110 protein-coding genes and 3 pseudogenes (2 of these 113 only partly in view) are annotated in these 111,655 nt (G+C 57.8%); 41 read left to right on the top strand and 72 right to left on the bottom strand.

Translation table 11 applies throughout. From position 1 onward, the window contains the following. Positions 1 to 132: the beginning of a sulfite exporter TauE/SafE family protein gene (locus J4E00_RS23905; protein ID WP_208177892.1), read on the bottom strand. It extends 660 nt beyond the left edge of the window; 132 of the gene's 792 nt are visible here — the first part of the coding sequence; its start codon is at positions 130 to 132; its stop codon lies off the left edge, out of view. 18 nt (positions 133 to 150) lie between these two features. Further along, positions 151 to 1,053, bottom strand: a complete 903-nt coding sequence (locus J4E00_RS23910; RefSeq protein WP_208177893.1) for an alpha/beta fold hydrolase — start codon at positions 1,051 to 1,053, stop codon at positions 151 to 153. Positions 1,054 to 1,526: 473 nt separating this feature from the next. On the opposite strand from J4E00_RS23910, the gene J4E00_RS23915 reads away from it, so the two are divergent. Both J4E00_RS23915 and J4E00_RS23920 read left to right on the top strand, forming a co-directional pair. After that, entirely contained in the window at positions 1,527 to 2,909 is a 1,383-nt protein-coding gene (locus J4E00_RS23915; RefSeq protein ID WP_208177894.1) for a hypothetical protein, read from the top strand. A 463-nt stretch (positions 2,910 to 3,372) separates the two neighbouring features. Next, positions 3,373 to 3,843, top strand: a complete 471-nt coding sequence (locus J4E00_RS23920; protein WP_208177895.1) for a DUF1348 family protein — start codon at positions 3,373 to 3,375, stop codon at positions 3,841 to 3,843. A 203-nt stretch (positions 3,844 to 4,046) separates the two neighbouring features. On the opposite strand, the pseudogene J4E00_RS23925 reads toward J4E00_RS23920, so the two are convergent. The 17 genes and pseudogenes from J4E00_RS23925 to J4E00_RS24005 form a co-directional block, all read right to left on the bottom strand. Next, positions 4,047 to 4,358: pseudogene (locus J4E00_RS23925) on the bottom strand (GNAT family N-acetyltransferase); the annotation flags it as partial. Between the two features lie 12 nt (positions 4,359 to 4,370). Beyond that, entirely contained in the window at positions 4,371 to 4,529 is a 159-nt protein-coding gene (locus J4E00_RS23930; protein ID WP_208177896.1) for a hypothetical protein, read from the bottom strand. Positions 4,530 to 4,596: 67 nt separating this feature from the next. Continuing rightward, positions 4,597 to 5,046, bottom strand: a complete 450-nt coding sequence (locus tag J4E00_RS23935; protein WP_208177897.1) for a VOC family protein — start codon at positions 5,044 to 5,046, stop codon at positions 4,597 to 4,599. Between the two features lie 129 nt (positions 5,047 to 5,175). Then, the gene (locus J4E00_RS23940; RefSeq protein WP_208177898.1) at positions 5,176 to 5,592 is read right to left on the bottom strand and encodes a VOC family protein; all 417 of its coding nucleotides are present in this window, start codon (positions 5,590 to 5,592) and stop codon (positions 5,176 to 5,178) included. Positions 5,593 to 5,638: 46 nt separating this feature from the next. Next, complete coding sequence (locus tag J4E00_RS23945) at positions 5,639 to 6,211, bottom strand: Crp/Fnr family transcriptional regulator (RefSeq protein WP_208177899.1); 573 nt, start codon at positions 6,209 to 6,211, stop codon at positions 5,639 to 5,641. A gap of 64 nt (positions 6,212 to 6,275) precedes the next feature. Further along, entirely contained in the window at positions 6,276 to 6,647 is a 372-nt protein-coding gene (locus tag J4E00_RS23950) for a nuclear transport factor 2 family protein (protein WP_208177900.1), read from the bottom strand. 35 nt (positions 6,648 to 6,682) lie between these two features. Continuing rightward, positions 6,683 to 7,540 carry an SDR family oxidoreductase gene (locus J4E00_RS23955; RefSeq protein ID WP_208177901.1) on the bottom strand — a complete coding sequence of 286 codons (858 nt, stop codon included), beginning with the start codon at positions 7,538 to 7,540 and terminating at the stop codon, positions 6,683 to 6,685. A 181-nt stretch (positions 7,541 to 7,721) separates the two neighbouring features. Continuing rightward, on the bottom strand, positions 7,722 to 8,681 hold the full coding sequence (locus J4E00_RS23960) for an MBL fold metallo-hydrolase (protein WP_208177902.1): 960 nt from the start codon (positions 8,679 to 8,681) through the stop codon (positions 7,722 to 7,724). 51 nt (positions 8,682 to 8,732) lie between these two features. Then, positions 8,733 to 9,632, bottom strand: coding sequence for an NmrA family NAD(P)-binding protein (locus J4E00_RS23965; protein WP_208177903.1), 900 nt, complete (start codon positions 9,630 to 9,632; stop codon positions 8,733 to 8,735). 343 nt (positions 9,633 to 9,975) lie between these two features. Continuing rightward, positions 9,976 to 10,917 carry a pyridoxamine 5'-phosphate oxidase family protein gene (locus J4E00_RS23970; RefSeq protein ID WP_208177904.1) on the bottom strand — a complete coding sequence of 314 codons (942 nt, stop codon included), beginning with the start codon at positions 10,915 to 10,917 and terminating at the stop codon, positions 9,976 to 9,978. A 99-nt stretch (positions 10,918 to 11,016) separates the two neighbouring features. Continuing rightward, the gene (locus J4E00_RS23975; RefSeq protein WP_208177905.1) at positions 11,017 to 11,421 is read right to left on the bottom strand and encodes a DUF302 domain-containing protein; all 405 of its coding nucleotides are present in this window, start codon (positions 11,419 to 11,421) and stop codon (positions 11,017 to 11,019) included. 78 nt (positions 11,422 to 11,499) lie between these two features. After that, positions 11,500 to 12,030, bottom strand: coding sequence for an ion channel (locus tag J4E00_RS23980; protein ID WP_208177906.1), 531 nt, complete (start codon positions 12,028 to 12,030; stop codon positions 11,500 to 11,502). A gap of 71 nt (positions 12,031 to 12,101) precedes the next feature. After that, positions 12,102 to 12,671, bottom strand: coding sequence for a DUF417 family protein (locus tag J4E00_RS23985; protein ID WP_208177907.1), 570 nt, complete (start codon positions 12,669 to 12,671; stop codon positions 12,102 to 12,104). 250 nt (positions 12,672 to 12,921) lie between these two features. After that, complete coding sequence (locus J4E00_RS23990; protein WP_208178015.1) at positions 12,922 to 13,662, bottom strand: alpha/beta hydrolase; 741 nt, start codon at positions 13,660 to 13,662, stop codon at positions 12,922 to 12,924. Then, positions 13,607 to 14,548 (bottom strand): VOC family protein, encoded by a 942-nt coding sequence (locus tag J4E00_RS23995; RefSeq protein WP_208177908.1) that lies wholly within the window; start codon positions 14,546 to 14,548, stop codon positions 13,607 to 13,609. Before J4E00_RS23995 ends, J4E00_RS23990 begins: the two co-directional genes overlap by 56 nt. Before the next feature lie 151 nt (positions 14,549 to 14,699). Beyond that, positions 14,700 to 15,545 (bottom strand): MBL fold metallo-hydrolase, encoded by an 846-nt coding sequence (locus J4E00_RS24000; RefSeq protein ID WP_208177909.1) that lies wholly within the window; start codon positions 15,543 to 15,545, stop codon positions 14,700 to 14,702. Between the two features lie 220 nt (positions 15,546 to 15,765). After that, on the bottom strand, positions 15,766 to 17,307 hold the full coding sequence (locus tag J4E00_RS24005) for an aldehyde dehydrogenase family protein (protein WP_208177910.1): 1,542 nt from the start codon (positions 17,305 to 17,307) through the stop codon (positions 15,766 to 15,768). Positions 17,308 to 18,261: 954 nt separating this feature from the next. Here J4E00_RS24005 and J4E00_RS24010 point away from each other — a divergent pair. Next, the gene (locus tag J4E00_RS24010; protein WP_208177911.1) at positions 18,262 to 20,496 is read left to right on the top strand and encodes a histidine kinase dimerization/phosphoacceptor domain -containing protein; all 2,235 of its coding nucleotides are present in this window, start codon (positions 18,262 to 18,264) and stop codon (positions 20,494 to 20,496) included. Positions 20,497 to 20,804: 308 nt separating this feature from the next. On the opposite strand, the gene J4E00_RS24015 is transcribed toward J4E00_RS24010, so the two are convergent. The 4 genes from J4E00_RS24015 to J4E00_RS24030 all read right to left on the bottom strand — a co-directional run bounded on the left by J4E00_RS24015 (position 20,805) and on the right by J4E00_RS24030 (position 28,334). Further along, positions 20,805 to 21,638 carry a rhamnogalacturonan acetylesterase gene (locus J4E00_RS24015; RefSeq protein ID WP_208177912.1) on the bottom strand — a complete coding sequence of 278 codons (834 nt, stop codon included), beginning with the start codon at positions 21,636 to 21,638 and terminating at the stop codon, positions 20,805 to 20,807. Between the two features lie 205 nt (positions 21,639 to 21,843). Continuing rightward, the gene (locus tag J4E00_RS24020; RefSeq protein ID WP_208177913.1) at positions 21,844 to 23,682 is read right to left on the bottom strand and encodes a RagB/SusD family nutrient uptake outer membrane protein; all 1,839 of its coding nucleotides are present in this window, start codon (positions 23,680 to 23,682) and stop codon (positions 21,844 to 21,846) included. 19 nt (positions 23,683 to 23,701) lie between these two features. Next, on the bottom strand, positions 23,702 to 27,307 hold the full coding sequence (locus J4E00_RS24025; RefSeq protein ID WP_208177914.1) for a SusC/RagA family TonB-linked outer membrane protein: 3,606 nt from the start codon (positions 27,305 to 27,307) through the stop codon (positions 23,702 to 23,704). After that, positions 27,300 to 28,334 (bottom strand): FecR family protein, encoded by a 1,035-nt coding sequence (locus J4E00_RS24030; RefSeq protein WP_208177915.1) that lies wholly within the window; start codon positions 28,332 to 28,334, stop codon positions 27,300 to 27,302. The genes J4E00_RS24025 and J4E00_RS24030 overlap by 8 nt, the downstream gene beginning before the upstream one ends. Positions 28,335 to 28,580: 246 nt before the next feature. Between J4E00_RS24030 and J4E00_RS24035 the strand changes: the two genes are divergently transcribed. Both J4E00_RS24035 and J4E00_RS24040 read left to right on the top strand, forming a co-directional pair. Beyond that, positions 28,581 to 29,168: an RNA polymerase sigma factor gene (locus J4E00_RS24035; protein WP_208177916.1), complete on the top strand. Its 588-nt coding sequence runs from the start codon at positions 28,581 to 28,583 to the stop codon at positions 29,166 to 29,168. A gap of 296 nt (positions 29,169 to 29,464) precedes the next feature. Beyond that, complete coding sequence (locus J4E00_RS24040; protein ID WP_208177917.1) at positions 29,465 to 30,634, top strand: serine hydrolase domain-containing protein; 1,170 nt, start codon at positions 29,465 to 29,467, stop codon at positions 30,632 to 30,634. A 151-nt stretch (positions 30,635 to 30,785) separates the two neighbouring features. Here the strand turns inward: J4E00_RS24040 and J4E00_RS24045 are convergent, their stop codons facing one another. The 4 genes from J4E00_RS24045 to J4E00_RS24060 form a co-directional block, all read right to left on the bottom strand. Further along, a complete protein-coding gene (locus J4E00_RS24045) occupies positions 30,786 to 31,772 on the bottom strand; it encodes a helix-turn-helix transcriptional regulator (protein WP_208177918.1) in 987 nt (328 codons plus the stop codon). 111 nt (positions 31,773 to 31,883) lie between these two features. Beyond that, positions 31,884 to 32,771: an NAD(P)H-binding protein gene (locus J4E00_RS24050; protein ID WP_208177919.1), complete on the bottom strand. Its 888-nt coding sequence runs from the start codon at positions 32,769 to 32,771 to the stop codon at positions 31,884 to 31,886. A 111-nt stretch (positions 32,772 to 32,882) separates the two neighbouring features. Beyond that, on the bottom strand, positions 32,883 to 33,383 hold the full coding sequence (locus J4E00_RS24055) for a cupin domain-containing protein (protein WP_208177920.1): 501 nt from the start codon (positions 33,381 to 33,383) through the stop codon (positions 32,883 to 32,885). Between the two features lie 452 nt (positions 33,384 to 33,835). Next, positions 33,836 to 34,489: a TetR/AcrR family transcriptional regulator gene (locus J4E00_RS24060; RefSeq protein WP_208177921.1), complete on the bottom strand. Its 654-nt coding sequence runs from the start codon at positions 34,487 to 34,489 to the stop codon at positions 33,836 to 33,838. 279 nt (positions 34,490 to 34,768) lie between these two features. Between J4E00_RS24060 and J4E00_RS24065 the strand changes: the two genes are divergently transcribed. The 3 genes from J4E00_RS24065 (at position 34,769) to J4E00_RS24075 (ending at position 40,144) form a co-directional block, all read left to right on the top strand. Then, on the top strand, positions 34,769 to 35,959 hold the full coding sequence (locus J4E00_RS24065; protein ID WP_208177922.1) for an alpha/beta fold hydrolase: 1,191 nt from the start codon (positions 34,769 to 34,771) through the stop codon (positions 35,957 to 35,959). Between the two features lie 364 nt (positions 35,960 to 36,323). Further along, entirely contained in the window at positions 36,324 to 38,432 is a 2,109-nt protein-coding gene (locus J4E00_RS24070) for a T9SS type A sorting domain-containing protein (RefSeq protein ID WP_208177923.1), read from the top strand. Positions 38,433 to 38,605: 173 nt separating this feature from the next. Beyond that, positions 38,606 to 40,144 carry a Fic family protein gene (locus J4E00_RS24075; protein ID WP_208177924.1) on the top strand — a complete coding sequence of 513 codons (1,539 nt, stop codon included), beginning with the start codon at positions 38,606 to 38,608 and terminating at the stop codon, positions 40,142 to 40,144. 359 nt (positions 40,145 to 40,503) lie between these two features. On the opposite strand, the gene J4E00_RS24080 is transcribed toward J4E00_RS24075, so the two are convergent. Then, the gene (locus tag J4E00_RS24080) at positions 40,504 to 41,781 is read right to left on the bottom strand and encodes a dihydroorotase (RefSeq protein WP_208177925.1); all 1,278 of its coding nucleotides are present in this window, start codon (positions 41,779 to 41,781) and stop codon (positions 40,504 to 40,506) included. A gap of 79 nt (positions 41,782 to 41,860) precedes the next feature. Then, a complete protein-coding gene (locus J4E00_RS24085) occupies positions 41,861 to 42,844 on the bottom strand; it encodes an aspartate carbamoyltransferase catalytic subunit (RefSeq protein WP_208177926.1) in 984 nt (327 codons plus the stop codon). Between the two features lie 712 nt (positions 42,845 to 43,556). On the opposite strand from J4E00_RS24085, the gene J4E00_RS24090 reads away from it, so the two are divergent. Then, positions 43,557 to 43,835 (top strand): DUF1294 domain-containing protein, encoded by a 279-nt coding sequence (locus J4E00_RS24090; protein WP_208177927.1) that lies wholly within the window; start codon positions 43,557 to 43,559, stop codon positions 43,833 to 43,835. Between the two features lie 67 nt (positions 43,836 to 43,902). Here the strand turns inward: J4E00_RS24090 and J4E00_RS24095 are convergent, their stop codons facing one another. Continuing rightward, positions 43,903 to 44,304: a winged helix-turn-helix transcriptional regulator gene (locus J4E00_RS24095; RefSeq protein ID WP_208177928.1), complete on the bottom strand. Its 402-nt coding sequence runs from the start codon at positions 44,302 to 44,304 to the stop codon at positions 43,903 to 43,905. Positions 44,305 to 44,395: 91 nt separating this feature from the next. On the opposite strand from J4E00_RS24095, the gene J4E00_RS24100 reads away from it, so the two are divergent. Further along, positions 44,396 to 45,301 (top strand): NAD(P)H-binding protein, encoded by a 906-nt coding sequence (locus tag J4E00_RS24100; protein WP_208177929.1) that lies wholly within the window; start codon positions 44,396 to 44,398, stop codon positions 45,299 to 45,301. Positions 45,302 to 45,615: 314 nt separating this feature from the next. Here the strand turns inward: J4E00_RS24100 and J4E00_RS24105 are convergent, their stop codons facing one another. Then, positions 45,616 to 46,302 (bottom strand): ArsR/SmtB family transcription factor, encoded by a 687-nt coding sequence (locus J4E00_RS24105; protein ID WP_208177930.1) that lies wholly within the window; start codon positions 46,300 to 46,302, stop codon positions 45,616 to 45,618. 372 nt (positions 46,303 to 46,674) lie between these two features. Between J4E00_RS24105 and J4E00_RS24110 the strand changes: the two genes are divergently transcribed. Continuing rightward, a complete protein-coding gene (locus J4E00_RS24110; protein ID WP_208177931.1) occupies positions 46,675 to 47,160 on the top strand; it encodes an OsmC family protein in 486 nt (161 codons plus the stop codon). Further along, a complete protein-coding gene (locus tag J4E00_RS24115) occupies positions 47,157 to 47,594 on the top strand; it encodes an ACT domain-containing protein (protein ID WP_208177932.1) in 438 nt (145 codons plus the stop codon). Before J4E00_RS24110 ends, J4E00_RS24115 begins: the two co-directional genes overlap by 4 nt. Positions 47,595 to 48,984: 1,390 nt before the next feature. Here J4E00_RS24115 and J4E00_RS24120 read toward each other — a convergent pair. Then, positions 48,985 to 50,121, bottom strand: coding sequence for a serine hydrolase domain-containing protein (locus J4E00_RS24120; RefSeq protein ID WP_208177933.1), 1,137 nt, complete (start codon positions 50,119 to 50,121; stop codon positions 48,985 to 48,987). 1,365 nt (positions 50,122 to 51,486) lie between these two features. Between J4E00_RS24120 and J4E00_RS24125 the strand changes: the two genes are divergently transcribed. The 3 genes from J4E00_RS24125 to J4E00_RS24135 all read left to right on the top strand — a co-directional run bounded on the left by J4E00_RS24125 (position 51,487) and on the right by J4E00_RS24135 (position 52,833). Next, a complete protein-coding gene (locus J4E00_RS24125) occupies positions 51,487 to 51,690 on the top strand; it encodes a hypothetical protein (protein WP_208177934.1) in 204 nt (67 codons plus the stop codon). A 228-nt stretch (positions 51,691 to 51,918) separates the two neighbouring features. Further along, positions 51,919 to 52,623, top strand: coding sequence for a GNAT family N-acetyltransferase (locus J4E00_RS24130; protein WP_208177935.1), 705 nt, complete (start codon positions 51,919 to 51,921; stop codon positions 52,621 to 52,623). Next, positions 52,624 to 52,833 (top strand): FAD-dependent oxidoreductase, encoded by a 210-nt coding sequence (locus J4E00_RS24135; RefSeq protein WP_208177936.1) that lies wholly within the window; start codon positions 52,624 to 52,626, stop codon positions 52,831 to 52,833. Positions 52,834 to 53,022: 189 nt separating this feature from the next. On the opposite strand, the gene J4E00_RS24140 is transcribed toward J4E00_RS24135, so the two are convergent. Continuing rightward, positions 53,023 to 53,346, bottom strand: coding sequence for a putative quinol monooxygenase (locus tag J4E00_RS24140; RefSeq protein ID WP_208177937.1), 324 nt, complete (start codon positions 53,344 to 53,346; stop codon positions 53,023 to 53,025). Between the two features lie 42 nt (positions 53,347 to 53,388). Next, entirely contained in the window at positions 53,389 to 54,471 is a 1,083-nt protein-coding gene (locus tag J4E00_RS24145) for an NADP-dependent oxidoreductase (protein WP_208177938.1), read from the bottom strand. 138 nt (positions 54,472 to 54,609) lie between these two features. Between J4E00_RS24145 and J4E00_RS24150 the strand changes: the two genes are divergently transcribed. After that, a complete protein-coding gene (locus J4E00_RS24150) occupies positions 54,610 to 54,954 on the top strand; it encodes a winged helix-turn-helix transcriptional regulator (protein ID WP_208177939.1) in 345 nt (114 codons plus the stop codon). Between the two features lie 594 nt (positions 54,955 to 55,548). Here J4E00_RS24150 and J4E00_RS24155 read toward each other — a convergent pair. The 3 genes from J4E00_RS24155 to J4E00_RS24165 all read right to left on the bottom strand — a co-directional run bounded on the left by J4E00_RS24155 (position 55,549) and on the right by J4E00_RS24165 (position 58,741). Further along, complete coding sequence (locus J4E00_RS24155) at positions 55,549 to 55,986, bottom strand: hypothetical protein (protein ID WP_208177940.1); 438 nt, start codon at positions 55,984 to 55,986, stop codon at positions 55,549 to 55,551. Between the two features lie 344 nt (positions 55,987 to 56,330). Then, positions 56,331 to 57,263, bottom strand: a complete 933-nt coding sequence (locus J4E00_RS24160) for a hypothetical protein (protein WP_208177941.1) — start codon at positions 57,261 to 57,263, stop codon at positions 56,331 to 56,333. Between the two features lie 188 nt (positions 57,264 to 57,451). After that, the gene (locus J4E00_RS24165; RefSeq protein ID WP_208177942.1) at positions 57,452 to 58,741 is read right to left on the bottom strand and encodes a Kelch repeat-containing protein; all 1,290 of its coding nucleotides are present in this window, start codon (positions 58,739 to 58,741) and stop codon (positions 57,452 to 57,454) included. 535 nt (positions 58,742 to 59,276) lie between these two features. Here J4E00_RS24165 and J4E00_RS24170 point away from each other — a divergent pair. The 4 genes and pseudogenes from J4E00_RS24170 to J4E00_RS29655 form a co-directional block, all read left to right on the top strand. Next, positions 59,277 to 60,254, top strand: a complete 978-nt coding sequence (locus tag J4E00_RS24170; RefSeq protein ID WP_208177943.1) for an NAD-dependent epimerase/dehydratase family protein — start codon at positions 59,277 to 59,279, stop codon at positions 60,252 to 60,254. Further along, positions 60,254 to 61,423, top strand: a complete 1,170-nt coding sequence (locus J4E00_RS24175; RefSeq protein ID WP_208177944.1) for a glycosyltransferase — start codon at positions 60,254 to 60,256, stop codon at positions 61,421 to 61,423. The genes J4E00_RS24170 and J4E00_RS24175 overlap by 1 nt, the downstream gene beginning before the upstream one ends. A gap of 3 nt (positions 61,424 to 61,426) precedes the next feature. Then, positions 61,427 to 62,059, top strand: coding sequence for a hypothetical protein (locus J4E00_RS24180; protein ID WP_208177945.1), 633 nt, complete (start codon positions 61,427 to 61,429; stop codon positions 62,057 to 62,059). Between the two features lie 658 nt (positions 62,060 to 62,717). Next, positions 62,718 to 63,218, top strand: a pseudogene (locus J4E00_RS29655) (glycosyltransferase); the annotation flags it as partial. 13 nt (positions 63,219 to 63,231) lie between these two features. Here the strand turns inward: J4E00_RS29655 and J4E00_RS24185 are convergent. The 5 genes from J4E00_RS24185 to J4E00_RS24205 form a co-directional block, all read right to left on the bottom strand. After that, positions 63,232 to 64,683, bottom strand: a complete 1,452-nt coding sequence (locus J4E00_RS24185) for a F390 synthetase-related protein (RefSeq protein ID WP_208177946.1) — start codon at positions 64,681 to 64,683, stop codon at positions 63,232 to 63,234. A 334-nt stretch (positions 64,684 to 65,017) separates the two neighbouring features. Beyond that, positions 65,018 to 65,950 carry an NAD-dependent epimerase/dehydratase family protein gene (locus tag J4E00_RS24190; protein ID WP_208177947.1) on the bottom strand — a complete coding sequence of 311 codons (933 nt, stop codon included), beginning with the start codon at positions 65,948 to 65,950 and terminating at the stop codon, positions 65,018 to 65,020. A gap of 83 nt (positions 65,951 to 66,033) precedes the next feature. Then, entirely contained in the window at positions 66,034 to 66,636 is a 603-nt protein-coding gene (locus J4E00_RS24195; RefSeq protein WP_208177948.1) for a Crp/Fnr family transcriptional regulator, read from the bottom strand. A gap of 139 nt (positions 66,637 to 66,775) precedes the next feature. Continuing rightward, the gene (locus tag J4E00_RS24200; RefSeq protein WP_208177949.1) at positions 66,776 to 67,480 is read right to left on the bottom strand and encodes a siderophore-interacting protein; all 705 of its coding nucleotides are present in this window, start codon (positions 67,478 to 67,480) and stop codon (positions 66,776 to 66,778) included. An 83-nt stretch (positions 67,481 to 67,563) separates the two neighbouring features. Next, positions 67,564 to 68,550: an amidohydrolase family protein gene (locus tag J4E00_RS24205; RefSeq protein ID WP_208177950.1), complete on the bottom strand. Its 987-nt coding sequence runs from the start codon at positions 68,548 to 68,550 to the stop codon at positions 67,564 to 67,566. Positions 68,551 to 69,106: 556 nt separating this feature from the next. Here J4E00_RS24205 and J4E00_RS24210 point away from each other — a divergent pair. After that, complete coding sequence (locus tag J4E00_RS24210) at positions 69,107 to 70,057, top strand: TIGR01777 family oxidoreductase (protein ID WP_208177951.1); 951 nt, start codon at positions 69,107 to 69,109, stop codon at positions 70,055 to 70,057. A gap of 102 nt (positions 70,058 to 70,159) precedes the next feature. Further along, positions 70,160 to 71,380: a putative sensor domain DACNV-containing protein gene (locus J4E00_RS24215; RefSeq protein ID WP_208177952.1), complete on the top strand. Its 1,221-nt coding sequence runs from the start codon at positions 70,160 to 70,162 to the stop codon at positions 71,378 to 71,380. A 314-nt stretch (positions 71,381 to 71,694) separates the two neighbouring features. Here J4E00_RS24215 and J4E00_RS24220 read toward each other — a convergent pair whose 3' ends face one another. Continuing rightward, on the bottom strand, positions 71,695 to 72,555 hold the full coding sequence (locus tag J4E00_RS24220) for an MBL fold metallo-hydrolase (protein WP_208177953.1): 861 nt from the start codon (positions 72,553 to 72,555) through the stop codon (positions 71,695 to 71,697). After that, the gene (locus J4E00_RS24225) at positions 72,555 to 73,553 is read right to left on the bottom strand and encodes a 3-oxoacyl-ACP synthase III family protein (protein WP_208177954.1); all 999 of its coding nucleotides are present in this window, start codon (positions 73,551 to 73,553) and stop codon (positions 72,555 to 72,557) included. Before J4E00_RS24225 ends, J4E00_RS24220 begins: the two co-directional genes overlap by 1 nt. Before the next feature lie 157 nt (positions 73,554 to 73,710). On the opposite strand from J4E00_RS24225, the gene J4E00_RS24230 reads away from it, so the two are divergent. Continuing rightward, positions 73,711 to 73,899: a hypothetical protein gene (locus tag J4E00_RS24230; RefSeq protein ID WP_208177955.1), complete on the top strand. Its 189-nt coding sequence runs from the start codon at positions 73,711 to 73,713 to the stop codon at positions 73,897 to 73,899. Positions 73,900 to 74,005: 106 nt separating this feature from the next. Here the strand turns inward: J4E00_RS24230 and J4E00_RS24235 are convergent, their stop codons facing one another. Further along, on the bottom strand, positions 74,006 to 74,722 hold the full coding sequence (locus J4E00_RS24235) for a hypothetical protein (RefSeq protein ID WP_208177956.1): 717 nt from the start codon (positions 74,720 to 74,722) through the stop codon (positions 74,006 to 74,008). 139 nt (positions 74,723 to 74,861) lie between these two features. Between J4E00_RS24235 and J4E00_RS29660 the strand changes: the two genes are divergently transcribed. After that, complete coding sequence (locus tag J4E00_RS29660; protein ID WP_262898456.1) at positions 74,862 to 75,071, top strand: DUF4272 domain-containing protein; 210 nt, start codon at positions 74,862 to 74,864, stop codon at positions 75,069 to 75,071. A gap of 78 nt (positions 75,072 to 75,149) precedes the next feature. Here J4E00_RS29660 and J4E00_RS24245 read toward each other — a convergent pair whose 3' ends face one another. Beyond that, positions 75,150 to 76,286 (bottom strand): DUF2931 family protein, encoded by a 1,137-nt coding sequence (locus J4E00_RS24245; protein ID WP_208177957.1) that lies wholly within the window; start codon positions 76,284 to 76,286, stop codon positions 75,150 to 75,152. Positions 76,287 to 76,301: 15 nt separating this feature from the next. Then, entirely contained in the window at positions 76,302 to 76,613 is a 312-nt protein-coding gene (locus J4E00_RS24250) for a hypothetical protein (protein ID WP_208177958.1), read from the bottom strand. Between the two features lie 334 nt (positions 76,614 to 76,947). On the opposite strand from J4E00_RS24250, the gene J4E00_RS24255 reads away from it, so the two are divergent. Both J4E00_RS24255 and J4E00_RS24260 read left to right on the top strand, forming a co-directional pair. Further along, positions 76,948 to 77,142 carry a hypothetical protein gene (locus J4E00_RS24255; protein WP_208177959.1) on the top strand — a complete coding sequence of 65 codons (195 nt, stop codon included), beginning with the start codon at positions 76,948 to 76,950 and terminating at the stop codon, positions 77,140 to 77,142. 79 nt (positions 77,143 to 77,221) lie between these two features. Then, complete coding sequence (locus J4E00_RS24260) at positions 77,222 to 77,737, top strand: GNAT family N-acetyltransferase (RefSeq protein ID WP_208177960.1); 516 nt, start codon at positions 77,222 to 77,224, stop codon at positions 77,735 to 77,737. Positions 77,738 to 77,855: 118 nt separating this feature from the next. Here J4E00_RS24260 and J4E00_RS24265 read toward each other — a convergent pair whose 3' ends face one another. Next, positions 77,856 to 78,548 (bottom strand): phosphatase PAP2 family protein, encoded by a 693-nt coding sequence (locus tag J4E00_RS24265; protein ID WP_208177961.1) that lies wholly within the window; start codon positions 78,546 to 78,548, stop codon positions 77,856 to 77,858. A gap of 324 nt (positions 78,549 to 78,872) precedes the next feature. Between J4E00_RS24265 and J4E00_RS24270 the strand changes: the two genes are divergently transcribed. Further along, complete coding sequence (locus J4E00_RS24270; RefSeq protein WP_208177962.1) at positions 78,873 to 79,592, top strand: hypothetical protein; 720 nt, start codon at positions 78,873 to 78,875, stop codon at positions 79,590 to 79,592. Here J4E00_RS24270 and J4E00_RS30085 read toward each other — a convergent pair. Continuing rightward, entirely contained in the window at positions 79,540 to 79,743 is a 204-nt protein-coding gene (locus J4E00_RS30085; RefSeq protein ID WP_317196667.1) for a helix-turn-helix transcriptional regulator, read from the bottom strand. The genes J4E00_RS24270 and J4E00_RS30085 overlap by 53 nt on opposite strands. 64 nt (positions 79,744 to 79,807) lie before the next feature. Here J4E00_RS30085 and J4E00_RS30090 point away from each other — a divergent pair, with 64 nt between their 5' ends. After that, positions 79,808 to 80,281 carry a hypothetical protein gene (locus J4E00_RS30090; protein WP_317196668.1) on the top strand — a complete coding sequence of 158 codons (474 nt, stop codon included), beginning with the start codon at positions 79,808 to 79,810 and terminating at the stop codon, positions 80,279 to 80,281. Between the two features lie 114 nt (positions 80,282 to 80,395). Here J4E00_RS30090 and J4E00_RS24280 read toward each other — a convergent pair whose 3' ends face one another. From J4E00_RS24280 to J4E00_RS24315, 8 genes and pseudogenes are all read right to left on the bottom strand, one after another. After that, positions 80,396 to 80,968 (bottom strand): sugar O-acetyltransferase, encoded by a 573-nt coding sequence (locus J4E00_RS24280; RefSeq protein WP_208177963.1) that lies wholly within the window; start codon positions 80,966 to 80,968, stop codon positions 80,396 to 80,398. Between the two features lie 195 nt (positions 80,969 to 81,163). After that, positions 81,164 to 81,568 (bottom strand): putative quinol monooxygenase, encoded by a 405-nt coding sequence (locus tag J4E00_RS24285; protein WP_208177964.1) that lies wholly within the window; start codon positions 81,566 to 81,568, stop codon positions 81,164 to 81,166. 13 nt (positions 81,569 to 81,581) lie between these two features. Beyond that, positions 81,582 to 82,256 (bottom strand): carboxymuconolactone decarboxylase family protein, encoded by a 675-nt coding sequence (locus tag J4E00_RS24290; protein WP_236050108.1) that lies wholly within the window; start codon positions 82,254 to 82,256, stop codon positions 81,582 to 81,584. 101 nt (positions 82,257 to 82,357) lie between these two features. Further along, the gene (locus J4E00_RS24295) at positions 82,358 to 82,768 is read right to left on the bottom strand and encodes a cupin domain-containing protein (protein WP_208177966.1); all 411 of its coding nucleotides are present in this window, start codon (positions 82,766 to 82,768) and stop codon (positions 82,358 to 82,360) included. Between the two features lie 258 nt (positions 82,769 to 83,026). Continuing rightward, on the bottom strand, positions 83,027 to 83,428 hold the full coding sequence (locus tag J4E00_RS24300) for a hypothetical protein (RefSeq protein WP_236050109.1): 402 nt from the start codon (positions 83,426 to 83,428) through the stop codon (positions 83,027 to 83,029). 68 nt (positions 83,429 to 83,496) lie between these two features. Then, positions 83,497 to 83,823: pseudogene (locus tag J4E00_RS30330) on the bottom strand (alpha/beta hydrolase); the annotation flags it as partial. A gap of 299 nt (positions 83,824 to 84,122) precedes the next feature. Next, positions 84,123 to 84,881, bottom strand: coding sequence for an SDR family oxidoreductase (locus tag J4E00_RS24310; protein ID WP_208177969.1), 759 nt, complete (start codon positions 84,879 to 84,881; stop codon positions 84,123 to 84,125). A gap of 70 nt (positions 84,882 to 84,951) precedes the next feature. After that, the gene (locus tag J4E00_RS24315; protein ID WP_236050130.1) at positions 84,952 to 85,881 is read right to left on the bottom strand and encodes a GNAT family N-acetyltransferase; all 930 of its coding nucleotides are present in this window, start codon (positions 85,879 to 85,881) and stop codon (positions 84,952 to 84,954) included. A 153-nt stretch (positions 85,882 to 86,034) separates the two neighbouring features. Here J4E00_RS24315 and J4E00_RS24320 point away from each other — a divergent pair, with 153 nt between their 5' ends. After that, positions 86,035 to 87,516 (top strand): PLP-dependent aminotransferase family protein, encoded by a 1,482-nt coding sequence (locus J4E00_RS24320; protein ID WP_236050111.1) that lies wholly within the window; start codon positions 86,035 to 86,037, stop codon positions 87,514 to 87,516. Positions 87,517 to 87,646: 130 nt separating this feature from the next. On the opposite strand, the gene J4E00_RS24325 is transcribed toward J4E00_RS24320, so the two are convergent. The 3 genes from J4E00_RS24325 to J4E00_RS24335 all read right to left on the bottom strand — a co-directional run bounded on the left by J4E00_RS24325 (position 87,647) and on the right by J4E00_RS24335 (position 90,297). After that, complete coding sequence (locus tag J4E00_RS24325; RefSeq protein WP_208177972.1) at positions 87,647 to 88,582, bottom strand: replication initiation protein; 936 nt, start codon at positions 88,580 to 88,582, stop codon at positions 87,647 to 87,649. A gap of 1,078 nt (positions 88,583 to 89,660) precedes the next feature. After that, positions 89,661 to 90,050: an IS1 family transposase gene (locus J4E00_RS24330; RefSeq protein ID WP_208177973.1), complete on the bottom strand. Its 390-nt coding sequence runs from the start codon at positions 90,048 to 90,050 to the stop codon at positions 89,661 to 89,663. Positions 90,051 to 90,060: 10 nt separating this feature from the next. Then, a complete protein-coding gene (locus tag J4E00_RS24335; protein WP_208177974.1) occupies positions 90,061 to 90,297 on the bottom strand; it encodes a hypothetical protein in 237 nt (78 codons plus the stop codon). Between the two features lie 164 nt (positions 90,298 to 90,461). Here J4E00_RS24335 and bla point away from each other — a divergent pair, with 164 nt between their 5' ends. Next, positions 90,462 to 91,370 carry a class A beta-lactamase gene (gene bla / locus J4E00_RS24340; RefSeq protein ID WP_208177975.1) on the top strand — a complete coding sequence of 303 codons (909 nt, stop codon included), beginning with the start codon at positions 90,462 to 90,464 and terminating at the stop codon, positions 91,368 to 91,370. On the opposite strand, the gene J4E00_RS24345 is transcribed toward bla, so the two are convergent. Together J4E00_RS24345 and J4E00_RS24350 are read right to left on the bottom strand one after the other, a co-directional pair. Then, a complete protein-coding gene (locus J4E00_RS24345) occupies positions 91,367 to 91,573 on the bottom strand; it encodes a hypothetical protein (protein WP_208177976.1) in 207 nt (68 codons plus the stop codon). The genes bla and J4E00_RS24345 overlap by 4 nt on opposite strands. Positions 91,574 to 91,602: 29 nt before the next feature. Continuing rightward, entirely contained in the window at positions 91,603 to 92,358 is a 756-nt protein-coding gene (locus tag J4E00_RS24350) for an SDR family NAD(P)-dependent oxidoreductase (protein WP_208177977.1), read from the bottom strand. A gap of 354 nt (positions 92,359 to 92,712) precedes the next feature. On the opposite strand from J4E00_RS24350, the gene J4E00_RS24355 reads away from it, so the two are divergent. After that, positions 92,713 to 93,285, top strand: coding sequence for a Crp/Fnr family transcriptional regulator (locus J4E00_RS24355; protein WP_208177978.1), 573 nt, complete (start codon positions 92,713 to 92,715; stop codon positions 93,283 to 93,285). Between the two features lie 211 nt (positions 93,286 to 93,496). Here the strand turns inward: J4E00_RS24355 and J4E00_RS24360 are convergent, their stop codons facing one another. The 6 genes from J4E00_RS24360 to J4E00_RS24385 form a co-directional block, all read right to left on the bottom strand. Continuing rightward, positions 93,497 to 93,916 carry an STAS/SEC14 domain-containing protein gene (locus J4E00_RS24360; RefSeq protein ID WP_208177979.1) on the bottom strand — a complete coding sequence of 140 codons (420 nt, stop codon included), beginning with the start codon at positions 93,914 to 93,916 and terminating at the stop codon, positions 93,497 to 93,499. A 187-nt stretch (positions 93,917 to 94,103) separates the two neighbouring features. Next, positions 94,104 to 94,559, bottom strand: a complete 456-nt coding sequence (locus tag J4E00_RS24365) for a macro domain-containing protein (protein ID WP_208177980.1) — start codon at positions 94,557 to 94,559, stop codon at positions 94,104 to 94,106. 68 nt (positions 94,560 to 94,627) lie between these two features. Further along, on the bottom strand, positions 94,628 to 95,086 hold the full coding sequence (locus tag J4E00_RS24370) for a hypothetical protein (RefSeq protein ID WP_208177981.1): 459 nt from the start codon (positions 95,084 to 95,086) through the stop codon (positions 94,628 to 94,630). Positions 95,087 to 95,614: 528 nt separating this feature from the next. Then, positions 95,615 to 96,223 carry a DUF6624 domain-containing protein gene (locus tag J4E00_RS24375; RefSeq protein WP_208177982.1) on the bottom strand — a complete coding sequence of 203 codons (609 nt, stop codon included), beginning with the start codon at positions 96,221 to 96,223 and terminating at the stop codon, positions 95,615 to 95,617. A gap of 176 nt (positions 96,224 to 96,399) precedes the next feature. Beyond that, positions 96,400 to 96,861, bottom strand: coding sequence for a YybH family protein (locus J4E00_RS24380; RefSeq protein WP_208177983.1), 462 nt, complete (start codon positions 96,859 to 96,861; stop codon positions 96,400 to 96,402). Positions 96,862 to 96,932: 71 nt separating this feature from the next. After that, complete coding sequence (locus tag J4E00_RS24385) at positions 96,933 to 97,748, bottom strand: helix-turn-helix transcriptional regulator (RefSeq protein ID WP_208177984.1); 816 nt, start codon at positions 97,746 to 97,748, stop codon at positions 96,933 to 96,935. A 212-nt stretch (positions 97,749 to 97,960) separates the two neighbouring features. Here J4E00_RS24385 and J4E00_RS24390 point away from each other — a divergent pair, with 212 nt between their 5' ends. The 4 genes from J4E00_RS24390 (at position 97,961) to J4E00_RS30095 (ending at position 101,293) form a co-directional block, all read left to right on the top strand. Then, positions 97,961 to 99,001 carry an RtcB family protein gene (locus tag J4E00_RS24390; RefSeq protein WP_208177985.1) on the top strand — a complete coding sequence of 347 codons (1,041 nt, stop codon included), beginning with the start codon at positions 97,961 to 97,963 and terminating at the stop codon, positions 98,999 to 99,001. Between the two features lie 525 nt (positions 99,002 to 99,526). Continuing rightward, the gene (locus tag J4E00_RS24395; RefSeq protein ID WP_208177986.1) at positions 99,527 to 100,339 is read left to right on the top strand and encodes an oxidoreductase; all 813 of its coding nucleotides are present in this window, start codon (positions 99,527 to 99,529) and stop codon (positions 100,337 to 100,339) included. A gap of 131 nt (positions 100,340 to 100,470) precedes the next feature. Next, positions 100,471 to 100,740 (top strand): hypothetical protein, encoded by a 270-nt coding sequence (locus J4E00_RS24400; RefSeq protein ID WP_208177987.1) that lies wholly within the window; start codon positions 100,471 to 100,473, stop codon positions 100,738 to 100,740. A 37-nt stretch (positions 100,741 to 100,777) separates the two neighbouring features. Next, positions 100,778 to 101,293, top strand: a complete 516-nt coding sequence (locus tag J4E00_RS30095; protein ID WP_208177988.1) for a helix-turn-helix domain-containing protein — start codon at positions 100,778 to 100,780, stop codon at positions 101,291 to 101,293. Positions 101,294 to 101,375: 82 nt separating this feature from the next. On the opposite strand, the gene J4E00_RS24410 is transcribed toward J4E00_RS30095, so the two are convergent. Then, positions 101,376 to 102,464: an adenylate/guanylate cyclase domain-containing protein gene (locus tag J4E00_RS24410; RefSeq protein ID WP_208177989.1), complete on the bottom strand. Its 1,089-nt coding sequence runs from the start codon at positions 102,462 to 102,464 to the stop codon at positions 101,376 to 101,378. Between the two features lie 314 nt (positions 102,465 to 102,778). On the opposite strand from J4E00_RS24410, the gene J4E00_RS24415 reads away from it, so the two are divergent. The 5 genes from J4E00_RS24415 (at position 102,779) to J4E00_RS24435 (ending at position 106,448) form a co-directional block, all read left to right on the top strand. After that, positions 102,779 to 103,675, top strand: coding sequence for a helix-turn-helix domain-containing protein (locus tag J4E00_RS24415; RefSeq protein WP_208177990.1), 897 nt, complete (start codon positions 102,779 to 102,781; stop codon positions 103,673 to 103,675). 84 nt (positions 103,676 to 103,759) lie between these two features. Beyond that, positions 103,760 to 104,500 (top strand): SDR family oxidoreductase, encoded by a 741-nt coding sequence (locus J4E00_RS24420; RefSeq protein WP_208177991.1) that lies wholly within the window; start codon positions 103,760 to 103,762, stop codon positions 104,498 to 104,500. Between the two features lie 712 nt (positions 104,501 to 105,212). After that, positions 105,213 to 105,602, top strand: coding sequence for an energy transducer TonB (locus tag J4E00_RS24425; RefSeq protein ID WP_208177992.1), 390 nt, complete (start codon positions 105,213 to 105,215; stop codon positions 105,600 to 105,602). A gap of 275 nt (positions 105,603 to 105,877) precedes the next feature. Further along, complete coding sequence (locus J4E00_RS24430; RefSeq protein WP_208177993.1) at positions 105,878 to 106,078, top strand: hypothetical protein; 201 nt, start codon at positions 105,878 to 105,880, stop codon at positions 106,076 to 106,078. A 157-nt stretch (positions 106,079 to 106,235) separates the two neighbouring features. Then, positions 106,236 to 106,448 (top strand): hypothetical protein, encoded by a 213-nt coding sequence (locus J4E00_RS24435; protein WP_208177994.1) that lies wholly within the window; start codon positions 106,236 to 106,238, stop codon positions 106,446 to 106,448. A gap of 1,120 nt (positions 106,449 to 107,568) precedes the next feature. Here the strand turns inward: J4E00_RS24435 and J4E00_RS24440 are convergent. Beyond that, positions 107,569 to 108,243: a hypothetical protein gene (locus J4E00_RS24440; RefSeq protein ID WP_208177995.1), complete on the bottom strand. Its 675-nt coding sequence runs from the start codon at positions 108,241 to 108,243 to the stop codon at positions 107,569 to 107,571. A 12-nt stretch (positions 108,244 to 108,255) separates the two neighbouring features. Next, positions 108,256 to 109,074: a ParA family protein gene (locus J4E00_RS24445; protein ID WP_208177996.1), complete on the bottom strand. Its 819-nt coding sequence runs from the start codon at positions 109,072 to 109,074 to the stop codon at positions 108,256 to 108,258. Positions 109,075 to 110,675: 1,601 nt separating this feature from the next. Between J4E00_RS24445 and J4E00_RS30335 the strand changes: the two genes are divergently transcribed. Next, positions 110,676 to 111,179, top strand: a complete 504-nt coding sequence (locus tag J4E00_RS30335; RefSeq protein WP_410779763.1) for a relaxase/mobilization nuclease domain-containing protein — start codon at positions 110,676 to 110,678, stop codon at positions 111,177 to 111,179. A gap of 355 nt (positions 111,180 to 111,534) precedes the next feature. Here J4E00_RS30335 and J4E00_RS24450 read toward each other — a convergent pair whose 3' ends face one another. Next, a protein-coding gene (locus J4E00_RS24450) for a helix-turn-helix domain-containing protein (RefSeq protein WP_208177997.1) crosses the window boundary here: on the bottom strand, positions 111,535 to 111,655 show its final stretch. Its footprint extends 743 nt past the window's final position; the window shows 121 of its 864 coding nt (coding positions 744–864); its start codon lies beyond the right edge, outside the window; it ends in the stop codon at positions 111,535 to 111,537.

Here is a 111,655-nt window from a genome sequence, read left to right on the forward strand (position 1 = left end):
CCGCAGCGGCGGCACGTTGGTAAACACCAGTGGCAGCAGCAGGGAAAGAAATCCCCCGCCGCCGGCCACGGCGTTGAGCCCGCCGCCCAGCACGGCCGCGCCAAATACCAAAGCCGCTTCAGCAGTCGTCATCGGTACCAGCGGCAGGCCCTAGCTGTGCTGCACGCGTCCATTGGCCCGCACGGCTGGCTCGCTTTGGCGCACGTGCGTATTCAGGAAGGCGTCAATGAGTTCGGCTATCACTTGGTGGTCTTCCTCCAGGGCAAAGTGTCCGGTGTCAAGTAAGTGCAGTTCCGCGTTGGGCAGGTCGCGCAAGTAGGGATGGGCGCCTGAGGGCGGGAAGATGAAATCGCCTTTGCCCCAAGTCAGAAGCGTCGGGGGCTGGTATTCGCGGAAATAGGCCTGCCATGTAGGGTAGTGCGGCGGATTGGAGCCATAGGACAGGAACAACTGCATCTGAATGGCATCGTTACCGGGCCGGTCTAGCAGGGCTTGGTCCAGCGTGTAGGTGTTGGGGTCGATGTTGGCCGTGTTTCGTGCGCCGTTGGTGTACTGCCAGTACGTGGCCTCCTTCGTGAGCAAAAAGCGCAGCCCGTCGATGGATTTCTGGTCGTGCTGGTCCGCCCAATACCCTTTGAACGGAATCCAAAAGTCTTCCAGCCCCTCGTCATACGCGTTGCCGTTTTGAATCAGTAGCGCCTGTATGCGCTCCGGGCGCATCACCGCGAGGCGAAACCCAACCGGGGCGCCATAATCCATTAAGTACACACTGAACAGCTTTACGTGCAGCACACGCAGGAAGCAGTCGATGATGTGAGCTAGATGGTCGAAAGTGTACTCGAACTCGGTGGGGCTCGGGGCGCTGCTATACCCGTAGCCGGGGTAGTCGGGCGCCAGCAGGTAGTACCGGTCATCCAAGTCCAGCATCAGGTTCCGAAACATGGTTGACGAGGTCGGAAAGCCATGCAGAAGCAGAATAACGGGTTTGGTTGGGTCACCCGCTTCGCGATAAAAAATGTCGAGTCCTTCGACTTTTACTTTTTTGTATTGCATGGCTGAAAAGGGGTATTTAAGTGATTGATGATGAAAAAGCTGGAGAATGAATGCAATGGCTTTTACATAAGGCTGGGTCGTTCGCAGCCGCCAGCGGAACTGGGGCTCTTTCGGCTGCCGGTCCTACAAAAGTGGTAGCGAGAGCAGCGGAGCGAAATGGATAATCCACGCTTTGGCTTGGATGATTCGACCAACCTGCTTGTAGCTGTGGCACAGCAACAAGCGTGGGCGCAATGGCGCGGGAATAATGCTTCTCATGGTGCAGAACCATGCACCTCCACGGGACTCTTTCGGGGAGGCGATATAGCCAATGAGTTGCGCCAATTGTCCATTTTGAGCGCTTTTGGGTAATTCTACTTTTACCACTGCAATTGCGAGGCATTAGCGCGGGCATCCACTCTGATAGTGAAGCTGTCAGCGCATCATTCCACGCTGCCTTTTCGGGTAGCACCAAATTCCATAACCCCATTACTATGAAATCACTACTCTTGGTGACTGCCTTGTCCCTGGCGGGCACGGCTGCTCTGGCCCAACAACCTATACCGGATATGCACACTGCGCAATCAGACAGTGCCGATGGCCTGGGCATGAAAGAAATCCGCAACGCGTATTCCAAAAACCTGCCCATGGCCCGGCAGGGTTCGGGCACCAGCTGGCACCCCGACAATTCGCCCATGTACATGCAGACCTACCAGCCCGGCGGCTGGGATGTGATGCTGATGTACTCGGTTTTTTTGCGCTACACCAGCCAGAATGTCAACCATGATGACCGGCGTGGCGATGCTGACTTCCGGGCCAATACGTATGCGATGGCCACGGCCAACCATCTGGTGGGCCAGCACGGGCTATTTACCATTCACGCCATGCTCTCGACCGACCCGCTTACGGTGCGGGGCAAGGGCTACCCGCTACTGTTCCAGACCGGTGAGTCGTGGCAAGGCGTGAAGCTGCACGACCACCAGCACCCGCACGATTTGGTGAGCGCGCTCGGAGTGGTCTACACCTACGAAGCGAGCCAGAATGTTGACCTGACGGCTTATGTGGGCTTCCCCGGCGAGCCGGCCCTTGGGCCGCCCGTGTTCATGCACCGGCCCTCAGCAGCTAATTTGCCGTCGGCCCCGCTGGGCCACCACTGGCAGGACGCCACGCACATTCAGTTTGGGGTAGCTACGCTGGGCGTGCGCTACCGCAACGCCAAGCTAGAAGGCTCAATTTTTACTGGCCGCGAGCCCAATGAGCACCGCTATGGCTTCGACCCCATCCGCCTGGATTCGTACAGTGCCCGGTTGTCGGTGAACCCGGCCCGCAGCCTAGCGCTGCAGGCTTCCTATGCGCATATCAAAGGGCCCGAGGAGTTGGAGCCCGCACGCAACGTGGACCGTACCACCGCTTCCGTGCTGCACAATGCTATGCTGAACGACAAAACCATCCTGTCGTCGGCCTTTGTCTGGGGCGTAAACCGCACCAACGGCGGCACGGCTGGGGTAGACTATTCACATTCCTTTTTGCTGGAAAGCAACTTGCAGGCCCGCCAGTTCAACGTCTTGACCCGGCTCGAAACCTTGCAGCTCAATTACGACGAGTTGCTGCTGCCAGCCGCCACCGAGCAGGCCCTGAATGCCGACCGCCAAGTGTCCGCCTTCACACTGGGAGTTTCCAAGTACTTGGCCAAAACCAATGCCGCCTGGCTCGACCTGGGAGCTACTGGAACGCTCAACGTCTTCAATACCAATAACGCTGCGCTAGTGGATGCTTACGGCAAAACACCGTTATCCTTCGAGGTATTCATTCGGTTAATAGCCCCGCGCATGGGTACACATGTGAGTGGCATGGGCCACAGAGGCAGGAAGATGTAGGCGGCCGTTAGCTGCTTACACGCGGCTATTCGTCCGCCGGCCGATTCTTCCTCTTATGTTTTGAAGTGGGCGCAGAAGTGCATGAGGTTTTCCGGCATTTCGGCGCCTACTTCTATGTATCTAAAGCATCAAGCGCAACGGCAGTATTACTGTTGCGCCGCCCATATACCGATTTGTCCAGCCTATTGCGGTTTTGTGCATGGCCACATAATGCGATTGGCGGCTATTTAAGCGGTTGAACATAAGGGCTGGCCTCAATCCTGTTCTACCCAAGCTGTCCATTACAACCGGCCCGGAATGATTACGCTAAACTCTTTTTATTTGAACAAGCTTTTTTGCAAACTTGGACGCCGCGCAATGCCCCTATTTGATGCAGTCTTCTTATGACCTACTTCATTTGGTAGATTACATGTATGCCAATCATAGCTAACTGCCAAACAAGCAATTTAATATCCCTAATGTAATGCTAGAGAACCGCCCACCCTTGCCGCCTTTCGACTTTAAATCGGCCCAATTGAAAACCCGGTTAGCTGAAGATGCCTGGAACACCCGCGACCCGGAGCGAGTGGCCCTGGCGTACTCTCCCGACAGCCGCTGGCGGAATCGAAGTGAGTTCTTTACCGGTCGCGACGCAATTCGTGCTTTTCTCACCCGCAAGTGGGAGCGCGAGCAGGAATACCGGCTCATTAAAGAGCTGTGGGGCTTTCACGAAAACCATATTTCTGTTCGCTTCAGCTATGAGTGCTGCGATGGCCAGGGCCAGTGGATGCGCGCTTATGGCAACGAGCAATGGGAATTTAACGCCCAGGGGCTCATGCAGCGCCGCGAAGCGAGCATCAACGACTTGCTGATTACCGAAGCAGAACGCAAATTCCGCTGGCCCGCCGGGCCCCGACCGGCTGACCATCCCGGTTTAACCGAACTAGGCCTGTAATATCTCTCGCATCGATTTTTGCAGCCGCCTAGAATTTATCTGCTTTTACCCAGCCTGCGCCACTCACGTCCGCGCTGCCAATAAGCCGGGAGCAATTGGGCAGCTGATTGAGCCGTAGCGGGCACGCTTGTCTACACAGCAACGGGGAACCACGCCAAACTGGTCTAGCCAGTTTGGCGTGGTTTCCCCGTTGCTGCACCGTTTTAAGCCAATAAGCTTAGGCGGTACACTTTGGAATCGCGGTCCGGGAATGAATAGGTTGGCGGCAGGGCCTGGCGGTCAATCTGCGTGAACCCATTGCGCTCGTAAAACTTGTGCGAAGCCGCGGCAATAGCTGGGGTATCCCGGTAAAGCGTTTTGAGCTTCAGCTCGCGGGCCTGCTCGGCCAGGGTGTCGAATAGGAGTTGGGCTACACTGGGCGTCGCCCCCCGGTATTCCTTCAGGACAAACATTTTGCGCAACACGCCATTATCAGCATCTAGCTTTTGCAGGCCAATGGTTCCAACCAGTGCCTCGGCCTCCTTTGCCTACCAAAACCCGCCCCCTCGATAAAAATGGGCGGTGTTCAGCAAATCGAGCTGTTCGTCCTCCATAAACCCCAGGTTGAACTCCGTGTTTTGGATGGCCAATACGAAATCACGGACCAGTTTCTGGTCCTGGTTAGCAAAGGCATGCACCTTAATCATCGGGCTTAAAATCAGTTTTCTGGCATTAGCGCAAATTTAGCCGGGCTAAAGTCGTTGCGCACGGCGGCTATTCGTTTGGGTCTTTCTGAAAGATGTTAATGAAGTTGCCATCAGGGTCGCGTATCATCGTCGAGAAGTCGCCCCGACCGGTGAGGTCCACTTCTTTCCAGGCGAAGGTGACTGTGACTCCCTTTTCCTCCAGTTCCAAGGTGGCCGTATGCAGGTCATTGACCTGCAAAACCAGCGTTTTATTGCCGATGGGAAGGAGGTGGTTCGGCGCGTCGGCAAACAGTTCTTCGATGCGGAAGCCATTTTGCGCCTGCAATACTTCCAAGCGAATATTAGACGACTGAATGAAGGCGACCTGAGCACCGATAGCGGGAAATGCCGTTCTGGTCAGCACCTTGAACCCGAGTGTGGTTTCGTACCACCGAATGGTCTTTTCAATATCCGAGACGGTGAAGGCTAGGTTGTGCAGGCTAAGGCTTTGCAGGCCATTCGCAGATGGGTTTTCCATGGGACGTATTAGTGAAGTGGTTAAGAATTTATTGGTTGCCTATCAAGGGCTATAGTATTGGTTGATACCATCGCCCTTGATAGTTGCCCGATGGGAAGAGGGGCGACTGTGCTGAGGTAGCCAGGCTGGCTACAGTTGCCAGGACCAGTCTGGGGCAGAAGACGGAGCAGGCGAACCTTCCTGATACAAGCCGACGAGCACGCCATCAGCCACCGCCACGTAGCAATGCTGAAGGCCTGCACAAACCTGTTCCACGCGGCCTACGGTTTGCAGGCCGGCGGTGTGGGCCTGCGCCAACGCGCGCCCAAGGTCTGCTACGCGGAAGCTGGCCACAACCGGACCTTGGGCGAATAAATAAGGTGGGTGGCAGGCCCCTGGACTGTAAAACTCCAGCAAGCTGCCATCGACCAGCTGGCAGGCTACAAGTCCGGGCTCTTGGTAGACGGGCTGCGCCCCGAGAGCCGCGTTGAAAAACGCATGCAAGTGCTCCCGGTCGGTAGCCTGACCAACGCGAAACGCCAGCTTGCGGGTGGCAGGAGAGGGCATGGCGGTATAGAAGTTGAATACTGGGATACGTACCGCCCGCCTGCTGCTACACGAAGTGGCGTCGGATACGGCTGAGCGTTTCGGTGGTCATGCCCAGGTAAGAGGCCACCATGTACTGCGGAATGCGCTGGGCAAAGGCGGGGTAAAGGCGAAGAAACTCGCGGTACTTCTCCTCCGCCGAGTAGCTGATAGCGGCGTGAATGCGGTTTTGCGACGCCAGGAAGCTGCGGTATAAAATGGCGTTGACCACCTCGTCGAGGCTTGGAATTTCCCGCCGCAACTGCTCGAAGTCTTCTTTTCTGAATAAGAGAAGCGTCGATTTTTCAATTGCCTCGACGTAGTAGCGCGAGGGCTGGCCGGTGGTGAGGCTTTCCTGGTTGCCGGTCCACCAGTTTTCCACCGCGAAATTCAAAATGTGCTCGGCCCCTTTCGCATCCACGGAATAGGTGCGCAGACAGCCACTGGTCACGAAGGCCTGGTACGACCACTCGTCGCCGGCTTGGAGCAGGTACTGGCGCTTGCGCAGTGTTTTCGGCAAGCTCGCCGCTTTGATTTGCGCAATTTCAGCCTCCGAAAAAGAAGCTTTGCTCTGCAGGTACTTTTCAAACACGGCAAACATAGGCGCGGGCTGGGTAGTACGCGCAAAGGAATGCTTTTTGTGCTTGTCATACGTCGCAGCTGGTTTACTGGGCGCTGGTTGCGCCGTTGATAAACGTGTAAATCTGCTGGATTTTGCCGTCCGCCAGTACGAATACATCGTGGCCGGTAACCGCGGCAGGGGTGGCAGTCGGGCCGAATTGCCAGCTTAGGTAAGCCAGGTTGTGGTGAGCCTCGACGGGGCCTACTTGGTGGAACTCATACCCGGGATTCTGCTTCAACAGGTCGGCAATGAAAGCGTTGACCTGCGGCCGGCCGGAGATGGTGAAGAAAGGGTCAACGAAGTGGATGTCTTCGGTGTAGATTTCCGCGATAACCGGCGTGCGCTTGGCCTCGTCGGTCTCACTCCAGAGGGCCAGGTGCTTGCTTGATAGAGCAGTGATGGCAGAAATATCCATAACGTAAACTGAAGAAGTGAAGCCAGCGGCGGGCACTAAGCCGTGTACTTGGCCAGCCACTTGGCCTTGATGCTGGCGCGGGCGTCGATGAACTCCTGGTCGGTGCCTTCGGCTATGGCGTCGAGGGGGTAGCGCAACGGGCGGGTGCCATCGGCCATGTTCACGAGTTGCAGCACGCCGTCGGCAATGGTCTGGGGATTCATGTGGTGAGCAACCATTTTGCCCACCAAGCCGCCCACGAGCGAATTGAATTGCGCTACCGCCGCCTCGCCGTATTCGGCCACGATATCGGCCCGGTCAGCATCGGTGGTCGTTTTGGTGCCGTCGGTCATTTCCGTTGGGTACACCCCGGGCTGAATGGTCACGTTCTCGATGTGGTAGTCCCGCAGTTCTTCCTGGATGCCCTCGGTAATGCTTTCCACCGCGAATTTCGAAGCCAGATACGGACCCATAAACGGCAGCGTGTGCCCACTAGCCCCGGACGTGAGGTTAATTACCAGCCCGCGTTTGGCCTGGCGCATGGCCGGCAGCACGGCGTGGTAGGTACGCAGCACCCCGTAAAAATTTACCTCAAACAGCTCGCGTACCCGTTCGAGGGAGAAGGCTTCGACCAGACCGTAACCGGTGATTCCCGCATTGTTGACCAGCACATCGATGCGCCCGTGCCGAGCCAGGGTTTGGCCCACGGCCTGTTGCACGGATTTGTCGCTGGTGACGTCCAGCTCAACGACTTCCACACGAGGTATGGCCGCCAGCTCCTGCGCGGCGGCCGCGTTTCTGCCGGTGGTGCCGCGCATACCGGCGATGACCGTATGCCCGGCGGCGGCCAGGGTGGTAGTCATTAGTTTGCCAAAGCCGGTACTCGTACCGGTAATCAGAATTAACTTGCTCATAACGAGGGGCGGAATTGGAAAAAGTGAACGAAAAACCCTAGTGTCAGCGCTGGCTGGATTGGTTCTTTTCAACGGTACAAAGGTGGTAGAAGCCCACACCGGGGCCGTTGACATTTATCAAAAAATTAGCTTGATAAATGTCAATGTCAGGGTTCGATACGGGTGCTATTTAAGCAGCACATCACACCCCCTTGTAGACGAGGTGGGTAAATAGGCTGGCCGAAATGACAAACCCGCCCCACTTTGCATCATACTTGGCCGTTGGTTGCTCGGCCGTGACTTGTGCCAGCGTTAGGCCTTGCTTTTTCAAGGCGGCTACCCGCGTTCGTATGTCAACCAGCATATCGTGGAATTCGATGAGCTGCGCCCGATTACCGATTGGTCCGTGGCCGGGAATAATAATGGTACGCTCCGTCGTCCGCGCGATGTTTTGCCGGGCGGCCGCAATCATGCCATCAATGCTGCCGTTGGTTGAATAATCGATGAACGGGTAATGGCCGTTCCAAAAGGTGTCGGCAACGTGCAGCACATCGGCTTTGGGGAAATAAACCGAAATATCACAGTCAGTGTGGGCGGGCTGGTAACGCTGCATCCGAATCCGTTCCCCGTTATACTCCAACTCTTTTTCGTTGGCAAAAAGAATGGTGGGCAGCGCTCCTTGCGGTGCCGGCGGAAAGGTATAGTTCCAATCATCTACCCGCACGGTAGCTTTAAGGTGCTTGCGGGTGTTTTCCTGAGCAATGATGGTTGCGCCGGCTTGGTGAATCCACTCGTTCCCATCAGCATGGTCGAAGTGCCAGTGCGTATTGACAAGGTAGTGAACGGGGGCGGCGCTGATGGACGCAAGCGCCGCCGCCACCTGTGGCTGCGATACCCCGATGCCAGCGTCGACAAGCAACTTACCCGCAGGGCCATTGAGCACCGCAATATTTCCGCCCGAGCCCTCCAGCATACTAAGGTTGCCACGCAACTTGGTGACCACTATTTTGGCTGTTGCTGCTGCTGTTTTAATGGCAGTTACTGGGCTTTCCGCTTGAGCAAAAACGGTTTTTGGGAATAGACAAAAGCCCGCCGCTAGCAGGCCCGTAGAGCCAAGAAACTGACGGCGACTCAAGGTGCTGCCGGGTGAAGTAGTAGTCATGATTTCTGCGAGTTGAATAGCACAATACAGCCATAGGCAAGCTTAACCTGCCTATTTCTTATCCGAAGGTTCAGCCGGATTAAGTGCTTGTTGCGCGTTGAAATAAGCGGCGCCTAAAAACGTGCGCAATGGAGTGGCCGGGCGGTTGAGCAGACGTTCCAGGGTTGGGTCGGGGGTGGCAAGCATGCCCTGTTTCATAGCCGCGGCCCATTGAGCAAAAAAGTTTGCCACTGGCGCGGAAAAGCCCTCGGCTATTTTCTGCGCTACGTAAGCTTCGAGGGGAACATCGGTATAAGCAATAGGTCGGCCGGCAAGCTCGGAGAGCAACTGGGCGACGTCATCGAAGGAATAGGCTTTGGGCCCGGTCAGGGTATATTCCTCGTTTTCGTGGCCTTCGCCCAACAGCGCGGCGGCCGTGGCCGCCCCCAGGTCCGCAAGCGTGGCAAAGGTTACTCTGCCGGTCCCTGCGGGTACGTTCACCCCGGTTTGCAGCACCTGGGGCCCAAGCAGGACCCGCAGGCCTTCGGCGTAATAGGTCATGCGCAAAATGGTGTAAGTCAGGCCCGAGGATTTCAGACAAGATTCGGTTTCCAAGTCGCTAACCGTCACTTCCGTCATTACGAAGGCACTGTCACGCTGAATACTGGTGTAGAAAAGATGCCCCACGCCGGCCGCTACGGCGGCCCGGATGACGTTCTGGTGCTGGACCACCCGGTCGGTAAAGGCTACGGCCGAAACAAGCAGGATTTTATCCACGCCAGCGAAGGCTGCGACCAGGTCATCGTAGTGGTGGTAATGGGCCCGGCGTACGTGCACGCCTTGAGCTTTCAGGTCAGCGGCTTTGTCTAAGTCGCGCACCAGCGCCACTATTTTCGACGCTGGCTGGTGTTGCAGCAACGCTGCGATAACGAGCCGGCCCAGCCGGCCGGTGGCACCCGTAACGAGAATCATGGTACTGGCGGATAAAGGTGATTACAACGGTTAGGCACCGTATGACGTGCATTCGCTTGACTATGCAAAAGTTGTTTCTGCCCGGCCGCGTGAAAATGGATAAATGCCGCTTTTGCTTAGATGAATGGACTACGTGCTAGCACGCCATCGATGCGGAGCTGCGCCAAGCCCGGCTTATCTGGCTGACTACCCGGTGATTTCGCTACTGGTCTCTTTTCGTTATGAGCACTTTCCCGCCGAAGACGCCAGCACGCCTGTTCGGACTGAAATCTGCGCAAGCGCTTCTGCGCCAAGACTTGAAACGGGCCATTACTTGCCGCTCCGCCTGATTGTGTCGCCTTTACTATTGGTGCTCAGCAGGCTTGCTTCCGCAAGTTCCGGCCGGTGGGTTAAAGGGAGAATAGGATTCAAAAGTCCACTGAAAGGGTAGGGCTTGTGGAAGAACACGAACCTCTTCCACGCGGAAGGTTACCAGGCGTTCGGCGCCGGCATCAAGGCGGGCATGGTCGGGCGTCCAGTCGACGTGGGCCCAGCCAGTAAGTTGGAACACGTCACCGGTGACGAAGTCGGGAAATAACAGCCCGGCTCGGGGGGCCAGCGCGAGGTTGCCCAGCGTTTGAAACATGCCGTTGCCCATATAATCCGGCCACTGCAGCGTTTGGGAGTTTAGCACCTGCACGAAGCCTGGCCGGCCACCCCGGTGCGACACGTCGAAGCCGGCCCGAGGGTGCGCGCTAGCTAAGAAAAACGTATCGGCGGCACAAATAGCATCCTGGAGTGCGGGCGATAGTGCGCGCGCCGCAACGCCCCCGTGCGCAGGCCGGCTCGGTGCCGGTTGGGCCCGCCATTGCCGGGCCTGAATATACTTAGGACAATTAAAAAACACCTCGTCCAGCGCCACGGTTATGGCTGCTTGTGTTCGGTGGGCCCGGCCATTGAGCCGAATTCGCCGCCGCGAGACAAAGTCAACGACGGAAATGCCAACCGGTGCATCGGCCACCAGGTTCGCGGCCAATATATCCCCGGGCACTGGCTGGGCGGCAATATGCAGGGTGTGGGCATCAGGTGCCTGCAGGAAGCCGGGCGGCCCAGTTATCACCGACGTCCACAGCCGGCCGCGCTCGTCGGCACTGCCCAGCACCAGTAATGGCTGCGCCGCCAGAAAGGTTCGGGCTTGCGGGGGCAATTCCGTCTGCAGGATGTGCGCCAGCTGGGCCGCTGCCGACCTACTCCCGGCTCGCTCCTGGACGACTATTTCGCCGCAGTGGAAGGGAACAACTTTCATTTGGCGTTGCGCTGTTCAACCTGTGATTTTCCGATTAGGGAAGCCTTGGGCAATTGCATCAATGGTTTCCCGGCCCAGCACTAGCTGCGTTTACTCTTGCTAGCTACCAATCAATTTCTCCGGAGATAGTGCACTGCCAACCAGTGCTGTCAGTTCCGTAGAGGCGGCAATTGTTGAGGGCAAGGAGTATCGCGTTTCGATGAAGGACGCAGCATTAAACGCTACTCGAACCTGCTGTTGCTCATCCTCCCAGGCGATTACTTTAAGGGGAAGGTCAAGCGCTGCTACTGGATTTGCGGTCATAATAGCTCCACCGACCTTGGGATTGCCAAATAGCAAGTATTCCAAGGGCCGCAGGTCTTGCCCAACCGAGCGTAGTTCTGTTTGCTGATTGATGCGGACGTAGATAGTCCCTCCGTGGTCAAGGATGACTGTTTGGATGCGGTCTATCGTTTCTTTTACGGAGTAAGTGCTGGATTGAATCAACACGCCGGCAATAGTCATGTGGCCTTAATTAATAAGTGGTTATGCAGGTCTGCTCTTTAGTAGGTGTCTCACCCAAGGCGTTCCGCAGTTTGAATACTACGCTTTTGGCTTTTGCCCGAAGAATGCCTGGAGATACCCTACGTTGGCGATGATGAGTACCGTGGTAAAATAGGCCACCACCATTTCGCTCATGGCGCATAACCGGGCTACGGGCGTAACCGGATGGATTTCACCCACCCCAGCCGTGGTATACTTGCCCAAGCTGAAGTAGAGAAAAACCAGAAACTGGTCCAGGGGGTGCTGGCGGACGCCCACGATGCGAAAGGAAGAAGGGTCGATTTGGTAGAGGCAGTAATAATCGGTGCCAAACGAAAGCACAATCAACAACATCTGCAGTACGAGAAAGCCCATCATGTACCTGCGGTGGTGCGCCGACGTAACCGTATGATGTATCCAACCCAGTGTTGCTCCCACAAAAATTGTCACTTTAACCAGCATCAGCACCAGTACCATGCCCGTCGTAAACCCTGCGCTGTGGAGTACGTGGCAAGCAAGGAAGAGTAGCGCCCCCGCAATCAGGATGCAACCGATAAACAGTGCCGCAGCATTGATAATGGGATAACGCATGTGGATGAAGCGAAAGACCAAAAAGCTTATGGCAGCAACGCAGCATACGTAGCGCACTTGCGTTTCTCTTACTAATTGGCCGGTCGGAGGAGGAAAGAACGCGCTGCTTGTGCCATCGTCACCAGGCTCGCCCCCATCATAATGGTGTCTTTGAGAACAAGGCGCCCCGCCCCGCTGAGATAGGGAAAGCCGTGCTGTGCATCTCCCAATGCAGGCACCCAGGCCTCGGGCGTTGTCACCAGAAAGCTCAAGGTGACCAGTGACATGCCGAAGCACAGAAGACTGCCCAGCGCCGAAACCTGCGGCAGAACGGGGTAGAGCGCAATCATCAGCCCAATCATAACAATGACTGCGCCAAGACCGGCAGCAAAGGCATAAGTGTGATTGGCGTGGTGCCAAGCCGTGTTGGCAGGCTTGCGCTCGCCCTCCTTGTTCAGGTAGAGCTTGTACGCCGGCGCTTTATAGTGGTAGAAAAAGCTCATTACTGGGCTATTTGCGACGAATGGCACAATGCTGACGGCTTCGTAGGGAACCAGCTTGAGGGCTCCAATCCACAGCAGGACCACAATTAAGCCCATCCGGCACAGGTGCATGCCAGCTTCCTGCAGACCAGCCGCGCACCGAAAGAGTTGACGTATCATGGCTGAAGTGTGAGGGATAAATCTTCAGGATAAAGGTTGGCAAACTTGGAATCCGATGAAATGGACCACAGCCCCCATCAAATGGATAAAAGCTATTTTTGGCCTTAAAGCCGGCATTACTATCAACTCTGGGCAGAGACGAGCTGCACCTTCACGCGTTGGAAGCAATGGATTGGCAACAGTCCCGAACCAGCAGGACCTGCGGTTATGGGTATTTCCATACTCAGCTCCAGGTCAGCTGGCAATTCGCTCAATGTGGAGAAAGGACACGCTCCGAAGAGAGAGTTGGCTGACGAAAATGCTGATAAAACCAGGCCACTGCGGCCTCCAAATCGTTATGCAGCAAATTGTGACCTGCGTTGGCATCTTGGCGATGAAGTTCGAAGCCGCCCTGCTTCAGCAGCGCAGCATAGCAGGCAGAAGCAGAAAGCTGCACCAGGGAGTCCTCAATGCCTGGTTGAAACAGTACCGACTGGTGGCGATTGGTGCAAAAAGCCGGTACATGGCGCACAAGCGGCTGCATGGGTCGCCAAAGGATTGCGCCGGCTAATAACTCCGGATACAGCAACAGTAGAGCGCCCGCCATATTGGCGCCGTTGGAATAGCCCAGGGCCACGAGTTGGGACACATCAAAGCCCTCGCGCTCGCTGAGCAGATGGACAAACTGCACCAGCTCGTGAGTCCGGAAAATGACATCCTCCTCATCGAAGTGGCCCGTGGCAAGGCGGCGAAAAAAGCGCGGCATCCCGTTTTCTAAGGCGTTTCCGCGCAGGCTGAGCACATTGAGTGCGGGCCCGAAGTGTGAAGCCAGCGGCAATAGGTCATACTCGTCGCCGCCGGTACCATGCAGTAGCAGTAAGGTGTGCGCGGCCGGCACCCGCGCCGGTTGGTAGATGTAGCGTAGGTCTTGATAGGTAGTCACGGCCAGGGTGGGTTTAAGTTGTTGTAAGGGTGGGCAGGAGCGCCGTAATCTGCGTACGGCGGTGTTCAAGCTCGGCAGGCAACTGCAGGTGGGTACCAAGTGAGGCCAAGGGTTCATCGACGGTAAAGCCCGGGGCGTCGGTAGCAAGCTCAAAGAGCAGGCCGCCGGGCTCCGTAAAGCGCACAGAGTGGAAGTACCGACGGTCGGCGTCCGGTGTGACGAGCAGATTGCGCGCCACGAGCCGCTCGCGAAAGTGGCGCAACACCTCCTCATTCGCCACGCGAAAAGCAATGTGGTGCACAGAGCCACCTCCTATTCGCCCTGGGCTGCCATGTGGGTCTTCCACAATGTCAAGCAGAGCAGCTTGGGATACGGCATCCGCCACCAGCCGATAGTGTCCGCGCTGCTGCTGTAAAATGCGGTAGCCGAGCAGCTCCGTGAGCAGGTCCAGCGTATCATCAATGCGGGGAAGTGTAAGCTGAACGGTGTGCAGTCCGCGCAGCGCAACTGTCGGTCCTATGCCGGACAGTGTCCAGGGTGGGCGCTCGTCGAGCCTATTACTGACAATGAGCGCCAGGGATAACCCGTCGGGGTCAGAAAACGCCAGCCCAGGTTCGCCAAATTGGTCCCCGATGGAATGATAGGGCACTAGGTACTCTTCAAAACGCTCCATCCAGAACGGAAAACTTCCCGACGGCACCGAGTAACTTAGCATGGACGCCTGCCCGGTGCCCGGACGACCATGCGCCCTGTGGGGATGGGAGAGAAAACTCAGCACGGTGCCAGGCGAGCCAGCCTCGTCGCCAAAATAGAAGAGGTAAGTATCCGGTGCCTCTGCGTTGACGGTTTTTTTGATGAAGCGTACACCCAGCAGCTTTGCGTAGAAGTTGTAGTTTCGTTGAGCCGGTCCGGCCAGGGCCGTGACGTGGTGCAAGCCCAATACTTGTGGCTTCATCGAAATAGGTTAAAGCGGTGCTTGATGGAGGCCACAGAGGGCAGAAACAAAAAATAAGCCTTATGACTATTGCGGCACCGGAAGAATGGAAGTAGATGAGCAGTGGCTCTTTCGGCGCGAAGGGTGCGGCTTCGGTGCGCTTGTGCTCGCTTTAAACAGGTAAGGTCTCCGAGATGCCTGCTGCAAGAATTCTCAGACGGTTGCCGATTCCTAGTGCCTGGAAGGCTTGCCGAAAGGCCTCGGCATGCTGGGTATAATGTGACCACCCCTCGTAATGCAGGGGAATCATGGTAGCGTGGGGAAACGCCGCTGCCGTACCCAGCGCGTCGTTGGTATCCATCGTCACGTTGAAAGGTCCCCGCGGCTGTCCTGCTCCGGCATACATGAACACATAGCGCGGGCTGAAGCGCTGAGCGACTTGGTTCACGCCTTCATAAAAAACCGTGTCACCGGTGAGGTAGACCTCGAACGAGCACGAACCACTCACGGACAGGACAAAACCAATCACCTCACCTGATAAGGCTTCAAAGCCCACCGGGCCGTGCCGCGCAGGTGTAGCTGTAACTAGTATTTCATCTCCGTTGGGTGCCTTTAGTACCACGCTCTCCCATACAGCCAGCCCTCGGCTACTGCCTTTGAGTCGCGCTGCGCCCACTTTGGTGGTGAGCGTCATATTGACATTTTTCAGTAACTCCCGGCCTTTATGGTCGAGGTTGTCGTGGTGCTGGTCGTGGCTGAGCAACACCACATCAATGCTGCCAACATTGCTAATGGCGGGCCCAAAGACTTTCGTATACACTGTATTAGCAATTGGATATACGCCGCCGGCTGGGTCGAGCGTGGGGTCTGTCATGATGCGAAGCCCTCCAATCTCGAGAATGACTGTGGGCCCCCCGACGTATATGGCCCGAAATGATTTCCCGGACTGTGAAGGCCACCCAGCAGGAGGAAGTACCGGGGTGGCATCGGGCAAATAAGGAATGGTTGAAGGAGACATAAGGTGTTGATTAAAGCGGTAAGCGTTACTATTTCATGCGGCAAACCTGCCCATTCACAGGGCATTCCTTGGTTTCTTCGGTAAGTCGAACCAGAAGCCCGGGGTGTTGCATAAAAATAGAATTGCTCCCGGAGCCTTGAAATGGATAATTGTTGCCAGAATATAGACAGGTAATCTGCCTATGCTAAGCATTAACCTATTGATTAATAGGGGATAGTGGCTAAGTAAGAGGCGGCAAGCGCAACTCATCCTCAAAATTGCCCATTAGGGGCTCGTTGCCTTGTGTAACGGCCTGCACCAGCAGCTGCCCGCCCACGAACGCGCCCCGCCAGGAATCCCCCAGGCCTCCAAACACTTCCTCGCGGTCGCCGCGAGAGCGCAGCTTGTTAATTCCGATTTTAAATGCGCGAACCTCTCGGGCGGTGTGCGCAGCCCATTTGACATCATCGGATGCAATGGCTGCCACCAGGGCCCCGTTGGAAACGTTCATCTCGCCAACTAGCTCTTCCACGCGGTCAACCAGCACGATGGAGTCAATTGGGCCAAAAGGCTCTTTGAAGTACAGTTCGCTCTGGTGCGTGAGGTTGACCAGCGCTCGGGGAGCCCGGTACGTTGAGCGGTCTTGGCCGGGCAGAAACAGCGCCTCGTCCAAGTGGCCTTCTATCAATGGGGTAGCTCCGGTTTTTAGTGCATCGGCGTACAGCCGGTCCAGTTCCCGGGCCTGCGCTGCGTTGATTAGCGGGCCGAAGGCATAGTTGGGCAGCGAAGCGGTGGTGTCATCCACCAGCGTGGGATTTCCCACGCGAAGTCCGGACACGAGCGCCTCGTACATTTCCAGGAATTGGGGAAAAAGCCGCCGTTCGACCACGAAGCGCACGTAAGCGGTGCACCGCTGCTTACCGTAATCGTAGCTGTGGGAAAGTTGGCTCCCCAAGCCTTTCCAATCGGAAAAATTCCAGATGCCGTAGGCGTTTACGCCCTCCATCTCAAACATGTAGCGCTTATGAGCTTGCGCCAGCCCATCGGCAATGGCAAGGCCATTGTAGCGGCCGCCGACAAATGAGAGGCAGTCCACGGCCTCGTTTTTTACCAGCACCTCACTCAGCTCAGCGCCTCCACCACTGACCAGCGAAACGGGCAACCCCGCGCGCCGGGCTAGTGCAAAGGCCAGGCTCAGAGAGATGAATCCCCCATCCGTGGGCGTTTTCGCGATGATGCTGTTGCCGCACAGCACCTGCACGAGCACCGCGTGTAGCAGGACGGAGAACGGATAGTTCCAGGAGGCAATGTTGCTGACCAGGCCCAGCGGTTTACGGGAGCCAAGCAGGTCCTCAATGTGTTCCACATACCATTGGATGCCGTCAATGCAGCGGTCAATATCAGCCATGCCGAGCTGATAAGTTTTGCCGATTTCCCAAACAAGCAGCTTGCCAATCAGGTCAGCATGCCGACGCAGCAGGTTCAAACAGCCCTGTACGCATTCCCGGCGCTGGTCCAAGTCCGTGGCGGCCCAGGAAGAGGCTTCTCGCTTAGCAAAGCGCACCGCGCGCAAGGCCAAGTCGCGGCCCAGCATGGGCAATGAGCCCAGCAGCATGCCGTCAACTGGCGAAGCAAAGGAGCGGGGGGATCCTGCTTGCTGCCACCGCCCTTCCATCAGATTTACAAAGCCAGTGCCGTCCGCCGCGAATATTTCCGGCGTGACCTCGCGGACTTGACTTAAAAGCAGCGGGAAGGCAATCTGGGGAGCAATAAACTTAGGCATAGCTGGCGTGGGTGAGTTAAGCAAAAACTGCTATCCGTCATCTGGTTAGCAAAGCAAAATTGGCGTTTGCTCTGCTCGATGACAATGGATAGGTGACGCCTTTGCTTGGCTAAATGCCCCTCCGGCCTGCGAGGGATAACCAGTTTCTAGGGAGGCCAGAAAAATTCTTGAGCATTGCTCCACTCAGCGAAGTGATGGGCGAATTATCCATGCACAGGCGTAACTTGTCCATTTCCAACTAGTAAGCAAGGCCTATACATTAGAGCTAGGATATTAGCTTTTCGAAGCAGCTGGAAGTTAAGAGCAAACCTGCGATGCTGAAGCGGCTAGTTAATGGGCCGCGTTACTATGGAGAAATGAACAATCTACCTAATTCTTTCCACTATTAGTCCCCACACTCGCGTGTGCTGGAGAAGCCGAACCAGCCAATCCTAGTGCTAAATACCGAGCAGCAAAAAGTATGAATAACTATAAAAGATTGTAATAATATATTTATTGTGTTATCACAATGGTTAACCCGGCTTATAATGAAGCTGCAGCCGTTGTTCAATAATTACATGGCCTACACCGTCGCTCTGCTCACAAAGTAGGCAGTGCCACCTCGCCTCCGTTCTTTCTTTTCCACTAGTTTTTCACGAAACCCATTGCCGCATGTATACGCTTAAGCGCCTCCTTTGCGTGGTATTTGCCGTAGGGTGCATTGCCCCATGGGCTTCGGCCCAAAAACCAGCCCGTTTGCTGAGCATGCAGGAAATGCACGCTACGCTTCGAAATGCCAAGCCAAACGAGCGGCGTTTGCAAGTGCTGCTGGAGTTAGGTTATCTGTACCTGGATAAAGCAAGTGCCAATTCCGACCTGGACAGCGCCCTGCTGCTAGCCCGCGAAGCCGAGGCGCTGGGCCAGCAACTACGCAACCGCTCAAGCCAGGATGAAGCCCTGCTTCTAGCCAGCACTGTGTACGTCAAGCAAGGCGCTAATCAGCAGGCGAGGACACTGATGAAAAGCTTAAGTGACACCGGCCGCGTTAAGTTAGTGCTGGCGTGGGGCCAGTATAAACAGGCACTTAGCCATAGCCAGCCAGCTGAGCAGGACAGTGCGCTGGCCCTGTTCCGGGAAGCTCGGCAACTAGGCTCGGCTACCGGTCAGGTCAAATGGCGAGATGAAAGTTTGTACGCACTCGGCTCTTTCTTTTTGACATTTGATGACTTGGCGAAGGGCGAACCATATTTTCAGCAGGTGGTTCGGGCCAAGCAACGACAAGGTGATAAAAAAGGAGAAGCGCAAGCCTGGTTTCGGTTTGGCGCAGGATTTCCGGACAACATGACCGGCAAGTTCACTGCTGAAAGGCTTCGCTACTTTGAGCGGGCCCAGGCTCTGGCCAGGCAGACCAATGACCGCAGCTTGGCTGCGCTTAGCCTCATGCGCATTGCCTTCATTCACAATGGCGCCGGCGAGCAGGACAGAGCCATAAAGGAACTACTGACCGTAGTGGCCATGCAAGAGCCCATTCGGTCTCCGGATATCTGCATAAGCTATGAGGCGCTTTCCGATATCTATCAGTACAAGGGCGATTATGACAAAGCGTTGTTTTACCTGCTAAAAACCATCAAAAGCGTCGAGGCGACTGGCGAACAGCAAAATTTGCCCTATGTCTACCTCCAACTTGGAGGCATGTACCGTCAGGTAAATGAAAATGACAAAAGCGTAGCCGCTCTGCAAAAGGCCTATGCCATTGCCCAGCGAACCGGCCAACCGCCTAGGACCCAGGTTCTAATTGCCCACGGACTCTCTTTCGGGTTATGTGAACAAGGCAAAAAGCAGGAGGCGTTGGCAATCGTGCAGGCGGTAGTTCGGAAGAACCTGCCGCTGGACCCCGAGGCAAAAAAGATATTGCTGGAGGCTCAGGTCGATTGCTACCTCGCCATGAAGCAATACAAACGGGCGGAAAAGTGCCTTTTGGAGAGCTACGCGTTAAATGACAAAGTCCCAGCTAATCATACTTTGCCCACTAGTCGGCTACTAGGACAGCTGTACATCGCCACAAAGCAATACGGCAAGGCAAAACCTTATTTAGATGAGTTGCTGGCAGCTAAGAGAGGGTTGGTGCCGGCGAAGACGTTGGCAAATGTTCATGCCTACGCTTTCCTGGTAGATTCTGCGCAGGGCAACTACCTCGGGGCCATTGCCCATTTCCGACGGTACAAAACGCTGGATGATTCCATCTTCGACGCCACCAAGAGTCGGCAGGTGGAGGAGTTGCAAGTGCAGTACCAAACCGAGCAGAAAGAACAGAACATTGCCTTACTGACCAAGCAAACGCAAGTTCAGCAAGCCCGCATTCAGAAGCGGGAGTTTCAGCGCAATGCGTTTCTGGCGGGTGCGGTGCTGCTGGCTTTGCTGCTGTGTGTGAGCTACAACCGCTACCGGCTCAAGCAGCGCAGCAACCAACTGCTGGAAGTGAAACAACAGGAGTTGGAAGCGCAGCAGCAGGAAATTAACCGCAAGAACCAAGCGCTGGAACATGTAGTAGGCGAGAAAAATGAGTTGCTGGTGGAAAAGGAGTGGATGCTGAAGGAGATTCACCACCGCGTGAAAAACAACCTGCAGGTTATCAGTAGCCTGCTGAACTCGCAGTCCAGCTACCTGCACGATTCCAGTGCATTAGATGCCCTGCGCGAGGGCCAGAACCGGGTGCAGGCCATGGCCCTGATTCACCAAAAACTGTATCAATCGGATAACATGGCGCGTGTAGACATGCAAGGGTACCTCCGTGAAATAGTGGACAATTTACTGGAATCGTTTGACCGCTGTGGAACTGTGCAGGGCCGGGTTGAGGCATCGGCGGTGGAACTGGAAGTTGCTTTGGCTACGCCGCTGGGGCTGCTTATCAATGAGGCCGTGACCAATTCGCTGAAGCATGCTTTCCCCAACAACCGCTGCGGCACCATCACCGTTGGGCTGGCAAAACTGGAGAGTCGGGGTTACTTACTCACTATTGTCGATGACGGTGTGGGACTGCCCAGTGATTTTGACCCGACCAAGAGCCGCAGCCTGGGCCTAACCATTATCCAAGGCATGAGCAGGCAAATCCACGGCACGCTGTCTTTTGGTGGAACCGGCGGGGTGACGTTGCACTTGCAGTTCGAAGGCATCAGGAAAGACGCGCAGACCGCTGCAGTGGCGGCCTGACCCGCCTAATGGGGCAGACTGGCTCGTATTGGTTGGGTTGTTTGGCCCTGGATTTCTGAGCCGGCTCGATAAGGTAATGCTTGCATAATCCACTTATCGAGAATCAAACAATCCATCTTCGACGTGCAGCAGTAGCAACACCGGTAAGATGCTCCTGTGACTCCAGGTTTCGTAGGCTACTTACAAGCCTAGCTTGGCGGGACGGTCCGAATGATGCTTTGACTGCGCTCAGCATGACTGTTTTAGTATGTTTTCGCCAACTTTCCCTTTACACTCTGAAAGCTGAAGCAACTGGCCGCTTTCTCAGCTCACGGCGTAGTGGGCTGGGCGTCTTTGCCGTTGGTGGCGGGTGGCACGGCGTTTTTGGCAGTGGGCTTGGCCAGGCGCTCCGAGAGCAGCGGCAGCTTCTGGGCGATGACCTGGCTCATGGCCAGCTGCGCCATTTTGCGGGCGCCCAGTTCGCTGAAGTGGGTGCCATCCTGGCGGCCGTAGGGGTAGTTGGGGTGGTCGCCGGGGGCTAGCTGCAGGTACAGAAGCTTGGCGTTTTCCGGGCCGAACTGCTGCACCAGGTCGCGGCTCATCTTGTCGAGGTCGATGAGCGGGACTTGGTACTGGGTGGCGACTTCGGTGGTCACTTTTGAATAGGCCACGTGCGTTTCCGTGATGTGGCCGCTCTTGTCGAACCGGAGACGCGTGATGGGCGTGAGCAGGACCGGGTTGCTCTTTTTGCCGCGGGTTTCGGTCACGAACTTGATGAGGTTCTTGCGGTAGTCCTCGGGCGAGGTATAGCGGTCGGGGTAGTTCTCGGCCTCGTCGTTGTGGCCGAATTGGATGAATACGTAGTCGCCTTCCTTCAAGGCATCTACGATGGGCTGCCAGCGGTTTTCGGCCAGGAAAGTGCGGGTGCTGCGGCCGTTCTGGGCGCGGTTGTCCACGGTCACCTGCGCCGAGTCGAAGAACGTGACCAGCGGCATGCCCCAGCCGGTTTCGGGGAACACCTGCCGGACCTTGTTGGCCATCGTCGAATCGCCAATCAGGTAAAGCTTAATCTTGCGCGGGCCGGGTGCGGCAAAGGCTGTGAGCAGCAGGAGCAGCAGGCTCAGCAGCGCGTAATTTCTAATCGTGGGCGAGGGCGTTTTCATATGACGAGTGTCACTATGGTTTAGGACGGAAGGGAAGTGTAAATGAAGGTGTTTAGGAAGTAGTTGGAATCGATTTCCAATAGTCCTCTAATAAAACGATGGGCAACCCCGCCCGATGCTCACTCATAAAGCACCGATTGGGATTGCCCGAACAGCCCGCGTCTGGACTCCCACCCGAATGCGGCTGCTCACGTCGCTTCGGGCTTTAGTAGCCGAAGTTTTGCCGCAGGTTGGGGTTGGCATCCACTACGGTTTGCGGGAACGCCAGCAACTCGTCGCCCGAGTTGGGCACGTAGTTGGCAGCAAACAGGTCGATGAACGTGGAACTGCCCGTGAGGGCTTGCCGCCAGCTGAAGCGGGCCGCCGTCGCGGTGCTGCCCGGAATCGGAATGGTGTTCGTGGTGGTGGCAAACGGCCGGTAAAGCGAGCGGACGTAGCGCAACTGGTCGTTCACGGCGTAGCCGTACACGTACAACGGAATGGTGGCCCCAATGCCCACGCCGTTGCGCATATCGGTCATGATGGCTTTGGCTTCGGCGATTTTGGCGCCCAGCAGGTTCCACCGAATCAGGTCATACTTGCGAATGCCTTCGCCACCGAATTCGAGCAGTCGCTCCTTCACCAGCGCATCGAAAAAGCCGGCTTTGGTGCCCACCTGGGTGGCAGGCAGCGTCTGGTAGCGGGCGGCTGGGTAGGCACGGCGGCGCACTTCTTCCAGGGCCTGCACCGGCGTGGTGCCATTGTAGGCAGCGGCGGGGCCGACCAGCTCGTTCTGGGCTTCGGCAAACATGAGCAGCACGTCGGCAAAGCGCACGATGGGCCAGTTCAGGTTCAGGTTCTGGGCCGTGCCGGGCAGGATGGGTACGCGCCAGTCGCGGCGGAATTTGCCATCGCGCAGGGCCGTGAGTGTGTTGCTGGTCTGGGTGTTGGGTGTGGCGGCCACGGTCTGGTAGAGCGTCACGGTCACGTCGCGGCGGGTGTCCACCGAATCGAAGGCGTAGAAGTAGTTGGGGTTGATGGTGTAGGAGCCGCCGGCCTGGCCCCACTTCGAGGCCACGTTGAGCGCCGGGCCGTTGTTGTAGCCCAGCTTGCTGTCCGAGGCCGCCGAACCCGAGCCCATGGCCACTTCAAACATGATTTCGCCGTACTGCGTGTCGAAGCGCTGCTCGTTGATATTGCGCCACACGGCCTCAAAGCTGGGGTTAAGGGTGTGCTGGCTGCGGTTTTGCAGCAGCGTGTCGCACTCGGCGCGGGCCATGGTGTAGTAGGTCAGGTAATTGGCGGGGCGCTCCATCTGGCCGGTGCGGGCATTGGCGCGGTAGCCGCCGCGGGCCAGGGCAATGCGGGCCCGCAGCGCCTTGGCCGCGCCTTTGGTGAACCGCTCGTAGGCATTCACGTCCGACTCTTTGCGCCAGGGTAGCAGCTTCGAGGCCAGGGCCAGGTCGCCCAGAATCTGGTCGTAAATCTCGTTGCGCGGGGTCTGGGGCAGGTTCAGGTCGGGGTATTCCGACGAGGGTTTGAACTGCGCGGGCACGTCGCCCCAGTTGCGCACAATCTCCATGTAGTAGAGTGCCCGCAGCGTCAGCGCCTCGCCGTAGGCCCGCCGCAGGGCCCTTTGGTCGGATGCACTGCCGCTTTTGTACAAGGCCATCTGCGGAATGTTTTTGATGCAGATATTGGCCCGCTCCACGCCCTGATAAAGCGTGGTGAAAGGGGCAATTAGCTCGGTGGTGCCGGGCGTCACGCGGTAGCGGTTGATGTCGCGGGTGCCGCCGTCGGCCGCGCCGGCTCGGTTTTGGCCCTCGTCGGTGTCGGAAGGGTAGCCCGTACTCAGGCGCACGCCGTAGCCGGCATCGCCCGACAGTGGGTCGTAGACGCCAATGATGGCGCTGTTCACGTTGGCCACGCTGCTGAACACGTCGTCCGAAATGTAGGACGAGGCCGGCGTCACATTGAGGTAATCTTTACAGGCCGTGAGCAAACCCGCGGTTCCGGCCAGAGCACTGGCGGCTAGGGCAGCGCGCAGGATAAAGGGAGATTTCATATCAAAGAGCGGGTGGGAGTTAAAAGGTCACGTTCAGGCCGGCCAGGAAAGCACGGCTGCGCGGGTACGCCGCGTAGTCAACGCTTGGCGTGAGCGGGGTGCTGCGGCGGGTGCTCACCTCGGGGTCGTAGCCCGAGTACCGGGTGAATGTGTACACGTTGTTCAGCGTCACATAAAAGCGCAGCTGGGTGAGCTTGGCGCGCTGAATCACCGACTTGGGCAGCGAGTAGCCCACCGTGATGTTGTTCACGCGCAGAAACGAACCGTCCTCAATGGCCCAGGAGCTCAGCAGGTAACGGCCCAGGGTGGGGCGCCAGATTTTCGCATTCTCGTTGAGGGCCGCCAGGGCGGTGGGCTCGGTCACGCGGTTGCCCGCATCGTCAATTGTGCGCCACCCGTCGCGCATCAGGCCCAGCACGTTCTGGTTGGCTAAGTACCCGCTGGTGAAGTCAATTTTGTTGGCGTTGTAGACGTCGTTGCCGTACACAAAGTTCAGAAACACGCTGGCATCGAATCCCTTGAAGGCAAACTGCTGGTTGAGGCCGCCCGTGAACTTGGGGTTGGCATTGCCAATGACCTGACGGTCGTTGGTGTCCACCACGCCATCGCCATTAACGTCTTTAAACTTCATGGCCCCCGGGGTAGGCTGCGAGTAGCCGCCCTTGGGCGCGGGCACGCCCGTTACGGTCGGCACGGTGTAGCCCGAGTTGTCAGCCACCACGCCGTTGTTGTTCGGCACGCCGTCGCGCAACACGTAATTCCAGGTGCCGTTGGCGGCCTGCGTGGCATTAAAGTCCTCTACTTTGTAGAAGCTGTCGGACACGTAGCCGTACATCAGGCCTACGGGCTGGCCGGGCTGCACCAGGTAGTCGGCGCCGGTGTCGCTGGTCCAGCCCGAGTTGATACCCGGCAGGTAGGGCTGGCCGCCCAGGTCTTCCACACGGTTGCGGTTGAAGGAAATATTGCCATTCACCGTCCAGGTAAAGTCCGGCGTTTTCACGGCCGTGCCAGTCAGCTGCAGTTCAATGCCGCGGTTGGAGGTTTCGCCAATGTTGCGCAGCTGCGTGGCGTAGCCCGAGGTCACGGGCACCGGCTGGGCAATGAGCAGGTCGTAGGTCGAGTTGTAATACAGGTCGGCGGTCAGCTGCACGCGGTTGCTGAACAAGGCCAGGTCCGCACCCAGGTTGCGCGAGTGGGTGGTTTCCCACTTCAGGTTGGGGTTGGCCAGCGAGGACGTGGCCAGTCCCGGCGTGCGGCCGTTGTCAATGGCGTATTCCACGCCGCTGGTCGAATAGGTTTCGCGGAACAGGTTATTGGCGATGCGGTTGTTGCCGGCCAGGCCGTAGCTCAGGCGCAGCTTCAGGTCCGAAATGGCCGAAACGGGCTGCAGGAATTGTTCCTTCGACAAGCGCCAAGCCACCGAAGCAGCCGGGAATACGCCCACGCGCTGACCTGCGGCAAATTTCGACGAACCATCCACGCGCATCGTGCCCGTAAATAGGTACTTATCGTCATACGAGTAGTTTACGCGGGTGAAGCCCGACAGAATGCGGTTGGGGTCTTCGCTGGTGGTGGGCGAGGGCTGCACAAAGCCGGCCGGCGCCTGGGCCTGGTTGAAGTTGGCCAGCGCTTTTTCGGGCTCAATATCGGTGGGCAGGTAGAAGGCCGAGATGTTGAGCGAGTTGTTCAGCGTCTGGTACACTTCCTGGCCCAGCAGCATGTCGAAGCTGTGCCGCCCCTTGGTGGGCAGCCGGTAGCTCAGCACGTTGGAGTTGTTGAGCGTGAACTGCGTGCCCGTGCCGATGGAAGCCGTGGGCTGGTTGCCGTTCTGGCGGGCCACGCCGGTTACCTTGCTGTTGAAAGCCTCGGTGCGCGTGGTGCGATAGTCGATGCCCACCGTGCTGCGGAAGCTCAGGGCCTTGGTGAAGTTGTAGTTGGCGTAAACGCTGGAGTTCACCAGGCGCTGGCCGTCGCGGCGGTACTCGGCATTGGCCAGCACAATGGGGTTAATCAGGCCGCTGACGCCACCGCTCAGGATGTAGTAGTCCTCGTCCTCCTGCGTGGGGTCGAGCACCACGCCCGTGCCCAGGTTATTGGTGAACGGGCGGTACTGTACCGTGTTGCGCAGGCGCGACGAAGTAGACAGGGTACCGCTGGCCGTGCCCGCGCCGTTGATGGTTTGGTCGTTCAAACGCACGTTGAAACCCAGGCGCAGCTTGTCGGTGGCCTTGTTGTCGAGGCGAAAATTCAGCAGCTTGCGGTCGAAGTCCGAAGCCAGCTGAATGCCCTGCTCGCGGTTGCTGGTCAAGCTCAGCGAGTACACCGTGCCCTTGCCCCCACCCGACACCGTCAGGTTGTGGGTTTGCTGAAAGGCATCGCGTCCAAACACCTCTTCCTGCCAGTCGGTGAACGGCGACTGCCGCGCCCGCGCCAGCGTGTCGCTCAGAAAGTTGCGCGAGCCGTAGGCCCCGCGAAACGTGTTCAAATCGGCGGTGCTGCGCACGGCCCGCTCGTACTGCAGGTCGATGAATTCGCCGGGCTTCAGCACGTCCAGCTTTTTCACCAGTTGGCGCACCCCGGCAAAGCCACTGTATGCCACCGTGGTGCGCCCCTCGATGCCGTTTTTGGTGGTGATGATGACCACGCCGTTGGCCCCGCGCGCCCCGTAAATGGCGGTCGAAGCGGCATCCTTCAGCACATCAACCGAGGCAATGTCCTGGGGCGAAATCACGCTCAGGGCATTCTCAATCTGGATGCCATCCACCACGTACAGCGGCGAGTTGTCCTGCGTGATGGAGCCGCCGCCCCGCACCCGAATGGTGACGCTGGCGCCCGGCGTACCTTCCGACGACGTGAGCTGCACGCCCGCCAGCCGGCCCGTCAGGGCCTCGGCCGCCGAGTTCGCCGGAATGTCCTTGATTTGCTGCGCACTCACCGACGACACCGACCCCGTCAATTCGCTGCGCTGCACCGTGCCGTAGCCAATCACCACTACATCGTCGAGCTGCTTGTTGTCGGCCGTCATTGTTACGCTGAGCGTGCTGGTGCTGCCTGGTATAGCTACTTCCTGCGTCAGGTAGCCCACGTAGCTGAAAACCAACGTACTGCCCGGAGGTACCTTCAGCGTGAACTCCCCGTTGGCCCCCGTGCTGATGCCGATGGTGGTACCCTTGGCCAGTACAGTCACGCCGGGCAAGCCTTCGCCTTTGCCGTCCACCACGCGCCCGGCCACGGTAATGTCCTGTGCCACGCTGGCATTGCTGCCTAGTCCGGCTACAATGATGTAGTTGTTCGCATGCAACCGCTTATAGCTCAACCCAACCTGCGCGAGGACGCTGGTCAGGTTGGTTTCTAACGTTCCCGGCCCGGTGGGCACGGTCACGCGCTTGTCGCCCACCACATCGCTGTCGTAGGCAATGATGCTTTGGTATTGCTTCTCCCATTGCGATAGCAACTCTCGCAGGGCCACGCCAGGGGTGGCCGCGGGTTGCGCCTGTATAGGCTGAACCGATGCCAGCAGTTGCGCCGCTGCCGTCGAGCCGGGCATTTGCAGCGCTAGTGTTCCGGCGAATAATACGAGCAGGCGAACAGGCGGCCCACCGGTTAGGGTAAAGGTTTTACTCATGGGAGCTTGGGTGGGAAACTGGTTTGCGGAACAGAATTAGACGGTTTTGCTGGTGCTCGATGCGGAGGTGGAAGGCCTCGGCCAGGTCTTCGCAGAGCACATCCAGGTTCGCCGTTGGGAAGGTGCCGGTGAACTTGCGCTGGTTCAGGGCCGAGTCGGCCACTATTACTTCCACGCCGTAAGTGTCTTGCAGGCGGGTTGCTACCTCCGCCAGCGAGGTGGCATCGAAGCTCATGCGGTCGTCGGTCCAGGCCGCATAGCTGGCCGCTTTCACGGCTTTGTGCACCACTGCCTTCGGCTTGGCATCAACCGTTTGGAGCAGCTCACCGGGCTTCAGAATGACATCAGTCTGGGTCTGGTCGGTAAAATCCACCCGCACTTTCCCCGATAGCAGCACCACCCGGGCCTGCTCGTGCCGCCGGTACACGGTGAACTTCGTGCCCAGCACTTCCACATTGAAATTACCCGTGGTGTGCACCACAAAGCGCTTATTGTCAACCGTATGCTTGACTGAGAAAAAAGCCTCGCCATCCAGCCATACTTCGCGAGGCTGCCGCGCATCGGCTGTAGCCGCGTAGCGTAGCGTGGAGTGAGCATTCAGGGTTACCTCCGACCCGTCGGGCAACTGCACCAGCCGCGTCTGGCCATAAGGAGTGGAGTAGCTAGCCGTGGCCAACGCCGCTGGCTGGTGTTGGGCCTGCCAGAGCCAGCTGCCGCCCGCCGTGAGGCCCGCCACTGCGGCCGCGGCCGCCCAGCGCCACCAGGTTGGGCGAGCTAGGTGCAGAGGCACCACCTGCGGCGCGGGCGCCCGCCCTAGCTGCGCGTGCAGGTTCTCGCGCATGGCGGCGTAGTTGTAGGGGTCAGTGGTGCCAGCAGCGGGCTGCGTTTCCGCCGCGTAGCGCCCCATCCATTCCTGCGCCTGGGCCTCGTTGGTGGGGTCGGCCAGCCAGCTGCGCACCGCACGTGCTTCGGTCAGAGTAGCTTCGCCGCGCACGTAACGCACGCAGGCTTCGTAGGTAATTTCCATGAGTGGGGCTGCCCGAAGGAGGCTGCATGTGGTAAAACCCCTCAGCTCTCGCTTACCCCAACGCCAGGTAGAAAAATATTTTCATTTTTCAGGCCCCGCCTAGCCAGCTTACCTATAAGTCTCTATCTAATAGTTTTTTGTGATGAAATCAATACGGAATTGTTATTAGGATTGAAGAATAATAGTGAGTACTCACTGGTAAACTGTTTATTTAGTAGCTATTATCCCACCATCCCATTCCCACCCGTGAGAATTGCCAAAGAATTCTCGGACCAGGAGTGCCTGAAGCGGCTCCAGCAAGACGATATTCAGGCATTTGACCAGCTATTCGACCTTTATGCGCCCGAGCTATGCCGTTTTGCTCACGGGTACCTTAAAAGCCATGCCGACGCCGAAGACGCAGTGCAGGAGTGCTTCCTTAAGCTGTGGGAGCGGCGTCAGTCATTCGACGCAGGCATCCTCTTTAAAGCTTACCTCTACAAGGCAGCTTATCACACCGTGCTCAAACACCTGCGCCGGCAGCGCTATTGGGTATTTGAAGAATGTGGCGAAGAAACCCTAATTGAAGAAGCCGGCCCCAGCCAAGTAATCGAATACCAGGAGCTGGAGCAGTTCTATCAGGTGGCCATGGCACAGCTGCCGCCCCGGCGCCGCGAAATATTTGCCCTCAACCGGCAACAAGGGCTTTCCTACGCCCGCATCGCCCAGGACCTGAACATTTCCGTGAAGTGCGTCGAAAACCAGATGACCCACGCGCTGAAATTCCTAAGACTCTATTTTCAGGCGCATGGCATGTCGCTGGGTTTGGCCCTGCTGGTGCTTGCTCAATGCTAAGTACGTCATGTTATCAGGCAAGCACCGGGTTATGTAGGCGCACAGGGCGGTAGGCAATCTGGCGTACCCGCACTAACTAGCCGCGGCCGCGGTCTACAACTGCCCTTGCAACTGCTGCCAGAGCGGGCGTGGGGTGACGCAGCGCGTTTTGAGAAAGCTCTGCCGCTTGCCCATGCGTTAGGACCGCCAAGTGCCGGCGTAATTTACTTTGCCACCACGTAGAAATTGTTTGAAAGGGCTAGGCCGGGACCTTTATGCCTTTTTGTTTCCTGTCCTCCTTTTGCGTAGGCCCCAGTATGAAGGCAAAAACATGGCTGCTACTAGCTCTGGCCAGCTTCCTAGGGTCCGGGGCATCGTTGCGCGAGGCACCCAAACCGGGAATTGCTGCTAACAAGCGGGACATGCAGGCAATCGTCGACCACGCGGTGGCTGGCTTTGTCAGCAACCCCAAGCACGTAGGCCTCTCCATCGGCGTTTCCTGTGCCGGCAAGCGTACCTTTTACAATTATGGCCGTGTCGCTGGCACCTCCTCGCCAGCGCCCACTGAAAAGACGATTTACGAAATTGCTTCCCTCACCAAATCCTTCACGGGCTTGTTGCTGGCCCAGGCCGTAATAGACGGAAAAATTGGCTTGCATGACGAGGTGCAAACCTACCTGGGCCCAGCTTATGCCAACCTTGCCTACCACGGGCGCGCCATTCGACTCGTGGACCTAGCCAACCATACCTCCGGGCTGCCTAAAAACGTGCCCGCCCTGCCCAGCGGCGTATCGCCCCGGGAAATGATGGCTCAATACGCTGATTTTTCTGAAGAGGCTTTTTTGCGCGAAATCCGCCGCGTTGTGCCGGACACCGTGCCCGGCACGCGCTTCGCGTACTCAAATGCCGGTACCCAGCTGCTGGGTATCGTTTTGCAGCGTGTTTACCACACCTCGTATGGCCAATTGGTTCGCCGCTACATTACGCGGCCCCACCACATGCGGGACACGGAGCTGGCTGTGAAACCCCGCCAGCATCCCCGATGTGCGCAGGGCTATAACGCGGCCGGTGAACCCATGCCCGAGCTGACCTTTTGGCGCACGGTGCCCGCCGCTGGTTTCTTGAAATCAACCACCCGGGACCTGCTGGCGTACGCTGAATGGAACCTGAACGAACAGGACCCGGTCGTGGCCCTGGCGCACCAGCCCACGTTCCGGCACACAACCGAAGCCAATGCCGATATTGGCCTGTGCTGGTTTGTGACCCCCGAAGGACCGGGCGAGCGCCAAGTCCACCACGCCGGCGGCAGCTTTGGCACTACGAGCTACTGCCTGCTGTCCCCGGCCGGGCGAACTGGCATCGTGTGCCTGGCGAATGACGCTGGCCCGACCACGGAGCAAGAGCTGCGGGACTTGTCGCAGCAGATTTTGGCCGGCCTTGGCCAATTGAGCGCCGCCTCAACGCCCCCGGCGGGCGCGCCCAAATAAGGGTAGCTCCAGCACCTGCGGAAAGGCGTAGCCTCCGCTGCCTAAATGCCTTCGTCAAGCAAACCGCTTCAGGTTGGACAGTTGATGAAACTTACGCTGCACCCCCAGCCACGATATGCAGTGCCTCCACCGTCGGTAGGGTGGAGTACTGTTATGACGCCGAAAATTTCTTCGGGTTCAGGCCATAGTGCTTTTCAAACAGCCGGCTGAAGTGGCTCAGATTGGAAAAGCCCAGTTCGTAGCCTACCTGGGCCACCGAGCGCCGGCCATGCTTCAGCAGAAAGGCAGCTTCTTCCATCCGGGCTTGCTGGTAGTAGGTGTAGATGGTGGCGCCAAATGTTTGCTTGAACAGCTGTTTGAGCTTGGTTTCGCTCATGGCCGCCAGCTGCGCCAACTCCCGCAATACCGGAGGAGCACTTAAATCGCGCAGAATTTCCTTGCGGATGTGCAGCAGTCGGCCGGCATCGGCACTGTTAATGGGTTGATGGACCACGCTTTCCCGCAACGACAGCTTATGGAAAACCAGGTAGAGCAGCTCCTGCACCTTGTTCTGCATAAAGAAAGTGCTCAGGCCATCGGTCATGTCCACCGCCGCCATCTTCTTGAGCAGCAGTTTGGTTTCTGCCTCCATGCGTTCGAAGAACAGGAACGAATTGCCACGACCAGTAATGGTTTGCAGCACCGAATTGGGCGCGCTGACGGCCAGCAGCTCCTTTAGCCGGGTGGGCTTGATGGCCACCACCATGTACTGAATGGGTTGATGGGCCGGAAACCGGATGGTGGAACTCAGGTCGTTGGACGTAACCTGGATGGCCGAATCTGAATCATCACGCCGCGAGAACAGGACATGCGGCTGGTTGTCGTACGCAATGCCGAGTGGCTGCTCGTTGTTGTAAAAGAAGATGGTAATCAAATCATTGCCCAGCCCGGAGGCATTGCGCTTGATAACCAACTCCTCCTGAAGGAGGTAGTGGTGGAGCGTAATTTTAAAATCCGGGCCGAAGGCTAGCTTGCGAACGTAGCCTTGTCCGAGCGTTTCGGGCACCTCCAGCACGCCATCTGTCAGGGTAGCCTGCAGATGCCGGGCGAAATAGGTGATAAAATCAAAATCGGGAGTTGCCGAAAAACTGAATACCATGCCAATAGCTCCACTGTTGGTAATACTGGCGAAGCACCTGTTCAGACGGCCTCAACAGCTGCTTCGCAATACCAACCAGAACCACCCCGGGCGGTTCTGGTTGATTGGTCGTTACGCCTGCTCGTACCGGGCCTTAAATTCCTCAGCGAACTGCTCCAGCTTGATGGTTCCGGTCACCTCCGCGCCGTGGGCAAAAAAGTCCTGGGTGATGAGGCCAGCTCGCACGCCCTGGCCCATTTCAGTGATGAGCCCAACCAGTTCGGCAGGCATTCCGGCGCCCAGCATCCCTTGCTGAAGCTGCTCATCGGGAATCATGGTCCAGGATAGGTCTGGTTTGCCGATTGCCGCGCCAAACAGTGCCGCCAGCTCATTGCCAGTCGAGACAGCCCCTACGATGTACTTCACCTCGTACTCGTTGCCAGCCTTTTGCAGTTCTGCCGCCGCCGCTGCCGCCACATCCTGCGGGTGAGTCAGAGCCAGCCGCGCCTCCCCACCATAGTTGTTGCCGAAGAGGTTGTTGCTCTTAATCAGGGGAATGTCCCGCAGGAAATTCACGTAGAAAAACCCTGACCGTAATACGGTTACGTTTACCCCGGTCAGTTGCTGAAATGCCTGCTCTACCTGGTGCACGCCTTGTACCGGACCCGTGCCGGTGGGCGCATCGGCCCCCACACTGCTCAGCAGCACCACGCGGGGCACGCCCGCCGCCTCAATGGCCTGGGCGTAGGCTTGGCCAGCCGCCGCGATGTTTTGAATCAGGTTGGTAGTGCCCATTGCCGGCGGCAGCATGGCGTACACGGCATCGGCCCCGCTGAAAGCCTGGGTCAGGAACCCGGCATCGCTGATAGAGCCCACAGCAGCCACAGCCCCCAGAGCCTCAATTTCGCCCTGGTGGTCGGCTTTGCTGGTGATGACGGTTACCTCGTGCCCAGCGGCGAGCAGCTTTTCTACGAGTGGTTTGGCTACGTTGCCCAACGAGCCAGCGGTGGTGATTTTCATGGTTTTAAGGGATTTTGGGTTTCAAGGAAAAGGGGCGTTTTCGGGCACTTTGTGCGTTGGCAAGTGCCTGCCCCAAGGCGGGAGTCTTTCGTGTGATGGGCCGGAGTAGGCCTAATCGAGGTAATGCGGTGGAAATACCTGTTGGCCCAGCTTTTCCGCAGCAGCTTGGGCTTTGCGGATAAAAGCCTCATCCATGGGCGGTGGCGGCAGGAAGTGCCCCGCCGCCACGGGCTGGCCAATTGCCTCGAACAATGTCTCCAGGCCAGCCGGCACCACCGTGCACAGCAGATGGGCCGTGTGCGGGGTCTTGTTCTTGAAGCTATGCACCACGCCGCCTTTCGGAATTGTGATAAATGAGCCCTGAGTTGCGACGACAGTGCCAAACTCGGATTTGAACTCGATTTCCCCGTCGACTACATAGAAGGACTCCTCAATGGTGGCGTGAGCGTGCGGGCCGGGCCCACCACCGGGTGGTATCAGCATGTCGATGGTTGCGAAGGCACCAGCGGTTTCTTTGCCGCTAATCAGGACGCGGTACGTGTCCCCCACCACGGAAAGGCTTGGCCCGTCTTCGGGGCCGAGGTGTAACGGCTGCTTTTTGGAAGTTTCCATATGAGTTCGGCTAAATGCACTGCAAAGTTGGGCGCCGGGCTCAGCAGGAAATAGCCGTATAAGGTGGAAAATCAGTCCAATCCGACAAACCGAATTCGTCGGCCGCCGCAGCTGGTTGGTGGCCTAACAGTCCTGATAATTAGTGCTTCAGCTGAATGGCAGTATAATGTACTGCCTTCGCCGTTTCGGACTGTTTTCAAACTCTTTGCGCTATTCTCCCAGTGGGCTGCCGCGGTGAAAAGAGAGCCGCGAAGTAGCAGTCTAATAGATTGTCGTTTAAACATGCCGGTGACCTACACACATGCGTTTTGAGCCACCAACCTTTTCACACAGTCGAGCACTGAGGGGCCTTTGAAGTAGCCTAATAAGAGCAGCATCCAGGTGTTCAGCCGAAGGGTATCAAAGTAGATAGGGCCCGTCCAAACTAATGGAAGGTGCGCTCCACCACCAGCTCACTTGCCTGCTCCTAGCCCTACCGCATCTGGCTCGGCTTTCCCTGCCGGTTCCAGAACATTGGCCCCGGACAAGCCATCAGGGGCTGCCCAACCCTGGACGCTAACAGCCGCCAGCGCCTCGAATATGGCCGGCGTTCGTTCCAGGCGGGCAATTGTTCGCGCGCCTTCGAGGGCGGCGACCAAGGCAGCAGCGGTAGCGGTTGCGCGCGTGGGAGTGAAACCACATCCTCTAAAATGCTCTGTCACAATCTCAGTCGAATCGATAAATCCGCGTGCTACCCGTTCGGTCAGCTCCGCATCGAGCGCGGGCAGCTCATTCGCCAGATTCTGCATAAGACACCCATAGCGAAAATCAGAGGCGACCATTTCGGCCGCAAACGTGCTGAAAAGCTGATGAACGAAAGTAAGCGCATCACCGGTCGTATTCGCCGAGATGTTCCGCAAGACAGCCATTCTACTCGCAACGTACTGGTCGATGGCTTCTTCGGCGAGCTGTACCTTGCCGCGTGGAAAGTGAAAGTAGAACGACCCTTTAGGGGCCCCGCTCTCCTTTAAAATCTGGGTCAATCCCGTCGCCGTGTAGCCCTGAATGCGAAACAGCTGTTGAGCGGTGGCAATTGCGTGAGCGCGGGCATCAGTCTTGCGTGGCATAATACAAAGATAACAGGAACATGCGGGCCTTACTTTTTTACTATGGCGAATGCCATATATAAGTTGGTCGTGCTTAACTTTGCTAGGGTGAACGCCATATAACAAGCCCAGCGAAGTATTTCTCCCAAATCCTACGCCCAGAAAGAATGAGTCCTTCTGTGTGGCCTCAACCTAATAGAGCCCAGGCGCGCCTGCTTGGTGATGGCCACGGTCAGCCTCGCTACCCCTTCATTCTAACTGCCCTACGCAAAATCCAACCACCTTCTAAACCAAAAACCTATGAGTCACCCAGGTACTGATTTTACTCCCTCAACCTATGGCGGCGGAACGCTTCCCAAGGGAGTCCGCTCGCGCATGATTCACGGGGTCAACGGCCTCGATGTTCATCTGCTTGAGGCCGGGTATGAAAGCTCCGGCCGGCCGCTCGCTCTACTGCTACACGGCTTTCCGGATTTGGCTTACGGCTGGCGCCACCTGCTGCCCCTGCTAGCGGACGCCGGGTACCACGCTGTAGCACCCGACCAGCGGGGCTTTGGCCGCACCACTGGCTGGGTGAACGACTACGATACCCCACTCGCCCCCTTCAGCATCTTAAATATGACGCGCGACGCCCTTAGCTTGGTCTCGGCCTTGGGGTATCGGCGGACGGCCATGCTCGTCGGGCACGACCTTGGCTCGCCCGTAGCGTCCTATTGTGCGCTCGCCCGACCCGATGTCTTTCCCTCGGTGGTGTTGATGAGTGCCCCGTTCCCCGGTCCGCCGGCATTGCCGTTCAACACTGCGGAAAACCCGGCCTCATCGGTTCAGCCGAACACGGAAAACCAACAGCTAACGGCCGCGCTAGCCGCGCTCAACCCACCCAGGACGTCTTATATGCAATACCTGAGCACCCGGGAGGCGAATCAGGATATGTGGCACCCCCCACAAGGCTTACACGCGTTTTTGCGGGCATTTTTCTACGTTAAAAGTGCAGACTGGCCGGGTAATCAGCCGCGCCCCTTGCAGGCGCGAACCGCCCTCGAACTTGCGCAGCTGCCCACCTATTACGTTATGGAGCTCGGCCAGACGATGCCCCAGACCGTCGCGCCCTTCCACCCATCCGACGCCGAGGTCCTGGCCAGCCACTGGCTTACCGAGCCGGAACTAGGCGTGTACACGGAAGAATATGGCCGCACGGGGTTTCAAGGCGCCTTGCAGGCGTACCGCGTCTTTTCCGACCCAGTCCTGACTGCGGAGCTGCGCCTGTTTTCGGGCCGGACCATCGATGTTCCGTCGCTTTTCATCGGTGGCAAGAGCGATTGGGCGACCTATTCGGCCCCGGGTGCGCTTGAACTGATGAAGACGAAGGCGACGACGAGAATGGGGGAAATCGAGCTGATTGATAGCGCTGGCCACTGGATTCAACAGGAACAGCCGGTTCAACTTAGCAAGCTCCTGCTCGCCTTTGCTAAGGAAGTGGAGGCACGATAGTAGCTGGAAAACGAATCACGGTGAGACCGTATCGGCCAAGGTTGCTGCTAGTATATGTGGCGTTCCGTTAAGCTGGCACGCTGCGAAGCGCAGGATTGCGTAGAGCGGGCAACGGGAGCTAATCGGGAAGTACAGGAGCGGGCGGGCGAACGGCCGCATGAGCGAGGGCAGCAAGGAAGTGGCTTTGGATTGTGAGGCAATTGGGCGACGGAGGCCACGGGCTTTTTCGTGAACTGCCTGCGCTGGCTATTTGCTCCACATACCGTCTGCGGTTGTTCACTGCCAATGCATGGTTGTTGACAACCCACCCGGTATAGTTGTCCCTCTCGCTGCTAATTTTCGGCATTACTTCCTGTTCTATGCTATGAAACCCTTGTATGCCCTCGCCATTTTTCTGCTGGTCTTGCCCGTCGCAGCCCGCGCCCAAAGCACGCCACTTGTGGCCAAGCGGTGGACGGGCGCGGCGGGCACCACCTCGTGGTTTAACGCGGCCAACTGGGCGGGCGGCACTCTGCCCACTGCAACCGACGACGTAATTCTCGACCACCGGACCGTGGCTGGCAAGTACGTGGTCACGTTAAGCGGCCCCACGGCTGTTACAGTAAATTCGTTGCACATCCAGCCGCTTGGTGGCGACTCCATTCTATTCGTGATTCTGCCCACCAGCACGGCGCCCTCGCCAGCCCTAGCCCTGGCCCGGTCGACAGTGGGCGACACCGCGCTGGTCGTGCGCCAGAAAGGCGCAGTCATCAACCGCTCCGGTGCGGCCAGCGGCAACGCCCTGGACCCGAGCGGCAGCAACCCGACGGCCTTCTTATTGAATGGCGGCAGCTACTACCACCGCACGGCGCTGGGCGCGACGGGGCTGGTAGAAAACCTATCGGATGCAGCGGGTACGGAAACCGGCAACTTCTTTTTCCGGTCGCTCGGCTCGGCCGTCTCACTTCCCGCTGCGGGCAGTACCTACGGCAACCTGGTGCTGGAAGCCGGCTCCGTGACGGCCTACACCGCCAGCGGCAGCGCCAACCTGACTCTCAACGGCTCGCTGACCATTGCGGCGGGAGTCACCTTCACATCCACCCTGACGGGTAACGTGGTGCTGCGTGGCAACCTGGTGAACGCCGGCAACCTGCGCCTGGACCCCGCCGCGGGGACTACTAATTGCCGGCTGCTGCTGCAAGGCACCGCGCCCCAGCGCATTTCCGGCACCGCTTTTGGTGCCCCGGCTACGGCCACGTCCTACTTCGGTCCCTACGCCCAGCTCGAGCTTAACAACCCGGCCGGCGCCACGCTCCAAACCCCCATGCTGCTGAGCAATGCGCTGACGTTGAGCAACGGGCTGCTTACTACCGACGCCACCAACCTGTTGACACTTGATGCCACCAGCACTGTAAGTGGCGGCTCGGGCACCAGTTTCGTAAATGGCCCGGTGGCCCGGATGGTGCCCGCCACCAGCAACGGGAGCGGGGCATTCACTAATTACCTTTTCCCGGTGGGCAAGGGCGCTGCCTACCGCCCGCTCACACTGCGGGTGAATGCCCAGGCCAACGCCGTCACGTATCGCGCCGAGCAGGTTGAGGGCAACCCCGGCCAGCTCGGCACGGTGCCAACCGCTAGCAATGGCACGACGCTGACCCGCGTCAGCGAGGTGCGCTCATTCACCATCACCCCGTTCAATGCCAGCGGTGTGGTGACGCAGCCTACCGGTTTCCAGGGGCGCGTCACCCTGAGCTTCGCCCCCGACGACCGCGTGACGGACGCCGTATCCCTGCAGATAGCCAAGCGCGCCGACAGCACCCAGCCCTGGGCTAGCGTCGGTCTCAGCGGAGGGGGCATCAGTGGGACGAGTGGCAGCTATCAGACGGGCTTCGTCACCAGCAGCACGTTCAGCAGCTTCTCTGACTTTGCCCTGGCCAGCACCTCCTCTAACCGCAGCACCAACCCGCTGCCCGTCGAGCTTACTTCCTTTACTGCTTCGGCTGAGGGGAAAGCCGTGTATCTGCAATGGACCACGGCCAGCGAGCACAACAGCGCCTATTTCGCTGTGGAGCGTAGCCACGACGGTCACGTATTTGTTCCCATTAACCAGCAGCCTAGCCAAGGCACCAAAGCCAGCCCGACGCAGTACACCTTTCGCGATGAGTTGTTGGCAGTTGGTATCACTTACTACCGCATACGCCAAGTCGATGCCGAGGGCGTGGCCACCTATTCGTCTGTGCGTAGCGTGCAATCAGACCGCGCATCCGCAACCAGCCTGGCTCTGTTTCCTAATCCGGCTATGGCCACGGCTACCCTCACCGGGGCTGTGCCCGGAGCCACCGTGCAGGTGTGCGATATGCTCGGCCGTCTTGTCTTCAGGACAACGACCGATGCAACCGGAGCTGCTGCCTTAATCTTGCCCAAGGGGCTTCCCGCCGGGGTTTACCTGGTGCGAAGCGGCACAGTACCGGCCTTGCGCTTGACAGTTGAATAACTCTGAGGTGGTCTAGGCCTTGAGCGGTCGGTATATGCCCCGATGGCAATGGTAACCTGTCCCGCTGGCTCACATAGAGGCCTCGTACGAGTGCCCGGCCACCCCGTGTACAACTGGGACGCGCCTAATCGATGTGCAGAGCGCATCTTTGTAAGCGTTTTTCACTTGCTGCGATGCTTCATACGTCCTTTTCACGTTTCGTAACTGTTTTTCACGGTCGTACGGCGCCCGAACCAGGTACCCTCGTAGGCTATGGAGCCGTGATTGAGGCCTTGCAGCTCCCAGTGCCGCTGCCCCGCGACATAGCCCTGATTAGCACTAAACGCCGGCAGTACCACGTGGCGGGGTGGCGGGTTTTTACCCCCCGGCATGCCCCCTTGGATACCCTGTGGGCGCACCTAGTCTTTGCCCTCAAATACGAAGGACTGGACCTGCTTTTCTTCAAAAAGCTGTTCGCGCAGCTGCCGGCGCAGGCCATCGAGGAGTGGGTGCGGCGCGCCCCGCAGAGCCGTTACGCCCGGACGCTGTGGTTTCTCTACGAATGGCTCTTGGAGCAGCGCCTGGCTCTGCCCGACCTGACGCGGGGCAACTACGTGCCAGTGGTCAACGAACAACTACAGTATGCCGCGGTGACGGGCATTTCTATACCCCGGCAGCGTCTGCGCAACAACTTGCCGGGGGTGGTGAGCTTCTGCCCGCTGGTGCACAAAACCGCGTCGCTGGAGCAGTACCTGGCCCGCGACCTGGCCGGCCGGGCACAGCACGTCCTGCGCGGGCTGCATGCCGACGTGCTGGTTCGGACCTCGGCCTTCCTGTTGCTGAAAGACTCCAAGGCTTCCTTCACCATCGAAGGGGAACAGCCGGCGCCCACCCGGGCCCTGCGCTGGGGCCGCGCCATCGGCCAAGCGGGTCAGCACGCGCTGAGCCGGGAGGAGTTGCTACGCCTGCAGCAGTTGGTGATTGAAAGCAGCCGCTTCGTTCGCTTGGGCTACCGCACCGAGGGTGGCTTTGTCGGCGAACACGACCGTGGCACGGGCGACCCAATTCCAGACCATATCTCCGCCCGCTGGCAAGACCTGGACAGCCTCATGAACGGCCTACTAGCCGCGGCGGCCTACTTGGAGACGGCGGGCTATCCGCCCGTGCTGACGGCAGCCGCGGTCGCTTTTGGATTTGTCTTCATCCACCCCTTTGTCGACGGCAACGGGCGGGTGCACCGCTACCTCATCCACCACCTGTTGGCCCGGCAGGGGTTCACGCCCCCCGGCATCATCTTCCCGGTTTCCGCCGCCATTCTCGAGCACTTGCCCACGTACCGGCAGGTACTCGAGCGCTATTCGCACGCCGTACTCGAGTTCATTCCCTGGCAGAAGACGGCGGACCACAACGTGGAGGTACTGGCGGATACGAGCGACTACTACCGTTACTTTGACGCGACCCCGCAGGCCGAGTTCCTGTTCGATTGCGTAGCCTATACCCTAGAAAAGACCATTCCACAGGAAGTAGCCTACCTGCAGCGGTACGACGCGCTCAAGGCCTGGCTGGATGAGCAGTTTCAGATGCCCGACAAGTTGGTAGCCGTGCTGATTCGTTTCCTGGAGCAGAACCAGGGGGTGCTCTCGAAACGGGCTCGTGAAAAAGAGTTTGCGCTACTGACGCCCGAAGAAGCTGACCAAATCCAGCGGCAGTACGCGCTGCATCTTGTGGAATAAGTACCCGTCCACTGAAAGGAGCGTATGTTTAGCCCCCATATCTCTCTGCAGGATGTTCATATCTTTTTAAGGGAGAGTCATCTACTATTTACGAAAACGGTACTCATGTTGGGCCTTGTAGATGGGGCCGTGCATCCTCGGGGGGGAAACGTGATTTCGGGTGTGGTCGCGGGCCAGAATCTGCGTTTGGACAGCCAGCGGCTGGGCTGAGTAAAGCTCTGTGGTGAAAAACCCAGTGAAAAGGATATCCGGTTGCAAACCCTTTACCGGAGAGAAACAAATCAAATGCTGCCGCAAAAGCAGTATCCCGGAATTCGAAGTGAATTCCGGGATACTGCAGGTCCTGGCGCAACGAGCGATTAGCGCTCCAGCAGGATTTCGGTGCCTAAAATCACCAGGTCTACTCGGCCTTTCAGCGTTTGGTCGATGAAGGGCGTGTTCTGGGATTTGGATTTCATGAATTCCCGCGTGAAGGTTGTTTCCGCTTCGGTATCAAACAAAACGCAATTGGCTTGCTGACCGACTTCGATGGTGGGTGCTGGCAGGCCCATCAGGCGGCGGGGCTCCGCCGAATAGCGCTTCACCACCAAGTCCCACCCGAATTTTTCGGACTCAACGAAGAAATGATAGAGCGACACTAAGGCCGTATCCAGGCCGGTGATGCCATTGGGCGCGCTGATGAAATCCTGGGCTTTTTCGAACGGCGTGTGCGGCGCGTGGTCGGTGGCAATCAGGTCGAATACGCCTTCGATGAGTCCCTCGAGCAGCGCATCACAATCGGCCTGCGTCCGCAGCGGCGGGTTCATCTTGTAGTTGGTGTCGTAGTCGCCGATGTGCTCATCGGTGAACAGCAGGTGGTGCGGGGACACTTCGGCCGTCACCTTCACATCGCCCCGGGATTTCCACCAGCGGATGGTTTCCATGCCGAGCTTGCTGGAAACGTGCTGGATGTGAATGTGCGCGCCCGCCGCGTGAGCCAAGCGGATGTCGCGGTCGATGATGATTTCCTCCGCGCACGCCGGCGAGCCTTTGATGCCGAGTCGATAACTCATCACCCCTTCGTTTAGGGCGCGGGGCCCGGCCAGTTCTGGTACCTCGCAGTGGCTGGCAAAAAACATCCCAAACTCGGTGGCATACTGCATTGCCCGCAGCAATACCGCCGGGTCGGCAGTGGTGTCGCCATCGTCGGTGAGCATTTTCACCCCGAGCTCGCGCATGCCCTCAATTTCCGCTAGTTCCTTGCCCTCGCGGTTCTTGGTGACGCAGCCGGAGGTGTACACTGGGATGCGGGAACGATGCGTGGCATTTTCCAGCACGGTGGCCACGGCGGTTGCCGAGTCGAGGGCCGGGCGGGTGTTGGGCATCATGACCACGCCGGTCACGCCGCCGTTGATGGCCGCTTCGCTCCCCGTGGTGATGGTTTCCTTGTTCTCAAATCCCGGCGCGCGGAAATGAACGTGGGCATCAAACATGCCTGGCATAAGAACGCGACCACGCGCGTCGATAACGCGGGCGCCTTCGGGGATGGCCAAGGTGCTGCCGATATCCTGAATTTTTCCTTCGACAATCAGGACATCGCCCTCGAGCAGCACGGGTGAATTTTCGGAGGCAATGCGGGCGTTTTGAAGGAGAAGCATGAAGTGATAATTGCTGTAAACCGGCTAGGGTTATTGGAGAAGTAAGTTAAAGAATGAAATCAGCTGCCGTATCCGGGGTTTAGGGCATAATCACCGTCGAACTAGCCCGCTGCCGCGCCGCATAGGTCGATTCCTGCTTCGGAAATTCCCCGCCCGGTGTGAGCCAGTCTAGTACGGCCATGCGAATGGAGATGCCGTTTTCGACCTGGTTGGTGATGAGGCTGCGCTCGTAGTCCATGACGGCGTCGCACAGTTCAACCCCCCGGTTCACGGGGCCAGGGTGCATGATGTAGAGGCCGCGGTCGCGGATTTCCGCCAGCCGGGCGGTGGTGATGCCGTAAACCCGGTGGTATTCGCGAACGCTGGGGAAAAACTGCACGTCCTGGCGCTCCAGCTGCACGCGCAGCAGGTACACCACATCGGGAGTCCAGGCCATGGCCGCCTCGTAGTCGGTGAAGCGGCGGATGCTTGCCGGGACATACTTGGGCACCAGCGAGCCCGGGCCCAGATAAGCGACCTCAATGCCTAGCTTTTGCAGCAAGGTGCTGGTAGAGCGTGCGACGCGGGAATGAAGAATATCGCCGATGATGAGGACCTTCTTGCCCCTAGGGTCGGGGAATTTTTCCTTGATGGTGAAGGCGTCCAGCAGGGCTTGGGTGGGGTGCTCGTGCGCCCCATCGCCGGCATTGATGACCGAGGCCGTGGTTTGGCGGGCAATCATGCCGGGCAGGCCGGGGTGACTATGGCGCACGACGATATAGTCGGTGCGCATGGCCTGGAGCGTCTCGATGGTCTCGCGCACCGACTCGCCCTTGGTGATTGAGGAGTGGGCGACGTCGAAATTCGTTACCTCCGCCGAGAGGCGTTTGGCTGCGACCTCGAAGGAAGAGTGGGTCCGGGTGCTGGCTTCATAGAACAGCATGAGCACGGACTTGCCCTCGAGGGCCGGGATTTTCTTCACCGAGTGGGTGAATAGTTTTTTAAAGGATGTGGATTGGTCGAGCAGGAACTCGATTTCCTCACGGTGGAGGGAGGCGATGTCGAGCAGGTCTTTACGTGCCATACCGAAGTTGAGGAAAAATGAGGTTGACTAGCTAAAACGAACAATGTGAAGGCTTCCCTGTCGCTACCCCTGACAAGGAAGCGGGCTACCGGTACGGGCCGAAGCCATCGCGACAGCTGCCACGGCTGGCAGCGAGAATGGTGGCGTCCGGGGGAGGTGGTACATGGACTGCGGGGTAGCAGCCGAGGAAAGCAACGGACATAAAAAAACCGTTTCGGAATCCGAAACGGTAGCGAGGCAACACCCAGAAAAAAGAACGGAAATGCCAGAGGCAAAATCGGGAAAACCGATGGTAGCGAAGACCTTCCGGCCCACTCGCGGTTCCCGGCTAAGCAGGTTCCCGCGCTTCATCAACAGGTTTTTGGGTTGAAGCATGCTGCAAAATTACGGCAAGATTAAGCCCGGCAATTCATTGGCAACATTAATTTTTTTCATCCCTGCTTTCCGACGATTTCATTTTCAACCTAACGGGCTAAACCAGGCACTTTTCGTTATTCTTTTCGTCATCAAAAAAATATGGCTTGCTTAATTGATTGCTCGGCAAGCACAATCCCTTTTTAATTTTGCTCTTTATTCCGCCGCACCAGCTGGCCGGTCACCATTCTCCGGCAGCCAGCAGCCCCCGAAATACTGAGTGACGGGCTGCGTCATTTTCGGCTGCGTGCCGGGCCCAGCGGTTGTGCGGCCAGGCCCGCACGTGGCCGCCCGCACAATGAAAATACTCTTAAGTTGCCTGTTGTTTTTCAATGCCCTGTGTTTCCTGCTTTTCGCCCTGGATAAGCGGAAAGCCCAACGCGGGCAGCGGCGCATTGCCGAAAAAACACTGCATTTGGCGACGCTCCCGGGCGCGACGCCCGGCGCCTGGGCGGCTATTTTGCTGCTGCACCACAAAAATCGCAAAGCCGCTTTCTGGAGCATTACCCTAGTGCTGACGCTGCTGCAAGGGGCCGTGCTCTATTTAGCGGTGCCGTATTTTCGGGCGCTGCCTTAGCTGCGTAGCACGGCTACCTGCGGTCCACTTTAGCCCGTAGGTAGCCGCCAGCCATCGTTGAGGGCAGTTATTCAATCGCCGGAAACTGGCTGAGGTCTTTCCTGGCCAAAGGCGAATTTTGCTCGCTTTCTGCCACGGCCCACACGGCCATGGCGTATAAAACGGGTTGGAGCGCCTTGCCAGATTCGCTTAAGCGATACACCACGTGCGGCGGAATCACGGGCTTGGCCTCCCGCAGGAGGAGGCCGTCGGCTTCCAGTTGCTTGAGTTGTTGGATGAGCACCTTCTCCGTAATCTGCGGCATGGCCCTTCTTATCTCTCCATACCGCTTGGCGCCGGACAATAAGTTGAACAGCACAATCGGCTTCCAGTAGCCGCCAATTCGCTCCATTACATAGGTAATCGGGCATTCCTGGAACACCAGCTTTTTGTTTTCCTGAATGGTGGAGGCTTCTTTTATACGGGTCATGGGGTAACCTACTTTCGGGTAAGTACTTGTACTAAGGTAAGTGTGAAAAATACTTTTGCAGCGTATTCAAACCACTTCATCTTAAAGCAAAATGAACATTACCCTCACCGGTTCTTTAGGGAACATCAGCCGCCGGCTCGCCGAATTATTGCTGGCGCAGGGCCATACGGTAACGGTTGTCAGCCACAATCCCGCTAAGGTCTCCGCCATCGAATTACTGGGCGCGAAAGCGGCCATCGGCTCGGTGGAAGACTACGATTTTGTGCGCCATACCTTCCAAGGGGCGGACGCGGTCTATACGATGGTTCCGCCGGACTTCAGTGTACCCGACTACCAGGTGTTTACGCGCACAGTTCGGCACAACTATGCGCAAGCCATCCGCCAGACGGGCGTACCGTTGGTGGTGAACCTGAGCAGCATAGGCTCGGCCTTGGCCGGCACCGAATTTCTTCCCGCTTATGAGAATCTGGAAGAAGAACTCGACCGCCTGCCGGGCCTCAACGTTCTGCATTTGCGTCCGGCCGGTTTCTATTCCAACTTTTACGGCAGCCTGAACCTGATACGCCAGCAGGGCATCCTCGGCAATAATTTTGACGGGACCGTGCCCATGTTGCTGACCGACCCGCAGGATATTGCTGATGCGGCCGCGCAGGCCCTGCATGCGCAGCGTATTCAAGGGAGCCAGGTGCTGTACGTCGTCAGCGATGTGAAAACGGGCAACGAAGTGGCGCAGCTACTCGGCACCGCTATCGGCCGGCCTGATTTGCAATGGGTAGCTTTTTCCGACGAACAGCTGCTGCACACGTTGGTGCATCAAGCCGGCTTCTCGAAAGACGCAGCCCAGCACTACATCGTGGATATGGGCGTCGCTATCCGGGAAGGCGTGCTGACAAAGCACTATGCGCAGAATACCCAGCCCGTGGTTGGGAAGCGGGATTTTGCGGCCTTTGCGCAGGTTTTTGCGGGTATTTATGCCTACGCGGGGGCCAAAAAGTAATGGCCTGAAGACACTGGTCGTATTGTGCCCCGGCTCCCTTTGCGCCAACTGGGTGTGGCTGTAGGCTTGGTACATCCGCGGCGACACTTTTTCAACTTCGGGATACACGATGCGACCTTCGGGCTGGCCAACTGCTCTGCTATGAGGCCGACTTGCGCATCGCGAAACCCTGCACTGCAAAAGCCAGATTTCCTGAGCGAGAAACTATGTTCTTACCCGAGTACTGCCGCAATTAAGAGGGCCATTCCCTCCGGAAATCGACGCAGGGCATAACTCCAATAGTTATAAGCCTAGTCTTTTACTAACGCGGTAGGCTAGGCGGCATGTGGAGGCAGCCGCAGGTCCAGAGTAGTTGCCAGCCCTTGTTCACCCGCTCGGGTAACCACCACTTCGCGGCTGTGGGCAACCGGGCGCACCCACCCCAGCTCGACCATCCGGCTAAGCAGACGCTGACCCAACGCGCCCGCCAGATGGCTTTTCCGTTCGCTCCAGTCCAGGCAGGGCCTTGCGACCGGGCGGTGCCCCCCAACGGGCACCTCGATGCCGAGTTCTACACACCAGGTGTGCCCGGCCGGCGAGAGCAGGAACGCGCCCTGGGCGGGTAGCAGCAATTGCCGGTTTAGCAAAGCCTGGGTTATCAGCACGCCGACGTGGCCCGCCAAGTGGTCGTAGCACTTTCGGCAGTACCACAAGCCCGACCGCCGGGCCGCCATACCAAGCGCCGGGCCTTGCACCGGCAGCAGGGTTCCCACGCTCTCCACAACGCTGGCTATCTGCTCTGACGCGAAACCGAAGTACTTGTGTCGCCCCTGCTTAACCGCTCGCAACACGCCAGCCTCGACGAGTTGGCGCAAGTGGTTGCTAGCGGCTGAGGCCGACAAGTCGGCACAGAGGGCCAGTTCCCGGGCCGTGTAGGCCCGCCCATCCAGTAGATTCCACAGCATGGCCGCCCGCGCTGGCTCACCGAGCAGGGCAGCGGCCCGAACAAAATTTTCCTCCATGGCACTGTACAATGGTAAAGCCGATGCCACAAAGAAAGGCTTTTCACCCGTGTTCAGGGCCTTGCGGCCAGCCAAGCTATAAGAGCGGTTTCGGCATCAGTGGCGAGTAGCGCGAACTTTCCGTTCGTGTCCCTGCATCACCTGGCAGTCTTTCCAAGACGCGAACCGAAAGTTCGCGCTACTTCCCGGCCCGTACAGTGATGCCGAAACTGCTCTAAAAACGAGTAGCTGAACCTGACCAGCATAGTTCAATTCAACCGGAAGCATCTGCCGGCGCCGATGCCGACTTTTGACTCACTGGCGGCCGTTGAGGCATAGCGTTAACGGGGCTGCCAGCCCGAAGCTAGGATGGGCCCTTATTCCGCAAACAGCATGAGCAAACAACACTTTTACGAAATTTCCGTCCAGTGGACCGGCAACACCGGAACGGGCACGTCCGGCTACCGCCAGTTTGAGCGCAGCCATACCATCAGCGCGGCGCAGAAGAGTCCCCTGTTGGCTTCCTCCGACCCGGCGTTCCGCGGCGACCCGACCCGCTACAACCCGGAGGACTTACTGGTCGCCTCGCTCGCTTCCTGCCACATGCTCTGGTACCTGCACCTGTGTGCCGAAGCCGGCGTTGTCGTCGTTGACTATGCCGATAAGGCCACCGGCATTATGGAAGAAACGCCTACCGGGGGCGGGCACTTCTGCGAGGTCACCCTGTACCCGCTCGTCACGGTGCTAAGCGATTCCATGCTGGAAAAAGCGCTGGCGTTGCATGACAAGGCCCATGAGCTGTGCTTCATTGCCAACTCCGTCAACTTTCCGGTATACTGCCATCCGGTTGTGCAACCTCTTGCCACTCCTCAAGCATGAAAGACTTGGAAGTAATGCTGGAAAATAAGCCGGGCGCCTTGGCACAGTTCGGGGAAATTCTGGGCAAGCACGGCATCAGCCTCGAAGGAGGCGGTGTCTTTCAGAACGGCGAAACGGCCATCGCGCATTTCCTAGTAGAAGACGCGGAGCGCGCCCGCACGGTACTAGAGCAGGCAGGCGTGCGGGTGGTAGGCATCCACCGCGTCCTGATTCAGCGACTACGCCAAGACGTGCCGGGGCAATTGGGCCTGTTTTGCCGCCGCCTAGCTAGCGCGGGCATCAACATCCTCGTTCAGTACAGCGACCACGCCAACCAGCTTATCCTCGTAGTAGACGACTGGCCAAAAGGCGTAACTGTGTCGGAACAGTGGCAACGGGAGTGGTGCTTAGGTCGTCCGGCAGCCAGCGCCTCGTTAGCAGTCATTGTAGAATAATATAAAATTCACCAACTAAATATTAATCAGGTTTGAAAACAATTAAAAGGGTTTTGGTAGGAAATAATGCTACAATCATAGAGCCTTTTTGCAATGCATGATGCTCCATAAGTTGTTGGTTTTATGCGTCATATTTTGGAGTTGCTGAGGATAAGTATTATGAATTATGGGGCCAAAAATATATTCTGCATTTGAAGCTGAAGGAGTATGACTTTATCTAGATGAAAAATAATAAGAGTGATTTAGTCTTGGAAGTGCAAAGAATATTTCAGTTGGAATAATTTTGTAAAAAAATGCTGGATTATTATTTGAAGATAATTAAATTTGATATGATTTAAATTTGACCATTTACTACGGATAGGGTAGTATAATCAAAAAAATCGGTCACATTTGGAAAATGGATTTAACTTTTAATGCTTTATACTGGCAAAGATTGTAGTCTAAGATAACAAACCGCAAACGAGGTTTTACAGAATGAGGCGTTGTCATTAAATCGACATTTGGAATTTAATTGTGTATTCGCACTAAATTGAAAAATGCTTCTAATTTCTCTCCTTTGACAAGCCCAAAACGTTGCTAATACTACCATTTACACCGCTGAACAAGTCGCGAGAGGACACTACTAGAAAAGCAAAGCGCGTTGCACCCCAAAGAGTCAGTTAGTGCCTAACTCCTCTCTAAATAGTTGGACCTTTGATGAGTGACTGGATGCTTCTTTAGCCCGACTCCCCAAGTAGGCGTAGGCCATCCGGGCAGGTAATCTCCTACGGCAAGTACCAGGAATTTGCCTCGCAGGAAAGGAATCTTTAAAGGCCGGGCCTGTTGCCGGCTCTTCGTGGATACGGGTTTTCGTTCAGCCTGAGGAACAGCACCGGGATGTGGGAGGACGCGTTTTTGAAGCGGTGCCAACACCCGAGGGAGCTTCACAGGCGGCTCGTACGCTGTGGTGCTTAACCTCCATCGGGCCATAAGGGGGCCTCACTCGGGACCAGAACTACATACGCAACGCGTCAATGGAGTCCGCCAAGGTGTCTACAGGCAAAAAGGTAGCCCCCACCAGACCAGTAGCTGCTGATGCAGGATGGACTGGTGACTGGGGCTGGCACCAATTAGCAAAATGCTTTTGGAAGTGTAATGGCTGCTGAATCTGTTAAAAACTGGTTGAATTTTGTAGGCCAAAAGGCGCTTCAATAGGCTGGAAATGGACTTTTAAGGCTAGGTGTAAAAACCATTAAGAGGTCTCACTATCACTATAGTGCTCGCGTAATAGTTGTCTGCGTGCATAATTTATCACAACAGTGTGGTAGCCATTCAGAAGGCTCAGCCATGTGGAAGAATGTCTATTGGCTAACTGCAGTGGACCTGACAGCACAGGCACTTTTCCGGTATATCACTCCGCCCGCTTGTGGGGATGCTCAAACGCCGGGATGATGTAGTGGGCCAGCGCCGCGAAGGCCAACTTGGCTTTCCAGGAGCCATAATTACCGCCCATGAACACGACGACGAGTTGCAAGTCGGGCACCAGCATCACGTACTGGCCACCATTGCCGGAGGCAAAGAGCACCTCCCGGTTGCTGGTCGCCGTCACAACTCCCTCGCGGTACCAGTAATAGCCGTAATAGGTAGGCTGCGGCTGGGCCAATTTCGTGCGGGAGGAGCCTACAAAGGAAAAGGCTGGGATGAGCGTGCGCGGGGCCATCGACTCGCGCAGCCAGCGGGCCGAGACGATGCGCCGCCCGTGCCACCGGCCCCGTTGAGCCACCATTTCCCCAATTTTGAGCAGGTCGGCGGGCCGGAGGTAGAACGAGCCGGCTGTCATGCCTTGGCCAGCAGGGTCCGTCGTCCAGCGGTAGTGCGTAATGCCCAGCGGCTCGAATAAGTAGCGGGCCGCAAAGGCTATTACCGATTGGTGGGTGGCCTGGGCCAGCACGCCCCCCAGCACCACGGGAGCCGCCGAAGTATAGGACCATTGGGTGCCAGGTGCGCAGGCCAGCGGCAAGTCCAGCGCCGCCGTTACCCAGTCAGGCGTGGCCGTCATCGCCTCCTCGCAGTCCTGCGTGCCGTTGAATTCTTCGCAGGCGAAGCCCGTCTTCATTTCCAGTAGGTGTTGCAGGGTCATATTGGCCTTGCGGGCATCCCAGTTGGCGCCGTGGGCGTAAGCCGGAAAGAAGCTGTACGCCCGCTGCTGCACACTCTGTAAGTAGCCTTTATCTAGGGCAATGCCCACCAGCAGGCTGGTAATGGATTTGAAGGCCGAGCGCGTGTCTTGGAGGCTGTCGGCCGAATAACCGGCTGGGTACTGCGCGTACACGAGTTTATTCTGGTGGCTGACCAGTACAGCGCGCACGTTGGGATAGCGCTGGTGCGCCAGGGCCTGCGTGAGGCTGTCGAACAGCGCGGCCCGAGAGGCGGCCGAAACAGTTGAGGCCTGTCCGTGGGCCAACTGCCCACTAAGCAGCAGGAGCCACAATAGCAGGAGGCGGAAGCTGGGACTGTCGGCACCTGATAGCGAGTACGAGACGTTCATGCCGCGTGATTGGGTGTTTGAGGAAGTAATGAGAAAGCGGACGGATTCGGTGGGTAGAAGGTGAGTAGCCCGACGTACGGCTTTCTTTAGGGTCGGACTGACGCCCATTCAGCGGCCGTTAATCCAGTTCTTCACCGTAAGATAAAAAGGTGCCCTAGTGGCCATAACTGAAAACTCGTGGATTTTAGAATTCCTGCTATGTGAGAAATGACCTCTTTATTTTATTTTCAAATGGTAGGATAAATGTTGAATGATGAGGTTAGTGAATGCCTCAATTATTAAAATAATGGGAAGGCGTTGCGCCTGAATTTCAGTAATACGAGCTATGTAATTTTTAGGTTGAGAGTCAGTTGTAAATACTTTTATAAGTAAGATAGAAGAGTGTGAAGAATTATTTAAAATCAGACAGATATTATGTTTTAATGCTTAGTATAGGAAGCTCATTATTTTGTCAATTGATAATACATAATCCTGAACGGATACAAAAATAAATAATTGTTTTTCTACTTGTAAAACCAGTGATTAACTACCATTGATGAATGACTCTCTAAAGATTTTGAATTTGATTTCTTTGGTACAAAATCCAGCGTTTGACAAAACCAACCGGAGAAATTTTGTAAAATATATGATTGATTTTTGCGCGAGCGCCATTCGATTAATATGCTTCTAATATTTATAAAATAAATATATATTATTTAGTTTGCAAGGCGATGGCGGTTGGATAAAATAGAATAGATGAAAGCTAACTAACTGCTTCGCGGTGGTGTATCTGCGGACTCAGTGTCGATGCCAAAATCATACTTATTGTTTTAAACAGGGCCGTGGTTAAAAGGCTGCTTCAGAAGCTGCAGGGGCTATGGAAGCGGCTACCTACCTGTGCACGTGGATTAACACCTGGCGGGGGCATGAGTAATTCCCATTCTCTACACTGATGGCGTCGCCAGTATTGTTTCAAGACGATAATGAGCAAAGCCAAACGTCAAGATAGCGCAGACTTTGAAGCCGAACGTGCAGGCATGCCAGTGCCTCATTGTTTAGTATGATAGCAGTCCATGAAGACACCCGTAATAAATTCCGCTTTGTACTGCCTACATAAAAAAGTCATAACGACTGATAAGCTTTACTTATCGTTCCTTATCAAATATCTCTGAAACGCGTCGGCTTTTCGTCGTTTTACTCCTTATTATATAGGTTGCCGTGAGTCAACTCTCCACAGGCCCACCGGCACCACTCCCTCTTGTGCCAGCCCATCTGGTCGAGTCGACCCGTCGCCACATCGAATACGGCCTGCGCGGAGCGGCCAACACCATCTACACCTACGTCGGGGACTAGCGACACTTCACGGCCTAACGCCAGTAGCACTAAGTGGAAGAGCTAGCCGGATTTCTCGCCGAACTGACCAATGCCGATAAGAAGGTAGCTATGATTAAATGGCACGTGGCCGCCATCGCCAAGGCGCACGAACTCGCTGGACTAGACTCGCTCACGGGCGAAAAGGGCATCTCATCGCCCGCGAAAAGAGAATCCGCGTTAAGTAAGCTGCCGCAAAAGCGTCCGAAATCCGCGTAAAAATCTACTTAGGTGCTGACCATTTTGCCAAGTAAAAACAGGTGATTGAGGCCGCTGCCAGATGCCGCTGCCACGTGGGCAACACTTTGGACCCAGTTATTCCGCGCACCTACGAGTTTCACCACAACGCCCAGTAACGCGGCTACTACTCTAAGCGCAGGCGCAACTGATGCGGCAATTAGGCTAGCTTTGGCTGCTCATCATCTTCGTAAGGCCGTTTTCGCTGACATGGCACATCCCTTAGATAATCCGATTTGGCACGCCTTGCGCACCGGCAACCAGCCTCTGGCGCGGGGCGACGACCTGGCCCGCGTGCTGCCGCGTGAGGTGGGCGCCTTCGCGGGCCTGGCCGAGTTTTCGCCCCGCGCCTTTGCTCAGTTGCGCGAACTAGTGCCGGCTGGTGCCCCGGTCATACTCTTCACGGCCGAGACCCTTTCCATATCTAACGATTGGAACCTGCTATTTCACAAGGAGCTGTTACAGTTGGTGTACCCGTTAGCCGAAGCGCCTGCGGTGGCTAGCCCCGCCCTGGTGGCCCTCGGCGAACAAGACATACCCGCCATGCTGGCCCTCACAGCCCTGACCAATCCCGGCCCGTTCCTGGCCCGCACCATTGATTTCGGCGGCTACCATGGCGTTTTTCAGAATGGCCAATTGGTGGCCATGGCTGGGCAGCGGCTGCAACCTACGCCCTACACCGAAATCAGCGCGGTGTGTACCCATCCGGCGTACCTGGGGCACGGGTATGCCCGGCAACTGGTGCAGCAGCAGCAGGGCCTCATCCTAGCCGCGGAACGCACACCCTTTTTGCACGTGTACGAAGACAATACCCCGGCCTACACGCTTTACCTAAAGCTGGGTTTTCAGCTGCGCCAGCGGCTGCACGTGTACGTGCTTGAAAAACCGGCATCCCTGCTTCTTACCATTCATTGAATGTCTGTGAATCCCGTTATCATCATTGGTGCCGGACTGACTGGCCTGACGGCCGCGCAGGCATTACACGCCGCTGGTCTGCCCGTGCTCGTGTTGGAAGCGTGTGCGCGCGTGGGTGGGCGTACGCTCGCCGCGCCCGCCATGCTCAGTGGATTGGCTCGTTTTGAGTGGAAGCCGAAGCGCAGCTACGGCTTGGCTGGCGCCTGGTAATTACTGCCTCTTCTCCTCAGGAGCACGACTTAGCCCTCCCTAAAGGAGTGAAGTCCCAATTCGTATGGCAGTTGGTTATTGGTGACGTTTAGCAAGACAGTCTTTGGGACAGCTCTCATAAAAGACCTTTACTGTCACTAGAACGCCCCTTTATTAGGTTTTAGCGAAATATGTGGCTAGGGGGAATTGCTAGGTGGGATTCGTACTCACCCGCCGGGTGGGAAGTATTTCCCACGGGCTGGCCAGCAGGGGCCGCACCAATTCGAGCACACCGGGCACGGCGGGATGCGTGGGGTGGGCCGCCACGGCCTCGTCGTTGGCCCAGCCGGCGGCTAATACGAACGCATTCGGGTCTTCGGCGTGCGTGAACAGGTGGTAATAAAGACAGCCAAGCTCGCTGCGGACGGGTGCGATGAGTTCGAGCAACAGTTCCTGTACGCGCTGACGATGCGCTGGCTGGCTCCGAACCGTCACCAACAGGTGACGTTCGGCAATTATGTCGGGCGCAATCATGTGAATTGAGCTTAAGCTGAAAGGCGAGTGCATCCTGCGCTTTTAAAAGACGGTAAGCACAAGCTTGCCTTGAATATGCCCGCGGGCGGCGCGTTCGTGTGCCTGGCGCGCCTGAGCCAACGGAAACGTGCTGTCGATAATAATCCGCACCGTTCTGTCAGCTAGCAAGCGCCCAAACTCAGCCAATTGCGGGCCGCTCGAGCGCACCTGGGCCATGGACACCGTGATATTCTGCTGAGCCGCTAGCTCGGTATCGGCAAAGCCCAGAAATACCGGGAACAGGGCCCCGCCCCGCCGGAGTGTACGCAGGAAACGGCCGGTAGTGGGGCCGCTCAGGGTGTCGAGAACGAGGTCTGCGTTCTGTACCGTGTCTTCGGGCAGGGTTTGGGCATAGTCGATAAACTCGTCGGCTCCCAGTTCGCGCAGCAGGGCTTCGTGTCGGCCCGAAGCCACCGCGATAACGTGCGCCCCTTGCCATTTAGCCAGTTGTACTGCCAAGTGGCCCACGCCGCCGCCGGCCCCGTTCACCAGCACCCGCTTGCCCTGAAGCGGCACCGGCCGATGCGGGGTTGGTTGAAACGGATTGGGTTTGGTGTGCCCTAATTCAATGAGGTACTGCCACGCCGTGAGCCCGGACATGGGGGCCGCGGCCGCCTGCACGTGGTCGATACCGGGCGGCTTGTGGGCTAGGTCTGTCGCAGGCGCAGCAATGTACTCAGCATAGGCGTGGCTCTCGCCCACGCTCGGGAAACGAATCATGCCAAATACCTCCTCGCCAACCGCGAAGCCTTGCACACCTTCGGCAACGGCTGCGATGACGCCCGATACGTCGGTGCCCAGAATGAGGGGCATGGTCACCGACGGCCGCCACTCGGCCGGCAGCATTTTGTAGCCATCGCGCAAATACCAGTCGGGTGGATTAAGGCCGATGGCGTGTACACGCACGAGTACTTCCCCGGGCTGCAGCTTCGGTAAAGGGGCTTGTTCGTAGCGGAGCACTTCCGGCCCGCCAAATTCGTGCAGCCGTACCGCGTGCATCATACCGGTGGTTGCGGCCCCTTGTTCCGGCGCCTGGGGTTGAGTGGGAACAGGCTGCTGTTCAGGATTTTTTCCTGTTGTTGTCATGATGAAATTGGATAGGTGAGTCATCGGATGGCCCAGTTCAATCGACAGGTATTCGCGGGACCAACCGCTAACGGAGCGCAAAACTACCGGGTGTCTGGTATATATTTGTAACCAGTATCACCGAGTATACCAGTCTGCATGAAACGTTGCCCGCCGCTTGGCGACCCCGCCGCGCTCCGCGCGCTTCAAGATGCCCTGTACGTAGTCGGGGGCAAGTGGAAGCTGCCCATCGTCCAATCCATTTGCAATGGCAACCACCGGTTCCGAGACATCGAGCGGAGTATCCCCGGTATCACGACGCGCATGCTGTCCAAGGAACTGAAGGAATTGGAAATGAATGGTATTATCTCCCGTACCGTCCACGCTGATATCCCCGTTACCGTCTTATACGAGCCGACGGACTACAGCAAGGTATACGGTCCCATCATCATGGCCATGATTGAGTTTGGCCTAGTACACCAGCAGAAAATGAAAGAGCGGTAGCGGATAGCCCATAACCTGCGTTTTTGCGGCAGCCAGCTGCTGGCAACCGCCTAAATGGTTGGCCTTGCTCAAAAGTTTGGTCCAAAAGTCGCATTTGGTAGACATAGTGCCGGTCCGCGATTCCTTCCCGCCTCGAACCCTGTACCTCTGGTTATCAAAATCCTACGCCTGCTCGCTGTAAAAGCATGCAGGAAGCCAAGAACCGCTCATAGCAATAAGGCCCCTAGAAAATACCGCGTCAGCGGCCGAATAGGGTAGCCGCGCTTATTCCACCACTAGGTGCAAGGACTGGCTGCCTACGCGCACCATAGCCCCTACGGCAACGGCAGACTAGCCTTGCCAGTAGCATCGGTGGCGGCCAGCACCTGGCGGCTCAGGGCATCGAATACTGTGACAGCTGCGTCGGGGCACGCGCCTGTGAGGGTGGTCGGCCAGGTGACCAGATTGTGAAATAGGGCTAACCTGACTTGGATACCACACAGCTGCTCTATAACGTGCCAGCCAGGCTTATAGGCACGAACAGGTGGTTTAACGTGCGGCTCTCTTGGTAATAATGGATTGATTTTAAACAAGATGAAGTGCCGTAACCAGCGCTTACTTCCCAACTAGTTCTTCTATGCGTAGCGTATCGGTGGCTTGCAATTGGGGCATCTGCTCGTTGTAGAGCACCCGCCTTCGTTGCCAGCGTTGCGCCGGACCGGGCAGTTTTAAGAGCCGAAATTGCGCGGCAAGCGCGTCGCGGTGTACGTCCAGCAAGCCATTTTCGCTGTCGCGGGCCGCCTCATAGGCCTCGGTGCGGTAATTGACGAAGGGCTTTTTGTGGTAGAACAGGACAGAAAATTCCTGCAGCGGCAGCAGGTCGGTTTGGGTGTAACAGCGGCAGATGTAGGCATCGAGCGCCGCCTGGGTGGCTTGCGGAGACTGGGCATCCCAGTTGGCTACCTGATAATATTGCACTGGGGCGGTTTGGCTAAACAAGCGGGAATCCAAGTGCTCGCCACGCAGCAGCCACTGGTTAAGTTCTTGGTCCACGGGCTCTACCGCTAAGGTACCCGGGGGCGTGCAACTGCCCAGGCTGGTAGCCACTGCCATTAGCATACCCAGCACTTGCGCACGGTCTGGTGGAAAGCAAACGAATAAGGGTGCCACTGGTCTGATTTTTTGAATAGCCGCTCGTTTTACAAGAAGCTATTTTTAAACGCATTTTCAAATACCTGCTGGTCCACCGCACTGGGCTTCAGGTACCGTTGGGGACTTACCGCCCCTTTGTTTTTACTTCCCTTTCACAGCCATTTTAGGGATTCAGCTAGCCGTGCTGGGCGATGCCTTGCAGTACTTAGATTCATATAGCACAGCTGGAGTACTCCACAATTCAACTAAGTTAAGCCCCGTCGCCGCCGAATGAGCAGCCCAATGCCTCCGCCCACCAGAATAGCCGCTCCAAGCCCCAGTCCTAGTACCAAGATTAGCCAGTACTGCTGGCTGGCCGCGCGGGGAGGCAGGCCATTCGGCATATACAGGTTTTCGAGCACGTAGTGCGGCTCGGCAGCCGTTACACGGTGCTGGGCAAAGGCACGTCGCACCACCAGCGGCAGCGCATTGGGATGCAACTGCCCACTGAAAGTGGCAGGAAACGGCGTGGCCTGGTCGAATATGATGCTGCGTTGGTTGGCTTCGTCAACGTAAGCGTCAGTACTGGTGTCGAGGAAAAAGTGCACCGGCTGGCCGGGCTGCCAGTCAGGACCCGTCAGGGGGACGTAGCGGTCGGTTTTGCGGACCTGGCCGTAGCTGGTTTCTTGCAGCACGTATTGGTAATCGGCTTGAAAAACAGCTTGCAGTCGCGCAAACTTGGTATCCGTCGGTACCAAGGGATTGGGGCGGGCCACCAAGTCGAACGACACCACTGGGCGGCGTTCGTCGCGCTCGGCCTGGCGCTGCACATAATAGTAGGTGGGCAGCGCCACAAGCGGGGGCACTAGCCCAAATACCAAGAGCAGTGACCAGGAAATTGGCCTTGCCGAAGAGCGAGGTAGTAGCGGCCCGGCCAGTTGGGCTCGCTCGCTCTTCGGCAGAAAGGGGGCCAGCAGCAACAGCGGCAGTACCATGGCTAATGCCAACGGCAAGAGCACCGTCAGCTTTTGCGAGGCGCTGCCGAACCACTCCAGCTCCTGAGCCAGCACCCAGCCCCCCAGCCCCGTTTGCGTGAAGGTGCCGTACGTGAGATAGCCGCCAACCAACAGGAGGTAGGCGAAATACAGAGCAACCAGTCGCTTGCGACGGGGCGAAGCAGGTGGGGAATTAGGCGTCATGGCCGATGGGAGAAAGCGATGCGGCCAGTACGAAAACGCCGTGCCGGAAGATGCTACCTAACCCATTGCAGCGCTTGCGCCTCAAAACAGCAAAGGAGCTTTTGCAGCAGGTGACGCTCGTTTGCAAGCAATAGTAGCAGGTGGGTTTTCAGCCGCATGACATTCTGTTTGCTCGCTGTCCACGGACTCTAGTCGCCTGCTGTTAGGTTCAGCCGCCCGCTGTTGAGCCGGAACACCACCCCCGGGCCCAGGAGCAGCCGGCGCGCCGTGGCCGTGCCGCTGCCAATGACGGGCTGGCGCGTGGCCCCGGCCGGAACTTCCGCGTTAACATTGGCTGTGGGTACGCCCGCCGTCCAGTTGCCTGGCGTGTACCAGTTAGTAGAGGAGGCCCCGGTCCAGCGAGTTGTCCCCGTCACTTCCAGGCGGTACACGTTGCGCTGGGGAGTATCGACGCCGACTAGACCCCCTAACACGTACAAGCAGTAGTTCGCTGCCACTGCCTGCAGCTCCGTCAGGGCCAGGGGCAGCGCGGTGCCCGCGCTCCAGGTGCCAGTACTGGGCGTATAATAGTCCACGTCGCTGTAAAACGTGCCCGTATTCTGGGCAATATCCGAGTCGCCGCCCACCAGATAGAGGTTGCCGTCGACCCCGCAGGCCCCTCCGGCATAGCCCCGCGCCGGGTTGGGCAGGCTAGCGCCAGTGGTCCAGGTGTTGGTGCTGGGGTTGTAAATGTAGTGGCTCGTCAGCGCCGGGTAAGGGTTGCTGCCGATGCCGCTGTAAACGTGCATCAGCCCGTCCGCGTCCGTCACGGCAACCATGGCAACTACGGCGGCTGGCATCGGGGCCCCCTGGCTCCAGGCATTGGTAGTAGGGTTGTATATCTGCACGTTGTTGCCAGGTGTCACACTCACGTTGTAGTTCCAGCCTCCAAATACGTAAATCAGCCCGTTGGCTGCCGTTAGGGCCTTGGCCTCCCAGAGTGGCACGGGCATGGTCGCAATGGTCGACCATGCGTTGGTGCTGGGGTTGTAGCGGTAGCACTCGGAGCGGTAGGTATTCTGGTCGCGGCCCCCAAACGAATATATGTTGCCGTCGTTGCCCAGGGCCGTGGCCATCCCCTGCACCGCAATTGGCATGGCCGCCCGCGCCGTCCAGGTGTCGGTGGCAATGTTGTAGGCTTCCGTTGAGCTGAACGTAGTGCCCCAGTTACCGTTGTAGCCGCCGAACACGTAGATGTTGCCGTTTGGGTGTGCCACTGCCCCGTGCTGGGCGCGGGCCGTACCCATGCTGGCCATCGGCGTCCACGTCGCTGTGGCTGTGGTGCGGGCCGCCGTTGGGGGCGGGGCGGTGGCTGCCGGCGCGGTGGGAGCCGGGCCACCCGGCCGGCGCAGCGTGGGGTCAAGGGTTTGGGCCAGCGCGGGGCCGCTTGTTAGCAGACTGGCCAGCAGCACCGCGGAGTAGACAGTTGTCTTCTTCATCAGAAAGGATGAAAGTACCAGTGTTGGGCCAGTGACTGCCCACCCGATTGTACCATGCCGCAAATGTACTGCATATCCGGTACCCAGCTGTGCTGCTTGTGTGGTTTGACCAGCTGCCATTCCAGTTCGCTCATTTCAGTATGCTGCATCCGGCAAAACGCCCACCCTTACTGTCCACCGACTTTAGAACAAGAGGCTGAGGCTTCCTATGAGGCCCCCCACTGCTGGCTGAATGCGCTCCGAAAAATCAGCCCCGAATGCACCACCAGCCCTCTGCGCCCCGGCCGGCGGCCGTAGCGCAGGGGCGCACACTGCCTCCGTGGAAGTACTGGATTTAACGGCGCCCGTGCTGTGGCGTTAAATAGGTATCGAGCCTGTGGCAGTGACCGGGCTACCCGCGGGCGTGTAGATTGGTGAGGGCCGAAACCATCCTCCAGCGTTTGGTGATGAAGTAGTGCCGCTATGGGGCAGGGAGGCGCGCCTTGCCGTTTTTGGCGTATGTTTCGGGCCTTAACCGTTTAGAGCCAGGCCCCGCATGCGAGTTTTAGTTACCGGCAGTAATGGGTTTGTGGGCCGTCGCATTGCGGCCCAACTGCGGACTCGGGGCGATTTTGTGATTGGCTTGGGTCGCTCGTCGGTCGCAGCTGGGCCCGTCGATAAGTACCTATGCCACGACCTGGCCCAGCCGCTGGCCTTCGCCGAGCCAGTGGATGCCGTGGTGCACTGCGCGGCATTGGCATCCCCCTGGGCCCGGCCCGCGGCCTACCAGCGCACCAACGTGGACGGCACCCGGCACATGCTGGAATATGGCGCCCGGCAAGGCCACCCGCACATGATTTATATCTCGTCGTCGAGTGTGTTTTATCAGTCCGCCGACCAGTTCGACTTAACCGAGGAAAGCCCCATCCCGCCCGACGCGGAGCAGATTAATGCGTACTCGCGCACCAAGCGGCAGGGTGAGCGGCTCGTGCAGGCCTATGCGGGGCCGTGGGCCGTGCTGCGGCCCCGCGCCGTATTTGGACCCGGTGACACCGTCATTTTTCCACGCATTCTGCGGGCCGCGGCGGCGGGGCAATTGCCGCTGCTGCACCGGGCCGATGGACAAACGGCCGAGGGCGACCTTATTTACATCGACACGCTGGCCGCCTACGTGCTGGCCGCGCTGGACCGGCGCTTCACCGGAGAGCTAAACCTGACCAACAACCAGCCGGTAGTCATTCAGGCTTTTTTAATTGACTTGCTGCAGCGGCTGGGCTACCCGGTGCCGCGCCGCCGGCTGTCGGTGGCATGGGCTTTGCGCCTGGCCCGGCTGGCCGAGTGGGTGTCGGCCGGGCTGCTGGGCTACCGCGAGCCGCCGCTAACGCGCTTTGGGGTGGCCGTGTTTGCTTATTCCAAAACGTTTGACGTGCGCAAGTGCCTGACCGAGCTGGGCCCTCCCGCCGTCAGCGTTGAAGAAGGGCTGACGCGCTTTGTGGCTTGGTGGCAGCAGCAACCTTCCTCACCCCCCGCCTGATGCCGTTCCTTGTCACCGCCACACTGGCCCTCACCGGCCTCTACCTGCTGCTGACGGCCACGCGCTTCGGACTGGCTTTGCGCTACCTGGCCCAGCCGCTTGCACCACCGGCCGGGCCACCCGCCGCGGTGCCCGCAGTGGCCGATATGTCGGTGCTGCAGGCCATTCTGAGCGGCGACCCGCTGCTGGAAGACTGCCTGCGCCGCAACCTGCGTCATCATCCCGAGGCCCATTTCCTCTGGCTGCTGGACGAAACGGATTTCGAAGGACGCCGCGTGGCCGAGCAGCTACGAGCCGAGATGCCGGCGGCCCACGTGCAGTTGGTCCTCACACCCCCGGCGCCCCAAGGAATAAATCCCAAGTCCTTTAAGCTTCAGCTGGCATTGCCCTTAAGCCGGCCCGTCGTGGTGGTGCTGGACGACGACACGATGCTGCCGCCGGGCGCGCTGGCCCGGGCCGGCGCCCTGCTCACCACCGAAGCCCTCGTGACGGGGTTGCCTTATTACCAATATCCGGCGGGCCCCGTGGGGTGGGCGGCGCTGGTGCGGGCGTTTGTGAATGCCAACGCGTTGCTGACCTACCTGCCGCCGCTGTATTTTCAGTCGCCGGTTACCATCAACGGGATGTTTTACGCCACCCACCAGGCCACCCTGCTGCGGCTGGGCGGGTTTGCCGCCATCGGGGCCGAGCTGTGCGACGACTACGCCCTGGCCCAGCTCTACCGCCGCGCGGGCCTGCCCGTGGTGCAAAGCACGATTGTGCATCCGCTGGCCACCACCGTGCCCCATTTCGGCGCGTATCTGAACCTGATGCGCCGTTGGATGGTGTTTGCGCGCCGACTGTTTCGCTCGTCGCTCACGCCGACTGTATTGGGACTGGTGGTAGTGCCCAGCTCGCTGCCGCTGATGCTGGTGCTGCTAAGCCTGGCCAGCGGCCGCCCGGCCCTGGTAGCCGGGGTACTAGCCGTGCTTACCGTGAAGGCCATGGTGCTGGCCATGGTACGCCGCCGCCAGCTTGGCACGCCGGAAAGCCCGCGCACCGTGGCCCTCGAAGTGCTGGCCGACCTGTTGCAGCCGTTGCACCTGCTGCACGCCCTGTGCCAGCCCCGGCGGGTGCAATGGCGAGACAAAGCCATTGAAGTGGTGGCTGACGGACTACGCTACGTGTAAGAAATGATAGCCAACCTGCACCGCCTCCGCCGCTACAACCCGGCCGATTCGCTGGCCCGTCCCAGCGTGCGTACGGTAGCTTGGCTCACGGGCCAGAGCGATTACCGAAGCGCCTGCCTCAGTCCGGCGCAGGCGGCCGTTTTGCGGGCCGTTGCCACGCCTGGTTGGGTGGGGTTGGAGGCTAATTTCCCTTATAACCAAGCCGCGTTGCCAGCCGGTTACCGGCCAGCCCCGCTGCTGGCAGCTTCGGTGCGCAACAGTGCGCAGTTTATCGCGGCGCTGGGCAGCAGCACTTTTCGTCGGGCCTGCGCGCGGCATTTGCAGCCGTTGCTGGATGCTACATCGAGCCGGCTGGTGCTATTGTGCGGCAGCTGTGGCTTGCAGCTATTCTACGCCGCGCTGCCCTGGCTGCGGGTGCCGGTGGGGCTCCATATTCAACTGGTGGGGCTGGGGCCGGTGTGCGTGCGGCATCAGTCGCACCCGCAGGTGGCCGTAGCCGTGGTGCAGGGGTGGCGCGATTGGCTGAGCCGCAGCCTGTGCCGGCTGCCCTGCGATTACCGGGTATCCGCAGGCCACCTCGACTACGCTGAGCTGCCGGAATTGCCTGCGCTTTTCAAGCAGCTGCTTCGCCATTAACTACGTACCTGTTGCTGTGTCCGCTCCTAAAGTCTGCTTCGTGGCACCGCCTTTTAGCGGTCACCTCAACCCGCTGATTGACTTGGCTCACTACTTCGTGAGCCAGGGCTATGCGGTCCATTTTACCACTGGGGCCGCCAAGGCTGACCTGCTGCGCGAACTTGGTTTTGCCGTCGACACCGTCCTGGCCCACGACCCATTCGCGATGGAACGCATTGTGGATACGTCGGGGCCGGTCAGCAGCAGCTTTTTCCTGATGCTGAGCCAGCTGCGCGCCAACCTGGCGCTGCTGCCCGGTATTCGGCAGGAGCTACGCGCCATTTTTGCGGTGCAGCAGCCCGCCATGGTCATTGCTGATTTTTGTGCCCCGGTGGCCGGGCTGGTTTGCGAGGAGCGGGGGCTTCCCTGGCTTACCACCATGCCCACGCCGTTTGCCCTCGAAACCCGCCGGGGTACGCCCGCTTACCTGGGCGGCTGGGGGCCGCCGCGCCACTGGGGGCAGCATCTGCGCGACGCCGTCGGGCGCGCGGTCATTCGCGCCGGTAAAAAGGCCTTTGGGCTGGTGTTGGCAAGGCAGCTGCGGGCGTTGGGCACGCGCATCTACCGGCCCGATGGCTCGGAGCAGGCCTACTCGCCGCACGGCATCCTGGGTCTAGGCATGGCCGAGCTGGAATTCGACCGTGACTGGCCGGCGGCCTTCCAGTTCATCGGCCCGCTCACCGCCACGCCCGAGCCGATTGGGACGCGCCTACCTTTTGCTGAGCAGCAAGCTCCGCAAGCCGTGCTGGTAACGCTGGGTACCCACCTGCCCTGGGCCAAGCAAGGGCTTCTGGACCGGCTGGCGCCCCTGATTAAGTCATTTCCCGGAGTTCATTTTGTGGTATCCCGCGGGGAGGCAAGCCAGTTCAGCAGCCAGCCCGAGGAGGTAGGACTCAACTGGTCGGTGTACGGCTATGTGCCTTACGATGCCAATCTGCCCCATTTCGCGGCCGTGGTACACCACGGTGGGGCGGGCATCGTGTACAGCTGCATCCGGGCGGGGCGGCCCAGCCTGGTTTGCCCCCACGACTACGACCAGTTTGATTTTGCCCAGCGGGTGCAGGAGCGGGGTGCCGGCCTGCGCGTAGCCGCCCTGGACGCCCCCACGGCGGTGGCCGCGCTGCGCACCTTGCTCACTGACTTTGATTTAAGTCCGCTGCGTCACCTGACCGAAGCCCTGGCGCATTATCACCCGCACGAGGCCTGCCTAGTAGCAGTTCGCCGGCTGCTGCCAGCAGCGTCGCCCGCGCCACCGGAAACGTGCGCTGAACCCTGCGGCGCTTCAGGCTAAGGTTTTCTTCGGAAGGCGGCGCCCATTCCTCCAAGGTCAGTTGAGGCGCCTGCACCCCCCACCGTGCCCAAAGCGCGGCCAGTCCCTGGGAGGCGTGTTGGCTGGCTGTAGCCGCGGCCGCTGCGGGCGTGTGCAGCCGCAAGGTCACGGCATCGGGAGCCGTCTGAGTGCACCGAAAATCCTGAATGTGCGGACTGCTTTGCAACACAGCACTGCGAATAAAATCGGGAAAGATGGGGACGGGCTGGCCCGCGGGAGTGGCCAGTACAAACACGTCGTCGCCGCGGCCTTCCACGCGGGCCAGGGTGGCGCAGGGCGAGCCGCAAGGGCAGGGCTCAGTGGCTTCAATGAGCACATCGTTGAGCCGATACCGGACAATGGCCTGCGTAGCGCGGTGAAAATCGGTGATGATGGGCATGAAGCGCCCGGTGCTCCCAACGAGGTATTCGCGCTCCACGTGCAGCAACTCTTCGTTGAGGTGCAGACGGCCGTGGGCGCAGCTGATGCCCAGAAATCCTTCGGCTGCTTGGTAAATCTGTAGCACGGGCTGCCGAAATACCTGCTCAATGGCTGCCCGGTCTTCCTCTTCCAGCACTTCGGCTGCCGAGTAAATGCGCGTGGGGGCCAGTCCCAGTGGGGCGCAGGCCTCGGCTTCGGCCAGCAGGCGCAGCACATAGGCCGGGGCCACCAGCACCGTGGGCGCGAAAGCTGCCAACTCCTGTCGCAGCTGGGCCAGTGGACGGGTGAGGTCAAAGTAGGCGAAGCGGATGTGCCGGCCGCCGAGGGTTTCGTACAGTGGGCTGTTGGCCCGTAAGAACAGCGCAATGCGGGCGGGCCGCCAGAGGCCGCCCGGTAGCGCCTTGGCCAGCATGGTGCCCGCCCAGGCCAGCCGCTCGCGGCGGCTGACCAGAAACACGCCCTGCGGCCCCGCCGTGCCCGACGACAGCCCCACGCTTAACCCCTGCGGCAGTTGGGAAGCTGCGACGTCGCGGCTGGCTTCCGCTGCCCGTGCCACAGCCAGGCACTCCGTCAGCGGCAGACTGTGCGTGTTCAGACCGGCAAATTGCGCCAGGTATTCACTTTTTTCCAGCACCGGCCACTGGTTGAGTAGCTGTCCAGCCCACGGTCGGTAAAACGCGAATGCCCGCCCAGCCCAGCGCGTATACCGCCGCAGCCGGCGTTGCTGCCACCGTCGCAGTTGGGCCTGGCTGCGGGGCCGGCGCCCGTATCGCGCCCGGCAGTAATACCACAAAATCAGGAGCCGGTCCAGCCCGGCGCTCCAACTGCTAGCCATGAGAGAATTGACCTTCGTTAAAAGTTTGGTCCAAAAGTCGCATTTAGAGCGTTGGCATCTTTGCCTTTAGCGGCTTCCCTCTCAACAGGAAGTGGCGCGGGTCGAATCTCAACACATCGGTCAGCGCCTCGCCGAAGAAATCAAACTCCTCTTGAAGGTTGATGTGTTACCAGCGCAAGGTACTGAAGCTAATTGTGCCACTTTGAATTTCTCGTTGAGGAAAATGAGGTGAAAGCTGATGACAACGGTGCAAGCAGGCGGTAGCCCAGGGCTGCTGTTGCTCGTAGCGCGGCGTGGCCCCGATGGATAGCAGGCTGGACTGCGGCACCAATGGTCAATTTTTTAGGAACCACTCCGCCGTAGTCCGGATGCCATCCGCGTAAGGAGTCGGCGTAAAGCCGAAGGTTTGGTCGAAGCGCGTGGAATCCAGTACGTAACCGTTTTCGTCCTGGTACATCATTTCGTGCGCCTCCCTCATAAAGGGAATGAACAGTCCCATCAATTTAAACAACCACTTGGGCAATACTTGCACCTTCGTGTTGCCGTGCATGTACTGCGCCGCCAGGGCGCCGAATTCCTGGCCAGTCAGTGTCGGCGAGGCCACGGGCAGTATCCAGGTTTGGTGGAAGGCCTCGGGGTGCTGCGCCAGCACGTACAGGGCACGGCCGATGTCCGGCGTGTAGGTGTAGGTGCGCGGCACGCGGGCATTCACGGCCCATTGCGGGGTCTGCTTCTTCTTCAGACGGCTGAAGACCAGCGTACCAGCCCAGCTTTTCTCGACCACGCCCGGGCCGTAAAAATCGGAGGCTTTGGCGATGATGGCCGGCAGCCCGCCACTGTGCCGCTCGGCCAGCAGTAGGCTTTCAATTTCGACCAGAATCCGCCCTTTTTCGCTCACCGGCCGCGTCGGCGTGGCTTCCGTGATTGGTCCCTCGACCCGGCCGTAGGTGTAGAGGCTGTCGAGAAAAATTAGCTGAGCCTGCGTGGCTTTGCAGGCGGCAATGACGTTGCGCATAATCACGGGCCAGTCGCGCCGCCACACCTTCGCGCTGTACTCCAAGCCCACGAGCAGGTACACGATGGCCGAGCCGTCCACGGCCAGCCGGGTCTGTTCGGCATCCAGAAAATCGGCTGACCTGGTTTCGACTCCTGCCACCGAGGTGGGGTGGCGCGAAACCAACCGGATTTTTTCACCGTGCTGTTGCAGCACTGGCAGCAGTTGCGTCGTGATGGTGCCTTTGGCGCCCAGAATAGTGTGGAGTTTCATGCGGTTTTAAGTGGTAAGTGACGGGGCAAAATTCCACCGCTTCACCAGCCTAAAACGATAACAATCGCTAAGAAATGACAGCCCTACTGACCCCGCGAGGTGCGGTTGCGAATGCGGCTCAAACTCACGGGCGTCACGCCCAGAAAATTGGCGATGTAGTGCTGGGGCACCCGCGCCAAGATGTTCGGGTTGCCGCTGACCAGCAGGGCCTCGTAGCGCTCGGCGGGGCTGAGCAGCAGCAGGCTCACCATGCGCTCTTCCAGGCCCACGGCCAGGTATTCGGCAAACCGCCGGCCGAACTCCTGCCAGGCCATGCGCTGGCCAAATAAGTCAACCAGCACTGCATAGGGAAAGGTCAGGCAGTAGCCCGCACTCAGCGCTTCGATGGTGACCAGCGAGGGCCGGCCGGTCAGGCTGCTGAAGTAGGCGCCTATCAACTGGTCTTCAAAAAAGAAGTAGCTGGTGCGCTCCTCGCCGTCTTTGGTATAATATTGCCGGAACATGCCTTCGAGTACAAAACCCACGTCGGCTGCGACCCGGCCCTGCTCGGCAAAGACGGCGTGCCGCGCCAGGGGTACTAGGCGCAGGTGCGGCACCAACAGGTTCCAGTCCTCGTCGCTCAGGGGCGCAAACTGGGTCAGGTGCTGGCGCAGGCGCATCGCAGATTCGGGGAGAGACGGCAGCATTAACGAGCAGGCGGTGATACAGCAGTGGAGGAAGGGGCCGGGCAAGATAGGGGGTTGTGAAACAAATAAGGTAAAACCCCCTACTTGACTCTTTAAGCCGAGGTCCTTTCCGCAAGTAGAAGGTTGATTCAGAAACTACTTATTTCCAAAAAGGCTTGGTTTTAAGCTGACCGTTCGGCCACCGATATTGCAGCTGGAGCAGGCGGTGGCCAGCTACGCACGTTGCCTGTGGGCCGCCCCAGTACACCAGCGCCTGCGGCTCGCGGGCCAGCAGTGCCTGGAGCGGTGCCTCAGCCAGATACTGTGCAGCCGTCAGCGTATTGGCCACTACCACGTGCAGCGGTTGGCTGCCGTCGAGGTCCGCAAAGCAGTCGCTGGCTTGGTGGGCGTGGATGACGCTGACGACCGGCACGTGCGCGGGGATGCGGCGGCGCAAGGCATAGAAGTGTGCCAAACAGGAGATGTCGCCCAGCAGAACATAGGCCGGGGCCGGCTCTACCACGAACTTGCCGCCGGGGCCAGCGAAATGCACCGTGTCGCCGGGCTGGCATTGTTCGGCCCAGCGGGCGCCAGGACCACCCGAAAAGGTGCAGATGGCCAATTCCAGATGCCCTTGCATTGGGTCGTATCCCCACACCGAGTAGGTGCGCTTGCGCAGGCTGGCTGCTCCGCCTCGGGCCGCCAAACCAAAAAAGACGTTGAGCGTCTGGCCCGGAACGTACGTCCACGTGCGCAGCGCGGGGCCGCCCAGCGTCAGGCGCAGCGTGTGGGTGGCCACCCGCACTACTGCCACCACGGTCGCCGACTGCGTGAGCTGCTGGGCCAGGGAATTGAGGATACTCATACCAGTGATAGAAAAGAAGGTGAGCCTAGACGAAGCTGGAGTCGCCGCTTTACGGCAGCCGACCGACTTGCCTGAATGCTGGTTTACCGCGTAGCCGCCTGCGTGAGGCGTGCCCAGTTGCCGTGTGCGAACAACGTCTTTTGGTCGGCTGAGAGCGTCGTATCTTCCAGAAAGCGGCGGCCGGGTTGCCCCGGTTTATACTGATAGGGATAATCGGTCGAGAACAGAATACGCTCCGGCCCCACAATCTCCAAGGCGCGTTGCAGGTAGGCTTGGCTCCACATACCGCTGGGCGTCACGTACAGGTTCTGCCGTAAGTAATCGGCAATGGGCCGTTGCAGCGTGGCCACCTGCCCCAGCGCCGTGAGCCGGTCCAGGTAAAAGAGTACCACCTCGCCCCAGTGCCCCAGGATGATTTGCAAATCCGGGTATTTATCAAACACGCCGGCCAGCACTAGGCGCACGAACTGAATGCCTGCCTCGTAGTGCCAGCCCAGTCCGAACGTGGCCAACGAGATATCAACCGCCGGGCCAAAGCCGGAGTAAAGGGTCTCACGCACGGCCTGCTGCGGGATTTGGGGGTGGATAAACAAGGGCACGCCTAGCACAGTGGCTTCCTTGAACAGCGGCCAAAAATCGGGGTGGTCCAGGTTTTTGTCGCGGGTGCGGCCGCTGAGCATCGCGCCCTTGAAGCCGAGTTGCGTCACACTACGCGCGAGTTCCGCCGCGACGTGAGCAGGCGAAGCGGTGGGCAGGGTGGCCAAGCCCTGAAAGCGGGTTGGATGCCGGGCAATGGTGGCAGACAGCAAGTCGTTGGTTTGCCGGGCCAGCGTCACGCTGGGCTCCGGGTCCAAGTTATGCAAGCCCGGCGTTGTCACCGAGAGCACCTGCACGTCCACGCCGCCCTCGTCCATCAGGGCCAAACGCCGCTCGCCAAGGTCGTCGAGCATGGCTTCGATTTCGCCGCGGTCCAGGACGGCGGTGCCCTCCTGCCCAATGGCCGACGCGGCCCAGGCGGCCCGGATGGCTGGGGTGACAAAATGCTCTTCAATGGCAATCAGCTTCGTCATCTTCGGTTATGTTCAAAGTACGTAATGTGTCAACTCTGTCCGCTGGGTGAGCGAGACAGCGCGGACCAAGCACTATGCCCGCTTTACAGGACGACCCCGGCCAGCTTATATTTTGGGTGATTTTTCCCGGAAGCAGCAAGCTTGGCCAGTAACGTTGGGAACCAGTTAATTGATGAGAGGAAAAAGCTGCCTTTATCCCGCTAGAAGATGCTCCCCTTGCTAACTAGCCACCCCTCTTCCTGGCTTTCAACTGAGCAACAGTGGCTACATTACTGCCTTTGGCCGTGCTTTTCTGCTGCTACCTGAACCTGCACAGCAAATACAACTTCTCCGAATAGCCAACGCCGGCCAATACCCCATTTAACAACGGGTTCATAGCCGCCTGGCTGCTTAATGAAACCTGCGTAGAGACGAGTCGGGGGCCTAATTGTTTAACTACACCCAGCATACCAGTGGGCGCGCATTTCTTAGCGTTTGTTATCGTTTGGGCTCATAGGCCGCTCGGTCCTTTGTGGTGTTCCAATGCTCTTCGGCAGGAATCCCAAAGCCCCTTCCCATGAACGTCCTCATCACTGGTGGCACCGGCCTCGTCGGTACCCGCCTTTCCACCGTGCTCACCGAAGCCGGCCACTGTGTGGCCCATCTGAGCCGCACGCTGGCGCCTGGCGGGTCCTGCCACGCGTTTCAGTGGGACCCCGCCGCCGGCACCATCGACCCACTGGCCGTGCCCTTCGCTGATGCGGTGGTGAACCTGGCCGGGGCCAACGTAGGCGAGGGCCAATGGACCACCGACCGTAAACAGGCGCTCCTGGCCAGCCGCGTCGATAGCCTGGCCCTGCTACACCGCGAGCTGGCCGAACCCGGGCACCGCGTCCGCACCGTCGTTTCAGCCTCGGCCGTTGGCATTTACGGTGCGACCGGCGACGCGCTGGTAACGGAGGACACGCTGCCGGTCGGCAACGACCTGCTGGCCGACCTGACACAGGCCTGGGAGCAAGCCGCCGCGCCGCTCGCCGCCCTGGGTCTGCGAGTTGTCGTGCCGCGCATTGGGGTGGTGCTGAGTTTGGCGGGCGGGGCCCTGCCAGCCCTGGCCAGTCCGGTGAAGCTTGGCTTCGGGGCGCCCTTGGGCAGTGGCCAGCAGTGGCTGTCCTGGATTCACATCGACGACCTGTGCCGCCTCGTACTCGCCATGCTGACCGATGACGTCTGGCAGGGCGCCTACAATGCGGTGGCTCCCAACCCGGCTACCAACACCGCCTTCACCACGGCATTGGCCGAGGTGCTGCACCGCCCCCTGCTGCTGCCCAATATTCCCGCTTTCATACTCCAACTGGCTATGGGCGAGCAGAGCGAAATGGTGTTGAACGGCAAGCGCGTGAGCGCGGCCAAAGTGCTGGCCCAAGGCTTTGCCTTCGAGTTCCCCGGACTGCGTGAGGCCTTGCAGGCGCTTTACCCCCCAGGTACCTATTGTTGCCCAATAAATAATTCATTGCCTGATAGTTATTGATAGAAGCGCACGGTCCTGAAAGCCGACTTCTATATATTAAACTGCCCCACTCGGACTGCTCCTAGGCAAGCGACACTCTTTTTACCAAACTTCATCTCACCAATGGTCACTGCGTATTATCCTGCTGAAATAGCCCACGCACTGCGGGAGCGCTGGGTTCAAATCGAGGGCAGCCCGCTGCCTGAGCACGCCGTGCTAACCCAGTTCCTGTCCATCATTTACCAGGCCAGCCTGCTGCGGGAAGAAGCCCGGCCCGTGGAATGCCATGTCGTGCTCGCCACTGCGGCGCAGCTGACGGCTCCTGGGCAGCTCGCCACGGGCCCCCACGTTGTGGCCTTTGGCTCGCCCCGTCCCTGGGACGCCCAGGAAATCCGGCGGCTCAGTCCGGCGGTGGCCCGCCCCGCCACGCTGCTCGCCGTGAGGCAGACCGAGGCAGGTGAGTTGGCGCTCTGGGGCCTGCTGGTGACGGACACACCCTGGGACCGGCTCCCCGGCAGCCCCGCGCTCACCGCCGACGAAGTCCCCCCGGTGCTGGTGGTGCACGTGCAGGGCCCGGGCCTGCTGACCTGCTACTGTGGGGCCACCCGCGTGTTGACGCTACGGGCGGGCCGCATCGACGGCCACGGCTTTTTGCAGTTCCCCACCGCCTGGAGTCGGGGGCGCTTCGGGGAGATGGTGGCCGCCAATCCCCAACTGGGCTTGGCCGAATTCGACCTCATTTCCTTGCTGGGAGCACATGTGCAGCGCCGGGCGGTGGCGCGGGTTCGAGCCGGGGGCCACGGCGGGCTGCTGGTGTTTGTGCCGCCGGGGGCCGTAGCTGAGCTGCTGGCGCCCGGCGGTTTGTTACGCCCCAAGTACCCCACCCAGGAGCTGGGCGGGGAAGGACGGTGCAGCCAGCTCATCCACGCCATCATTGCGCGGCAACAGGCCCTGGGGGATGTGAGTTGGGCCTACTACCAACAAGCCCGCGACCCCGAACTCCGCGCCCTAGCGGTGGCCCTCGACCACTTCGCCGACTTGATGGCCGACTTGATGGCCGTCGACGGGGCGCTGGTGCTGACCCAAAACCTGGAGATAGTGGGCTTCGGGGTCGAGATTCGGGCGCCGCACATTGCGCTGGACCAGGTCCATCGGGCCCTCGACCTGGAAGGCCAGCAACTGCAGGCCGAGCCCGCCGACCAGGGCGGCACCCGCCACCGGGCCGCCTACCGGCTCTGCGAGGCGGCCCCCGCGTGCCTGGCCGTTGCCGTCTCCCAGGATGGCGGCGTGCAGCTGGTGCATCGCCACGCCGGCCGGATTATCTTCTGGAGCCAATTAGCTTAATCCGCAGGCATCACCGGCCCGGGAGTTCATCATGTACCAGGTGGCCCGCTCTTGTAATAAAGGCCTGCTTATGCCCGCTAGGATGAGGCTTGTTGGCGCACGAAATGCCACCGCAAAACCTCTCGACATCCCGACGGCCTTATTAAAGCAGGGGCGCGATGAACTTCGTTGCAGCTTCATCTCCACTAATTCTGTAGGCAAGCCATTCAATTTTGCCGGGACAAGCCTGCGTAATCCTAGCTGGCCAAATGCGACTTTTGGACCGAACTTTTAACCAAGACCAGAAATAATTAAAAGCGAAATTAACCGTTGGCTCACGTCTCTTCTTGCAAGGCAGAAACCGCCAAATCAATGCTTTCCTGGCAGTGCGACGGCACTAGCAGGATGTCAGGCCGGGCATTGGCCAGCTCGTGCAGCCGATGAATCTGGCCGCGGTACTGGGCCATGTCGTGGATAATGAGGCGCACCGGCGGCCAGGGTAATTCAAGGTTGACAAATGCGTGGCGCGTCCAGGAAGCGTCCGCCACCAGAAAAACGGGCCGTCCGGGCTGCGCAGTGAAGAACAGGCCGAGCTGCCCCGGCGCGTGCCCCGACACCTCAATACCAAGCAAACTGCCGTCGCCAAGCAGGTCGTACCCGGTTTTGAAAGGCGCCAGGTCTGGCAGCGGGACACGAGGCAAGTCGTCGGCAAAGGTGCTACGGGCCGTCAGGTCGGTGGGCAGCAGGCCGGGAAGCAAACCCCGCCGCACATTCGCCCACACACTGCGGTGCCGCAATTTCGGGTCGAGAGCGGCTCGTAGGTAGAGCAAGCGAGCGCGGGGGAAATCAAGCAGCCCAGCCACGTGGTCGGCGTGAAAGTGGGAGAGGATAATGAGGCCGATGTCGTCGGGGCGGATGCCCTGGCGGGCTAGCTGGGCCACGGCTGTTTGCTCAGAGGTGCACACCACGGGCGTGGCCCGGCGGTAGAGCGAGGCTGGAAAACGCGCCGTTTCCGCAAAAAAGCGGGGCGCGTAACCCGTGTCGTACAATATCAGGCCTTGGATGGGGTGGCGCAGCAGCGCGAACATCGCCGGAAACTGCTGCGGGGCCCAGCTAGCCCGCCGGGGGTTAACCACGAAGCCGGGGTGAGTGCAGTAACCGCCTACCAGCAGTTGGAGGGTCAGCTCGGTGGTCATCAATAGCGGAGCAGGGCGGCCCCCAACGAAACGCCGGCTCCCGTGCCCAGCAGCAAGCCTAGCTGCCCGCGCCGGAGGCGGCCGGAACTCACGGCCGCGTGTAAGGTGCTGGGCAATGAGGCCGACACCTGATTGCCGTGGGTGGGCAGAATCTGGACGACCCGCTCGGGGTCCAGCCCCAGCCGCTGGGTTAGAAACCGCAACCCCATATAGCTGGCTTGGTGCGGAATGATGCAGTCGATGGCTTCGCGTGGGTGCCCGGCCTGATGCAGCAGCCGGTTCAGAAAGGCCGGGAATACCCCCGAGGCCAGCCGAAACACGCCCGGCCCATCCATCCGAAAGAAGTAGTCCTCGGGTGTAGGCGGGGGCGTCACGACGTTATAGCGGGTGCCGCCGGCCGCAATCTGGCACAGGTCGGCCCCTTGGCTGTGCGTTTCGAAGCTGATGCCCAGCACCGCGGCCTCATCGGGCGGGGAAGCTGGGCCCAGCACCACCGCAGCGGCCCCGTCGCCAAACAGGGAGCTGGTTTCGGAACTATCCCAATTCAGGCCTTTGGATGCCACCTCCGAGGCCACGATGGCGGCGTAAGCGTAGCGCCCCGATGCCAGCCCCGCGCTGGCCGTTTCCAGCGCGTGCAAAAAACCGAGGCAAGAACCGTTGACGTCAAAGCAGGTTGCGTGCGGGCTCAGGCCCACGGCCCGGTGTACCAGCACGGCATTGGTGGGCATGGGTTGCTCGGGAAGCACGCTGGTAGCAATTAGCATATCCAACTCATGGGCCGCCAGCCCAGCCGTAGCCAGGGCCTGCCGTAGGGCCTCCGCGGCCATGAAGGTGGAGGTTTCGTGGGGCGCGGCGAAGTGTCGGTACCGCACGCCCCCCAGTCGCTCCGTAGCCCCAGCAGGGCGCTGGTGCTCAGCATCCAGGTTGGCCGACGTAACCTGACGCGTGGGTAGGTACGCACCCGTGCCCAGCAGTCGAACCGGATAAGCAACGTTCATAGAGCAGCAATCCAAATTATTTGCGCAAGATAAGCCAGCGCTGCAGCATGGCTTTTTCCAGGGCACTCAATCAGGCTGAGCATGGCCGGCGGGGGCGGCAGACCGGCCGCGTGCAGCTTATAATTTGGGGAATAATCAAATCAAAGATTTTAGCGTTATGCGCCGCACTGATTTTGACTTTGCGCTGGACCTGCTTACCCAAGCGGATTTACAGCCTGTGGAAATGGCTTCAACTGGTCTTATAGGACTGATGGCAACACTTGATAAAAAAGGCCTCGTCGCATGGGTTTTTGATGATGAAGGCAACTTTCTTCGTTTTGAAAAGGGCCTAATACTTGCTGGCTGATGGCCAAAGCCGTCATCTACGCCCACGTCTCGACCCGCGACAAAAGCCAGAACAACGACAACCAACTGCTGGAGCTGCTTGCTTTGTGGGCATTCTAAATGGCTAATTAATACCCAGCGGGAGTAGCCGAGTGCCGCAGTTGCCGCAGGCTGAAGCGCAGCAGCACCTGCCGGGTGGTATCGGGGCGGTCGGCTTCGTGAGGTAGGTGTTGCGGCGGCGAGGTGCTACTAGCCGCGTACAGCGTATCGGGCCGGGGCATGTTGCCGCGCAGGAGGTACGCCCGAACGTAGGCGACCGAGTCGCCGGCGTGGGCCACGGCCACTGGGCAGAAAGGGTACTCCGTGGTGTAGCGGTTGCGGGTGTAGCGGTAGCCGGCCTTATTGACCGATTCCTCAGTGATGACTAGCGAGTAGAAGGTGGCCGTGAAGACCTTGGCTGGCTCGCCCCGGCTGTCGAGCAAGGCCGATGTTAGCCGGCGCGGGGGCACGCCAAATATCCAGTTGAGCCCCTCACGGCCCAGGCCATAGCCGCTGGTGACCCCGTGAAAGGTGAGCGTATCGAAGGCAGGGCCGTGTGCGGCCGAAGCGGGCACCAGTTGTACCTGCAACTGCACCTGACTCAGGTAGGCTGGGGTGAAGTCGAAGGCGTTGTTGGCGTACGCTTCGGGCGCTGCCCAATAGCTGGGTAACGTATCCGTCCGCTCAACGGGGCGGTAACCGGCCGGCACCGTTTCCAGCAAGGGCGCGGTGGGCAGACGCTCGGTGGCTACGTCGGGGCGGCAGGCGGCCAGCAAAGCCAGGGCAGGGAGAAAAGAGAGTCGCAACGCAGTTGGGTACACGGCTGACCAAGGTGGGCCGGTCGGCTGCCAACGTTAACTGACCAGCGTCGGTTGCGACAGTCACGTCAGCGCCCACGGCCACGCTGCCGTAGAAGCTATCAGGTTTGTTTTTCACTTTGCTTTCCTGTACTCGAAGGCCGAGTTTCGGCAGCGCGCCCGCCTGCGCCCAGCTCCGGAAATCCGGTACGCCGCCAACCTGACCTACCGCTACGCCTGGGCCTGCGTGGATGCTCGCCTTAAAGGACAACCCGCCCCCGTTGGGCTCGAAAGCGCCGTGGTCTACGAGCGCTTTTATGCCCTCAACTGGCTGACGGCTCGTTTTGATGAGCAATGAGACGACGTGAGCACCGACGCTTGAGGAGCAACGTCCCTGGTTTTTGCAAAGCTTCGGCTGGTTGCGGCAACGGCCGCGCTAGTCAGGACCGACGTAGGTGATAGCCCGCAGCAGCGGCACCGTCAGGTGGTGGCAGCGCAATTCGACGCGCACATCTTCGCCGCTGGTAGTCAGGCGCAACTCGGGCACCTCGCCAGGGGCGCAGGCGGCCTGCACGCGGGCAAAAGCGCGGCGGGTTTCGCGGGGTTCAAAGACGGTGCTGCGCTCGTGGGTGGGCAGGTCTGTGCCGGCCACAGTGTACTGCAGAGCGTCGGGTACGGCGCGGAAAAGCACGCCGGCTTCGCCGCCGGGCGTGGGCAGCGGTTCCTGCTCGTTGTTGAGAAACGATGCATCGAGGGTGGCCGGGGCGAGCGGCTGGCCCAGCACCCGTAGGCGGTAGCGGTAGCGCCGGCCCAGCGAGTCAGGCAGCGCGGGCGAGACGTGCGGAAACGAGTCCAGGCGAGCCAGTTCCGCCCGGCCCACTTGGCGACGCAACTCGGCGAAGCGGCGGGCCGGCGGGCCGGGCTCGGTGAAGGCGGCGTCGGGGTTTACGCCCGCCGCTTTGGGCCAAGTGGTGGGCACGACCGGCAGGTGGGCGCGGGCCAGCTCCACTTGGTACTGCTCGCCCAGCAGCCACACTATTACCAGCCCGCCCGGCCCCAGCCCGGCTTGCAGCTCGAAGCCGGGCTGATTGTCGGGGTAGGCGTACATCGACTGGTACAGCGCCGGATGGGCATTGAGGTGCGCCAGCACGCTGTCGAAGCGGGTGCGGGGCAGCGGCACGCGTCCCCCGTAGCTGCGCTGCTCAGCCACGGAGGTGTAGTTGACGGCCAGCACGGTGGGCAGTGGCAGCAGTTCGGTATCGATGCTCACCGGCCCGCGCCCCCATTCGCCGGTGGGCGTGTTGGCGCGCACTTCCGACGAGTCGATGCCCACCGGCCCCACTCCTACCACTACGGCGTTGGCCGAGCCGGTGGCAGGCTGCTCATCGGGGTAAAAATCCAGTTGGTTGACGTACACCGGGAAGCCGTAAGCGTCGTCGTAGAACGTGCGCAGCCGGTGCCGCGACCCGGGCGCATAGCGGAAATAGTTGTGCAGCGCCAGCCCGGCCAGCACCACAAACAGCACCAGCAACACCCGGCTGGTCCGGTTCAAACGCCGAAAGAATGCTTTCATCGGTTGGGACTGGAGCTAGTGGTTGAAGCCGCGGGCAAAGGCCCGCAACCAGAAGTAGCCCAGCCACAGCAGCCCGGCCGCTGCTCCGCTCAGCCCGGCCACCACCCAGTACCACACCCGCCACGGGCGGGCACTGCCCGCCGCTAAGAACATCCACTGCGCCGCCCAGGACGTGGCCAGCACTGGCCCGTAAAAGAGTTGGTCGTTTTCACTGACTTCGTAGTAAAACAGATACCAATACAGCAGCAGGGTATTGGCCAGTACCAGCCCCGCGCCGAGCAGGGCGTTGAAGCTGGGGGCCGGGGCAACGGGGGGAGAGGACTGCATAAGAGCCAAAAGCAGAGTCACTAACTAGGTTAAGTATGCAGAGAAAGAAGATTATACGTACGTTCGTTTATCATCACCTGTGAATTCTTTGCTTATCATGATAAAAGAAGAGCGGCAAGAGCCCAGGCCGAAAATGCTGCTAGGAAGTACCTGTCAGGGCTGGCAGATGCCTTTTAGTGTTTAGTGAAAGGGACCGAAGGCAAACGGAACCATACTGGCTTGAACGTGCATCGTTCAACGTAAGGAGCCGAAGCCGTACTTATGCGCCGTTCGATGGGGCCATTCGCCCCGTTCCAAAAAAGCGGATATTATTCCACCATTTGCCCCGGATACCATGCTCATAGAAATCGAGAAGAAGCAAATCGAAGTCGAGAAGATTTACGACCGTTTATGGGAGGGCATCGTCTTTTTTGCGGCCCAAACCAACCAGTACTTCTTCTCGGATTTGGGGTGGTGCGGGGGCGGGTATGTCGAGCGGATAAAAGAAATCACGGAGAGCGACTACCGGGCCTTTCGCGAGTTGGTGTAGCGTAAATCAGGACCTGTTGGTTGCAGCGAAACGGTCGGAACGGTAAAAGCAGGGCATTACCTTCGCTAAAAACACTGCGATGATAAAGCTAGCACGCATGCAGCTGGAGGAAAGCGTCTGCTTTTACCCTTGGATTGGCGACCCCAAAGTCATTCACTATTCCTTGTCCGCTTTCCAAAACCTGAAGACTCCGGCGCAGATTGACCACTGGTTCGCAGCCACCTTACGGGATGAGAAAAGCATCAACCTCGGCATTTACCTGCAAGAGACCAACGCGTTGATTGGCTATGCGGGCCTCTCGAACCTTTCCGCCACCAACCAGTCGGGCGAGTACTTCATCCTGATTGGGGAGAAAGCCTACTGGGGGAAAGGGGTAGGTACGGCGGTAACAAAAGAGGTGCTAACCCTCGGCTTTACCACGCATCATCTCAACCGTATCATGCTCACGGTTTCCGAATCGAATGTTGGCGGCCTAAAAGCGTATACCAAAGCCGGTTTTGTGGTAGAGGGTCGTCTGCGAGCAGCCTGCTTCCGCAACGGCCTGTTCCACGATAAAATCGTGATGTCTATCCTAAAGGCAGAATGGCAACAGTGAGAGGCGCTGGTCGTTAGCGCGAACGGTTGTATGTTAAACGCGCTTTAAAAAGCGAAATAAGGGTTTGCCCGGCGTCAGCCAAGTTAGCTTGTCAGCGCTCCGTTATCAGGCGCAGCGGCTAGAACCGGGGCACTTGCTCGCCACAAGGGCCGGTCCAGGAATACGCCAGGCTTAAAAAAAAGCTGGTCAGCAGGCTTGCTAGCGCGACGCCTGCCAATACGTCGCTCAGATAATGCCAATTGTTTATTACCCTTTCTATCCCAATCAGGACAGGCACTCCAAGTAGCAGCCCTCGGTATTTCGGAAAGCAAGCGGCAAAGAGCAAAAAAGTCCCGAAGTAAATCGTGGTGTGCCCCGATGGAAAGGAATCAGGGAAGTTTGCGTTGTCCCCGGGACGAGGACGGTGTATGAGCACTTTCAGGATGTTCGCCGCGACCTCGCTACTGACCCGAAGCACAACAATTGCCAGCAGGAGCGTAAAAAAGGGACGACGCGTAAGCAGGCGGGCACCCAAAAACAGCACTACTAAGGCCACCAAGCCGTGTAAATAGAATAGAGGCCCTAGCAGGACCGAATCAAACGTGGCGGTTATTGCGGCCAGGGCATTGCGCCACCCGCTCAGGTGCTGAACGGACCAGTGGGCCAGCGGGTAGTCGAGCCACCAAAATGCTACGGGACAAAGGAGCGCTGCGCTTAGGGTTAACTGAAATAGCCAACGCAGGGACGGCGGAACACGCATGAGGAACAGAAGACGAGAATAAGGATGAAGTAACAACCGGCTGAATTGTCCGCCACCATGCGGGGCGGTCACTGACTGATGAGGTAGCACACGTAATCCATTGCTTGGTAGTGTTCAGGGAAAACAGTTCGAATAGCAAGAGGCGCCGTTACGCCTAACACAATGCTTGCGTGGGCAGCGCTCTTGGGGCGTCGCGCCAGGCATTCGAGAACCGGCAGAATGTCGAATGCAATCAAGCAGTCACTACTCGCCTTACGATTCGGACCCAACGTTTTCGCGATGTAGCTTCTTGGGAAGAATCTGTAATCCGTTTCACTTTGTCCGTAAAAATGTTCATTCCTCAGCCCGAGCAGCACGGACCTTTGCTAGTTGGAGCATTAACTGAATTAAGCGCGCATGAGCCAGGCCCACACCATTACTCAGCACTTGGCTTACCTCGGGGTGAGTGGGCCGAAAGACCCGGCACTGCACGTCATGCATTACGATGAAATGCGCATCCCGCAGCAGCAGTCGCCACCGGTCAGCATTGATTTTTACGCGTTGTCCCTCAAAGCCTACCCCAATGGCCCGCGCGCGGCCGACGGCTCGCTGGAATACGCGGTTTACCTGGACACGCCCCTCAAGCCCCTGGCCTGGAACACCTGCGACGCGCCACCCTTGTCCGGCTACGGCCTCGCCGTGAGCGCCGAGCTGCTGGCGCCTTACGTCCAGCAGTATTCGTTTGCCGGCTACGGCAGCCACGAGGTGCTGCACCTGACCCCGGAGGAAAAGGCTGTGCTGCAGGACCTGTTTGAGAAAGCCTACGCCGAATACCGCAAGCCGCAGGTTGCCAAGGCCGTGCTCGTCTCGTATGCGGCCCTTATCCTCTCGTACATCCAGCTCTATTACGAACGGCAGTTTCAATCCCGCGCCGCCCTGTACCACCGCGTAGTGGCGGACTTTTATGCCCAATTGGAGCAGTATTTCCAGCCGGAAAAGGAGGTGCGGGAATTGCCCACGGTGGCCTACTTTGCCGAGCGGGCAAACCTCTCCACCAACTACTTCGGCGACGTTATTAAGTCCTTTACCGGGCAGTTTTTCGGAAGGCCAGCGGCGTCGTGCCAGTATGTTTCTTGAAGAAACTATTGAAATAGGTGGCGTATTCAAAGCCGAGGCGGTCGGCAATTTCGCCTACGCTCCAATCGGAGTGCTGGAGCAGCACCTTGGCTTCGCTCACGAACCGCTCGGCCAGGTGAGCCGTGGTGGACTTGCCGGTCACCTCTTTCACCGAGCGGTTGAGGTGGTTGACGTGAACGGCCAGGCGGTCGGCGTAGTCCAGAGCGTTTTTCAGGATGGGCTTCGCGGTGCATGCGGGCGAAGGTTTCGGAGAGATAGCGCAGCTGGGCCTCGTCGAGAAAGTACACGGGGTTGCCGTCGACTTTGTAGAGCACCGATTCTTTGAGGCTGACGCCGAGCATGGCCAAATGCAGAAACGCCTCGGTGAACACGCAGATGTAGCCTTCCTGTTGTGTGGCCCCCTCCACCGGTTCCCAGGAGTAGGGCACCAGGCGGTTGGTGAAGACCAGCGCGGGCCTGGTGATGGCAAAGCTGCGGGTGGCGTAATTCAGTTCCACTTCGCCCTCTACCACCAAGATAACCTTGAACTGGTCGCGCCGGTAAAACGAGCCCATGCCGCACCGCACCTCATCCATGCTCAGGATGGTAATTTCCGCGGTCGGAGCCGGGACGGCCGGCGGTGCGGTGGTGCGCTGGGGTTGGGCCATGGGAGCATTCAGCGCGCGGAAGAGCCGGCGCTGGTGGTGTAACTCCCGGGCAAAGCCAGAGGTTCGGAACGGAGGAGCCGCCATGGGGAAACAAGGAAGGCGTTTCAGTGACGAATATTACATCCAGAAGCTTGTTGGAAATCTTGTTTTCAGCGGCTACAGGTGCTTTACCACCCGCGCCGGTACGCCCGCCACAATCATGTTGGCGGCCACATCTTTGGTCACCACGGCCCCCGCGCCCACAATGGCGTTTTCACCAATGGTGACGCCGGGCATCACCGTGACGTTGGCGCCAATCCAAGCGCCGCGTTTGAGCACAATGGGCTTGGAAACGGTGCCGCGCCGTTGCCCGGGCTCAGTGGGGTGGTTGGACGTGATGAGGTTTACTTTCGGTCCCACCAGCACGTCGTCTTCCAGCGTAATGCCGCCCCGGTCCATGAAGGTGCAGGCGTGATTGACAAAGACGTTCTTGCCGATGCGGATGTTGTGGCCGAAATCCGTGTAGAAAGGTGGAATAAAGAAGAAGGAATCATCCACCGGCTGGTTAATCAACTCGCTGAACACGCGGTTGACCTGCGCGTTGTCCTCTACCTCCATCGCATTGAGTTGCGAGGTGAGGCGAATGGCCTTACGGATGATGGCGTAAATCTGCGGATATTCCGGGTCGTCGAGCGAGATAAGCTCGCCGGCCAGCTCGCGCTCAAAAATGGTTCGGGGTTGGGTTTCCATGTGGTTTCGTAAAGTTGGTAGGCTTTCCTGGCAAATGAGGGCTCCGGGTCTGGTTGTTGCCCTCATTGCAATTGCGTTTCAAAAAGTTATTGCACTGCCACTTACAGCGGCCCGGGACTTTAGAAGGCTTCCATTCCGTCGTCCAGCCGACCCAGAATTATCAGCCTGCTGGAATAGGCAAGTAGCGTCATATTTTCACTGTTTCACCGGCATTGCTGGCACCAGCGGCACGGTATCAATCAGTTCGAGGGACTTGACCATTTTCAGCGTGCTGGTCTTGTACTTGAGAAAATGCGGGGACTTCAGATGCGCCTGGTAGGCCGCCTGGCTGGCGTAGATTTCGAGCACGGTGATGTGCGTGGGCTGCTTGGCGTCGGCCATGGGATAGAGCGTGAGCACGCCGGGCTCGACACGGAGCGCGGTTTCGGTGTGCTCCTTGAGCGCGGCTTTGTAGTTTTCAAGCTGCTCTGGATAAATTTCCAGCTTGGCCAGGTGTACGACCTGGGGACTGACTTGGGCCGCCGCGCCGCCACTAGCCATGAGCGTTAGCAAGGCGGCGTATAGTAACGCCGCTCCTTGGCGAAATACATTCCTTTTCATGTGGAAAGAGGTCTTACTTCTTGTTTGCATCCAGCACGTTAGCTAGCATGGTCCGGCCGGCTTCGGCTTCTTTTAGGCCGCCATTTGTTTCCGTCAGCGCCAAGAGCTGCCGGAGCTGGGGCTCGGTCAGGCCCGTGTTCATGCCCATGCCGAAGTGGGCCTGTAGCATGGGCTCGACGCCGCCCAGGCTCACGAGCGCCGCGATGGTAGCTAGCTCCCGGTCCTGGAAGCTGAACACGTCGCGCTCGAAGATGTCGGCAAACAGGTGTTCTTTGAGAAACACATCGATTTCCGGGCTGAAAGCATTAGCACCGGTTTGGGGGCTGGCTTCGGGGCGCTTGGTGAGGGCTTCCAGGTTCTGCTTGCCGCGCTCATACTTGGGAGCCGTGCTGGTGATGGGCGAGGCTTCCCGGCCCACCACGTCGTGCCGGCCCTGGGCTTTGCGCTCCTCCAGTACCTTCATCAGCGTATTGATACCCTGCAGGCTGCGCGGAAAGCCACAGTAAGCGTAGAGTTGCACCAGCACTTCTTTGGCCTCGTTTACCGTGAGGCCGGCATCCAGGCCCGCGGCCAGGGCGTGGTGCAAGCGGAGCAAATTGCCTTTGGCGGTGCAAGCAGAAATGGTGACGATGGATTGCTGCCGGGCGGTTAACGACTCGCCGGGCGGGGTCAGGGGTTGGGCGTTCATCGGAAATGAAAAAAGCAGGAAGAGGACGGCCACAACCGTTGCGAAAAAGCGAGGGTGCTGCATGGTCGGACCCGCAAAGACATATAGGTCGGCCGGCTGCACTACGCGTGCGCCGCCTGATACTCGGCATCGGTGACGGGAGTGCCCCAATCGGCCACGCCCTGGCTGCTATTGGGGCCGATGGCGAGGTGGGTGAAGAGGCTGGTGGCGGTGGCGCCGTGCCAGTGTACCACGCCGGGCGCGATGGTCACCGTATCGCCGGGGCGCAGGAGTTGGGCGGGCCGCCCTTTTTCCTGGTAGTAGCCGGCGCCTTCCGTGGCAATCAGGATTTGGCCGGCCGGGTGCGAGTGCCAGCTATTGCGGGCCCCGGGCTCGAAGGTGACGCTGCCCACCACGCAGTCGGTAGGATTGCCGGGCTGGGTGAGCAGGCTCACCCAGGCAGTGCCGACAAAGTGCTCAGTGGCGGCCTTCGTGGTGGTCGGAATGGCCGTGTTTTTGGTTGATTCGCTCATGAAGATTGGGGGATTAGGTGCTGCGATAGTGCGGGTTAGCAATACGCAGTACAAAGGTCCTCGGGCCACGAGCTGGCCGAAAGCAAGAATCAAATGGTTTTGTATACTTTTCAAACAGCCTGCTCTCTCCACTCCGAGATTAGCTACCGCTTTCAAACCGCCGAATGCATAATGCCAAGTAACACTTTGAAAGGTAGAGTGGAAACGAAACGAGCGGGCCAGATGGTCCGCTCGTTTCGTTTGAGGAGGGTAATCAGGTTATTTTAGGCTGGCTTGGGCGGCGAGCCAGCGCAGGACCAAGGCCGCATCTTCGCGCCAGGTGGACTGGCCAAGCATGGCGTGGCTGCGGCCGGGCAGCTCCTGGTAGTCAGTGACGGAGCCGGCGTGCCGGTAGCGTCGGTGGTTGGCGCGGTTGAGGGCGGCGGGCATGATGCGGTCGGCGCCGCCGGCCAGAAACAGCAGCGGCGCGTGCGGCTGGCGGAAGTCGACGCGTGCGGCTAGGCTCAGGGCACCGCGAATGGTCTTTTTTGATTCGGGCGCGGCCAGTTCCCCGTAGTATTTCCGTTGGTCGGCCAAGGGCAGGCCGTTGGCAATGGTGTACTGCCACTGCTTGAAAGTGGGCAGAAACGTGGTTTCCAGGGATGAAAACAGGCCAAGCATGGGCAGGACGGACCGAACCAGCGACAGTTGGCCACCACCACGCCCAAGGGCGGGGCCGACTCGATGGCCACACCGGCTACGACAGCGTTCTGCTGGAGCAGGAGCTGCACAATAAGCCCACCGAAAGAGTGCCCAATAACAATAGGTTTGGTGGAGAGCTGCGCGATGAAATCAGTGTAGACCTGCAACACGTCTTCAAGGCCGTTTTGAGCGATGGGCGAGTGCGGGTGTTGATGGCGCAGCTCTGCGGCCGGCGCCTCTTTATGGGGCCAGTTGGGCGCGTAGCACGTGTAGCCTTCGCCTTCAAAGAACGTCTTCCAGTTATCCCAGCTAGCTGACGTGACGACGGCACCCGTGATAAAAACGATGGCGGGACTACTTGACAAAGAAGGCATGAACAGAATCCTTAACTAGGCGAAGTTTTGGCCTGTAGAAAAGGTGATAAAATTAAGTCAGAGCCATTTCGGCATCAATGTATCGGTCGGGCCGTAGCGCGAACTTTCAGTTCGCGTCTTGGAACGACGACCAAGCGGAGCAGGGACGCGAACTGAAAGTTCGCGCTACTCGTCTCTGGTTCCAACACTGCTCTAGGACGGGCTTTAAGGTATGTGGTAGAAATTGAAAAGAGCGAGCCAGATGTTCCGTTCTTTTCGTTTTGGGGCTGGTGCCGAGCTATGGTTCCCAACGGTCCGCCTTAATCAACGGGCATCCCGGCCACGAACAGCACCTGTCCCGTGATAAACCCAGCGGCCTCCGACGCAAAAAACGCGACGGCATGCGCCACGTCGGCTGGGGTGCCGGCCCGGTTCACGGGAATCTGCCGGATGGCCTGGTGCAGGTGGGCTTCCAGGGTAAGGCCTTTGCGGCGGGCGGTGGCTTCCGTCATAGCCGTAACTACGAGTCCAGGGGCTACCACATTGGCCGTGATGCCATCAGGCCCCAATTCCACGGCCAGAGATTTGATAAAGCCGTGCATCCCCGCTTTGGCCGCGCAATAGTTGGCCCGGTCCCGGTGACCCTGAGCTGAAATACTGGATATGTTAACGAGGCGACCCCAACCGGCGGCCTTCATGCCCGGCAGGCATGCCTTGGTCAGCAAAAAGCTGCCCCTTAGGTGTACAGCAATGACTTCATCCCAGTCCTGGACCGACATGGCTGTCAGGGAGCCGTCGCGGGCAAACCCGGCATTGTTGACTAAAATAGTCGGCGCGCCGACCTCGGCAATAATGCGCTCCAGCGCCTCGGCTACGGCCTGTTCGTTCGCCACGTCGGCCCCAACGGCCAGGGCCTGCCCGCCAGCCCGCTCGATGGCCGCGACCGTGTGGTAGCCCGCCTGCGCGGTCTGGTCCAGCACAACCACCCGGCACCCATCCGCGGCGAGGCGTTGCGCAATTCCCGCCCCGATGCCTTGGGCGGCCCCGGTTACGAGGGCTATTTTGGGGGTTGAATTCATGACATGAACGGACGCTGGAGCGGTAAAAGTGGACCGTATGGAAGAAACTATACCGGAGATTGAGAGGGCACTAATCAAGGGCCAGCATAATGGGGCTGAACAGCTGCGTGCGGTTTCCTGGCAACGCATCCGTCCCGTGCAGCATGAGCGAGGTGGTGAACGTCGGTTGTAGCCCGTGTTGCGGGACCCAGGCCAACAGGGTCGGGTGCCGGGCGTCTACTTCCAGGCGCAGCAGCTCTGCCGGGCCCAGCGCCTTTCCTGCAGCGGCCACTAGCTGTTGCGCCCCCGCCGCGTCGGGCGCGATGACCGGGCCCATTACTACCTGCCCGATGTTGCGCCAGGCCGCCGCGTAGCCCTTGATTACCCCGTTATGTTCTAGTACCCACCAGTGCTCGGCAAACACGAGCAGTTGGTCGAGCACCGCTTGCCGGTTCGTACCAGTAACCTGTGCATCCAATCGGAAAATAGCGGCGCTATCTGCCAGCGTCGCTGGCCGCACCCGGCCGGGTCCCGTCGTCGCGGGCCGGGGCTGGAAGTAGCCAACGTGCGTCGTCGAGGCAATTAGCGTTCGGAAGCCCAATTCCTCGTACAGCGGTCGGCCGGCTTCGGTCGCATACAGCGCCACGGGCGTGCCGTGTGCTTCGGCCAAGGCGTGTTGCATCAGCCGCCTTCCCAGGCCCTGCCGGTTGTATCGCGCCGCTACCAGAACCATACCGATAACGGCCAATTCAGGGCCATAGGGGGTTAATACGACGGTGGCCGCCAGCTCACCTGCTGGGTCCGCCAAGCCGTACACTTGCCCGGCGGCAAACAGGAAACGCCACTTCTGCTCTTCAGGCGGCCAGCTACGGTTTTGCGCTAGCCTCAGGCAAGCCGGCAGGTCGTCAAGCCGCAAGCGCCGAATGGGTTCTTCACGCAGCAATTCCGTAACAGGTGCTGCCTGCGTGTTGGGCGTAGGGGGCACAGCGGGTACCGCTACACTGGATGGGGTGGGCGTCATCAAACGAGTAGAAGGGAGTACGCTCGCGCGGGAAGCCCATGAGCTGCCACAGAAAGCGGACCCAAAGCATCACCCGGCGCAGAAGTGCAACAAAGGTGATACCTTACCGGCCTACCCACCTGGTCCGGTTTTATGATAGCAGCTAGTCCGGTTATGTTGCCCTACGCAACGCTCATTCCGCTGGAGCGCCACGGCCCAAATAGCTTAAGCCAACAGGTGACTTCCGGCTTTATCCACCTCATTCAGCAGGGGCTGTTGCTGGCGGGAACCAAGCTGCCCGGCACCCGTACTCTGGCCGGCTTGCTGGGATTGCACCGACAAACGGTGGTCGTGGCCTTCGACGAACTGGTGGCCCAGGGCTGGATTCATCAGGTGGCGTCGAAAGGCGCGTGGGTGAGCAGCAGTATCCCCGTTATTCGGCCAGCGGCTCTACCAGCGGGCGCCACACGCCAGTTCGCGCCGCGTGCCGGCTTCAATTACGAGCCCGTTCCCACGTATCCCACGACGGTCCGCGCCCCGTCCCTGCCGCTTGTGCTCGACGCCGGCTCGCCGGATAGTCGCTTGGCGCCGCTGGCTTCGCTGGTGCGCAAGTATCGCGCCGTATCCCTGCGTGCGGGCCAGCGGCGAGGGCTGGGCTACGCGGACCCCAATGGAAGCGGGGCCCTGCGGCAGCAGTTGGCGCAGTACCTCCAACGGACGCGGGGCCTGCCCGCGCAGGTTGAAAATGTGTTCGTGACGCGCGGCAGCAGCATGTCCCTGTACCTGCTGCTGCGCCTGTTGCTGCGGACCGGGGACACGGTGGTGGTAGGGGAACATAGCTACCACGGGGCCGACTACGCCTGCGCCCAACAGGGGGCCCGCCTCGAACGGGTACGCGTCGATAACCACGGCCTGAACGTGGAGGAGTTGGAGGCCGTATGCCGGCGGCAGGCGGTGCGGCTGCTGTACGTGACGCCCCACCATCACTATCCGACGACTGTCATGCTAGCGGCCGACCGTCGGGTTCGGCTTTTGCAGTTGGCCGAGCAGTACGATTTCATCATTCTGGAGGACGACTACGACTACGACTTTCATTACGATGGCGCCCCCATCCTGCCGCTGGCCAGTGCGGACCGCCACGGGCGGGTGATGTACCTGGGCTCCTTGAGCAAGGTGCTGGCGCCGGCCTTTCGGGTGGGCTACGTGGTTGCGCCGGCCGACATTATCGAAGCCTTGGGACAGCTACGGCGGCACATCGACCACCAAGGCGATGCAGTGTTGGAGCAGAGCATTGCCGAGCTTTTTGCCGAGGGGGAACTGGGGGCTCATCTAAAGCGGGCCCGCCACCACTACCAGCAGCGCCGGGACGTGTTCTGTGCCCTGCTGCGCCAGGAGGCAAGTCCTTGGCTGAGTTTTGATGAGCCCGCTGGAGGAATGGCTGTCTGGGTGCGCTTTGGCGACGAGGTTAACTTAAACGACCTTTCCGCTCGTTGCCGGCTACTTGGCCTGGGCATCGGGGATGGGCGGCTTTTTCAAACGCCGGCCGAAACCCGCGCCCACCACCTGCGCCTGGGCTTTGCCTCGTTAACTCCCGACGAACTGACCCAAAGTGTAGCGGTGCTGCAACAGGCACTGAGCGAGCTTTACACACTGTAACGGTAGACGGTCCCCAAGCCCGTAGCAGCCGGCACAAGCCGAACACAGGGCGCTGCAAACATCGCTTTCAACACCATCCTTTGTCTATTTCAATAATAATTACTGGATACCGCTTTGACCATTGACCTACCTAGCGCAGTCCCACCATCTTCAAGAATAGACCGCCTGGGTTCTTATCGGCTTTCACCTTGCCGGTTTTATGCTTATAGGTAAATGAGAACAGGGCATTCAGCTTCTTGGCGTCTCCTAGAATCTGGCTAATAAGCTTGGGGTCACGAATTTCTAGCTCCTCCAGGTTCTGCAGGGCCCGGCGTTGCTTCTCCTCCTCGGCCCCGTCCTCGAATGGGATGGGCAGCTGCTGGGGGACCTGTGCGTTGACAAAGAAGCGGATGCTGTGAAATGAGCGCCCTTTTTTGATGAGCTCGTAGTTGATGCGTAGGTCCGTGTGCTCGTTGATTTGGGTAGTGGCCACATCGAGCACATATTTCTGCAGGGCCGAAATCTTCTCGTATTGCTCTGGCGCTTGGCCCTTGGGGTCCTTGAGCGAGAGCATAACCTTGAATTCTTCCAAGGTGAAGGTTTTGGTTTCCCCGATGTCCTTCCACTGGGAGGCAATCTGATAGATGCGCTTGGCGTACTTACTCGACAAGCTGAAAACTGACTGCAGGCGGTAGGAGGTGAAGTTATTCTTCAGGTCAATCAGGTAGCGCCGCATCCGCTCGGAGATTTCCAACTCGATGATGCCCTCCCCTTTCACGTAGAGCGCGGAGGCAAGTAGCCCTACCTGAAGCACGTGCTTGTTGTCCTCGATGTGGTACTCGCGGCTGCGCAGGTTGGAAGTGGCCTCCAGCAGGCGTTGGTAGTTCCAGCCCCGGCCCGTGAGCTGCTCCAGTTCCTTCACCCGGATGCGGTAGATGGTGCCGGGTTGGTCTTCCTTGCGCAACACCGAGAGCAAAGAGAAGACAATATCCATCTCGCAAGCACTCATCTCATAGCGTGCGGTGGTAATGGCATTGTGCTGCCGGATTTCTAGGAAGGAAGTTTCAGAAGTAGCCGGGACGCTCATAGGGACTTAAGACAAATAGCTTCTACGGCCAAATATAAGCAACTTACAGCTGCTAAAGTAAGACTTTCTTGGAGTTCTATCCTTTAGCTTACCATCTCTATCCCTTGCACTTACGAAAGCTATCCTTTAGCGTACCATCCCTATCCTTTGACTTACAAAACCTATCCTTTGTACTTACCATCCCTATCCTTTGACTTACCATCCCTATCCTTGAATGGGTATAAAAATCAGAAAATCAAAAGCTTGCAAGCCCTGCAAATAGAGTAAATACTTGACAAATAAAAAAAACTCACAAATTTGTTGATGTTCGGGCTTCAAAAGGCTTTCAGAGGTACAAAATGGAAGAACGAGACAAGGAACAACAGAAAAAGCGAGCATATTTTAGCATAAACACGATTTGCACTATTACAATAAAAAATATACCTTTATTTACTCAAAAGCAGTTACAATAAGGTATCTGCCCCCAATCCTGTATTCCAAGATAGTATAAAAAGTGCCTTTAGGCTATCCTGTGACTATTTTCCTAGTTTCTGCCGCTCCTACAGCAGTAACAGGAAATACCGGCCAACTCCTAAAGCAAGCAACAGTAACAAAAAGGATAGGAATGGTAAGTAGAGCCCATCCCAAAGCCCAAAAGGATAGAAATGGTAAGCCAAAATGCCAAGCAGACACCGAAAGGATAGAAATGGTAAGCGTTTACGGTCGCTAGAAGCACTATTGCCAGTTAAATTTATCCAAGTCAAGGCTAGAACGCAGCCCTTTGACTTACCATTTCTATCCTTTCAACATACTGTAAGAACTCCTTTGTCCAGGCGATAATATGCCTTCACTAGCTGCATTGAGCGATTTCAGCAACAGATTAAGCTCTACATTGACCAAACAGCAAACAAGCTAACACAGCAGGGAAAGCGGAACCAATCCACGGCCTACCAACCGCTGACTTACAAAAACTATCCTTTCACCGATTAAAAGCTATCCTTTCGCTATCAACTAACTATCCAATACTTCTTTGGAAATGACTAATCTAAATGCTGAGTATTGGTTACTTTGGTGGAGAGGTTCAATTATTGGCGGTGGTCTAAGTTAGAGTGAGATTGTGCTTGTCGATGACCATTTTAATTCGGGCCGCGTGCATCGCCAGTGACTTGCTGAACGAGCAACTCTTGCGCACGAGCACGGCGCATCGTTGCCGGAGCGAACAGTTGATGGCCCCCACGATACTGGCTTGTTCCTCGGCTTTGAAACAGGAACGGTGCGGGCCATGGGGCAAGGCTTCGGCGTAGGCCGGAAACAGGTCGGTGAAGTACCAGCCGTGCCGCCGGTAGCGGCGGGGCAGCGCAGCCCACAGGCGGCGGGCCGTGGCCGCGTCGCGGCGGCCCAGCACCCAGGCCACCACGCGCCGACTAGCGCGCTCGACGGCCAGCCACAGCCACACCTTGCGCCGCCGCTGACTCACGAATGTCCACATTTCGTCCAATTCAAGCGCCTCCCACTGCCGACGCTGCGCCTTTTTCGACTGCCGGCGCGGCAAGGGCGGGCTCGGCTGCTGCGCTTTTTTTTGCCCGTTTAGCCACGGTCATGCGCGAGACGCCGGTCACGCGCACGATGCTGCGCTGGGAATTGCGTTCGGCCAGCAGCTTTTCCACCTGTGCGTGCCGCGCCGCCCGCGCCGGGGCTGCCGGATGCAACGTACCTTGAAAGCGCAGGTTTTGCATTGGTATTTGGCCCGGCCGCCGGTGCTGCCGTTCTTGCGCACCTGCTACTGCCGCAACGACCGCATAATTGAGTCGTCACTATCATGAGAGCATATACAGCAATCACTACCTCTTAAACCACCGCCAAATTATTGTAGTGTTTCCCCATAAATTCACACAATGGCATGTTGAAACACTTTTTGCTGGCCAGCGCATTGGCCTTGGCTATCAGTCCGGCTCAGGCGCAGCATACAGCCCTGCGCGCAACCATCGCCCATCTGGCTGGCGAGTCTTCCGCTAAAGTGGGTGTAGCCCTGCGAGTGCTCGAAACCAACGATACGCTCAGCTACCACAACCGACAGCACTACCCCATGCTGAGCGTGTTCAAGCTGGCTATTGCCATGCAGGTGCTACACGAGGTAGACCGCGGCCACCTGCACCTGGACCAACAGCAGTTGCTCACCAAAACCGACTTGCTGGGCAATACCCACAGCCCCCTGCGCGATAAGTACCCCGACGGTAACGTGCGCGTCTCGATTCAGGAACTGCTGACGTACATGGTGACGCTCAGCGACAACAATGCCTGCGACATCCTGCTCAAGTTGGTAGGCGGGCCAACTGCGCTCACTGCCTACGTCCGGCGGCTGGGTGTGCAGCCCTTTGTAGCGGAAGTATCGGAAGCTAAGATGGGAGCCGTCTGGGCTAATCAGTACCGTAACTGGAGTTACCCATCAACGCAGGTGGACTTGTTGGCCCGAGTGTACTACCAAACGGCTTTGTCTAAAACCAGCAGCACGCTGCTCTGGCAGCTGCTGCTCGACACGTCGGTAGGGCCAAAACGCATCAAAGGGCTACTACCCGCCAGCACACCGGTCGCGCACCGTACGGGCACGTCTGGCACCAATGCACAAGGCCTGTCACCGGCCCTCAACGACGCCGGGATTATCGCGTTGCCCAACGGCCAGCACGTGGCCCTCACCGTCTTTGTCGCCGATTCCCATGCCGACACGGCCGCTCGGGAACTGCTCATCGCCACCATTGCTCGTGCCGTTTACGATGAATTCGTGCCACCGCCTAGTCCCATTACACCCTAAATGCCGACGAATATGATGACGGTGGCCCCCGCGGCAGCCAGGGTCTTAGTGGTTTCTAGGCCGATGCCCGTGTAGCCGCCCGTGACTATGGCCACCTTACCGTCCAGGCTTATTCCCTTGATTACCTCACTAGCCGTGGAGGTCGCATTAAAACCGGAGCTTGGCGGCTTCTGCAAGGCACCGTTATCAATATTCTGTTGCATACCAGCCACTTGATTAGCTTACAGAATTATTAAAAACCGTAGATGCCGCCCGAAACGGACAGTTGCTGGCCCGTAACCCAGGCGGCATCGTCCGAAGCCAAAAAGACGGCTACACGGGCAATGTCGGCGGGCTGACCGATGCGGCCGAGGGGAGTATTGGCAACGAGTACTTTCTCGAAGTCGCTGCCCATCACCCCGGTACTGTGGGTGCCTTCCGTCTCGACCGAACCGGGCAGAAGCGAGTTGATGCGGATATTTTTTGCTCCCAGCTCTTTCGATAACGAAACGGTAATGGAATCCAACGCAGCTTTGCTGGCCGAGTACACCGACCCGGTTGCCATGTGTAGCTTGCTTGCTTCCGAACTAATGTTGATAATGGTGCCGCCAGCCACTCCAAACAGTTTCAGCGAGGCCTGGATGGCAAGCACTGAACCCAGCACATTGGTATTGAACTGTTGGTGAAACGTATCCAGAGACACTTCTTCAATGGGTTCGTAGAGGTAAACACCGGCATTATTGACTAGGATATCCAGGGTGCCAAACGCCGCTTTGGTTTCGTCAAACAATCGGCGCACATCGGCTTCCTTCGACACATCGGCCTGTAGTGAAATGGCCGTGCCACCATTTGCCGTGATGGTCGCTACTACCTTATCGGCCCCGACCTTACTGGACGCATAGTTCACCACCACTTTGGCTCCTTCAGCAGCGAAATAGGTGGCAATGGCCGCGCCAATGCCTTTGGATGCCCCAGTGACTACGGCAACCTTGTTTTTTAGTTTGTTCATTTTTCTTTTAGTTTGCGAGTTTAAACGCCACATTACATTCCGTAGACAAGGCGATTTGATAAGACAAAATTGGAGGGATTGCCAGGGGCGAAACGAGGACATTTGTCACTAAATCGCCTGCTTTCCGGAAATTGACGATAGTTGCCAACACGGTGTCTTTCCGACCAATAAAAAGTGCTTTGGCTCGCACCAAAGGCCTTTAAGGAAGCGTTAGTCCTTGTCAATAAGCGCCATTGCCTTCGCAAAACAGCGGTAGACCGAACACACGCCGAGCTATTGAGTTTACCAGGCTGAATTCATCTCAACACAGCAGCTAGCCCCCATAGCCTGCTGCGTTAAATGACGTGCATGGTTATGGTTGAACCGTTCCGAAAATACCTCCTTTCCAAAGCCACTTTCACCGAGGACGAACTGGCGCAGATGGAAGCGGCGGCAGTAGCTAAAAAGTTGAAACGCAGGGAGTACTTGCTACAGCAAGGCGATGTAAGCCGAAACATGGCCTTTGTTGTCAGCGGCTCTCTACGCCACTACCGCACTGGCAAGGATGCGCAGGAGCACATCATGCGCTTTGCTATCGAGAACTGGTGGCTGAACGACGCCGAAAGCTTTCGCACCGAGCTCCCAGCCAAAGGTGCCATCGACGCCTTAGAAACGACACACGTGCTCCTGTTCTCCAAAAAAAACTTTGAGCGGCTAAAAAGAGAAATCCCTACATTCAGTAGCTTAGAGAGCCAACTAGCGGGCCGCTACCTTGATGCCCAGGCCAACCGGCTATACACAGCCATCAGCCACAGCGCCGAAGAGCGGTACCAGGAATTTATAACCGCCTTTCCTGACTTTTATCAACGCATCCCCTTGCATATGATTGCCTCTTACCTAGGCGTGTCCCGCGAAACCCTCAGCCGCATCCGCAAGCAGACTAGTTAGCAGCTACCATCAGCGCCCTGAGCAGAGTCCCGACAGCCGGATGGGCCGGTCCACGTAGAAGATATGCGACGTCCATTTGCGATGGCCACCTGAATCTGCTACGCCTGGCGAACTTCTAGCGGTGGCTGAGCATGGCATGTCTGGGGTTCGTCGTCTACTTCCCCCCTTTGCTCGTGCTTTGCGAGGGTGGCTCAAGCATGGGTGCCAGTACCTACTTACTTATCTGTTGGGCTTCGCGGAGCCACCCCTGCGCTTCTTCAATGGTGGAGAACAGGCGCATCTGCAACCGGTCGGCAATGCCTTGGTACATGGACCTGGCCGAAAGGGCCGCCATGGATTCGGGACTGACTACGTTGGCAAAGTGGGTCAGGCCCTGAGCCACAGCGCGCGGAGCCCAGTCGTTGACAATCCAGCCCACGGCGTGGTCCCAAGGGCCTACGACTTCGCGGTTGTCATTGAGCAGGTAGGCACACGCGTTTTCCCGTAGCGTATGCAGGCAGGAATCGGCTCCGGCCACGATGCCGATGTAGGTTTGGTAGCCGACCCAGCGGTTGTATACCCAGCCGTTGGCCGCATCGTAGTCGATGGACAGGTAAGAGTTGCCGAAGCCGTTGGTTAGGTTCGTAGACATGTGAAACGGGTAAAAAGCCTCAGGTAATATAGGCGGATAAAGATAAAGTGGACAGTCCAAGATGACGCCTTCAACGCACGTCGTGGGTCGTGCTACGTATTACATATACGCCGTTGAGCAGCCCGGCTTGGTGTACGTCAAAGCGGGGGTTAAGCTATTTACGAAAACGGTTGGCATAACAGGCAGTCTACTTCTGCCATTCCACAAACACGTGGTTCTCACCAGCCAATTCCTCCGCGATAATGGCGGCGATTACCGGCCACTCGCCCCCGGCTAGCCCGGCCCCAATGGCGGGGTAACCAATGCGGTGCCCTGTGTACTCCTGCTTTACCCGGCGAAAGACCTGACGCACGGCCACGTAATCAACGTGCGGTCCGCGCCCCTTCCACTGGTACTGGGTGTAAGCGTTGAGAATGGCCAAGGGTTTGTTTCCTACGAGCACATTTGCCACGGTGTAGTGCCCGAGTTTGGCTTTATCACCAGCCACAGTAGCGATATCGGCTTCAAACGCCGCCGGAAACACCTGTTTTATAGTTTTGGCGATGCCGGCGCCCATCGTGCAAAAGCAGTTGCACCCGTGCACGATGACGTCGAATTCTCCTGCCTGTGACTTTCGCACCAGGTCACCTTTTTCCGTTTGCATCCTGTCTCGTCGGTTAATGGTTAGCAGCAACAAGGTAAGTACCTTCACGAAACGCAACCAAATGTGCTTCACGGGTAATGCCCGGACTTAGGAACTGTATCTCCGGGAACACGTACACCCCGATAATAAAGCACACCCCGGACGCGAACAAAGTCTGGATTAGGAAGAAAGTGGACTTCCCGCCGACGCCCCAAAACAAAGAAAAAATATTGGCCTGGATAAGGCACCCACGGGTCGGTATAGACAAAGCGTCGGTCTTGCCAATAGTTGGCGGTGCCCGGTATGCGCCGGAAAGACGGAATGTCCAGTCCTTGGCTCAGGCTGACACTGCTGTCTCCCAAGTACATCAAGTCCTCATAGTTGTAGGGTGGGTCTTGGCTGATGTCCTCGTGCACATACCGGTACGGCAAGCGGATATACACTTTGCCAGTCGGGTCGCGGAATAATGTGGTATCCATTAAGCCGATGGGCGTCAGCGAGCGTTCAAAACGGGTTTCTTCCGATTCGCAGGAAATACAAAGCAGCATCGTGCTACCGGTAAGAGCAACTAAGATACACGCATTCATACCAGAGAATATTTGCCAAACGGTTACTTACCGAGCAAGGTATTGGCAGTTCATTAAAAGCGTCATTTTCACGAGTAGGAAGTAAACCCGAGGTAGTGGCTACGGAACGGTTGCTCTTTGCCCGTTTCGCATTCGAGTAGTCTTTCGCCGGTGCTGCACCACCCCCACGCGGCGGGGCCCCAGTACCGCGTGTAAGCGAAGTATAAGCGCGTGCCGTCGGGCGTTCAGTGCAGGCCCTGCCACTGCTCCCGCGCCTACCCCAGGGTAGCTGCCGGACAAGAATAGCGTAGACAACTTAAGCTGTGCCGACCGACACGGTTACGACTGAATTCGCGCTAGTACGCCGTCCCAGGAACTCTCTGCTGGCGAGCTATGAGCCATTGACAGCCTCGTTGCCTGGCGGCGGTCAACGCAATGGTGCCCCTTCGGCGGCTCTTGCTGGCCATTGTCGAAAAGCTGCCCGTTTTGGCCATTACCCTCTCAACGGACCTATATACCCGGGGCCTTTGGGGTATTCATTTGCCTGGTCATGTTGGTCCAGTTTTCCAAATAGGTTTCCAGTGGTTCCAAGCCCACCGCGGCCCGGCGCTTATTGACGCGGGCAGGGTCACGCAGTGGCCGGGCTACGGCTCTGATAGTGGGCCCTGTGCCTTCGAAGATAACCAGGGTTCCGTATTCCGAGAGTTGCCCCGCATTGAGCGCGACCCGGTCCGTGAGGTATGCGTAATCCGCTGCACTGGCATTCTTACGCTTTACCTCGGGCAACATCAGCTGGAGAACCCAGCGCTGAAAGGCGGGGTAAGCATCTGCGTGTTGGACAAGCAGCCAGAAATTGTAGGCGCTTTTTTTGCCTACTTGCTGGATGCCCGGGTACCCGTACTGACGCACCATGCTTTCTATGATGGGCTGGTGCCGGGCAAAATTTTCTTTTTCGACTTGCACCAAATTCCGGCCGGCGCTGTCGGGCTGCTGCTGGAACATGCGCTGCATGGGCCACTGGTCCACGTATGCCAAGCTATCCAGGGTTTTGCTTAAGCGGGGATACTGGACCGGCGGCGTGCCTTGGGCAGTGGCATCCAGCAGCCCATTTACTGCCACGAGCAGGAACAATAGGCACGGCGAGAAGTGGCTACGCTTTCTGTCGGCTACTCCACGGGCGGGAGCCGGAACAGAAAAAATCCGGGCCGATAGAAGCGCTCGTGCCGAAAGCGCCCTAAGAAGGTGGAGCATCACGAGAGAATTTAACGCTGTCAATCATTTGCCTCATGTTATCCTCAATGCCCCTTTTGGGTGCTGTTAAAGATGTCGCGGAATATCTTCCACCCTTGCCGGGTCTTCTTCCATAGCTTGAGGTATTTACCCGAATCAAGCATGCGCCCATCGGTGCCCAACACCTGCCAGGTACCCTCTTCGGTTACAAATAGTGGACCGTTGCCGTAGATGGTTTCGGTGTCGAATTTAACGCCTTTAATCGTACCGTCTTGATACGCGTTGCTGAAATCCTGGAGGAGTGCCGCGCGGCCTTTGACCACCGGTGCGTTGGGCGAAAGCAGGTAGCCATCGTCGGTGTACAGGTCAACAATCGCGAGGTCGTGCTTGCTGAATAGGGCCAGATAAAGCGCATTGTGCTCTTCAATCTCCTTTTTGATTTCCGGTAGCTTTTGTGCGCCAGCTGTACAGCAGGCCATTAAGAGGAATAAACCGGCGAGCGCTGCGTGAACGATGTTCTTTTTCATGGTTATGTTAAATGGTATGCCGCAAAGCTACCGTCCACGAAAAAGCAGAAATTGTAAAAAACGGAACACGATTACTTCTTCAGCACGGCTTGAAGTTCCGTGGAACTTTCGGTGATGAAGTACGAGGGCGCCACTCCGATAAAAGCTTTAAAGTCCTTGATGAAATGCGACTGGTCGTAATACTGACACGCGTAGGCAATGGCGGTGAGCGATTCCACCCCCTGCGTCACCAGCCGCAGGCTTTTCTGGAAACGCAATATCTTACGATAGAGCCCCGGGCTTAATCCGGAAGACGCCAGAAAGAGCTTTTGCAAATACCGCGAAGAGATGCCGTAACGCACGGCAATGGCGTTGATGTGCTCTAAAAAGCCCGGCTGGTTCATCTCCTGCACCAAGCGGCTGACGAGCTGCTGCCTGGGGTGCTTTGGCTGCAGGCGCGCAAGCCGCGCAAGTAGAAACTCTTCCACCAGCGCTATCTGGTGGGTAAGCGAAGGCGCCTCCTGCAGCCGTTCATGAAGCAGGCGACCGCTGGCCCCGGCCATCTCGTTGAAATCTATTACCTGGTCGTTAAAGCGTTGGATGGGTTCGTCAAAAAAACAGGCCGCCGTATGGGCGAAGAACCGCACGCCCAGCATGCGGTGCTTGCCCACCGACGTAAACGTAAAGGGCCTGATGGTTTGCCCCCACAGTTGCACGAGGGGTTGGCGCACCAGACCGGCGGCGGTTAGTTCTTGCGGGCCATGCTCGCCCAGATTAAACATCAGCTCCACAAATCCACTGGCGTACACCCTATCGCCAGTTACTACCTCGGCATCGGTTTCGCAGGTGAAGTAGCATTGCACGTAAGGTTTTAGCGGGCCATCAGCTGGGAATTCGGTGTAGTGCATGATGGCTGTAAGGTAAGAAGAGGAAACAAGTTTTTCCCTCCTTTCACTAACCAGCGCGTTTACTTTCGAGCGGCTGAAACCACCCTCCTTTTGCTGAACTCTCAGATTCTGCTACCTTTGTAACGGCCTATGCTGAGGCCCCCCTTTCGCGCGCACTTTTTGCGGCTGCTCCCCGGCGCGCGCCCTTTTATTTCTTGGTAAATTCAACCCCCGTGAAAACAGTTTATTTCACGGACCGTAGCGGCGTGGAGCAGAACGCGCTACAGTCCCTCCTCAGCTTCGAGGAACAAGCAGTCATCGGTCGAATCGCCGTATTCCCCGACATTCACTATTGCTCCGAACGTTCCATCCCGGTCGGGGTGGCCTTTCAAACAACTGACGTGTTCTATCCCCTGGTCACTGGCAAAGACCTGGGCTGCGGCGTGGCCTACCTGCGCATTCCCCGCCAGGATGTGCTACGCCCCTTCGACAAAGCCAAGCACTACCGGGCGTTTGAGCGGGAAGTCCACGGCATGACCGATGAAGGCTTGGGTGGCGGCAACCATTTTCTTTCGCTTGAGGCCTCGGCAGATTATCTGTACCTCATCGTGCACACCGGCAGTCGCAACCTCGGCGTTTACATGTACCAGCAGCATTGCGCCCTGTTGCAGCAGCACAACCCCGGGCAGGACTGGCTGCCGAGGGAAGTGGCCACCCCCGATTACCTCCGGGAGTACGGCCGCGTGCTGGGCTACGCTGCGAGCCGTCGCCGGGAATTCGTGTACAAAACGTACGACTTCCTGCTCCGCAACCGGTACGTAGCGGCTGGTTCGCCGGCATTGGCGGACAGCTGCCACAACCTACTGGAGTTTACGGCCGATGGGGTGATTCACCGCAAGGGCAGCACGCAACTGGTGGCAGACACCGAAGTCGTCATCCCGTTGTCCATGAGCCGGGGCTCGCTCATCGTCAAGCCCAACCGCTGGGACCCCGCAGTAGCGGAGGCGCTGTGGAGCTGCGCGCACGGGGCCGGCCGCCGGTATAGCCGCACCGACACGCTCAAGCACTGGCACTCGCTCAAGAAAGCCGACAAAGACGCCTACCGCCGCCGGTTTTCGGAACTGCTTAACCGGCAAGGCGACTTCGACAGCAGCATTCTGCAGGAGTTCGACTTTGCCTATAAGGACTCGGCGGCGCTGCTCGCCAGTCAGCCGTACCTGCTCCGCTGCGACGAGACCCAGCCCCTGGTGACCGTGAAATTTACCGGAGTATAATAGGCGGCTTTGCCGCAAAGCCCGCTCCTTCTTTGGGATTGATTTCATCAAACGCCCCCGCTGCCAGACGGCAGCGGGGGCGTTTTTTAGATAACCCAGGTGGCAAGGGCAAGCTCCCTAACCGAATCCGCTGGTAACGCCCTGCACCCCCATGTGTCCTGCATCCCTTGTGAGTTTAGGTGTTCAGGCGAAGTAGCGTTTGGCTATCGTCACTTATTCACTACGTCGGTCAAGGAGTTTGATAAGGCCAAGGTAATGGATGGATTTGCCTTGTTTCTGCTGTTTCTTTTGAAAATCAACTTATTGTTTGTCTAGTGAATGAAATAAAAAAGCACAGGCAAGCCTGACCGTGGCAGAGAAAATCGGTACCTAGTAGCAAAGATTTTAGCGAGTGGGTTAACGGCATTCTAGAGTAACCATTTTGCCTTCGCCGGATGGACGTTTCACGACAATTCTTTGGACGTTTCACGAAACCCTTGCTTTGGGGCCTGCTCTAATTTTGCACCGTTCTAATCGTTGGAAATCATGCAAAAGACAATTTTGGTTACGGGTGCTTCGGCCGGGATTGGGAAAGCCACCGCTATTTACTTGGCCCAAAGCGGCTACACGGTTTACGGGGCTGCCCGCCGGGTCGAGAAGATGCAAGAGCTGAAAAGTTACGGTATTATCCCTGTAGCGCTGGATGTTACCAAGGACGCAAGCATCACGGCATGCGTGGAACATATCTTCCAAGAAGTCGGAAGCATTGATATTTTGGTAAACAACGCCGGCTTCGGTTCCTACGGGGCGATTGAAGACGTGGCGCTGTCGGATGCCAAATACCAGTTGGACGTAAACGTGTTTGGGGCCATGCGCCTAGCGCAATTGGTGCTGCCAAAAATGCGCGAAAACCACTACGGCAAAATCATCAACATTTCGTCGGTTGGCGGCAAAATCGCGTCGCCGCTGGGTGGTTGGTACCACGCCAGCAAATTTGCACTCGAAGCCTTGAGCGACGCCATGCGCTTGGAAGTGCAGCCATTCGGGGTAAACGTCGTCGTGATTCAGCCGGACGGTACCAAATCAGAATGGGGCAATATTGCCGTGGAAAGCCTGATGCGCGTGTCGGGCAAGACCGCCTACGCCGGCCTGGTAACAGCCTTCAAGAAATCCTTTGAAAAGGTGGCCAGCAATGTGCCCGAGCCAATTGTGATAGCGAAACTGATTAAAACCAGTATCGAGGCCAAAAATCCGAAAACCCGCTACAGCGGCGGATACATGGCCAAGCCGATGTTGTTTTTACGGAAGATTTTGTCGGATAAATGGTTCGACCGAATGCTGATGAGCCAAATGAAATAAGGCACCTTTATCGGTCGGTAACCAGCGCAACGAAATCGACTTGCTGCAACAACTCGCCGAAACCAATTTGCTGGTGCCCATCCGGCCCATCAACCATATCCTATTGTAACCCGGCTGCTTTCTCGTTTCCTATGTACCAAGCGCACCGCACCCGCAACGTCCTCTTGTACACGTGCCATGACGAAACCCCTTTTGGGCACGACCCTTTTGTGTATGAAAACTACATTGGCATCATCACCTCGGGTAGTGCCGACCATTACACAGATAAAGGAATCATTACTTATCCGACCGGTTCGCTGTGTTTGGTGAAAAGAAACCAATTGCTTAAGGTGGTCAAGAAGCCCGACGGGCAAAAGCCGTTTGCGACGATTACTGTGTTCTTGGAGGAAGAGACGCTGTAAGGAATACAGCGCGGAACATAACGTAAAAGCCGAAGGTGTGTACGGGGGCGAACCGGTTTCGCTTGTAGAAAACGACGCGTTTCTGACCGGTTATTTCGGTTCGCTGATGCCGTATTTCGACCAACCCGAAAAGTTAACCCCAGTGTTAGCCCAAGCTAAAACCACCGAAGTCATTGCGTTATTGCTACGTAACCCGGCCTTGAAAACCTTTTTGTTTGATTTCAGCGAGCCACACAAAATAGATTTGGAAGCGTACATGCACCGGCACTACTCCTACGATGTGCCGTTGACGCAATTTGCGAAGCTGACGGGTCGGAGCTTGTCGACGTTTGAGCGGGATTTTGCGAAAATTTTCAGCATAACCCCCGAGAAATGGTTGCAAAACCAACGATTACAACAAGCCCATTTTCTCGTCATCCAACAGAAGAAACGCCCATCTGACATTTACCTGGAATTGGGATTCGAAACATTGTCGCACTTTTCGTACGCGTTCAAGAAGAAGTTTGGCCAGACTCCAACCGCCTTGCAAACCCTATCTAGGGCGGCGGGCTAACAAAGGACCACTGCGAAGGTTGGGTGGCCTGGAGCAATAACAGCCAGCAGTTCGCTCAGAATTCAGGGGCATGCTCCCCTCGTTAAGTCAAAATAGGCAGGTAGAGCTGCACATCGAACAGTTCCGTTGCGCCGGCTTTTCCGCGCAGCATTTGCCCGCCAAGGGGTGTAAACTGAAATTCCGGCTGGTCGCCCAGCTGCCGGCGCAACTCGGCGGAAATCAGAAACCGGCTGCCTAGCGCATTGCACTGGGCCTGAATACGCGCAGTGGTATTGAGCACATCGCCGTGGTAGACCAGTTCCCGGTGCTGCGTCCCCACCAGTACCGTCGTTACCTGCCCGCCGTGTGCCCCCGCCTTGAACGAGGGGACCACGCCGTAGGCCCGCTGGTAGGCCTCGTGCCGCTCAGCAATGGCACGTTGCATGGCAAAGAAACAATGCAGGCAGTTGGCAAACTTCACTGCTATAGCTGAGGGCCAGGTCACCACTACTTCATCGCCCACATACTGGTACACTTCCCCGCCGGCCGCGGCAATAGCCGGGCTTACGTCGCGGAAAAAGTCTCGTACCAGGCGGCTGTATCGGTCATTGCCGAGGGCCTCCGCCAGTTGCGTCGAGTCTTTCAAATCAACAAAAAGGAAAATACGGTTTTCCGCTTCTGGCTGCTGGTACCGTCCGTTCAGCAACTCGCGCAAGCGCTGGCGGCTCATGCCCTGGAGCAGTTGGCGCAGCAGCGAGGTCACCACCACGGCTAAGACGTATACGATGGGCACCAGCAGCCATTGCCGAACGGGCTCAGCAGTGGCCACGGCCGGCTCCGGCCATAGCCGGGGCAGGCCTAGATGGCGCGCCAGTAGCCCAAGGCTGCCGTGCAATACCAACAATAGCAGCAAATGGCCGATACCTTGCACGAAGGTTGCGACGCGCAGCGGCAGCCGCTGCACCAGCGCTGGAAATACGATGACCTCCAACACGCCCAACGCCCAGCCAATGGGTAACCCGATGAAAACCAGTGGAAGCAAAGCTTGCGTAGGTACCCACAGTAAAAGCATGAGGGCCAAGAGCACAACGACGAACATGCCCCCAATGCTGGCAATTGTTTGGAGCACATGACGGCGGGCCGCCCAGAACCGGGCTGAGCGGGCAGTAGAAGCAGTAAGATAAGCAGGCATGCACGGGGTATTAGCAACTGCGCGCAAACAGCGCGTCGACGTATTCATGCGGTAAATTACCGGTACTAACGCGATTCACGAAAAGAGGCCTTTCAAGTATACTCAAAGAGTAAAACGAGCCAAACGGACATTTCTCTCGTTGTGGAAATCCGTCTTGCGAGCCCGTGGACGGAAAGGGGCATGTGCGGGGCACTTGCCGATTCACCTGTCCTTACACCTCGGTGCTGATGAAGCCTCATTCTGTCAATACCTCGATTTGCTAATCATCAGCCTGCCTTTGCCGGGCGGTTATTTGACTTTCGTACCTTTACCCCATGCCGTCGGAGAAAGCCATTGCGGACTATTACCAGCTCTACGGGCACGGGGAACCCGCCACCGGGCAGGTAACGGCTTACCGCATTGAGCAGGTAGTAGCGGCGGACTCCTACCCGCTCGTGCGGCGCGATTTTTACAAAATCAAGCTGCTGTGCGACGCCACCGGCGTCCTCTCGTACGCCGACCAGCGCGTGGCCGTTCAGGGCTGCGCCCTGATTTTTGTCAACCCCTTGGTGCCGTACGCCTGGGAGCGCACGGCCGGGCGCGAAACGGGCTTCGCGTGCCTGTTCACCGACGAGTTTAGTACGCCGCATTTGCGCACGGCCAGTCTGGCGCAGTCGCCCCTTTTTCGGGCGGGGAGCGTGCCCGTGTTGTTTCCTCCCCCGGCGGTCGTAGTCCGCCTTAAGTATCTGTTTGAACAGCTGTTGGCAGAATTGCCTTCGCCTTACCCACACAAGTATGAAGTGCTGCGCAACTACGTGCAGCTGCTGCTCCACGAGTCGCTAAAGCTGTTGCCCGCGGCGCCTGCGGGGGCGGACGCTGCAGCCCGCCTGCAGGCCCGGTTTCTGGATTTGCTGGCGCGGCAGTTTCCGTTGGCCTCGCCCTATCAGCCCCTGGCGCTCAAAACGGCCAATGAATTTGCCCGGCAGCTGCTGGTGCACCCCAACCATTTGAACAAGGTATTGAAAGCCCGTACGGGCCAAAGCACCACCGCCCACATTGCCGGCTGGCTGGTCGAGGAAGCCCGGGCCCTGTTGCGGCACAGCAACTGGAGCGTGGACGAAATAGCGGACGGCCTGGGCTTTGGGCATACGTCCAACTTCCACGCTTTTTTCAAAAAGCACACCGGGCACACGCCCCACGGCTACCGTCGGCAGGTGAGGTCGCTTTCATAGCTTTTGGTTTGATTGGCATACATTCTGCTGGTCGCGAAGACCGGACCTTTGCCTCGTTCATTCGCACCCAATACAACGAGCATCATGAAAAGCGGCATCACTGGCAAAGTCATTATCATTACCGGGGCCAGCAGCGGCATCGGCGAAGCCACCGCCCTATTACTGGCCGAGCGCGGCGCGAAGCTAGTACTGGCAGCCCGCCGGCCCAGGCCCCTGGCCGCGCTGGCGGACCGCCTTGCGGCGGCCGGCGGCGAGGTTCTGTACGCTGCCACCGACGTGGCCAAGCGCGCCGACATGGAAGCCCTTGTGCAGCTGGCGCAGGAGCGGTTTGGCAGGCTGGACGTGCTGGTTAGCAATGCTGGCATTGCGCCCATCTCGCCCTTGGACGAACTGCGCGTGGAGGACTGGGAGTCCATGATTGACGTGAACGTCAAGGGTTTACTCTACGGCATTGCGGCCGCGCTGCCCGTGTTTCGCCGGCAACAGCGCGGGCACTTCGTCAACGTGCTCTCCACGGCGGGCATCTCCATCGTGCCCACCATGGCGGTGTACGCCGGTACGAAAAACGCGGCGCGGGCCATTACCGAAGGGCTGCGGCAAGAGGCGGGCCCGCACTTGCGGGTCACCGGCATTTCGCCCGGTTTCGTGCAAACGAATCTGGCCGATTCCATGAGCAACGCCCAGGTGCAAGCCCGGATTCAGGCACAGATGGGCGCCATCGCCATTCCACCGGCCTCCATTGCCCGCGCCATTGCCTTCGCCATCGAACAGCCGGACACCGTCGATGTCAACGAACTGGTGGTGCGCCCCACTGCCCAAATCTGAGGCCAGCAAAACCACTGGGCCCGTTGCGGGGCCAAAAGGCCCCAGCTACAACCGTAAAAGACCATTCGACCTGACTTGCGGCAGGCACTTAACCTGGCGGGCACGTGGAAAATGCTACCATGCGTATAGCGAAACGGTCCGAAGGTAAACCCACGCAGTTTAATTGAAGGAGTGTTAGCTGGGATTTGCTACAGCCGGCGCCACCCACTCGAGCACGCGTTCGAACTAAGTAGGTGGGATTTATATAAAGTGAATAATCCAATTCAACGTGGGACTTAGACGTAGCTAACCAGCCGTCTGCTATTCTAGAAACACAGTAAACATTGGTTACTGTGTTCCCTATAAGTTCTGTGAGCAGCATCCGGGCTGGTGCTAGGGTATTGAATAAGTCCCTCACTCGTGGAAAAGGTGCCAATCGCAAAAAGCCAACGGTGGCTTAGTGGTCCAGCCAATGCTTAAAAGCCAGCGCCGGGTTGAGGCGAGGCATTGCGCCAGGCTAACGGTCGCAGAAGGAAGAAAGCAGAGGTAAAGCAGGCCCCGCTCATTGCCCTAGGGCTTGGATACTACCGCGGAACAACAAGGCAAAATTACCAGGTCGCTAGGCGAAAAGCTGCATTCGGCCTACCGATTCATTCGACTCCTATCACGATTCAATACCCTGGATTCCTTTCGCCTGCAGCTGCCGCGCTGCCACCACAAGGACAAGCTTGAGATGATGCCCGACTTTCAGGGCGGGTACCAGGCGCTGGATGAGCAAATTCGCGTGTTGAAGCAGCCCGCCGCACTACGCCCTCCTGTGAATACCTACGTGCAGGTGGAATGCATTGTGGAACCCACCGGCCAACTCACCTTCCCGCACATCCTAGAAGGCTTGGGCCCAAGCTATGACGAGGAGGCCCTGCGCATTGTGCGCCTCCTGCCGCCCTTTGAGCCGGCCATCGGGTGCCCAACGGAAACCCGCGCGCTGCAGCCATTGGCATTGCGTAAAGGAGCTATCGATTTCCTTTTACTACTAGCCCCGAGCCTAACGTGGTTCAATTGTCCCTGGAACAGGCGCAATAATCGTTTCTGTTTCTTGTATGCAAATAGAAGCACTTATTGATGCAAGCTCTCGCTGGATGCCTAAAAGCCTGTTGTGGGCATTCACCGACATGGTCGGAAGGAAAACGCGCGCCGTTCAAATGAAAAAGCATAATACTGCCCAGTGCGGCGGCAATTTGTTGCGTGCGTAGTAATTATAAGTGATTGGTATGTTACGCGTTATCCCCCTTCTTCCTTTCTGCGAGGGCCGGTGGGTGATGGTTCACCGGGCTCGCCCTGCTGGCCAGTTGCCAGCCTAGCTCCTCGTCCGCTTCCAACTGCCCGGTACGCCCGCACTTGCTGAGTACGCCACGCGATGCCTTCGACCTCATCGGGCTGCAGGAGAAGTACCCGCTGCCACCCGTTGTTTCGGATAGCTTTCGCCTGCCCTTTGCTCATCAGCAACACCTGCTGCGCGGGGCTTACTTTGTGGACGGCTTGCTGGCCGACAGCGTCGCTCCTTCGCCCTACGGCGGCGGGGCATATTACTACGGGTAGGTCCGCGCCTTATTTCGTAGTCCCCGGGCCGGATGTCATCAGGTCGTGTACGTGACTTCCGACGAGTTTAGCGGCCTATTGCTACCCCAGCCGGCCGGCTGCCGTGTATCTGTCCAGGAGTGTGGGCTCCTCCTACACGGACCACGGGTACTTTTATATGTATGACGTAACCCGAGGCGTGGTGCTAAACGATTCGACGGTACGTACCCAGACCGGACGCTCCACTTACGCCTATCGCGGTACAAATCAGCAGTCGTACACGGATTCGGTCTCCCGGCTCTACCGCATTGACTACCGCGCCGCCCGCTCTGTGCTGCTACGCCGCGACAGCACCCGGACCTATCTGCCAGGGGAGTATTGGCCCGAATAGCTCCACCCACTGTGGTGTCTCGGACGTGAGAGTAAATATGGATACGGGTTACAAAGAGGGTGCAAAAAGCGAAGCACAGTTACTTGGTCACTTTGATACTGCGGCGCACAACTGTTCCTACTCGGTACACTGGCCGTGTCCACTAAGCTGCTGCGTTACCTACTGATTAGCAAAGCCCCGTGTTTCCTGCTGCCGGATACCGGGGCTCCGGCCAATTTTCAAAGCCAGCTGCAGTTTCCCGCCGCAGCGAAATAGAACTCGGGTGTCACAATGTCTACATGAAATTTATCATCCGGATTCTAATAGTTGCGACCCTATAGTCATTTAATGTACGGATGCGCTTAATATAGGCTGCCACGCTGAAACAATGCTACAGTGCTGCATTGATATGAAGATTTGCTGAATCACTGTTGCGCCGATACACTGAAAAATTGCAACAGGTTTTCCGAGCGTTAGCAGTTCCCTTGCCATTGGCAATCATTCATATAGAAAGCTCATGTCTAGTGTGAGGCATATGATGCTGGATCTAGCAGCGGAGGCATTTTACGCTCGCGTCGTGTGCGTGATGACCGCAACTTAGTACCGATAATAGTTCATTTTCGGTGCCAAGTTTGTGTCTTTGGAAACAGACTCAAAGTGGTAGTTTTACTCCGCATTATATTAAGATACATGGAAAACGCGTCGCAACTCCCGGTTCTGTTGCCTACTCGTTCGCACGCAATGGTCGAGATGCCCGTCACGGTCAGTCGCTATGAACGATATGCTCGTTTAGATGATGTCAAAAGATTTAACGCAACGCAATTTCTTGGTTTGTAAATAATTGATTTTACGTCGTGTCAGGAGAAAACGAGTGTTTTCCTTCACCACAAGAAAATGCCCACCCATAAATTCATTGGGTGGGCGTTTTCATAAAAGTATTACTGCAGATACAGCAGAATTATCAAAGGCATTTTCTTGTTCGGGGTTGGCAACGGTGCATTACGGTCATGGCGAGTAGATATGAATGCCCCTACCCTACTGGGAAAGAGGAAAAGCGTGGGAGAGTGTGACAAGAAAAACCAAGCGCACTATTACGTCTTGATTTGCATGAGCGAATCAAGACGTAATAGTGCGCTTGGTTTTATTTTTTGGGTGATAGCAGTTGTCGCATCTGCTTTCTCATGGCTTTCTGAATCTGGGCTTCGTGGTCGGCTCGGAAGCGCGTCAGAATGTTATGAACGATGTCCGGCGCTGAGGCACCATTTCCCAGCAGAAAGCCCAGGTTGGTAAAAAACTGTTGGTGGTCGGCCGTGATACGCAGTGTGGTGCCTTTCTTTTCCGATGAGGGCACAAACAGCTGGGCCAGGTCTAACTCGCTCGTTTCTACCTGAGTTTTGGGTTCTGGGTGGGGTTCCACTACTATTGGATTCTCTTCTTCCTCATCATCCTCGCTATCCTGCTCGGCCGATGAGGGAGTAGTAGGTGCCACCACCGCCCTATTGCCTGCGGGCCTCTCCCCTACCCTTTCAACCGGTGCCACGGCTGGGGTGGGCACCTTATTGGGGACCGGAGCAGCCGCGGCCTTTTCTTTCTTTTCCGCTGGTTTTGCTCCTGCTGGTTGCGCGGCAACCGGTAGCGGCGAGGTTGTGGTTGGCTCAACTGGCACTGGGGCTTCCACTGACTCGGGTGCGGGCGCCGCTGGCCGTGGCGTTTCTCCCATGAGACTGAACGCGGCAACGCCCGAAGTAAGGGCTGCTAATTCGCGCTGACGCCGGGTGGCGGCGTCTTCTTTCGATTCTGGTATTTTCTTAGCCATGATGGAGAACAGTTATTTCGTGAAGTCGTCGAGGGTTTCGGTGGCTATGGCCGGAGTAGGCAACTCAAACTCCACAGGCGTGAAGGCGATGTGCTTGCCGGAAGGCGTAACACTGCCAGATCCGACCACCAAGTCCAGAATCTCGGTGATGAGGTTGCCCAGCCCGAGCTTACTCAACTCCTTTTCCGGCATGGGGAACATCGTGGAGCGCTTGTCTTTGATGCTGACCAGCGATTCCACCCGGCTGTTAAGTAGCGGGTAGCCCTTCTCACGGAAGAGCTCGGCGGTTTTGGTGTACACAGTTCGCTTCTCGGCCTTGATAAACTTGTTCCAGAAGGCGTAGAACCCCACCAGGTTTGATTCGGGCCGCTGCGCCTGGGTGAAGTTGCCCAGGATGTGCATGTAAGACATGGTGGAGGCAATGGTGCCCATATCCGGCTCCATGGGCAGAAAGATGTATTCCACACGCTCCAGCATTTCGCTTAAGCCCGACACGTTCACGGTGCCAGGGGTATCGACCAAGATGAAATCATACTCATGCTCCGCCAGCGTGTCAATGGCTTCTACAGCCTTTTCCATGCTGGAAATAGCGATGGGGTACGGCGTCACCCCCTGCTTTATCAGCCGTTCCTGAAAAGCCACGTCATTCTGTAGTAACTGCTGCTCGTAATTGCGGTAAGCGTGCAGAGTATTCTGCGGATAGTCACAATCGAGCATGGCCACTTTATACCCATAGAGGTAACTAAGCGCGGAGGCGACATGAGTGCCAATGGTCGACTTGCCTGCCCCTCCTTTCTGGGTTGCGAAGGCAACAACACGGTTTTTTTTCATTAGGTAACCGCTAGAGGATTTAAGGTTCAAATATAAAAGTTAAGCTGACTCTTAGCCTCACAGAAGCATTGTGTATATGATGCGATGAAGTGTTGCTTCAGTAAATATTAGTCATACTAAAACAAAGCTACAACGAAGCGAAGTTTCAAAGATACTAGATACAATGATGTTTCGCAACACTGAAGCAAAGAATCATTGTCAAATCGAAGCTGTGATTTGAGTTATTAATGCGTCACAACATTGTTGATGCTTAGCTGCAATGAAGCACTGAACTAACGAATCATCGAAGTGCTGAAGTGATTTGCGAGGTGGTATATAAGCCGTATGTGAAGCTTATTGCGTCAGTGTATCAACGCTTCAATGATTCAATAACACGGTGATGTACTAGAATAAAAATACAACAAGAACTAAATTCAAAGATGCATTGATGCTCTGAAACAATGCTTCATAATATCGGTGTGTCTTCGATATGCATATTGCGAAAATCATTGAAGTAAAGAAGCGCCAATGCGTTGAATACACGATACAGTGATACCATGAATCAGAATGATTTGTTTCGTTAACACATCGAAGCCATGTTGCAGTGATTTGCTGAACCAACAATTCAATGAAGCAATGAATCACCAAAAAATTAGCTTAATGAAATATTATTTATGCTTCAATGAAGCATAAATATGATGAAGCATTGGCGCAAAAAAAAAGTGATTAGTGTGACTTGCTGTTAGTCCTGAATGTTTGAAGTCTTGAATTCGTGAAGCGAAGATACAATGAAGCAAAAGGTCGGCGTCTCGACCCCATATTTCTGCACCTCCTATCAAATACTGCATTACGCATTCTAAATGCTTCTTTGAAGCATAGAAGTATGGAAGCTATGAAGTTGTTATAAGCTTAACTTTAATTTATCTAAATGTCTATTTATCAATAATGTTATGACAGGTATTAACCTATTTTATTTCGTGCATAAATTCTGCATGTGCACTCTGTTGATGATGCCTAGTTCGTGTGAAAGCTGGTTTTTGTTTACTAAAGCAAAGTATAGTAAATGGCATTGGTATAGATTTAGCCGCAGGCTATTTAACTAACTAATAAAAGGGATATAAATGAAGAATTTTCCCCAATGCTGTTATCTTGAACGGCAACCATTAGATACATTTTGGCGTGACCACGGATGAGGAAAAGCAATTAAATCTAAAGCTAAAGCAACTGGCTACAATAAGGTTTTTCATTACCTTATGATGCTCGGGATAGGAAGTGAAATCAAAGAAATACTGCTGGCGGAATTGCAGTAAAAACTTCTAGAAATGTTTCTAATTTAATTAGATTACCCGGCTGCATCACTCTGGAAAGGCTTTTAGTATTCATGAAGGACAATTAGTATAACCGTTGCCTACTATCTGAGAGTGCTTGGTATAATTGCAAAAAAACGCAACTTACAATAACTTTAAAGGTGTCCTAATTTACGGAGTTAGTCAACGCCTGGGCAAAGATAAAGAGCCCAGATAGCTTCCTGTTTTGGTCGTGTCCAACGTCATTCCGGGCAGTCCTACAGAGATGGCATAGGAGATGCAGGGTATTGCCAGCCGCGCAAAGTGTGAAAGCCTGTGTGGCATACGGAGCTTTCCTGGAAGGAAAAAGACTCACTCAACAGCAGAAGGTGGGTCGCTGCTCAGTGGGACTGTAAATTGATTGACGCACCTATTGACCATAACCAAGTAGTTGTGTACGAGCACCGGAAAGAGAAGCACGTCCACGTGCATATTTACATTGACCAGGTGCCGATTGATGGTAATCTCGCGTTGCGAACGGACAACAATTTCTATCGCCAGCGGTTCATTATTAAGCAAATAAGCCAGGAGTTGGATATACCTGTCATGCCAGAGCGCCGACGCGGTACAAAGAACATAGACCCCAGAAAGGAGGCCGTTCGCCAGCATATAGGAGACGCTTTACAACGAATTTTAGCTTGTCTGAGAGGGGGAGAAATAGCTAATTTGCTTCAGAAAAAGATATGTATGTGCTATATGCATAATCGGGGAGGAACCTTGCGAGGAGTGAGCTTTAAGGTAAACGGCATAGGTGTGAGGGGAGTAGAAAGTAGGCCATAAGAGCGGCCAGCTGCGAGCCGTTTTTAGGGAGTTCGCGAACGGATTCCAGCCGTCAGGTGCTATCAGGCGATGGACGAAAAGTGTTCCTCCACCAAGTCAATAAAGTAACAGCAACCAGAGGCATCGAGGCGAAAGCTCAGAAAATGACCAGTGACAGGCTGGTGTGCGTTTATGTGAGCAGGACCCAGTCGTTAACCCAACGGGTGCGTGCGACGGCCAAGCGCTGCTGGTCATCGTTACCAGAATGCTGAGGGCCACTATCCTTTTTAGGGCGGCAGTTGTGCTGGGCTAGTGCGCATGAGTACTCGCTTAGTCCCTGTATGCGAAGCTAAATGCTAAGGCAGCCACATTCGGCTTATGCTATAAGCTGGCCTTTGTACTGCGAAAAGTTGAGGCCCACACACCGCTTAAACAAGCGGCTGAAATGAGCGACATCATCGTAGCCTAGTTGGTAGGCAATTTCTTTAAGTGTCAGG

The organism is Hymenobacter negativus, from assembly GCF_017571495.1.
GTDB lineage: Bacteria > Bacteroidota > Bacteroidia > Cytophagales > Hymenobacteraceae > Hymenobacter > Hymenobacter negativus.

Bases quoted from the DNA above. Each gene is read 5' to 3' on its own strand.
- J4E00_RS23910 (WP_208177893.1), bottom strand. From the start codon at position 1,053: ATGCAATACAAAAAAGTAAAAGTCGAAGGACTCGACATTTTTTATCGC.
- J4E00_RS23915 (WP_208177894.1), top strand. From the start codon at position 1,527: ATGAAATCACTACTCTTGGTGACTGCCTTGTCCCTGGCGGGCACGGCT.
- J4E00_RS23920 (WP_208177895.1), top strand. From the start codon at position 3,373: ATGCTAGAGAACCGCCCACCCTTGCCGCCTTTCGACTTTAAATCGGCC.
- J4E00_RS23930 (WP_208177896.1), bottom strand. From the start codon at position 4,529: ATGATTAAGGTGCATGCCTTTGCTAACCAGGACCAGAAACTGGTCCGT.
- J4E00_RS23935 (WP_208177897.1), bottom strand. From the start codon at position 5,046: ATGGAAAACCCATCTGCGAATGGCCTGCAAAGCCTTAGCCTGCACAAC.
- J4E00_RS23940 (WP_208177898.1), bottom strand. From the start codon at position 5,592: ATGCCCTCTCCTGCCACCCGCAAGCTGGCGTTTCGCGTTGGTCAGGCT.
- J4E00_RS23945 (WP_208177899.1), bottom strand. From the start codon at position 6,211: ATGTTTGCCGTGTTTGAAAAGTACCTGCAGAGCAAAGCTTCTTTTTCG.
- J4E00_RS23950 (WP_208177900.1), bottom strand. From the start codon at position 6,647: ATGGATATTTCTGCCATCACTGCTCTATCAAGCAAGCACCTGGCCCTC.
- J4E00_RS23955 (WP_208177901.1), bottom strand. From the start codon at position 7,540: ATGAGCAAGTTAATTCTGATTACCGGTACGAGTACCGGCTTTGGCAAA.
- J4E00_RS23960 (WP_208177902.1), bottom strand. From the start codon at position 8,681: ATGACTACTACTTCACCCGGCAGCACCTTGAGTCGCCGTCAGTTTCTT.
- J4E00_RS23965 (WP_208177903.1), bottom strand. From the start codon at position 9,632: ATGATTCTCGTTACGGGTGCCACCGGCCGGCTGGGCCGGCTCGTTATC.
- J4E00_RS23970 (WP_208177904.1), bottom strand. From the start codon at position 10,917: ATGAAAGTTGTTCCCTTCCACTGCGGCGAAATAGTCGTCCAGGAGCGA.
- J4E00_RS23975 (WP_208177905.1), bottom strand. From the start codon at position 11,421: ATGACTATTGCCGGCGTGTTGATTCAATCCAGCACTTACTCCGTAAAA.
- J4E00_RS23980 (WP_208177906.1), bottom strand. From the start codon at position 12,030: ATGCGTTATCCCATTATCAATGCTGCGGCACTGTTTATCGGTTGCATC.
- J4E00_RS23985 (WP_208177907.1), bottom strand. From the start codon at position 12,671: ATGATACGTCAACTCTTTCGGTGCGCGGCTGGTCTGCAGGAAGCTGGC.
- J4E00_RS23995 (WP_208177908.1), bottom strand. From the start codon at position 14,548: ATGAAGCCACAAGTATTGGGCTTGCACCACGTCACGGCCCTGGCCGGA.
- J4E00_RS24000 (WP_208177909.1), bottom strand. From the start codon at position 15,545: ATGTCTCCTTCAACCATTCCTTATTTGCCCGATGCCACCCCGGTACTT.
- J4E00_RS24005 (WP_208177910.1), bottom strand. From the start codon at position 17,307: ATGCCTAAGTTTATTGCTCCCCAGATTGCCTTCCCGCTGCTTTTAAGT.
- J4E00_RS24015 (WP_208177912.1), bottom strand. From the start codon at position 21,638: ATGAAAACGCCCTCGCCCACGATTAGAAATTACGCGCTGCTGAGCCTG.
- J4E00_RS24020 (WP_208177913.1), bottom strand. From the start codon at position 23,682: ATGAAATCTCCCTTTATCCTGCGCGCTGCCCTAGCCGCCAGTGCTCTG.
- J4E00_RS24025 (WP_208177914.1), bottom strand. From the start codon at position 27,307: ATGAGTAAAACCTTTACCCTAACCGGTGGGCCGCCTGTTCGCCTGCTC.
- J4E00_RS24030 (WP_208177915.1), bottom strand. From the start codon at position 28,334: ATGGAAATTACCTACGAAGCCTGCGTGCGTTACGTGCGCGGCGAAGCT.
- J4E00_RS24040 (WP_208177917.1), top strand. From the start codon at position 29,465: ATGAAGGCAAAAACATGGCTGCTACTAGCTCTGGCCAGCTTCCTAGGG.
- J4E00_RS24045 (WP_208177918.1), bottom strand. From the start codon at position 31,772: ATGGTATTCAGTTTTTCGGCAACTCCCGATTTTGATTTTATCACCTAT.
- J4E00_RS24050 (WP_208177919.1), bottom strand. From the start codon at position 32,771: ATGAAAATCACCACCGCTGGCTCGTTGGGCAACGTAGCCAAACCACTC.
- J4E00_RS24055 (WP_208177920.1), bottom strand. From the start codon at position 33,383: ATGGAAACTTCCAAAAAGCAGCCGTTACACCTCGGCCCCGAAGACGGG.
- J4E00_RS24060 (WP_208177921.1), bottom strand. From the start codon at position 34,489: ATGCCACGCAAGACTGATGCCCGCGCTCACGCAATTGCCACCGCTCAA.
- J4E00_RS24065 (WP_208177922.1), top strand. From the start codon at position 34,769: ATGAGTCACCCAGGTACTGATTTTACTCCCTCAACCTATGGCGGCGGA.
- J4E00_RS24070 (WP_208177923.1), top strand. From the start codon at position 36,324: ATGAAACCCTTGTATGCCCTCGCCATTTTTCTGCTGGTCTTGCCCGTC.
- J4E00_RS24075 (WP_208177924.1), top strand. From the start codon at position 38,606: ATGCTTCATACGTCCTTTTCACGTTTCGTAACTGTTTTTCACGGTCGT.
- J4E00_RS24080 (WP_208177925.1), bottom strand. From the start codon at position 41,781: ATGCTTCTCCTTCAAAACGCCCGCATTGCCTCCGAAAATTCACCCGTG.
- J4E00_RS24085 (WP_208177926.1), bottom strand. From the start codon at position 42,844: ATGGCACGTAAAGACCTGCTCGACATCGCCTCCCTCCACCGTGAGGAA.
- J4E00_RS24090 (WP_208177927.1), top strand. From the start codon at position 43,557: ATGAAAATACTCTTAAGTTGCCTGTTGTTTTTCAATGCCCTGTGTTTC.
- J4E00_RS24095 (WP_208177928.1), bottom strand. From the start codon at position 44,304: ATGACCCGTATAAAAGAAGCCTCCACCATTCAGGAAAACAAAAAGCTG.
- J4E00_RS24100 (WP_208177929.1), top strand. From the start codon at position 44,396: ATGAACATTACCCTCACCGGTTCTTTAGGGAACATCAGCCGCCGGCTC.
- J4E00_RS24105 (WP_208177930.1), bottom strand. From the start codon at position 46,302: ATGGAGGAAAATTTTGTTCGGGCCGCTGCCCTGCTCGGTGAGCCAGCG.
- J4E00_RS24110 (WP_208177931.1), top strand. From the start codon at position 46,675: ATGAGCAAACAACACTTTTACGAAATTTCCGTCCAGTGGACCGGCAAC.
- J4E00_RS24115 (WP_208177932.1), top strand. From the start codon at position 47,157: ATGAAAGACTTGGAAGTAATGCTGGAAAATAAGCCGGGCGCCTTGGCA.
- J4E00_RS24120 (WP_208177933.1), bottom strand. From the start codon at position 50,121: ATGAACGTCTCGTACTCGCTATCAGGTGCCGACAGTCCCAGCTTCCGC.
- J4E00_RS24130 (WP_208177935.1), top strand. From the start codon at position 51,919: ATGGCACATCCCTTAGATAATCCGATTTGGCACGCCTTGCGCACCGGC.
- J4E00_RS24135 (WP_208177936.1), top strand. From the start codon at position 52,624: ATGTCTGTGAATCCCGTTATCATCATTGGTGCCGGACTGACTGGCCTG.
- J4E00_RS24140 (WP_208177937.1), bottom strand. From the start codon at position 53,346: ATGATTGCGCCCGACATAATTGCCGAACGTCACCTGTTGGTGACGGTT.
- J4E00_RS24145 (WP_208177938.1), bottom strand. From the start codon at position 54,471: ATGACAACAACAGGAAAAAATCCTGAACAGCAGCCTGTTCCCACTCAA.
- J4E00_RS24150 (WP_208177939.1), top strand. From the start codon at position 54,610: ATGAAACGTTGCCCGCCGCTTGGCGACCCCGCCGCGCTCCGCGCGCTT.
- J4E00_RS24160 (WP_208177941.1), bottom strand. From the start codon at position 57,263: ATGACGCCTAATTCCCCACCTGCTTCGCCCCGTCGCAAGCGACTGGTT.
- J4E00_RS24165 (WP_208177942.1), bottom strand. From the start codon at position 58,741: ATGAAGAAGACAACTGTCTACTCCGCGGTGCTGCTGGCCAGTCTGCTA.
- J4E00_RS24170 (WP_208177943.1), top strand. From the start codon at position 59,277: ATGCGAGTTTTAGTTACCGGCAGTAATGGGTTTGTGGGCCGTCGCATT.
- J4E00_RS24175 (WP_208177944.1), top strand. From the start codon at position 60,254: ATGCCGTTCCTTGTCACCGCCACACTGGCCCTCACCGGCCTCTACCTG.
- J4E00_RS24180 (WP_208177945.1), top strand. From the start codon at position 61,427: ATGATAGCCAACCTGCACCGCCTCCGCCGCTACAACCCGGCCGATTCG.
- J4E00_RS24185 (WP_208177946.1), bottom strand. From the start codon at position 64,683: ATGGCTAGCAGTTGGAGCGCCGGGCTGGACCGGCTCCTGATTTTGTGG.
- J4E00_RS24190 (WP_208177947.1), bottom strand. From the start codon at position 65,950: ATGAAACTCCACACTATTCTGGGCGCCAAAGGCACCATCACGACGCAA.
- J4E00_RS24195 (WP_208177948.1), bottom strand. From the start codon at position 66,636: ATGCTGCCGTCTCTCCCCGAATCTGCGATGCGCCTGCGCCAGCACCTG.
- J4E00_RS24200 (WP_208177949.1), bottom strand. From the start codon at position 67,480: ATGAGTATCCTCAATTCCCTGGCCCAGCAGCTCACGCAGTCGGCGACC.
- J4E00_RS24205 (WP_208177950.1), bottom strand. From the start codon at position 68,550: ATGACGAAGCTGATTGCCATTGAAGAGCATTTTGTCACCCCAGCCATC.
- J4E00_RS24210 (WP_208177951.1), top strand. From the start codon at position 69,107: ATGAACGTCCTCATCACTGGTGGCACCGGCCTCGTCGGTACCCGCCTT.
- J4E00_RS24215 (WP_208177952.1), top strand. From the start codon at position 70,160: ATGGTCACTGCGTATTATCCTGCTGAAATAGCCCACGCACTGCGGGAG.
- J4E00_RS24220 (WP_208177953.1), bottom strand. From the start codon at position 72,555: ATGACCACCGAGCTGACCCTCCAACTGCTGGTAGGCGGTTACTGCACT.
- J4E00_RS24225 (WP_208177954.1), bottom strand. From the start codon at position 73,553: ATGAACGTTGCTTATCCGGTTCGACTGCTGGGCACGGGTGCGTACCTA.
- J4E00_RS24230 (WP_208177955.1), top strand. From the start codon at position 73,711: ATGCGCCGCACTGATTTTGACTTTGCGCTGGACCTGCTTACCCAAGCG.
- J4E00_RS24245 (WP_208177957.1), bottom strand. From the start codon at position 76,286: ATGAAAGCATTCTTTCGGCGTTTGAACCGGACCAGCCGGGTGTTGCTG.
- J4E00_RS24250 (WP_208177958.1), bottom strand. From the start codon at position 76,613: ATGCAGTCCTCTCCCCCCGTTGCCCCGGCCCCCAGCTTCAACGCCCTG.
- J4E00_RS24255 (WP_208177959.1), top strand. From the start codon at position 76,948: ATGCTCATAGAAATCGAGAAGAAGCAAATCGAAGTCGAGAAGATTTAC.
- J4E00_RS24260 (WP_208177960.1), top strand. From the start codon at position 77,222: ATGATAAAGCTAGCACGCATGCAGCTGGAGGAAAGCGTCTGCTTTTAC.
- J4E00_RS24270 (WP_208177962.1), top strand. From the start codon at position 78,873: ATGAGCCAGGCCCACACCATTACTCAGCACTTGGCTTACCTCGGGGTG.
- J4E00_RS30090 (WP_317196668.1), top strand. From the start codon at position 79,808: ATGGGCTTCGCGGTGCATGCGGGCGAAGGTTTCGGAGAGATAGCGCAG.
- J4E00_RS24280 (WP_208177963.1), bottom strand. From the start codon at position 80,968: ATGGAAACCCAACCCCGAACCATTTTTGAGCGCGAGCTGGCCGGCGAG.
- J4E00_RS24285 (WP_208177964.1), bottom strand. From the start codon at position 81,568: ATGAAAAGGAATGTATTTCGCCAAGGAGCGGCGTTACTATACGCCGCC.
- J4E00_RS24290 (WP_236050108.1), bottom strand. From the start codon at position 82,256: ATGAACGCCCAACCCCTGACCCCGCCCGGCGAGTCGTTAACCGCCCGG.
- J4E00_RS24295 (WP_208177966.1), bottom strand. From the start codon at position 82,768: ATGAGCGAATCAACCAAAAACACGGCCATTCCGACCACCACGAAGGCC.
- J4E00_RS24300 (WP_236050109.1), bottom strand. From the start codon at position 83,428: ATGCTTGGCCTGTTTTCATCCCTGGAAACCACGTTTCTGCCCACTTTC.
- J4E00_RS24310 (WP_208177969.1), bottom strand. From the start codon at position 84,881: ATGAATTCAACCCCCAAAATAGCCCTCGTAACCGGGGCCGCCCAAGGC.
- J4E00_RS24315 (WP_236050130.1), bottom strand. From the start codon at position 85,881: ATGACGCCCACCCCATCCAGTGTAGCGGTACCCGCTGTGCCCCCTACG.
- J4E00_RS24320 (WP_236050111.1), top strand. From the start codon at position 86,035: ATGTTGCCCTACGCAACGCTCATTCCGCTGGAGCGCCACGGCCCAAAT.
- J4E00_RS24325 (WP_208177972.1), bottom strand. From the start codon at position 88,582: ATGAGCGTCCCGGCTACTTCTGAAACTTCCTTCCTAGAAATCCGGCAG.
- J4E00_RS24330 (WP_208177973.1), bottom strand. From the start codon at position 90,050: ATGTGGACATTCGTGAGTCAGCGGCGGCGCAAGGTGTGGCTGTGGCTG.
- J4E00_RS24335 (WP_208177974.1), bottom strand. From the start codon at position 90,297: ATGCAAAACCTGCGCTTTCAAGGTACGTTGCATCCGGCAGCCCCGGCG.
- bla (WP_208177975.1), top strand. From the start codon at position 90,462: ATGTTGAAACACTTTTTGCTGGCCAGCGCATTGGCCTTGGCTATCAGT.
- J4E00_RS24345 (WP_208177976.1), bottom strand. From the start codon at position 91,573: ATGCAACAGAATATTGATAACGGTGCCTTGCAGAAGCCGCCAAGCTCC.
- J4E00_RS24350 (WP_208177977.1), bottom strand. From the start codon at position 92,358: ATGAACAAACTAAAAAACAAGGTTGCCGTAGTCACTGGGGCATCCAAA.
- J4E00_RS24355 (WP_208177978.1), top strand. From the start codon at position 92,713: ATGGTTGAACCGTTCCGAAAATACCTCCTTTCCAAAGCCACTTTCACC.
- J4E00_RS24360 (WP_208177979.1), bottom strand. From the start codon at position 93,916: ATGTCTACGAACCTAACCAACGGCTTCGGCAACTCTTACCTGTCCATC.
- J4E00_RS24365 (WP_208177980.1), bottom strand. From the start codon at position 94,559: ATGCAAACGGAAAAAGGTGACCTGGTGCGAAAGTCACAGGCAGGAGAA.
- J4E00_RS24370 (WP_208177981.1), bottom strand. From the start codon at position 95,086: ATGCTGCTTTGTATTTCCTGCGAATCGGAAGAAACCCGTTTTGAACGC.
- J4E00_RS24380 (WP_208177983.1), bottom strand. From the start codon at position 96,861: ATGAAAAAGAACATCGTTCACGCAGCGCTCGCCGGTTTATTCCTCTTA.
- J4E00_RS24385 (WP_208177984.1), bottom strand. From the start codon at position 97,748: ATGCACTACACCGAATTCCCAGCTGATGGCCCGCTAAAACCTTACGTG.
- J4E00_RS24395 (WP_208177986.1), top strand. From the start codon at position 99,527: ATGCAAAAGACAATTTTGGTTACGGGTGCTTCGGCCGGGATTGGGAAA.
- J4E00_RS24400 (WP_208177987.1), top strand. From the start codon at position 100,471: ATGTACCAAGCGCACCGCACCCGCAACGTCCTCTTGTACACGTGCCAT.
- J4E00_RS24410 (WP_208177989.1), bottom strand. From the start codon at position 102,464: ATGCCTGCTTATCTTACTGCTTCTACTGCCCGCTCAGCCCGGTTCTGG.
- J4E00_RS24415 (WP_208177990.1), top strand. From the start codon at position 102,779: ATGCCGTCGGAGAAAGCCATTGCGGACTATTACCAGCTCTACGGGCAC.
- J4E00_RS24420 (WP_208177991.1), top strand. From the start codon at position 103,760: ATGAAAAGCGGCATCACTGGCAAAGTCATTATCATTACCGGGGCCAGC.
- J4E00_RS24425 (WP_208177992.1), top strand. From the start codon at position 105,213: ATGATGCCCGACTTTCAGGGCGGGTACCAGGCGCTGGATGAGCAAATT.
- J4E00_RS24435 (WP_208177994.1), top strand. From the start codon at position 106,236: ATGTATGACGTAACCCGAGGCGTGGTGCTAAACGATTCGACGGTACGT.
- J4E00_RS24440 (WP_208177995.1), bottom strand. From the start codon at position 108,243: ATGGCTAAGAAAATACCAGAATCGAAAGAAGACGCCGCCACCCGGCGT.
- J4E00_RS24445 (WP_208177996.1), bottom strand. From the start codon at position 109,074: ATGAAAAAAAACCGTGTTGTTGCCTTCGCAACCCAGAAAGGAGGGGCA.